Annotated in this window: 106 protein-coding genes and 5 pseudogenes (2 of these 111 cut by a window edge); 61 read left to right on the top strand and 50 right to left on the bottom strand. The window is 73.2% G+C overall.

Annotated features, from left to right (window positions below):
• The 10 genes and pseudogenes from ACZ573_RS15185 to ACZ573_RS15140 form a co-directional block, all read left to right on the top strand.
• A pseudogene (locus ACZ573_RS15185) lies at positions 1–104 on the top strand (TetR/AcrR family transcriptional regulator) (its annotated part extends 31 nt beyond the left edge of the window); the annotation flags it as partial.
• Positions 105–132: 28 nt separating this feature from the next.
• A complete protein-coding gene (locus ACZ573_RS15180) occupies positions 133–261 on the top strand; it encodes a hypothetical protein (protein ID WP_471304125.1) in 129 nt (42 codons plus the stop codon).
• Positions 262–317: 56 nt separating this feature from the next.
• A complete protein-coding gene (locus ACZ573_RS15175; protein WP_471304110.1) occupies positions 318–938 on the top strand; it encodes a DUF6461 domain-containing protein in 621 nt (206 codons plus the stop codon).
• Positions 939–1,079: 141 nt separating this feature from the next.
• On the top strand, positions 1,080–1,322 hold the full coding sequence (locus ACZ573_RS15170) for a helix-turn-helix domain-containing protein (RefSeq protein ID WP_030723034.1): 243 nt from the start codon (positions 1,080–1,082) through the stop codon (positions 1,320–1,322).
• A 160-nt stretch (positions 1,323–1,482) separates the two neighbouring features.
• Positions 1,483–1,923 carry a hypothetical protein gene (locus tag ACZ573_RS15165; protein ID WP_189966848.1) on the top strand — a complete coding sequence of 147 codons (441 nt, stop codon included), beginning with the start codon at positions 1,483–1,485 and terminating at the stop codon, positions 1,921–1,923.
• Positions 1,920–2,717: a transcriptional regulator gene (locus tag ACZ573_RS15160; protein WP_471303767.1), complete on the top strand. Its 798-nt coding sequence runs from the start codon at positions 1,920–1,922 to the stop codon at positions 2,715–2,717. The genes ACZ573_RS15165 and ACZ573_RS15160 overlap by 4 nt, the downstream gene beginning before the upstream one ends.
• Before the next feature lie 71 nt (positions 2,718–2,788).
• A complete protein-coding gene (locus ACZ573_RS15155; protein WP_301373166.1) occupies positions 2,789–3,208 on the top strand; it encodes a roadblock/LC7 domain-containing protein in 420 nt (139 codons plus the stop codon).
• A gap of 124 nt (positions 3,209–3,332) precedes the next feature.
• Complete coding sequence (locus tag ACZ573_RS15150) at positions 3,333–3,707, top strand: hypothetical protein (protein ID WP_471303764.1); 375 nt, start codon at positions 3,333–3,335, stop codon at positions 3,705–3,707.
• A gap of 196 nt (positions 3,708–3,903) precedes the next feature.
• Positions 3,904–7,482 carry a bifunctional glycosyltransferase/CDP-glycerol:glycerophosphate glycerophosphotransferase gene (locus ACZ573_RS15145; RefSeq protein WP_471303762.1) on the top strand — a complete coding sequence of 1,193 codons (3,579 nt, stop codon included), beginning with the start codon at positions 3,904–3,906 and terminating at the stop codon, positions 7,480–7,482.
• A 125-nt stretch (positions 7,483–7,607) separates the two neighbouring features.
• Positions 7,608–8,108, top strand: coding sequence for a VOC family protein (locus ACZ573_RS15140; protein WP_471303760.1), 501 nt, complete (start codon positions 7,608–7,610; stop codon positions 8,106–8,108).
• Between the two features lie 38 nt (positions 8,109–8,146).
• On the opposite strand, the gene ACZ573_RS15135 is transcribed toward ACZ573_RS15140, so the two are convergent.
• A complete protein-coding gene (locus tag ACZ573_RS15135) occupies positions 8,147–8,875 on the bottom strand; it encodes an SIR2 family NAD-dependent protein deacylase (RefSeq protein ID WP_471303757.1) in 729 nt (242 codons plus the stop codon).
• Between the two features lie 152 nt (positions 8,876–9,027).
• On the opposite strand from ACZ573_RS15135, the gene ACZ573_RS15130 reads away from it, so the two are divergent.
• From ACZ573_RS15130 to ACZ573_RS15120, 3 genes are read left to right on the top strand one after another with little or no spacing between them, the layout of a single operon-like run.
• A complete protein-coding gene (locus ACZ573_RS15130) occupies positions 9,028–9,456 on the top strand; it encodes a hypothetical protein (protein WP_471303755.1) in 429 nt (142 codons plus the stop codon).
• A 42-nt stretch (positions 9,457–9,498) separates the two neighbouring features.
• On the top strand, positions 9,499–10,452 hold the full coding sequence (locus tag ACZ573_RS15125; protein ID WP_471303753.1) for an ATP-grasp domain-containing protein: 954 nt from the start codon (positions 9,499–9,501) through the stop codon (positions 10,450–10,452).
• Complete coding sequence (locus ACZ573_RS15120; protein WP_471303749.1) at positions 10,449–11,291, top strand: GNAT family N-acetyltransferase; 843 nt, start codon at positions 10,449–10,451, stop codon at positions 11,289–11,291. Before ACZ573_RS15125 ends, ACZ573_RS15120 begins: the two co-directional genes overlap by 4 nt.
• Before the next feature lie 123 nt (positions 11,292–11,414).
• Here the strand turns inward: ACZ573_RS15120 and ACZ573_RS15115 are convergent, their stop codons facing one another.
• A complete protein-coding gene (locus ACZ573_RS15115; protein WP_471303747.1) occupies positions 11,415–11,858 on the bottom strand; it encodes a subtilase-type protease inhibitor in 444 nt (147 codons plus the stop codon).
• Positions 11,859–12,186: 328 nt separating this feature from the next.
• On the opposite strand from ACZ573_RS15115, the gene ACZ573_RS15110 reads away from it, so the two are divergent.
• Both ACZ573_RS15110 and ACZ573_RS15105 read left to right on the top strand, forming a co-directional pair.
• Positions 12,187–12,924: an ABC transporter ATP-binding protein gene (locus ACZ573_RS15110; RefSeq protein ID WP_471303744.1), complete on the top strand. Its 738-nt coding sequence runs from the start codon at positions 12,187–12,189 to the stop codon at positions 12,922–12,924.
• Positions 12,918–15,380 carry an ABC transporter permease gene (locus tag ACZ573_RS15105; RefSeq protein ID WP_471303742.1) on the top strand — a complete coding sequence of 821 codons (2,463 nt, stop codon included), beginning with the start codon at positions 12,918–12,920 and terminating at the stop codon, positions 15,378–15,380. The genes ACZ573_RS15110 and ACZ573_RS15105 overlap by 7 nt, the downstream gene beginning before the upstream one ends.
• Positions 15,381–15,448: 68 nt before the next feature.
• On the opposite strand, the gene ACZ573_RS15100 is transcribed toward ACZ573_RS15105, so the two are convergent.
• Together ACZ573_RS15100 and ACZ573_RS15095 are read right to left on the bottom strand one after the other, a co-directional pair.
• The gene (locus ACZ573_RS15100) at positions 15,449–15,910 is read right to left on the bottom strand and encodes a Crp/Fnr family transcriptional regulator (protein ID WP_471303740.1); all 462 of its coding nucleotides are present in this window, start codon (positions 15,908–15,910) and stop codon (positions 15,449–15,451) included.
• Positions 15,911–16,052: 142 nt separating this feature from the next.
• Positions 16,053–16,361 carry a hypothetical protein gene (locus ACZ573_RS15095; RefSeq protein ID WP_189742644.1) on the bottom strand — a complete coding sequence of 103 codons (309 nt, stop codon included), beginning with the start codon at positions 16,359–16,361 and terminating at the stop codon, positions 16,053–16,055.
• A gap of 278 nt (positions 16,362–16,639) precedes the next feature.
• Between ACZ573_RS15095 and ACZ573_RS15090 the strand changes: the two genes are divergently transcribed.
• Positions 16,640–18,574, top strand: coding sequence for a glycoside hydrolase family 5 protein (locus tag ACZ573_RS15090; protein WP_471303738.1), 1,935 nt, complete (start codon positions 16,640–16,642; stop codon positions 18,572–18,574).
• Here ACZ573_RS15090 and ACZ573_RS15085 read toward each other — a convergent pair.
• Positions 18,498–20,021, bottom strand: a complete 1,524-nt coding sequence (locus ACZ573_RS15085) for an MFS transporter (protein ID WP_471303736.1) — start codon at positions 20,019–20,021, stop codon at positions 18,498–18,500. The two genes, ACZ573_RS15090 and ACZ573_RS15085, sit on opposite strands and share 77 nt — an antisense overlap.
• Before the next feature lie 77 nt (positions 20,022–20,098).
• On the opposite strand from ACZ573_RS15085, the gene ACZ573_RS15080 reads away from it, so the two are divergent.
• Positions 20,099–20,686 (top strand): helix-turn-helix domain-containing protein, encoded by a 588-nt coding sequence (locus ACZ573_RS15080; RefSeq protein WP_471303733.1) that lies wholly within the window; start codon positions 20,099–20,101, stop codon positions 20,684–20,686.
• A 184-nt stretch (positions 20,687–20,870) separates the two neighbouring features.
• The gene (locus ACZ573_RS15075) at positions 20,871–23,603 is read left to right on the top strand and encodes a DNRLRE domain-containing protein (RefSeq protein ID WP_471303730.1); all 2,733 of its coding nucleotides are present in this window, start codon (positions 20,871–20,873) and stop codon (positions 23,601–23,603) included.
• Positions 23,604–23,669: 66 nt separating this feature from the next.
• On the opposite strand, the gene ACZ573_RS15070 is transcribed toward ACZ573_RS15075, so the two are convergent.
• The 8 genes from ACZ573_RS15070 to ACZ573_RS15035 form a co-directional block, all read right to left on the bottom strand.
• Positions 23,670–26,213, bottom strand: a complete 2,544-nt coding sequence (locus ACZ573_RS15070; RefSeq protein WP_471303728.1) for an acyl-CoA reductase — start codon at positions 26,211–26,213, stop codon at positions 23,670–23,672.
• Positions 26,210–27,358 (bottom strand): LuxE/PaaK family acyltransferase, encoded by a 1,149-nt coding sequence (locus ACZ573_RS15065; protein WP_471304107.1) that lies wholly within the window; start codon positions 27,356–27,358, stop codon positions 26,210–26,212. The genes ACZ573_RS15070 and ACZ573_RS15065 overlap by 4 nt, the downstream gene beginning before the upstream one ends.
• Before the next feature lie 14 nt (positions 27,359–27,372).
• On the bottom strand, positions 27,373–28,518 hold the full coding sequence (locus ACZ573_RS15060) for a GNAT family N-acetyltransferase (protein ID WP_471303726.1): 1,146 nt from the start codon (positions 28,516–28,518) through the stop codon (positions 27,373–27,375).
• Complete coding sequence (locus ACZ573_RS15055; RefSeq protein ID WP_471303724.1) at positions 28,515–29,852, bottom strand: MFS transporter; 1,338 nt, start codon at positions 29,850–29,852, stop codon at positions 28,515–28,517. Before ACZ573_RS15055 ends, ACZ573_RS15060 begins: the two co-directional genes overlap by 4 nt.
• Positions 29,849–31,117, bottom strand: a complete 1,269-nt coding sequence (locus ACZ573_RS15050) for a phenylacetate--CoA ligase family protein (protein WP_471303722.1) — start codon at positions 31,115–31,117, stop codon at positions 29,849–29,851. The genes ACZ573_RS15055 and ACZ573_RS15050 overlap by 4 nt, the downstream gene beginning before the upstream one ends.
• A gap of 254 nt (positions 31,118–31,371) precedes the next feature.
• On the bottom strand, positions 31,372–34,029 hold the full coding sequence (locus tag ACZ573_RS15045) for a DUF7824 domain-containing protein (RefSeq protein WP_471303720.1): 2,658 nt from the start codon (positions 34,027–34,029) through the stop codon (positions 31,372–31,374).
• Positions 34,026–35,441 (bottom strand): SWIM zinc finger family protein, encoded by a 1,416-nt coding sequence (locus ACZ573_RS15040; RefSeq protein WP_471303717.1) that lies wholly within the window; start codon positions 35,439–35,441, stop codon positions 34,026–34,028. Before ACZ573_RS15040 ends, ACZ573_RS15045 begins: the two co-directional genes overlap by 4 nt.
• 71 nt (positions 35,442–35,512) lie before the next feature.
• The gene (locus tag ACZ573_RS15035) at positions 35,513–35,938 is read right to left on the bottom strand and encodes a DUF3224 domain-containing protein (RefSeq protein ID WP_471303716.1); all 426 of its coding nucleotides are present in this window, start codon (positions 35,936–35,938) and stop codon (positions 35,513–35,515) included.
• Positions 35,939–36,039: 101 nt separating this feature from the next.
• On the opposite strand from ACZ573_RS15035, the gene ACZ573_RS15030 reads away from it, so the two are divergent.
• Both ACZ573_RS15030 and ACZ573_RS15025 read left to right on the top strand, forming a co-directional pair.
• Positions 36,040–37,029, top strand: coding sequence for a helix-turn-helix transcriptional regulator (locus ACZ573_RS15030; protein ID WP_471303712.1), 990 nt, complete (start codon positions 36,040–36,042; stop codon positions 37,027–37,029).
• 75 nt (positions 37,030–37,104) lie between these two features.
• On the top strand, positions 37,105–37,230 hold the full coding sequence (locus ACZ573_RS15025) for a GNAT family N-acetyltransferase (protein ID WP_471303711.1): 126 nt from the start codon (positions 37,105–37,107) through the stop codon (positions 37,228–37,230).
• Here ACZ573_RS15025 and ACZ573_RS15020 read toward each other — a convergent pair.
• Complete coding sequence (locus ACZ573_RS15020; protein WP_471303708.1) at positions 37,217–37,690, bottom strand: hypothetical protein; 474 nt, start codon at positions 37,688–37,690, stop codon at positions 37,217–37,219. The two genes, ACZ573_RS15025 and ACZ573_RS15020, sit on opposite strands and share 14 nt — an antisense overlap.
• Before the next feature lie 97 nt (positions 37,691–37,787).
• Between ACZ573_RS15020 and ACZ573_RS15015 the strand changes: the two genes are divergently transcribed.
• Complete coding sequence (locus ACZ573_RS15015; protein WP_471303706.1) at positions 37,788–38,069, top strand: hypothetical protein; 282 nt, start codon at positions 37,788–37,790, stop codon at positions 38,067–38,069.
• A 35-nt stretch (positions 38,070–38,104) separates the two neighbouring features.
• Here ACZ573_RS15015 and ACZ573_RS15010 read toward each other — a convergent pair whose 3' ends face one another.
• Positions 38,105–38,947: a MerR family transcriptional regulator gene (locus tag ACZ573_RS15010; RefSeq protein WP_471304104.1), complete on the bottom strand. Its 843-nt coding sequence runs from the start codon at positions 38,945–38,947 to the stop codon at positions 38,105–38,107.
• A gap of 68 nt (positions 38,948–39,015) precedes the next feature.
• Positions 39,016–39,462, bottom strand: a complete 447-nt coding sequence (locus tag ACZ573_RS15005; protein WP_471303705.1) for a hypothetical protein — start codon at positions 39,460–39,462, stop codon at positions 39,016–39,018.
• An 87-nt stretch (positions 39,463–39,549) separates the two neighbouring features.
• Here ACZ573_RS15005 and ACZ573_RS15000 point away from each other — a divergent pair, with 87 nt between their 5' ends.
• Both ACZ573_RS15000 and ACZ573_RS14995 read left to right on the top strand, forming a co-directional pair.
• Complete coding sequence (locus ACZ573_RS15000) at positions 39,550–40,926, top strand: MFS transporter (protein ID WP_471303703.1); 1,377 nt, start codon at positions 39,550–39,552, stop codon at positions 40,924–40,926.
• A gap of 356 nt (positions 40,927–41,282) precedes the next feature.
• Positions 41,283–42,038, top strand: a complete 756-nt coding sequence (locus ACZ573_RS14995; protein ID WP_471303701.1) for a peptidoglycan-binding domain-containing protein — start codon at positions 41,283–41,285, stop codon at positions 42,036–42,038.
• Positions 42,039–42,061: 23 nt separating this feature from the next.
• Here ACZ573_RS14995 and ACZ573_RS14990 read toward each other — a convergent pair whose 3' ends face one another.
• Positions 42,062–42,805, bottom strand: coding sequence for an SDR family NAD(P)-dependent oxidoreductase (locus ACZ573_RS14990; RefSeq protein ID WP_471303699.1), 744 nt, complete (start codon positions 42,803–42,805; stop codon positions 42,062–42,064).
• Positions 42,806–43,015: 210 nt separating this feature from the next.
• Here ACZ573_RS14990 and ACZ573_RS14985 point away from each other — a divergent pair, with 210 nt between their 5' ends.
• Entirely contained in the window at positions 43,016–44,092 is a 1,077-nt protein-coding gene (locus ACZ573_RS14985; protein ID WP_471303697.1) for an RNA ligase (ATP), read from the top strand.
• A 158-nt stretch (positions 44,093–44,250) separates the two neighbouring features.
• Entirely contained in the window at positions 44,251–45,168 is a 918-nt protein-coding gene (locus tag ACZ573_RS14980; protein WP_471304102.1) for an NADP-dependent oxidoreductase, read from the top strand.
• A 55-nt stretch (positions 45,169–45,223) separates the two neighbouring features.
• On the opposite strand, the gene ACZ573_RS14975 is transcribed toward ACZ573_RS14980, so the two are convergent.
• From ACZ573_RS14975 to ACZ573_RS14955, 5 genes are all read right to left on the bottom strand, one after another.
• Positions 45,224–48,100, bottom strand: a complete 2,877-nt coding sequence (locus tag ACZ573_RS14975) for a poly(A) polymerase (RefSeq protein WP_471303694.1) — start codon at positions 48,098–48,100, stop codon at positions 45,224–45,226.
• Positions 48,101–48,103: 3 nt separating this feature from the next.
• The gene (locus ACZ573_RS14970) at positions 48,104–49,894 is read right to left on the bottom strand and encodes an RNA ligase family protein (RefSeq protein WP_471303692.1); all 1,791 of its coding nucleotides are present in this window, start codon (positions 49,892–49,894) and stop codon (positions 48,104–48,106) included.
• Between the two features lie 161 nt (positions 49,895–50,055).
• Positions 50,056–51,609 carry a hypothetical protein gene (locus ACZ573_RS14965; protein WP_471303691.1) on the bottom strand — a complete coding sequence of 518 codons (1,554 nt, stop codon included), beginning with the start codon at positions 51,607–51,609 and terminating at the stop codon, positions 50,056–50,058.
• A gap of 133 nt (positions 51,610–51,742) precedes the next feature.
• Positions 51,743–52,249, bottom strand: a complete 507-nt coding sequence (locus ACZ573_RS14960) for a hypothetical protein (RefSeq protein ID WP_471303688.1) — start codon at positions 52,247–52,249, stop codon at positions 51,743–51,745.
• A gap of 67 nt (positions 52,250–52,316) precedes the next feature.
• The gene (locus ACZ573_RS14955; RefSeq protein ID WP_471303687.1) at positions 52,317–53,519 is read right to left on the bottom strand and encodes a DUF418 domain-containing protein; all 1,203 of its coding nucleotides are present in this window, start codon (positions 53,517–53,519) and stop codon (positions 52,317–52,319) included.
• A gap of 333 nt (positions 53,520–53,852) precedes the next feature.
• Here ACZ573_RS14955 and ACZ573_RS14950 point away from each other — a divergent pair, with 333 nt between their 5' ends.
• From ACZ573_RS14950 to ACZ573_RS14915, 8 genes are all read left to right on the top strand, one after another.
• Positions 53,853–54,881 carry an NUDIX domain-containing protein gene (locus tag ACZ573_RS14950; protein ID WP_471303685.1) on the top strand — a complete coding sequence of 343 codons (1,029 nt, stop codon included), beginning with the start codon at positions 53,853–53,855 and terminating at the stop codon, positions 54,879–54,881.
• Positions 54,882–54,912: 31 nt separating this feature from the next.
• Complete coding sequence (locus tag ACZ573_RS14945) at positions 54,913–55,521, top strand: hypothetical protein (RefSeq protein WP_471303683.1); 609 nt, start codon at positions 54,913–54,915, stop codon at positions 55,519–55,521.
• A gap of 104 nt (positions 55,522–55,625) precedes the next feature.
• A complete protein-coding gene (locus tag ACZ573_RS14940; protein WP_471303681.1) occupies positions 55,626–56,129 on the top strand; it encodes an SRPBCC family protein in 504 nt (167 codons plus the stop codon).
• 148 nt (positions 56,130–56,277) lie between these two features.
• Positions 56,278–57,012 (top strand): SDR family oxidoreductase, encoded by a 735-nt coding sequence (locus ACZ573_RS14935; RefSeq protein WP_471303677.1) that lies wholly within the window; start codon positions 56,278–56,280, stop codon positions 57,010–57,012.
• 5 nt (positions 57,013–57,017) lie between these two features.
• Positions 57,018–57,665, top strand: a complete 648-nt coding sequence (locus ACZ573_RS14930; RefSeq protein WP_471303675.1) for a GNAT family N-acetyltransferase — start codon at positions 57,018–57,020, stop codon at positions 57,663–57,665.
• Positions 57,666–57,725: 60 nt separating this feature from the next.
• Positions 57,726–58,259: a hypothetical protein gene (locus ACZ573_RS14925; protein WP_471303672.1), complete on the top strand. Its 534-nt coding sequence runs from the start codon at positions 57,726–57,728 to the stop codon at positions 58,257–58,259.
• A 190-nt stretch (positions 58,260–58,449) separates the two neighbouring features.
• The gene (locus tag ACZ573_RS14920; RefSeq protein ID WP_471303670.1) at positions 58,450–59,055 is read left to right on the top strand and encodes a hypothetical protein; all 606 of its coding nucleotides are present in this window, start codon (positions 58,450–58,452) and stop codon (positions 59,053–59,055) included.
• Positions 59,056–59,061: 6 nt separating this feature from the next.
• Entirely contained in the window at positions 59,062–60,003 is a 942-nt protein-coding gene (locus tag ACZ573_RS14915; RefSeq protein WP_471303668.1) for a class I SAM-dependent methyltransferase, read from the top strand.
• A gap of 68 nt (positions 60,004–60,071) precedes the next feature.
• Here ACZ573_RS14915 and ACZ573_RS14910 read toward each other — a convergent pair whose 3' ends face one another.
• Both ACZ573_RS14910 and ACZ573_RS14905 read right to left on the bottom strand, forming a co-directional pair.
• The gene (locus tag ACZ573_RS14910; RefSeq protein WP_471303665.1) at positions 60,072–61,550 is read right to left on the bottom strand and encodes a DEAD/DEAH box helicase; all 1,479 of its coding nucleotides are present in this window, start codon (positions 61,548–61,550) and stop codon (positions 60,072–60,074) included.
• A gap of 72 nt (positions 61,551–61,622) precedes the next feature.
• Positions 61,623–62,117 (bottom strand): MarR family transcriptional regulator, encoded by a 495-nt coding sequence (locus ACZ573_RS14905; RefSeq protein WP_471303664.1) that lies wholly within the window; start codon positions 62,115–62,117, stop codon positions 61,623–61,625.
• 106 nt (positions 62,118–62,223) lie between these two features.
• On the opposite strand from ACZ573_RS14905, the gene ACZ573_RS14900 reads away from it, so the two are divergent.
• Together ACZ573_RS14900 and ACZ573_RS14895 are read left to right on the top strand one after the other, a co-directional pair.
• Complete coding sequence (locus tag ACZ573_RS14900) at positions 62,224–62,592, top strand: HGxxPAAW family protein (RefSeq protein WP_471303661.1); 369 nt, start codon at positions 62,224–62,226, stop codon at positions 62,590–62,592.
• A 217-nt stretch (positions 62,593–62,809) separates the two neighbouring features.
• Positions 62,810–63,016: a cold-shock protein gene (locus tag ACZ573_RS14895; RefSeq protein ID WP_382548829.1), complete on the top strand. Its 207-nt coding sequence runs from the start codon at positions 62,810–62,812 to the stop codon at positions 63,014–63,016.
• 80 nt (positions 63,017–63,096) lie between these two features.
• Here ACZ573_RS14895 and ACZ573_RS14890 read toward each other — a convergent pair whose 3' ends face one another.
• A complete protein-coding gene (locus ACZ573_RS14890) occupies positions 63,097–63,654 on the bottom strand; it encodes a TetR-like C-terminal domain-containing protein (RefSeq protein WP_471304099.1) in 558 nt (185 codons plus the stop codon).
• A 98-nt stretch (positions 63,655–63,752) separates the two neighbouring features.
• A complete protein-coding gene (locus ACZ573_RS14885; protein WP_189742572.1) occupies positions 63,753–64,106 on the bottom strand; it encodes a DUF1304 domain-containing protein in 354 nt (117 codons plus the stop codon).
• 330 nt (positions 64,107–64,436) lie between these two features.
• Between ACZ573_RS14885 and ACZ573_RS14880 the strand changes: the two genes are divergently transcribed.
• On the top strand, positions 64,437–64,598 hold the full coding sequence (locus ACZ573_RS14880; RefSeq protein WP_471303657.1) for a hypothetical protein: 162 nt from the start codon (positions 64,437–64,439) through the stop codon (positions 64,596–64,598).
• Positions 64,599–64,611: 13 nt separating this feature from the next.
• On the opposite strand, the gene ACZ573_RS14875 is transcribed toward ACZ573_RS14880, so the two are convergent.
• Positions 64,612–64,950: a thioredoxin family protein gene (locus tag ACZ573_RS14875; protein ID WP_471303654.1), complete on the bottom strand. Its 339-nt coding sequence runs from the start codon at positions 64,948–64,950 to the stop codon at positions 64,612–64,614.
• 121 nt (positions 64,951–65,071) lie between these two features.
• Between ACZ573_RS14875 and ACZ573_RS14870 the strand changes: the two genes are divergently transcribed.
• Positions 65,072–65,341, top strand: a complete 270-nt coding sequence (locus tag ACZ573_RS14870) for a hypothetical protein (protein ID WP_471303652.1) — start codon at positions 65,072–65,074, stop codon at positions 65,339–65,341.
• 23 nt (positions 65,342–65,364) lie between these two features.
• On the opposite strand, the gene ACZ573_RS14865 is transcribed toward ACZ573_RS14870, so the two are convergent.
• Entirely contained in the window at positions 65,365–65,730 is a 366-nt protein-coding gene (locus tag ACZ573_RS14865; protein ID WP_471303649.1) for a DoxX family protein, read from the bottom strand.
• 203 nt (positions 65,731–65,933) lie between these two features.
• On the opposite strand from ACZ573_RS14865, the gene ACZ573_RS14860 reads away from it, so the two are divergent.
• On the top strand, positions 65,934–66,290 hold the full coding sequence (locus ACZ573_RS14860; RefSeq protein WP_202203036.1) for a YciI family protein: 357 nt from the start codon (positions 65,934–65,936) through the stop codon (positions 66,288–66,290).
• Between the two features lie 68 nt (positions 66,291–66,358).
• Positions 66,359–67,579, top strand: a complete 1,221-nt coding sequence (locus ACZ573_RS14855; protein WP_471304096.1) for an RNA polymerase sigma factor — start codon at positions 66,359–66,361, stop codon at positions 67,577–67,579.
• A 283-nt stretch (positions 67,580–67,862) separates the two neighbouring features.
• Here the strand turns inward: ACZ573_RS14855 and ACZ573_RS14850 are convergent, their stop codons facing one another.
• The 4 genes from ACZ573_RS14850 to ACZ573_RS14835 form a co-directional block, all read right to left on the bottom strand.
• Complete coding sequence (locus ACZ573_RS14850; protein WP_471303647.1) at positions 67,863–69,341, bottom strand: condensation domain-containing protein; 1,479 nt, start codon at positions 69,339–69,341, stop codon at positions 67,863–67,865.
• Positions 69,342–69,449: 108 nt separating this feature from the next.
• Positions 69,450–69,689 carry a hypothetical protein gene (locus ACZ573_RS14845; protein ID WP_471303645.1) on the bottom strand — a complete coding sequence of 80 codons (240 nt, stop codon included), beginning with the start codon at positions 69,687–69,689 and terminating at the stop codon, positions 69,450–69,452.
• Between the two features lie 70 nt (positions 69,690–69,759).
• Positions 69,760–71,103, bottom strand: coding sequence for a hypothetical protein (locus tag ACZ573_RS14840; RefSeq protein WP_471303641.1), 1,344 nt, complete (start codon positions 71,101–71,103; stop codon positions 69,760–69,762).
• Entirely contained in the window at positions 71,100–72,023 is a 924-nt protein-coding gene (locus tag ACZ573_RS14835; RefSeq protein WP_471303639.1) for a LysR family transcriptional regulator, read from the bottom strand. The genes ACZ573_RS14840 and ACZ573_RS14835 overlap by 4 nt, the downstream gene beginning before the upstream one ends.
• Before the next feature lie 71 nt (positions 72,024–72,094).
• On the opposite strand from ACZ573_RS14835, the gene ACZ573_RS14830 reads away from it, so the two are divergent.
• A complete protein-coding gene (locus ACZ573_RS14830; protein ID WP_471303637.1) occupies positions 72,095–73,093 on the top strand; it encodes an NAD-dependent epimerase/dehydratase family protein in 999 nt (332 codons plus the stop codon).
• A gap of 5 nt (positions 73,094–73,098) precedes the next feature.
• Here the strand turns inward: ACZ573_RS14830 and ACZ573_RS14825 are convergent, their stop codons facing one another.
• Complete coding sequence (locus ACZ573_RS14825; RefSeq protein ID WP_471303635.1) at positions 73,099–73,857, bottom strand: GntR family transcriptional regulator; 759 nt, start codon at positions 73,855–73,857, stop codon at positions 73,099–73,101.
• A gap of 242 nt (positions 73,858–74,099) precedes the next feature.
• Between ACZ573_RS14825 and ACZ573_RS14820 the strand changes: the two genes are divergently transcribed.
• From ACZ573_RS14820 to ACZ573_RS14800, 5 genes are read left to right on the top strand one after another with little or no spacing between them, the layout of a single operon-like run.
• Entirely contained in the window at positions 74,100–75,263 is a 1,164-nt protein-coding gene (locus tag ACZ573_RS14820; RefSeq protein WP_471303633.1) for an ABC transporter substrate-binding protein, read from the top strand.
• Positions 75,263–76,153 (top strand): ABC transporter permease, encoded by an 891-nt coding sequence (locus tag ACZ573_RS14815; protein ID WP_471303630.1) that lies wholly within the window; start codon positions 75,263–75,265, stop codon positions 76,151–76,153. Before ACZ573_RS14820 ends, ACZ573_RS14815 begins: the two co-directional genes overlap by 1 nt.
• A complete protein-coding gene (locus tag ACZ573_RS14810) occupies positions 76,141–77,073 on the top strand; it encodes an ABC transporter permease (RefSeq protein WP_471303628.1) in 933 nt (310 codons plus the stop codon). Before ACZ573_RS14815 ends, ACZ573_RS14810 begins: the two co-directional genes overlap by 13 nt.
• A 4-nt stretch (positions 77,074–77,077) precedes the next feature.
• Complete coding sequence (locus ACZ573_RS14805) at positions 77,078–78,187, top strand: ABC transporter ATP-binding protein (RefSeq protein ID WP_471303626.1); 1,110 nt, start codon at positions 77,078–77,080, stop codon at positions 78,185–78,187.
• The gene (locus tag ACZ573_RS14800; protein WP_471303623.1) at positions 78,184–78,843 is read left to right on the top strand and encodes an HAD family hydrolase; all 660 of its coding nucleotides are present in this window, start codon (positions 78,184–78,186) and stop codon (positions 78,841–78,843) included. Before ACZ573_RS14805 ends, ACZ573_RS14800 begins: the two co-directional genes overlap by 4 nt.
• Before the next feature lie 9 nt (positions 78,844–78,852).
• Here ACZ573_RS14800 and ACZ573_RS14795 read toward each other — a convergent pair whose 3' ends face one another.
• Positions 78,853–79,362, bottom strand: a complete 510-nt coding sequence (locus ACZ573_RS14795) for a hypothetical protein (protein WP_471303621.1) — start codon at positions 79,360–79,362, stop codon at positions 78,853–78,855.
• A gap of 86 nt (positions 79,363–79,448) precedes the next feature.
• On the opposite strand from ACZ573_RS14795, the gene ACZ573_RS14790 reads away from it, so the two are divergent.
• The 3 genes from ACZ573_RS14790 to ACZ573_RS14780 all read left to right on the top strand — a co-directional run bounded on the left by ACZ573_RS14790 (position 79,449) and on the right by ACZ573_RS14780 (position 82,844).
• On the top strand, positions 79,449–80,534 hold the full coding sequence (locus ACZ573_RS14790) for a DUF2330 domain-containing protein (RefSeq protein WP_471303618.1): 1,086 nt from the start codon (positions 79,449–79,451) through the stop codon (positions 80,532–80,534).
• Between the two features lie 170 nt (positions 80,535–80,704).
• Positions 80,705–81,292 (top strand): hypothetical protein, encoded by a 588-nt coding sequence (locus ACZ573_RS14785; protein ID WP_471303616.1) that lies wholly within the window; start codon positions 80,705–80,707, stop codon positions 81,290–81,292.
• A gap of 121 nt (positions 81,293–81,413) precedes the next feature.
• Positions 81,414–82,844, top strand: a complete 1,431-nt coding sequence (locus tag ACZ573_RS14780) for an amidase (protein WP_471303614.1) — start codon at positions 81,414–81,416, stop codon at positions 82,842–82,844.
• Between the two features lie 327 nt (positions 82,845–83,171).
• Here the strand turns inward: ACZ573_RS14780 and ACZ573_RS14775 are convergent, their stop codons facing one another.
• Positions 83,172–84,224 (bottom strand): ferritin-like domain-containing protein, encoded by a 1,053-nt coding sequence (locus tag ACZ573_RS14775; protein ID WP_471303611.1) that lies wholly within the window; start codon positions 84,222–84,224, stop codon positions 83,172–83,174.
• Between the two features lie 134 nt (positions 84,225–84,358).
• Here ACZ573_RS14775 and ACZ573_RS14770 point away from each other — a divergent pair.
• Together ACZ573_RS14770 and ACZ573_RS14765 are read left to right on the top strand one after the other, a co-directional pair.
• Positions 84,359–85,257: pseudogene (locus ACZ573_RS14770) on the top strand (transposase); the annotation flags it as partial.
• A gap of 53 nt (positions 85,258–85,310) precedes the next feature.
• Positions 85,311–85,808 carry a hypothetical protein gene (locus ACZ573_RS14765; RefSeq protein WP_471303610.1) on the top strand — a complete coding sequence of 166 codons (498 nt, stop codon included), beginning with the start codon at positions 85,311–85,313 and terminating at the stop codon, positions 85,806–85,808.
• 100 nt (positions 85,809–85,908) lie between these two features.
• On the opposite strand, the gene ACZ573_RS14760 is transcribed toward ACZ573_RS14765, so the two are convergent.
• Both ACZ573_RS14760 and ACZ573_RS14755 read right to left on the bottom strand, forming a co-directional pair.
• Positions 85,909–86,760 carry an alpha/beta fold hydrolase gene (locus ACZ573_RS14760; RefSeq protein ID WP_471303608.1) on the bottom strand — a complete coding sequence of 284 codons (852 nt, stop codon included), beginning with the start codon at positions 86,758–86,760 and terminating at the stop codon, positions 85,909–85,911.
• Positions 86,757–87,269 carry a MarR family winged helix-turn-helix transcriptional regulator gene (locus tag ACZ573_RS14755; protein ID WP_471303605.1) on the bottom strand — a complete coding sequence of 171 codons (513 nt, stop codon included), beginning with the start codon at positions 87,267–87,269 and terminating at the stop codon, positions 86,757–86,759. Before ACZ573_RS14755 ends, ACZ573_RS14760 begins: the two co-directional genes overlap by 4 nt.
• A gap of 269 nt (positions 87,270–87,538) precedes the next feature.
• Between ACZ573_RS14755 and ACZ573_RS14750 the strand changes: the two genes are divergently transcribed.
• Positions 87,539–87,886 (top strand): tyrosinase family protein, encoded by a 348-nt coding sequence (locus ACZ573_RS14750; RefSeq protein WP_471303603.1) that lies wholly within the window; start codon positions 87,539–87,541, stop codon positions 87,884–87,886.
• Between the two features lie 71 nt (positions 87,887–87,957).
• Positions 87,958–88,458, top strand: a complete 501-nt coding sequence (locus ACZ573_RS14745) for a hypothetical protein (RefSeq protein WP_471303601.1) — start codon at positions 87,958–87,960, stop codon at positions 88,456–88,458.
• Between the two features lie 233 nt (positions 88,459–88,691).
• Here the strand turns inward: ACZ573_RS14745 and ACZ573_RS14740 are convergent, their stop codons facing one another.
• Complete coding sequence (locus ACZ573_RS14740) at positions 88,692–89,102, bottom strand: RidA family protein (protein ID WP_471303599.1); 411 nt, start codon at positions 89,100–89,102, stop codon at positions 88,692–88,694.
• Between the two features lie 230 nt (positions 89,103–89,332).
• Between ACZ573_RS14740 and ACZ573_RS14735 the strand changes: the two genes are divergently transcribed.
• Entirely contained in the window at positions 89,333–89,989 is a 657-nt protein-coding gene (locus ACZ573_RS14735) for a hypothetical protein (RefSeq protein WP_471303598.1), read from the top strand.
• 169 nt (positions 89,990–90,158) lie between these two features.
• Here ACZ573_RS14735 and ACZ573_RS14730 read toward each other — a convergent pair whose 3' ends face one another.
• From ACZ573_RS14730 to ACZ573_RS14715, 4 genes and pseudogenes are all read right to left on the bottom strand, one after another.
• Complete coding sequence (locus tag ACZ573_RS14730; RefSeq protein WP_471303595.1) at positions 90,159–90,560, bottom strand: TraR/DksA family transcriptional regulator; 402 nt, start codon at positions 90,558–90,560, stop codon at positions 90,159–90,161.
• Between the two features lie 105 nt (positions 90,561–90,665).
• Positions 90,666–91,055 carry a hypothetical protein gene (locus tag ACZ573_RS14725; protein ID WP_471303591.1) on the bottom strand — a complete coding sequence of 130 codons (390 nt, stop codon included), beginning with the start codon at positions 91,053–91,055 and terminating at the stop codon, positions 90,666–90,668.
• A gap of 343 nt (positions 91,056–91,398) precedes the next feature.
• A pseudogene (locus ACZ573_RS14720) lies at positions 91,399–91,727 on the bottom strand (PRC-barrel domain-containing protein).
• Positions 91,728–91,770: 43 nt separating this feature from the next.
• Positions 91,771–92,046: an isoamylase early set domain-containing protein gene (locus ACZ573_RS14715; protein WP_471303590.1), complete on the bottom strand. Its 276-nt coding sequence runs from the start codon at positions 92,044–92,046 to the stop codon at positions 91,771–91,773.
• A gap of 474 nt (positions 92,047–92,520) precedes the next feature.
• Here ACZ573_RS14715 and ACZ573_RS14710 point away from each other — a divergent pair, with 474 nt between their 5' ends.
• A complete protein-coding gene (locus ACZ573_RS14710) occupies positions 92,521–92,898 on the top strand; it encodes a hypothetical protein (protein WP_471303588.1) in 378 nt (125 codons plus the stop codon).
• Positions 92,899–92,997: 99 nt separating this feature from the next.
• Positions 92,998–95,346 (top strand): protein translocase subunit SecD, encoded by a 2,349-nt coding sequence (gene secD, locus ACZ573_RS14705; protein ID WP_471303586.1) that lies wholly within the window; start codon positions 92,998–93,000, stop codon positions 95,344–95,346.
• A gap of 987 nt (positions 95,347–96,333) precedes the next feature.
• On the opposite strand, the gene ACZ573_RS14700 is transcribed toward secD, so the two are convergent.
• A complete protein-coding gene (locus tag ACZ573_RS14700; protein WP_266941177.1) occupies positions 96,334–96,528 on the bottom strand; it encodes a DUF1918 domain-containing protein in 195 nt (64 codons plus the stop codon).
• Positions 96,529–96,838: 310 nt separating this feature from the next.
• On the opposite strand from ACZ573_RS14700, the gene ACZ573_RS14695 reads away from it, so the two are divergent.
• A complete protein-coding gene (locus ACZ573_RS14695; RefSeq protein WP_471303584.1) occupies positions 96,839–97,042 on the top strand; it encodes a hypothetical protein in 204 nt (67 codons plus the stop codon).
• Between the two features lie 484 nt (positions 97,043–97,526).
• Positions 97,527–97,664: a hypothetical protein gene (locus tag ACZ573_RS14690; RefSeq protein ID WP_471304094.1), complete on the top strand. Its 138-nt coding sequence runs from the start codon at positions 97,527–97,529 to the stop codon at positions 97,662–97,664.
• A gap of 51 nt (positions 97,665–97,715) precedes the next feature.
• Here the strand turns inward: ACZ573_RS14690 and ACZ573_RS14685 are convergent, their stop codons facing one another.
• Together ACZ573_RS14685 and ACZ573_RS14680 are read right to left on the bottom strand one after the other, a co-directional pair.
• Positions 97,716–98,258 (bottom strand): NUDIX hydrolase, encoded by a 543-nt coding sequence (locus tag ACZ573_RS14685; protein ID WP_471304091.1) that lies wholly within the window; start codon positions 98,256–98,258, stop codon positions 97,716–97,718.
• A gap of 51 nt (positions 98,259–98,309) precedes the next feature.
• Positions 98,310–98,424: pseudogene (locus ACZ573_RS14680) on the bottom strand (IS5/IS1182 family transposase); the annotation flags it as partial.
• Positions 98,425–98,995: 571 nt separating this feature from the next.
• Between ACZ573_RS14680 and ACZ573_RS14675 the strand changes: the two are divergent.
• Positions 98,996–100,456, top strand: a complete 1,461-nt coding sequence (locus ACZ573_RS14675) for an MFS transporter (protein WP_471303582.1) — start codon at positions 98,996–98,998, stop codon at positions 100,454–100,456.
• A 319-nt stretch (positions 100,457–100,775) separates the two neighbouring features.
• Here the strand turns inward: ACZ573_RS14675 and ACZ573_RS14670 are convergent.
• From ACZ573_RS14670 to ACZ573_RS14655, 4 genes and pseudogenes are all read right to left on the bottom strand, one after another.
• Positions 100,776–101,518, bottom strand: a pseudogene (locus ACZ573_RS14670) (class I SAM-dependent methyltransferase).
• Between the two features lie 59 nt (positions 101,519–101,577).
• Positions 101,578–103,188 (bottom strand): carboxylesterase/lipase family protein, encoded by a 1,611-nt coding sequence (locus ACZ573_RS14665; protein WP_471303579.1) that lies wholly within the window; start codon positions 103,186–103,188, stop codon positions 101,578–101,580.
• A gap of 131 nt (positions 103,189–103,319) precedes the next feature.
• Positions 103,320–104,225 (bottom strand): 5'/3'-nucleotidase SurE, encoded by a 906-nt coding sequence (surE, locus tag ACZ573_RS14660; RefSeq protein WP_471303577.1) that lies wholly within the window; start codon positions 104,223–104,225, stop codon positions 103,320–103,322.
• Between the two features lie 114 nt (positions 104,226–104,339).
• Positions 104,340–105,593: an MFS transporter gene (locus tag ACZ573_RS14655; RefSeq protein ID WP_471303575.1), complete on the bottom strand. Its 1,254-nt coding sequence runs from the start codon at positions 105,591–105,593 to the stop codon at positions 104,340–104,342.
• Between the two features lie 662 nt (positions 105,594–106,255).
• Here ACZ573_RS14655 and ACZ573_RS14650 point away from each other — a divergent pair.
• The 3 genes from ACZ573_RS14650 (at position 106,256) to ACZ573_RS14640 (ending at position 109,815) form a co-directional block, all read left to right on the top strand.
• Positions 106,256–106,999: a phosphatase PAP2 family protein gene (locus tag ACZ573_RS14650; protein WP_471303573.1), complete on the top strand. Its 744-nt coding sequence runs from the start codon at positions 106,256–106,258 to the stop codon at positions 106,997–106,999.
• 112 nt (positions 107,000–107,111) lie between these two features.
• Positions 107,112–108,704 (top strand): carboxylesterase/lipase family protein, encoded by a 1,593-nt coding sequence (locus ACZ573_RS14645; protein WP_471303571.1) that lies wholly within the window; start codon positions 107,112–107,114, stop codon positions 108,702–108,704.
• 103 nt (positions 108,705–108,807) lie between these two features.
• The gene (locus tag ACZ573_RS14640) at positions 108,808–109,815 is read left to right on the top strand and encodes a LacI family DNA-binding transcriptional regulator (protein WP_471303568.1); all 1,008 of its coding nucleotides are present in this window, start codon (positions 108,808–108,810) and stop codon (positions 109,813–109,815) included.
• 664 nt (positions 109,816–110,479) lie between these two features.
• On the opposite strand, the gene ACZ573_RS14635 is transcribed toward ACZ573_RS14640, so the two are convergent.
• Positions 110,480–110,789: the final stretch of a phosphatase PAP2 family protein gene (locus ACZ573_RS14635; protein ID WP_471303566.1), read on the bottom strand. It continues 452 nt past the right edge of the window; 310 of the gene's 762 nt are visible here — the last part of the coding sequence; its start codon lies off the right edge, out of view; it ends in the stop codon at positions 110,480–110,482.

The following is a 110,789-nucleotide window of genomic DNA, read 5'->3' as shown; positions in this document are numbered from 1 at the left end:
TGCTCGACGCCGCCATCGAAGTCCTGGCACGCGAGGGCTCGCGCGGCCTGACCCTGCGCGCGGTGGACGCCGAGGCGGGCGTGCCCACGGGCCCCGCCCCGAACTCCAGGCGGCCGGCAGGGCGTGGTCCTGATGTACCTGGCGACGCTCGGTCTGATCGTGGACGACCTGACCGCGCCCGCCATGCTGGAGGCGCACCCGGCGCACGGGCTCATTCGGACGATGGTCGAGCGCCTCCTCCCGGAGAAGCCCGCGGACTGACTATCGTGCCGGTGAACAAGCACCGGCGGGGTGGGGACACCGTGGGGAGTGCGGACATGGCGGACATCGCAGAGGACGTGGCGGACGGGATCCGGTGGCTGGCCCACTGGGACCAGTGGTTCGCCGGTCTGACCTTCGCCCGGGGGATAACCCCCGACGAACTCGCCGCGCGGCTCGGCGCGCTCCCGGGCGTGCGCCCCGGGCCGCTGGGCGCGCTCGACGCCTGGAGCATGGTCACCGAGACCGTGGACGGCGACGGCGTGGCCCGGGTCGGCCGGTGGGGCGGCTGGTCCTTCGCCGTCGAGCACGGTCTGCCGGCCGGAGCGGAACGGCTCGCGGAGGTCTCCCGGGGCGGCGTGGAGGCCGTCCACCTCGACCCGCAGCCCGACCACCCGCCCAAGCAGTTCGCGTACGCCCGGGACGGCGAGCTCGTGTGCTGCTTCGGCCTCGGCGAGGAATGCTGGCGCGGCGGCCACCGGCCGGACTTCCTGCTCCCGGAGCTGGTCGCGGCCGGCATCCTCACCCCGGACGGCACGTGCGCCCGCCCGGCCGGTGAAGCGGACGCGGACCGCGACCGCCACACCCTCGCCGTCGTGGAACGCCGCTTCGGGCTCTCCCTGCCGCGCCACCTGATCGCGGACACCCCGCTCCCGGCGTACGTGACCTGCACGCGCTAGTGCTGTGACCGGGCCCGGACCGGGTCCAGGGCCGGGATGCGGTGATCTTATGCTCAGGTTTACGCGCGTCCGCTGGTTTTGCGCCCGGTGAGCCACTTTGATGGGTTTGCCAGGCCTCGTACCGGAGCAGGGGGACTAGTCATGGGCACCGACCACAGTCAGAAGGACAGCACACCCACCCTGATCGGCTCCGTGCAGCGCGCACTGCGCCTCCTGGAAGCGATGTCCGCGGAGGGCGGGGTGACGGCCAAGAGACTCGCCCGGCTCACCGGGATCCCTTTGCCGACCGTCTACCACCTGCTGCGCACCCTCAGCCATGAGGGCTACGTGCAGCGCGAGGGAGGGTCCTTCCGCCTCGCGGACGATCTTCCGCTCGCTTCGTGATCAAATACCGACGCGTTCCGGCCAAGGTCTCGCACCCTTCCTGGCATGTTCCAGCGGAAAATGCCAGAACACCCTTTCGTGCACTGGAACTTGAGTAAGTTCCCTCCTGTCGCGCCGTACGACCGTGCACTCAGCACGTCCGGCCGGGAGGGGAGCCCGCGTGCCCGGGATCGACGAATGCCTGCTCGAAGCCATGGCCCTGCCTGGTGCGCGGGGGGCCGCGCTGGTCGACTGGAGCAGCGGACTGGCCCTCGGCACCGCGGGGGAGTCGCCCGTGGGCGACCACGAGACCACCGCCGCCGAGACCGCCGAACTGGCTCGGGCGGCAGCCGAGTACGAGTCCTTCGCCCCGGCGGAGACCGACCCGGCACACGGTGGCGGAGCCGTTCCCTCCGCCGGTTCGTCCGCCGGCTTACCGGCCGGCCCGCCTGTCGAGGATCTGATCGTCACCACCCGCACTGGATACCACGTACTGCGCTTCGTCGAGACGAGCTTCGACAGCAGCGTATTCCTGCACCTGTGGCTCGACCGCGCCGACGGCAATCTCGCCCTCGCGCGCCACAGGCTCCGTGCCCTGGCGGAGGGGCTGGTACTCAGATGACCACCCCGGCCACCGCCACGGCCGCGAACGCCTTCGCCGCTGTCTCCCCCCTTCTCACCCGACTCGCCGCGGAGCGCGCCACCGGCGCCCTGCTCCGCGACCGCGGCACCCTCTTCCTGGAGGACGGCCGAATAGTCCACGCGGAGAGCCCGGCCACCCCCGGTCTCGACGTACTGCTCACCACCGGCGGCGGCCTCGCCCCCGAACGCTGGCGCGAGGCCGTGGACCGGGCCGGTGCCCGCGGCCAGGTCGCCCGCTTCCTGGTGGACAGCGGCGGGCTCGCCGGCGGAGAGCTGGAGATATGCCACCTCGCCGCCATATTCGACGCCGCCTTCTTCGCACTCTCCCCGGGCAGCGGGCCCTCCCGCTTCCGCCGCGGGGCCACCCACTGGATCGGATCCGTCCGTTCCGTTCCCGCCGCCGCCGTCGAACGGGAAACACGGCGCCGCCGGGACCTGCTCGACGCGGTCTGGCCGTACCCCCTGCTGGACACCTCTCCGGTCGTCCCCCGTGCGGCCGCGCCGGGCCAGACGATCACCTCCCGGCAGCGGGCCCTGCTGCACCAGGCCGACGGCCTGCGCACCCCGGCCGACCTCGCGTGGGTCCTGGGCCGGCCCGCCTTCCACACCCTGCTCGACGTCCGGCGCCTCGCGGCGGCCGGACTGGTCGAGACCCCGCACACCCCGGCCCCGCCACCGGCCGTGGCGCCCCTGCCCGACTGGATGACCGAGGCCCAATCCCCGGACGTGGCGCTGCTCCGCCGGTTACGCGACGCACTGGAGGCAAGTCTGTGAGGCTCCCGCTGCGACCGGCCCTGCGCGCCGACCGCTCCGAGCGAAGGCAGCCCGAAAGGAGAAAGGCCGACATGAGTACGGTGCCCCCCGAGACGGAGGCCGAGATACTCGCCGAGCTCCGCAGGCTGCGGGCCCGGGTACCCCAGCTCACCGGCGCGCTCGCCGCGAGCGCCGACGGTTTCGTGCTGGCCCAGGACAGCGCCGCGGCCGAGGCGGAGTCCGTCGCGGCGCTGACCGCCGCCGCCCTCGGGGTGGCCCAGCGGCTCAGCGACTGCACCGGTCAGGGCGCCTTCCGCGAACTGCTCGTGCGCGGCGAGGACGGATACGTCGCCACCTATGCGGCGGGACTGGCGGCGGTCCTCACCCTGACCGCCGAACCGCGCGTCAACGTCGGACGGCTCCACCTCGAGGCCCGGCGCTCCAGTCTCCGGATAGCAGAACTGATCGACCACACCCTCGGGCGACGCGGTCCCGGAGCCGCGCCCGGGTGATCCGCGTTCCGGCCGGCGGCAGGGCCTGACCCGTCCGGCGCGTGCCGCCACGGCCGCACCCAGCTACAGCCAGTCACATTCCCTCACATCCCAGTCACAGTGAAACGAGAAAGAGGACCCTCTCATGGTCAATGTGGAGACCGCACTCAAGGAAGCCACCACCACGATCGAAGGCGCGATCGGTGCCGCGCTCGTCGACTACGGCAGTGGTATGGCCCTCGGCACGATCGGGGGCGGCAAGGACCTCGACCTCGCGGTCGCGGCGGCGGGCAACACGGACGTGGTGCGCGCCAAGGTCCGCACGATGGAGATGCTCGGCCTCAAGGACGAGATCGAGGACATCCTCATCACCCTCGGCAGCCAGTACCACCTGATCCGGCTGATGAAGGCCCGCGGTTCCACGGGCTTCTTCCTCTACCTGGCGCTCGACAAGGGACGCGCCAACCTCGCGATGGCCCGGCATCAACTGAAGAAGATCGAAGCAGAGCTGGAGGTCTGACCGGCCCTGCCGGGCACGGTCGGGCCGCCTCCCACTGCATCGCCGAAGTGGCGGACGGCTGAATTCTTTTGCCGTCCGCCCTGGCAGTTGGCTTCGTATGCCCCATATGGGTGGAGTTTATGACTCTGTTACAGAGTAGGATGCTGTGAGCAGCTGATCATCGACAAAGCATAAAACGCTGGAGAAACCGCCACCCATGCCGCCGCGCCTGAGTATCGTCGTCCCCGTCTACAACGTAGAGCTCTACCTCGACGAGTGCCTGGAATCCATCGCATCCCAGACCTTCGAAGACTTCGAGGCCATCCTCGTGGACGACGGGTCCACGGACACCAGCGCCGTCATAGCCAAGGCGTTCGCCGCCAAGGACAAGCGTTTCCGCGTCGTGATGCAGGACAACGCGGGCCTCGGTGCGGCCCGGAACGTGGGCGCGCGCCACGCCGACAAGGACAGCGAGTACCTGGCCTTCGTCGACAGTGACGACACGATGCCCGACTACGCCTACCAGCGGCTCATCGACGCGCTGGACGAGACGGGTTCGGACTTCGCGGGCGGCAACGTGAAGCGCTTCCGCTCCGTCGGCATGCAGCAGTCCTGGGGACACCGGGCCGCCTTCGCCCGCACCCAGCTGAAGACCCACATCTCGAAGTTCCCGGCGCTGGTCACCGACCGCACCGCGTGGAACAAGGTCTACCGGCGCAGCTTCTGGGACCGGCACGGCTTCCAGTACCCGGAAGGCATCCTCTACGAGGACGCCCCGGTCAGCATCCCCGCGCACTACTTCGCCTCCAGCGTCGACATCATCAGCGACTGCGTCTACCACTGGCGCGTCCGCGAGACCGGCGAGCGCTCCATCACCCAGCGCTCCACCGACCCGATCTCCCTCATCGACCGGGTGAAGTCCGTACGCCTGGTCCGCGAGTCCCTCAAGGCCAAGCAGGGCGCCAAGTACGCCCGCTACCTGCGCGACTACGACCACAACGTGCTGAGCGAGGAACTCCCGCTCATCTACAAGTACGTCGACGAGGGCGGCCCCGACTTCCGCGCCGCGTTCGTCAAGGAGGTCGGCGGACTCGTCCGCGAGATCGGCACCGGGCCCTGGTCCGACCTGACCGTCGCCGACCGGCTCAAGGCGTACCTCGCCGGCGAAGGCCGCGTCGAGGACTTCATCGCGCTCCAGCACCACCAGCGCGACTACAACTACAGCGTGCCGGTCAAGGGCCTCGCCCGCCCGCAGGCGGACTACCCCTTCCTGCAGGGCCGTCCGCCGGTTCCGGCCAAGATCCTCACCCTCGGCCCGCGCGAGCGCCGCGTCGTCAGCCGCCTGGAGCAGGCGACCTGGGCCGACGGCAAGCTGCTGCTGCGCGGCTACGCCCTCCCCGGCCACCTCGGTGCGGAGAGCCGCCTCGGCTCCCGCAAGATGCTGGTCTTCCGCGAGGGGAACAAGCGCCGCCGCTCCGTCGTCGGCACCCGTACCGTCGCCTCCCCGATGGCCACGGTGAAGGCGCCGCACCTCGCCCTGCGGCACGCCGACTGGGCCGGCTTCACCGCCGTCGTCGACCCCTCGATCTTCCAGTCGGGCGGCAAGTGGAACCAGGGCATATGGACCACGTCCATCGCCGTCACCGGAGCCGGCGGGCTGCACCGCGCCCGCCTGCGGGGCGGCGAGAACGACACCGGCCAGAACCCGCCCGCGCACTGGGTGGCCCCCGATGTCCGGATCGTCCCGGCCGTCTCCGGCGCCCTCACCATCCAGGTGGAGATCGCCCGCGCCCGCGCCCTGGACGTCCACGCCGCAGGTGACGACGCCGTCGAGATCACCGGCGAACTCTCCGCCGAGGCCGTCGGATCCACCGCGCTGAAGGCCGTCCACGTCACCACGGGCACCGTCCTTTCCTTCCCGCTGGAGACCGCGGCGTCCGGCGCCGGCCGGGCCTCGTTCACCGCCCGCGTCCCGCTGGCCGACCTGGCCGCCGTGGCGGACGCCGCGTGCGAGCCCGGCGAGTGGGCCCCCGAGCCCTGGAGCCTGTCCGCCATCGGCCCCGACGGCACCGAGCACCGCATGGTCCACGACGAGCGCGGTGGATTCGACGGCCTCGTCCTGCCCCTGCCCGGTGAGGACGGGGGCCGCTCCCTCTTCGCCAAGCGCGGCAACACCGGACACCTGACGCTCTCCGTGCAGCCTTCCCCGCCGCTGGTCGACGAGGTCACCGCCGAGGACGGCACCCTCACCCTGCGGGGCCGCTTCCTCGCGCCGACCGACGAGCCGTACGAGTTCGTCCTGCACAACGCGCACGGCGCGGAGTTCAGCTACCCCGTCACCCGTGACGGGGACACCTTCGAGGCCGTCTTCCAGCCCGTGCTCCCCGAGGCGTACGCCGGCCGCACCACGCTCCCCGAGGGCCGCTGGTGGCCGACGCTGCGCCCGGCCGCCCAGGGCGGAACCACCGCCGGACTGCTCGGTGTCGACCGCGGCGCCCCCGTACAGATGGGCCCCGGCCTGCTCTTCGCCGGGCCGCACCCGCTCACCGTGCAGGGCCGCCGGATGCGGGTCGAGACCCGCTTCTACGACCGCATGGTGCTGGTCGCCGACCCGCTGATCAGCCCGCACGACCGCTCCAACTACGCGCAGCGCGTCGCCCGCTTCGAGACCTACCCGGCGCAGCGCGCCCTGCCGGTCAAGGACATCGTCGTCTACGACACCTTCCAGGGGCAGGGCGCCGGCGACTCGCCGCGCGCCATCCACGAGGAACTGGTGCGCCGCGGCGAGAAGCTGGAGCACATCTGGCTGGTCCGCGACGGCCGGACCGAGGTCCCGAAGACCGCCCGCGCCGTCCAGTACAACAGCGTGGAGTCGTGGGAGGTGCTGGCCCGCGCCCGCTACTTCGTGACCAACGACAACGTGCCGCAGCGCTTCCAGCGCCGCTCCGGACAGGTCGTCGTACAGACGTGGCACGGCACGCCGATCAAGCAGATCGGTCACGACTTCGTGCACGACTACTACACGAGCCCGGAGATCCTGGAGGGGCTGGCGCACGACAGCGCCCAGTGGACCCTGCTGGCCTCCCCGAGCTCCTACGCCACGCCCCTCCTCAAGCGCGCCCTCGGCTACGACGGCGAGGTCATCGAGGCCGGCAGCCCGCGCACGGACGCGCTGGTGCGGCCCGACGCGCAGCGGATCGCCGAGGTCCGGCGGCGGCTCGGCCTGCCCGAGGGCAAGAAGGTCGTCCTCTACATGCCCACCTGGCGCGAGAACAACGAGGGCTTCTCGGGCGGCTACAAGCTCGATCTGCGCATCGACCTGGACCAGGCCCGCCGCGAGCTGGGCGAGGACCACGTCCTGCTGATCCGTAGCCACCACCACGTGACGGAGCAGGTCCGCGACGGTGTCCGCGACGGGTTCGTCGTCGACGTGTCGCGCTGGCCCGACGCGGCCGACCTGCTGCTGGTCGCCGACGTGCTGATCTCGGACTACTCCTCCGCGATGTTCGACTTCGCGCACACGGACCGGCCGATCCTGCTCTTCACGTACGACCTGGAGCACTACCGCGGTACGCTGCGCGGCTTCAACTTCGACCTGGAGGCGAAGGCGCCGGGACCGCTGCTGGCGGACTCGGCGAGCCTGATCGAGGCCGTGCGCAACGCGGACGCGGTCGGGGCGGAGTACGCCGAGGCGCGGGCGGCGTTCCGCGCCGAGTTCTGCGACCTGGACGGCGGCAACGCCGCCGAGCGCGTCGTCGAGCGCATGCTGGCGATGGGCGCGGCGCCCGCCAAGTAGGCCGAACGGGCGAATTACCGGCTGAACGCGAACCGGCCCCGGACCCACCGATGAATTTCGGGTCCGGGGCCGGTCTGTATGTGAGGGACGGTGTCCACCGTCCACGCACCGGCCCGGAGGCAGAGATGAGCGGCAACGGATTCACCACGTGTCTGTGGTTCGACGGCAACGCGGAAGCGGCCGCCGACTACTACCTGTCCGTCTTCAAGGACGGCAAGCTCGGCCGGATCGGCCGGTACACGGAGGCGGGCCCCGGCCAGGCCGACTCCGTGATGGTCGTGGAGTTCGAGATCAACGGCCAGCAGTTCATCGGGCTCAACGGTGGCCCGCAGTTCCCCTTCACCGAGGCGATCTCCTTCCAGATCCGCTGCGCCGACGAGGCGGAGGCGGACTACTACTGGGACGCGCTGACCGGCGGCGGTGGCGAGGAGGGCGTCTGCGGCTGGGTCAAGGACAGGTTCGGCGTGTCCTGGCAGGTCATCCCGCCGGGCGCCATCGACCTGATCGCCGACCCGGACCCCGGCCGGGCTGCCCGGGCCACCGCCGCCATGATGCGGATGAAGAAGTTGGACGTGGCGGAAATGCGCCGGGCGGCGGACGCGGGTCAGGGCCAGGGCCAGGGCTAGGGCTAGGAGCAGAGCTCGGGCCGGGGCCGGGGCCAGGGCTAGGACGTGGCGAACCTGGCCAGCAGGGCCGGCAGGGCGGTGCCGATCGGTTCCCGGACGATCTCGTCGGCCAGTGGGTCGTACGGGGTCTCCTCCGCGTTCACGATGATCAGCCGGGCCCCGGCCTCCGCGGCCATCCCGGCGAGCGACGCGGCGGGCTGCACCTGGAGGGTCGACCCGACGGCGATGAAGACCTGGCACCCCTTGGCCACGGCCATCGCCTGCCCCAGCACCTCGGGGTCGAGCCGCTGGCCGAACATCACGGTCGCCGACTTGAGGATCCCGCCGCACGCCAGGCAGGCGGGATCCGGCTCCCCGGCAGCCACCCGGGCCAGCGCCTGGTCCATGCCCGACCGGGCGTGGCAGGCCGTGCACACCACCGACCGGGCGCTGCCGTGCAGCTCGAACACCTTGCGGTCGGGCATCCCGGCGAGCTGGTGCAGCCCGTCCACGTTCTGGGTGATCACCCGCACGGGGGTGCCACCGCGCTCCAGCTCCGCCACGGCCAGGTGCGCGGCGTTCGGCCGTGCTCCGAGCGCGCCGATCTCGGCGCGCATCAGCCAGGAGCGGCGCCGGATCTCCGGATCGGCCATGTAGTGCGCGTACGTCACGAGCTTTTCGGCGTCGGGATCCTGCCGCCACAGGCCCTGGGGCCCCCGGTAGTCCGGAATTCCGGAATCGGTGGACATTCCGGCCCCGCTGAACACTGCGACAAGTGGCTTCCCCATGCATCGACCCTACGTACGGGTGAGGGTCGCCCGCGAGCCCATTTCCGCGCACCGGCCGGAGGGTCGTTTCTGCGGTGAATCCCGCCCCCCACTGGAGTGAGATCCGGGCCCCGCCCTCCCGATCCACCGGCTCGGCGGGTACAAGACCGGACATGATGCTCAAGCCGTACCGCCTCGGTGCCCTGCTGCTGACCCTGCTCGCGCTACCGGTCATGCCGTCCGTTCCCGCCCTCGCCGCGCCCGCCGCCCCCGGGGGGAGGGGACACACCGCTGCCCAGATCAGCGACTTCCTCATCAGCTTCTACGGTGACCACGGTCCCTCCGCGCAGGACCGGGAGAACCAGGTCTCGCAGGTCCTCAAAGAGAGACAGCAGGTCAATGAGGAGCTCGACGTCCTGCTCTGCGCCCATGACGAGCCGCAGGACATCAGCATCGGCCCGGTCACCGTCGCGAAGACCGCCTCGGTGGGCTGGGCCACCGTGACCACCCACTGGGCCTCCGGCAGCACCGACACCTTCACCGCGTACGTGCGCCTCGATTCCAACCCCATCCGGCTCGACGACGTGATCTGCGCAGGCTGAAATCCTTACGGTGATCGACGCGGCCGTTCATAGGGTGGGCGCATGGCTACGACAACCGCGACCACCACCACCGTCCTCCACTGCAGCGACCCGTTGAACGAACGCCGGGTCGACGCCCACTTCGCGGCGGAGGCCCGGCAGTTGCGCGCCACCGGGGGCACGGCCCTGCTCATCGACCACGACGCGCTGCTCGCCGGGGACGCCGAGCGGGCCGTCGCACGCGTGCCGGAAGGGGCCGGAGCCGTCTGGTACCGGGGCTGGATGATCCCCGCCGACCGGTACGCCGCACTGGACGCGGCCCTGCGCCGGCGCGGCGCCGAGCTCGTCGTCACCCCGGAGGCGTACCGCCGGGCGCACGAACTCCCCGGCTGGTACGAGACCTTCGCGGGCCTGACCCCGGTCAGCGGCTGGCTGCCCGCGGGGCCGGGGGCGGTCCCGGACCCGGAGGGGCTCGCGGCCCTCGCGGCGGGCCTGCCGCCGGGGGCCGCCGTCGTGAAGGACTACGTGAAGTCCCGCAAACACGAGTGGGACGAGGCCTGCTACGTGCCCGACCTCGCCGACCCCGCCGCGCTGCACCGCCTCGTCGCCCGCTTCGTCCAACTGCAGGGCGAGTTCCTGGCGGGCGGGGTGGTGCTGCGGGCCTTCGAGCACTTCGTCGTGCCGGAGGCGGCGGCCGCGGAGATACGGGTGTGGTGGCGGGACGGGGTGCCCCGGCTGGTCACCGCCCACCCCGACAGCCCGGTCACCGCGATCCCGCGAGCGTCCCTCGAACCGGCCCTCGAACCGGTCCGGGCGGCCGTCGAGGCGCTGGGCTGCCCCTTCGTGACCACCGACCTCGCGCTGCGCGCGGACGGGGTCTGGCGGGTCGTCGAAGTGGGGGACGGTCAGGTCAGCGACCTTCACCGGGAGGCCGATGAGGCCGAGTTCGTCCGTATTCTGACGGCTGATCACGCACCCCTGCGCACACCGGACCCATCTGGTACAACACCGGCATGACGGGATTCGAGATCGTCGGCGCGAGCGCCGCCGACATGAAGCTGATCCGCGACTGGGCCGAGGAGGAGGGCTGGAATCCGGGGGACTCGGACCGGTTCGCCTTCGCGGTCGCCGACCCGGAGGGATTCCTCATCGGGCGGCTGGACGGCGAGCCGGTGGCCTGCATCTCCGCCGTGCGGTACGGCGCGGGCTTCGGCTTCATCGGCTTCTACATCGCCCGGCCGGCCGTCCGCGGACAGGGGTACGGCATCCGGCTGTGGCACGCCGGGATGGAACGGCTCGACGGGCGGCTCGTGGGGCTGGACGGGGTCGTCGACCAGCAGGACAACTACCGCAAATCAGGCTTCCGTCGGGCCTGGAACAACTTCCGCTACGAAGGCACCCCACAGGGGGGCGACGACGGCGCGGTCGAGATCGTGGACGCGGGCACCCTGCCCTTCGGCCGGCTCGCCGCCTACGACCGGCGGTTCTTCCCCGCGCCGCGGGACGCCTTCCTGTCCGCCTGGACCGGGCTGCCCGGCCGCACCGCGCTGGCCGCCGTCCGGGACGGCCGCATCGAGGGCCTCGGCGTGATCCGCCCCTCCAGCGCCGCCCACCGGATCGGCCCGCTCTACGCGGCCACCCCGGCGGTGGCGGCGGCCCTGCTGCGGGGGCTGGCCCGGCACGCCCCCGACGGGCTGGTGTCCGTGGACGTACCGGACGCCAACCCGGCGTCCGGCGCGCTCTTCGAACGCCTCGGCCTCGCCCCGGCCTTCGAGACGGCCCGGATGTACACCGGCCCGGCACCGCACTTCGCCCTGCCGGAGCTCTTCGGGGTGGCCAGTCTCGAACTCGGATGAACATTCAGCCGTGTTGCCGGAGGACCGACAAGATGCCTCCTCGGCATGGGCGGTGGCAACCGCCGGCGAGCCGGGCCGGACGGCGGTCGCACGGCGCCGCCCGGCCCGTCGCTTCACGAGGGGTCAGAAGCCGAACAGCGCGCCGGAGGTGTTCCGCAGGCCGCACGGATTGGCGAACGTGTACGTGTAGCTGAGCCGACGGCCCTGCCACACGCCGACGGCCGCCACCGTCATCGGGTTCCACTCCCGGGTACAGACGGCGTCGGAGGCCGGCGCCGCGAGCGGGTCGAGCTGCGAGCCGTTCGCGCGTAATTCGGCGCACGCCGCGGCCGGCTGCGGGTGCGTCCCGCCGGGCGCCGGCGAGCAGACGAGGGTCACCGCGCGCATGACCGTGCCCGTGTCGGCATCGGGTCCGGCCGTCACGCTGACCACCAGCGCGGACGGCGCGTACAGGCTCTCCGTACCGGTCGGTGCGGCTCCGGCCGTACCCGGCCAGGCCAGCGCGGTGAGCGCGGTGAGCGCCATGGCGGCGGAACCGAGCCCGAGACCCTTTGCGATGGACCGCATTTCGAACACTCCCTTGGGTTGGTGTTTCGGATAGCGGACGCAGTCTTGCCGACCCGGGCCGTGAACGCCCGTTCGGACCCCCATTTTCCGTCACCGATCGTGTACGAATGAATGCAGACCGCAGCCGTGCGCGCGGGCTGACCTGTGGGGAAGCGGGCCGCCGAATCGGCCGAACACCGACCGGGACACCTCCCCGAAACCTGCCGCGCCACGCCTGTGATCTGCCCGGACGGGGTCTGGGCCCCCTCCCGGGGTAGGGCCGGCCCCACCCCGGGGACACAGACTGGGCCCGCTGTGCCGCGCCGCCCCCGACGGTTGGCTGGGGGGCATGGAAAACGACGCGATCCAACTCAAGGACGTCACCCGGGTCTTCGGAGCGGGCGACCGGGCCGTCACCGCCCTCGACCGGGTCTCCCTGGACTTCCCGCGGGGCACCTTCACCGCCGTCATGGGCCCTTCCGGCTCTGGCAAGTCCACCCTGCTGCAGTGCGCGGCAGGACTCGACCGGCCCACCTCCGGCAGCGTGCGGGTGGGCGGCACCGAACTCGGCGGGCTCGGCGAGACCCGGCTGACCCTGCTGCGCCGCGACCGCATCGGCTTCGTCTTCCAGGCCTTCAACCTGCTGCCCGCCCTGACCGCCGAGCAGAACGTCGCCCTGCCCCTGCGGCTGGCCGGCCGCCGCCCGGCCAGGGCCGAGGTCCGTGAGGTCCTGGCCCGGGTGGGCCTCGGCGACCGGGCCCGGCACCGGCCCGCGCAGCTGTCCGGCGGCCAGCAGCAGCGCGTGGCCCTGGCTCGGGCCCTGATCACCCGCCCGGAGGTGCTCTTCGGCGACGAACCCACCGGCGCCCTGGACTCGCAGACCGGCCGCGAGGTGCTCACCCTGCTCCGGGCCATGGTCGACACCGAACGCCAGACCGTCGTCATGGTCACCCACGACCCCGTGGCCGCCTCCTACGCGGACCGCGTGGTCTTCCTCGCCGACGGCCGGCCGAACGGTGAACTCCGGGGCGCGCACGCCCAGGACATCGCCGCCCGCATGACCGCGCTGGAGGGAGCGCCGTGCTGACCATCGCCCTGCGCACCGCGCGCGCCCGCTGGGTCACCTTCGCCGGAAGCTTCGTGGCCCTGGCGCTCGGCGTCGGCCTCATCGCCACCATGGGCCTCGGACTCGCCGCCACGCTCGACGCCCCGCAGCGCCTCCCGGAACGGTTCGCCCAGGCCCCCGTCGTCGTCAAGGGCGACGACGTGTTGCGCGTCCCCGTCCCGGGCGGGGAGCGCACCGGCAGGCTCGCCCACCCCCGTCCCGTCACCCCCGAACTCGCCCGGCGGCTGGCGGCCCTCGGCCCGGCCACCGAGGACCGGTCCTTCCCCGTCCGCGCCGAGGGCGGGCCGAAGCAACTGGTCGGCCACCCCTGGTCGGTCGCCGCCTTCGCCCCGTACACCCTGGACGCGGGCCGTCCCCCGCGCTCCGACGACGAGGTCGTCACCACCGGCTGGGCCCGGCCCGGGGCCCGGATCGGCACCGACCACGGCCCCGTGACCGTGGTCGGCACCGTCGCCGACCGCGGCTTCGAGGACGCCGTCTTCTGGACCGACGCCCGCGCCGCCCGGATCTCGCCCGCCATCGACCACCTCGTCGTCGCCGCCGACCCGACCGCCGTACAGGACGCCGTACGGCCGCTCCCGGGCCAGGACACCGGCGCACGGGTCCTGACCGGCCCGGACCGCCGCCTCGCCGACCCCGACCCCGAGCGGGACGGAGAGGCCCTGCTCGCCGTGAACGCCGCACTCGGCACCGCGGGCGGCGTCACCGGCTTCGTCTCGGTGTTCGTCGTCGCCTCCACCTTCGCCTTCGCCGTCGCCCAGCGCCGCAAGGAGTTCGCCCTGCTGCGCACGGCCGGCGCCACCCCGGGCCAGATCCGCCGCACGGTGGTCGCCGAGGCGCTGCTGCTCGGCGTGGTGGCCTCCGCCGCCGGCTGCCTGCTCGGGGCGTACGGGGCGCCCGTGTTCGTCGCGCACCTGGTGGACGAGGGCCTCGCACCCGGCTGGTTCGCCGTCGGTGACGCCACCTGGCCCTACCACGGGGCCTTCTGGGCCGGTCTGCTCGTCGCCCTCGCTGGAGTCGTCGCCGCGTCCTGGCGGGCGGGCCGGGTCGCCCCCTCCGAGGCGCTGCGCGAAGCCGCCTTCGAGACGCGGACCATGACCCCGGGCCGCTGGATCCTCGGCGCGGGACTGCTGCTGGCGGGCCTCGGCACCCTGGCCCACGCCCTGCTCACCGACCCGTCGGACCTGCTCCACCGCAAGACGTACACCAGCCGCCCCATGCTGTTCATCGTCGCCTTCGCCCTGCTGTCACCGGTGCTGGTGCGGCCGCTGGTCCGGCTGGTCGCCTGGCTCCCCGCCCGGCTGCCGGGCGCCGGCGGGATGCTGATCAGGGAGAACGCGGCGGCCGGCATCCGCCGAACCGCGGCCGTCGCCGCCCCCGTCCTGGTCACCGTGGCCCTCGCCGGATCCCTGCTGGGCACCACCGCCACGCTGAACGAGGCCAAGGCCGCCGAGATCCGGCAGCGGACCATCGCCGATCACGTCGTCACGGCCGGTGCGGGCGGGTTCGATCGGGCCACGGTCGAGCGGATCCGGGCCGTACCCGGAACGGAGATCTCCGCCACCGCGGCGACCGCCGTCCACGTGCTGGAGGAGGGCACGGCGCTCATCCGCTCCGACGCCCGCGCCGCGGATCCCGAGGCCCTGGCCCGGACCGCCCAACTGCCCCTCACGGCCGGATCGGTCACCGACCTCGACGACGACTCGGTCATCGTCACCGCGGAATGGGAGCGGCACACCGCCGGGTCCACCGTCGAGGTGTGGCTCGGTGACGGCACCCGCAAGGTCCTGCGGATCGCGGCCGTGATGAGCGTGGGCACCGGCGGCAACGGGGCCTACGTCACCCCCGCCAACGCCCCCGGCGCGAGGGTGGACCGGATCGACGTACGCCTCGCCCCGGGCGCGGACGGCGCGGCGGTCGGAGCCGCGCTGGCCGAGGCGGCCCGGCAGGCCGGGGGCCGCGTCCTCACGAAGGACCGGTGGCTGGCCGAGAACCGCCCCGGGACCGCACACACCACCCGGACCGGCTTCCTGCTGGTCCTCGGCATCGCCCTGCTCTACACGGGTATCGCGCTCGCCGGCACCCTGGTCATGGCCACCTCCGACCGGGCCCGAGACCTCGCGGTGCTGCGCCTGGCCGGAGCCACCCGGTGGCAGGTCCTGCGGCTGGTGGCGGGGGAGTCCCTGCTGGTGGTCCTCGTCGGCGCGGTCACCGGGACCCTGGTCGCCGCCCTGAACCTGGCCGGGGTCCGGGCGGCGCTCGGCCTCCTGGATGTCAGGAGCGCCCTCGTGATCCCGTGGGGCGCCCTCGGGGCGACGTCCGCGGCCTGCGCGGCCGTGGCGGTGGTCTCCGCGGTCGTCCCGGCCGCGCTGTGCCTGCGGCGCGCGGCGGCCGGGATGGCGGGGGTGCGTGACTGAGGGCTTGGGGGGTGTCTTGCCGGGCGCCGCGAGCCCGCCCCGACCGGCAAGACACCCCCTAGGGTTCCTCAGGAGGTGCTGGTGAGGCGGGGCGCGTACAGCTCCAGCAGGCGGGTGCGGGTCTGCTGGAGGCGCATCGCGAGCACGCGTCCGACCCAGTGCCCGATCGCGGAGCCGAAGGTGGGATCGGCATCCATCAGCATCCGGACGGTCGCGGCGTCGAACTCGTACGCCCGTACCGGCGTCATCGCCTCCGCGCCGAGCTGCCACACGTACGGCGGGAACAGCCAGGACCAGCCCACCAGCTCACCGGGGCCGAGGCTCTCCACGGGCGCGGCCCGGCGGCCGGCGACGGGGATTTCCAGGGTCACGGTGCCGGAACGCACGATCCAGAAGGAATCCGCCCGGGTGCCCTCGTCGAAGATGCGGGCGCCCTCCGGGAAATTGACCTCACGGGCCTGGGACATCAGCCGTCCACGGTGCTCGGTGGACAGGACGGCGGCGATCCGGATGGGGGAAGGTGTGCTCACGACGGCCTCCGATCACGACCCCCCACGACGCTCCTGCTCTCCCAGTGTCGCCGAAGCCCGCCGAATCGCGGCCGGACCGGTCACGGTTTCTTCCGCACCCGGTCCGGGAACGGGTTTCCCGAGCCCTTCCGCGTCCCATGGTTCAGGGCGTGTCCTCGGCATTCGCCTCCAGGCAGGCCAGCTCCATCGCGTCGAGGACGGCCTCGTGGCTGCGCCCGCTCAGCTCGGCGACATTCTCGATCTGGGCCGTCGCCCAGGCCGCCAGCGTCATCACCAGCACCCGGAGCCCGTCGGTGCCGTGCTCGGCCAGGACCGCATCGGCGACGACCATGGCCTCCTCGGGGACCTGCTCGGGTGGTTCGAGGCCCGCCAGACCGCGCAGCAGGGTGAGGGTGCGGCGGGAGATCTCCGGCGTCATTCCCGCCAGCCGCATGTCTTCGTCGTCGTCCATCCGCCCGCCCTCCGGTGCCGTGCCACATCACCTCAGGGCACGGTAGAGGGGCGCGGCCCCGCGCGGGGCCGTTTCGCCAGGGTGACGGTGCGTGACCGGGCGTCGACCGGCCGGATCCGGCGGGCGCGCCGTCCCGGGCGGCCAGAGTCACCCACGTGTCACCCACGGGCCGACCGCGCCGGAAAGCGTCCCGCAAGGACCTTCCCCCGGAAGCGACCCGCCGGTAACCTGCCCGCGGCAGCCGCCCGCCGGGACGGCCGATTTCCGGCAGGAGCGAGATGAAGAGCCTGTTACGCGCGGTCCTGTGCGCCCTCCTGCTGGTGGCCGGCGCCCTGTCGTCGGCACCTTTCGCGCAGCCCGCTCACGCCGCCGCCCCGCCGCCCGCGGCCGCCACGGGCACCGCCGAGGCCTGGACCCCGCCGCTGTCCACCCGCGGCCGGTACATCGTCGACGCGCAGGGCAACCGCTTCCGCCTGCGCTCCGGGAACTGGGACGGAGCCCAGGGATCCTGGAACGGCTCGGGCGACCGCGAGGACCCCGCCACGCACCACAGCGGGCAGAACGCCCACGGCATCCCGATCGGCCTGGACCGGGTACCCCTGCCCACCCTGCTCGCCGACTTCCGGGCCGCGGGGCTCAACAGCATCCGGCTGCCCTTCTCCAACGAGATGCTGCGCGACACCGCCCCCGTCCCGGACTCCGCCGTCGCCGCCAATCCGGCCCTGCGCGGCCGCACTCCCCTCCAGGTCTACGATGCCGTGGTCGCCGCCCTCACCGGCGCCGGGTTCGCCGTCATCCTCAACAACCACACCGTCACCACCCGTTGGTGCTGCGGACTCGACGGCAACGAACGCTGGAACAGCGGCCGCTCCACCGCCCAGTGGGCCGACGACTGGGTCTTCCTCGCCCGCCGCTACCGCGACAACCCGCGGGTGGTCGGCGCCGATCTCTACAACGAGGTCCGCCGCGACGTCTTCGACGACCCCAACTGGGGCCTCGGCGACAACCACGACTGGCACGCGGCCGCCCAGGAGGCCGCCGACCGCATCCTCACCGAAGCCAACCCCCAGCTGCTGATCGTCGTCGAGGGCATCAACTGGTTCGGCCTTCCCGTGGACGGCTTCCCCCACGGCCGCCCCACCCTCACCCCCGTACGCACGCTGTCCCACACCCTGGTCACCTCGAACAAGCTGGTCTACTCCGCCCACTTCTACGGCTACACCGGTCCCCGGCACAGCGGCGCGACCGGCATCGGCGAGACCAGCGACCTCCGCTACCAGGACATGACCGCGGCGGAGCTCGAACGGACCCTCTACGACCAGGCCTTCTTCGTGTCGGCGGAGACCGGCACGCACTTCACCGCCCCCGTGTGGATCAGCGAGTTCGGTATCGGGGCCGACGAGAGCGGCGCCGCCCCGCGCGCCTGGTTCGACCGGCTCACCGGATACCTGACGCGTTCCGACGCCGACTTCGCGTACTGGCCCCTCGTCGGCTGGAGCACCACCGCCCAGGGCACCCCGGGCGGCGACACCTGGGCGCTCCTGCGCTACGACACGGCCGGCCGCCGCTCCGGCGTGCTGGACCCGGGGGACTGGCGCACCGCCCGGTGGTCCCCGCTCACCACCACGCCCGGCCGCACCGGACCGGTCCCCGCCACCCCCGCCTGGTACCAGCTGACCACGGACCACCGCGACCACAACGCCTCGCTGCGCACCCGGGCCGCCGGGGACTGGGACAGCGGGGCCCGCAAGGCCGTCTGCCCCGACGGCGCCGGCCTCACCGGCCTCGCCCACACCGGGGGCCGCGGCCTGCGCACCACCTCCGACCTGCGCGCCCCTACGGGCGGGCACACCGTGGTCCGCGACGAGAGGTACGTCCCGGCAGGCGGCGACTGGGCCACCGGATATACCAAGTTCCAGTGCCCCGCAGGCCAGTTCCTGATCGGGTACAGCCTGCGCGGCGAGCGGGTCTCGGCGGCGCTGTGCGCCCCGGCCCGTACGGCGCTTCCCCCAGGCGGCCGGACCGTGTGGTTCGACCGGGGCGACAACCGCCCGGCGGGCGGCCCCGGCGGCGACTTCGCCTACGGGAACTACAAGGGCCAGTGCCCGCCCACCGAGTACGCGGCGGGCATCGCCTTCACCACCCGCGCCGCCACCCGCCCCTCCCCGGCCGCGCTGCTGTGCCGTCCCCTGCCGGGTCCGGCCGCCGGCTGACCCGGCCCAGCGCGGCGACGGCGGCGAGCGCGACGAGGATCAGGACCGCCGCGACCAGGAAGGTGAACCGCATCCCGGTGGCCACGGCCCCGGCGGGCGCCGAGGCGATGTCGGCCGTCGGCGACGCGTGCGCGAACACGGCGCCCATCAGGGACGCGCCGGTGACGAGGCCGAGATTGCGCGAGAGGCCCAGCATGCCGGAGACGACGCCCCGCCGGTCCGGGCCGGCGTCCGCCATGACGGCGGTGTTGTTGGCCGTCTGGAACACCGCGTAGCCGGCGGTCACGACCGCGAGCGGGACGACGTACCCGAGGACACCGAGCGAAGCCGGAGTGAGGGACAGGGTGACGGCCCCGGCCGTCATCGCCGAGAGCCCGAGCAGGGTCATGCGCTGCGCGCCGAACCGGTCCGCGAGCCGCCCGGCGGGCATCCCGGTCACCGCGGCGACCAGCGGACCGACCGACAGGACGACGCCGACCGGGGCCTCGTCGAGCCCGAGCGTCCGGGAGAGGTAGAACGGCCCGACCACCAGCGTCGCCATCATCACCGTCGACACGAGTGCGCTCGAGGCGAGACCCGCACCGGTCACCGGATCGCGGAAGAGCGCCCGTTGCACCAAGGGGGAGGCCGCCCTCGCCTCGGCGCGCACGAAGAGGGCGGCCCCGCAGGCGGCGGCCAGCAGCAGCGCCGTGTTGAGCGGGCCGAAACGGCCGCCACCGAGGGTCATCGCGAGCGCGTAGGCGGCGAGGGTCAGCGCGAGCAGCAGCGTCCCCAGGTGGTCGAAGCGGGTCCGGTCGGACCCGCTTTCCCGCCTCCCGGCGGGCAGATGGCGGTGGGAGAGCAGGAACGCCGCGATGCCCAGCGGTACGTTGACGAGGAAGAGCGCCCGCCAGCCGAACCCGGCGAGCAGGGCCCCGCCCAGCGAGGGGCCGAGAGCGGTGCCCACCGCGGACATGGTGCCGAGCAGCCCCATGGCGCCGCCCGTCCGCTCCTTCGGGACCGTCTCACCCAAGAACGCCACGGTGAGGGCCGTCATGACGGCGGCTCCCACGCCCTGCGCCGCCCGGGCGCCGACCAGCAGCCAGAGCGTGGGCGCGGCGGCGCACAGCACCGAGGCGGCGGTGAACAAGGAGATTCCCGCGAGGAGCAGCCGCCGGCGGCCGACGAGGTCGCCGAGGCGCCCGACCCCCACGACCAGGGTGGTGACGGCGAGGAGATAGGCGAGGACGATCCACTGGACCTCCTGGAACGAGGCGGAGAACACGTGCGCCAGGGCCGGCAGGCCGACGTGGGCGATGCCGGTGCCGAGCGAGGACAGCAGCACGGCGAGGGAGAGACCGGCGAGCGCCCACCGGACCGCGGGCCGGTGCGCGCCGGCGGCCGCGCCATCGTCGTCGGTGGTGCGGCGCTGTCGGGGGCCGGTCGCGGAATCAGTGTGTGGGCTCATGCCGGGAGGGTGCGGGCGCCGGGCGGCCGGCGGCAAACCTTGTTGCCGTTTCCGGGACGGCCGGGTGCAATGGCCCCATGGACGACAAGCCATCCCCCCACCAGGCGGTCCTCGACGAGGTCGCTCCCCGGCTCAGACGGCTGCGCGCCCGGCGCGGTCTCACCCTGGCCGCGCTCTCCGAGACGACCGGCATCTCGAAGAGCACCCTGTCCCGGCTGGAGTCAGGGCAGCGCCGCCCCAGCCTGGAACTGCTGCTGCCGCTCGCGGCCGCGTACCAGGTGCCCCTGGACGACCTGGTGGGCGCTCCCGAAGTGGGGGACCCCCGGGTGCGGCTGACCCCCCGCACCCTTCCGAACGGCGGCACGGCCGTGCCGCTGACCCGGGGCCCGGGGCCCCTCCAGGCGTACAAGATGCTCATCCCCGACCGGGGCGGCGAGCCGGAGCCGCGGACGCACGAGGGCTACGAGTGGCTGTACGTGCTGGAGGGCAGGCTGCGCCTCGTCCTCGCCGAGCACGACCTGGTCCTCGGCCCCGGCGAGGCGGCCGAGTTCGACACCCGGCTGCCCCACTGGTTCACCAGCGCGGACGGCCGGCCGGTGGAGATCCTCAGCCTCTTCGGGCGGCAGGGCGAGCGCATGCACGTCCGGGCGAAGCCCCGTGGGTGACGGCGGGGCAGGTGTGCCGGACCGGGGCTCTTTCGCATCCGATACGTCAAGTGGGATGAATCGAGCCGCGAATCGCTCTAGGGTGCGCCCGTAGGCACGGCTGTGGACTGCTGTTCGGTGGTTTTCGGCCATGACTCACGCGGCCGCACCTCACGGCCGTACCGCACACCGAACTGGGGGATTCATGCGCAGATCCCGAGGGCCGGCGGCCGCGCTCGCCCTGTCCCTGGCCGGCACCGCCCTGGGGGTGGGCCTCGGCCTCGCCCCGCAGGCGGCGGCGATCACCCCGCCCGTCGCGTTCACCGCCGACCCGCTGGCCACCTGGCAGCCCGACGGCGTCGTCTGGGCCCTCGCCGAGGCGGCCGGACAGGTCTTCGTCGGGGGCACCTTCTCCACCGTGCGCCCGCCTGACGCAGGCTCCGGAAGCGAGCGGCCGGCGGTGAACTTCGTCGCGCTCGACGCGGCGACCGGCGCCCCGACCTCCTGCGAGCTGTCCTTCACCGTCGGCTCGGGCAGCGCCACGGTCCGCGCGCTCGCCCTCTCGCCGGACAAGGCGACCCTGTACGCGGGCGGCTACTTCGGTGCCGTCAACGGCACCCCCGTCTCCAGCCTCGCCGCCGTCGACGTGGCGAGCTGCACCGTGAAACAAGGCTTCCGCCCGGCCTTCGCGGCCACCGTCCGCGCCCTCGCCGTCACCGGCGACACCGTCTACGCGGGCGGCGACTTCCTCAGCGTCGCCGGCCGGCCGCGCGAGCGTTTCGCCGCCGTCGGCGCGGCCGACGGCGCCCTGAAGCCCTTCACCGCCGACGCCGACGAGCCCGGGCGCGCCGTCGAGGTCACCCCGGACGGCAACAACGTGGTCCTCGGCGGCGACTTCTTCACCGTCAACGGTACGAACACCCACGCACTGGCCGTCGTCGACGCGACGAGCGGCGCCCTCACCACGTCGTACGCCGGATTCATCGAGACCAACTCCGTGGTCAAGGACATCGCGACCGACGCCACCGGCTTCTACACCGCCAACGAGGGCACGGGCGGCGGGGTCTTCGACGGCCGCATCGCCCTGAATCTCGGCGACTTCGGCCAGCGCTGGCGCGACACCTGCCTCGGCGCCACCCAGGCCGTGCTGCCCTACCAGAACGTGCTCTACAGCGCCTCGCACGCCCACGACTGCTCCAGCGTCGGCGAGTTCCCCGACGGCCAGCGCCACCACCTGCTCGCCCAGCCCACCAGCGGCACCGGCAAGCTCGGCTGGGCCCCCGACACCAACGACGGCATCGGCGAGGGCATCGGGCCGCGCGTGATGACGGTCGGCTCCAAGGGCGGTGTCCAGTACCTGTGGGTCGGCGGGGAGTTCACCACCGTCAACGGCGCGGCACAGCAGAGCCTGACGCGCTTCGCCTCCACCGGGGACACCGGCGCACCCACCGTGCCCGTGGCGAGCGCGGTCAGCTTCAGGCCCGGTGAGGTCCAGGTGCGCTGGCGCACCAGCCTCGACCTCGACGACAGCGCGCTGACCTACCGGATCTACCGCAACGGCGCGGCCACGCCCATTGCCACGGTCACCGCCGACTCGCTGTTCTTCAAGCGGCCGCAGGCCTCCTGGACCGACACCACCGCGGCCGCGGGCCAGTCGTACACCTACCGGGTGACGGCCTCCGACGCGGCCGGCAACACCAGCGCCCTGTCCGCGACGGCGAGCGTGACCGTCCCGACCACGGTGGAGGGCTACCCGAACCAGGTCCGCACCGACGGCGCCCAGCAGTACTGGCGCTACGACGAATCGGCCCTGCCCTTCGCCGCGGACTCCTCGGCCGGCGGCAACCGGAGCGGCACGCACCTGAACGCCCCCGCCCTGCGGCAGACGCCCGGCGCGGTGTCCGGCGCGAGCACGGCGATCGGCTTCAACGGCACGGACACCCAGGTGTACGGGGACATGCGGCAGACCGTGGGCAGCACCTACACCATCGAGACCTGGTTCAGGACGGACACCACCAGGGGTGGCAAGCTCGTCGGCTTCGGGAACAACCAGACCCGCGGCAGCAGTCAGTACGACAAGCACATCTACATGACCAACAACGGCCGGCTCGTCTACGGCGTCTACAACGGAGCCACCCGCACCATCACCACCACGGGCTCCTACAACGACAACCAGTGGCACCACGTCGTCGCCACCCAGGGTCCCGGCGGGATGACCCTCTACGTGGACGGTGCCCAGAAGGGCACCCTCGCCGTCACCACCCACGAGAACTTCTCGGGCTACTGGCACGCCGGCGGCGACAGCCTCGGCGGCTGGCCCGACCGTCCGACGAGCGAGTACTGGGCGGGCCGGCTCGACGAGACCGCCGTCTACCCCACGGTGCTCAGCGCCGCGCAGGTGCAGAACCACCACGCCCTCGCCACCGCCCCGGCCGACTCGGTGGTCCAGGTGAGCGCCGCCGAGGACACCTACGCCAACGCGGGGGCACCCGCCACCAACTACGGCACCTCGGGATCGCTCGCGGTCCGCGGCACCTCCTTCTACGCGAGCTACCTGCGCTTCGACCTGCCCGCCGCCCCCGCCGGCACGGTGCTGAAGTCCGCCGCACTCAGCGTGAAGACGAGCACGCAGAGCGGCGCCGGCACCACCGACACCGTCTCGGTGCTCCCGGTCACCGGCTCGTGGAGCGAGGGCGGAACCACGTACAACAACCGCCCCGCGCTCGGTGGTCCGGCGCTCGGCACCTTCGCCGGGATCCCGGACGGTTCGGCGGTACACACCACCGGGCTGACCACCGCGAGCCTCGCGGCGGCGCTCGGCGGCAGCTACGGCCTGGGGCTCACGAGCACCGGTACGGACGCCCTGTGGATGTGGTCCTCCGAGGCACAGGCGAACGAAGGGACGCCGCAGCTGACGCTCACCTTCGGCGCCCCGTGACCTGACCGCCCGACGGACAAGGGGGCGCGGGACAGCCTGACCGGCCGTCCCGCGCCCCCTCTCGTCTCAGCCGCGCGCGTCCACCACGGCGAGGAGCTTGCCGCTCGTCGGACTGCGGTCCAGCGACGCGCCGTCCACCGCCTCGACCACCAGCTCCAGCAGTCGCTCCGCCACCGCCGAGCGCAGCTCCGGGTAGCCGGCCAGGAAGACCTCCCGCAGCCGCTCCGGATCCGTCGCCGCGGCCCGCTCCACCCGTACGGTCATCCGCTCGCGCGCGTCGGCGGAGTCGAGCCGGATCTGCACCTCACCCCGGTGCCCGCCCTGTTCCTCGGCCAGATCCAGGAAGCGGCGGTGGTTCAGGAAGTACGTCGCCACCCGCATCACGTCGCCCGTGCGCCCGCGCAGCTCGAAGCGCGGCGCGTGCCGTCCGCACGGGCAGCGGCCCGGGACCTCCCGGCCCAGGTCGCCTATCACGTACCGGCCCAGGTGCTGGCCGCGCCGGGCGTGCGTGGTGAAGACCAGCCGGCCCGTCTCGCCCGGGACCACCGGGCGGTCCCCGTCCAGATCCAGGATCTCCATCGTGTGGAGATCGGCGTGCAGGTGGTGGACCCCGCCGGAGCTCTCGGTGCACTGGAAGCCCAGCGGGCCGAGGTCGGTGCTGCCGTAGGTGATCGAGCGGACGGCCTCGATGCCGAAGGTGTCCTTCAGGGTGCGCTGCTGCTCCTCGGTGAAGTGCTCGCCGCCGTAGAACACCTTGCGCAGGCCTCCGTACGCGCGCAGCGCGTCCCGCTCCGCGTGCAGCAGCTGCCACAGGTAGGAGGGCATGCCGAAGAGGGTGTCGGCTCCGTGGTCGATCAGCGCTTGCGCCGTGGCCCGGTGGTCGGGGCCCGCCGACAGCGGCAACTGCACGCCGCCGAGCCGCTCCAGCACGGAGAAGAAGCTGATGAAGCTGCCGTACATGGCGCCGCAGTAGAACAGGTTGGCGGTCCGGTCCGAGGCCGGGTCGTAGCCGGCGGCCAGCAGGCCGCGGGCGGCGGCGTGCATCTGCGTGTCGTAGTCGTCGTAGCTGAAGACCGACAGCGCCGGTGCGCCGGTACTGCCGCCGCTGCGGAAGTACAGCTCGGCATCGGCCCGCGCCAGCCGGCGGGCCGGCTCCTGCACGTCCTCCTTGCCCAGCAGCGGTCCCGCGGGAAGCGGCAGCACGACGGGCCGGACCAGGTCGTCCAGGCAGGCGGTGGTGGCGAAGGCGGCCGGATCGGCCTGGACCGCGACGCGGCGGCTGTAGCGCTGCAGGGCGTAGACCCCGTCGTGCGGCTCACCCGCGTAGCTCTCGAGCATGGCGCCGACCGGCGTGACACGGGTGACGCCCGCGGCCAGGGCGGTGCGGGAGAGCTCGGCGATGTCCGCCCGGCTGCCCGCGAGGCCCGCCGTCTGCAGATAGCGGCGCATCGGCCGCAGGGTGGTGATCAGCCGCTTGCGGGGCAGCGGCTTGACCCACACGCTGCGGTGCAGCGGCGAGGCGGTCAGCGGCGACCGGGTGTCGGCCATGACCCGCCACGAGCCGTCGGGAGCGGCGAACACCCGGGTCAGGCCCAGGTGCTCCTCCAGCCGGGCCATCAGCTCGGTGGTGGTCAGCTCGGCCGCCTCCGCCGGGTCCGGCTCGCCCGCCGCAGCGCCCGCAGCGCCCGCAGCGCCCGCACCGCCCGCCGCGGCCGACGGCCGGGCGGCGAGGACCGCGGCGAACCGCTCGGCGAAACCGAAGACCTCCTCCTCGTCCTCGGTGTCGAGGTACACCACCTGCGGGCTGGAGCACGCTTCCTGCTCGTGCAGGCAGACGTCGTCCGCCAGGGCGTCGAGCGTGCGGGCGTCCGACCAGGCGTCCGCCGTCAGGTACGCGAAGGAGATCCGGTGCCCCCACTCCACCAGCCGGCAGCCGGCCGGCACATGGGCCGCCACCCCTTCGACGGCCGCTTCCCCGCCCCATACGGCGACGGCGTCCGCGGGCGCGCACATCAGGCGCAGCCACTCCTGCCGGGAGGAGGGGAAACGCAGGACGACGATCCGCGCGGCCAGTGCGCCGCTGGGGTCCAGGGCCGCGAGCTCCGCCATCAGCTGCTGGGTCAGGAGGGTGTCGTCGCTGCTGGTCTTGAGCACGTTGACGTTGCCGGCCAGCAGTCCCTCGACGATGCTCAGCGGCGCCACCGTCGCGGCGTTGCCCGGCGCGATGTGGGCGACCAGGCCGACGGGCGCCCATGCCTCGTAGACCGTCTCGCGCGGATCCGCCCGGTTCAGCCGGCCGGGAGTCGCGCTGCCGAGCTCCCGGCGCAGCTTGCGGGTCAGCTCCCGCCGGCCGAGAAGGACGCCCAGCTCGGCAAGGACCGCCGGGTCCTCACCCTCGGGCAGGTGGGCGGCGAGCCGGGCCCGTACGGGATGACCGGGGTCGCACAGCGCGCTCGCGAGGGCGTCGCACGCGGCCAGGACGGTCTCGGTCTCCAGGCCCTCCGAAAGCGCGGCCTCGACGGCGGCCGGCAGTCCGGCGAGCCGGCGGCCGGCCTCCTCGTCGCCGATGAACTCGCCCTGCCAGTAGTGGTGGTGCACGCTCACGGTCACGCCATTCCCTTCATCAGTTCCGCTGCGGCCACCGCGCAGCTGCGGTTGCGGCTCACCCCGGCACGGCCGTGGACGGTGAACCAGGGGGTCTCCAGCTCGCACCCGCACGCGCTGCCGGGCTGGAGGGAGGCGAGGTCGCCCATGACCACGCTCTGCGCCGGCACCGAGGTGATGTACGGCGACACGAGGTGCAGGTAGCCCCGCTCCCCGTAGGGCAGCGGTTCGAGTGTGCGGGTGGAGCGGATCGTCACCCGCGACCAGACGGGGGCGTGCAGCCGGTGGTGGTCGCACTCGATGTACGGGATGCAGTGCTCGACCGACCCGAAGGTGTCCCGGATCCGCTCACCCGGAATGCCGAGCTGCTCGGTGACGCGGGAGTACAGCTCCTCCTTGCCGATGCGCCGGTCGGCGTGCCCCTTCCAGCCGCCGCCGAGGACGACGAGGGAGCCCTCGGGAAGGCGCAGCGGGGGCAGTCCCATGGCCCGCATCCGCTCCAGGGTGAAGAAGAGGAAGGCCGGGAAGCCGAGGATGCGGACCGGGGCGTCCTCCCGCTCGAAGCGGCGCAGTGCGGCGATGCAGCCGAAGGGGTCGAACTCGTGCTCGCCGCCGGTGTTGCGCAGCGCGTACGCGACGCTGCGCGCGGGGGCGAAGTCGCACAGGTAGTTGTCGGTGAAGGCGGTCCCCAGGTTCAGCGAGGGGGCCGGCTCGTAGCTGTAGAGGAGGTAGTTCACCTCCTGGCCGGGGGTGATCCAGCCGTTGCGCTCGAAGATCCGGGCGACCATGCGCTGGGCGGAGCGGATGGTCCACCGGTCGAAGAACATCTGCGACTTCTGGCCGGTGGTACCGGAGGAGGTCAGGTGCAGCTCGACGTCCTCGCGGGGGACGGAGAGCACCTCGTGCCGCTTGAAGAAGTTCGCGTGGACGAGCGGCGTCCGGTACGGCTCGGCCGGGGGAGTGGCCTCGTACAGGGAGCGGAAGAACGCCGAGCGCTCGGTGTGCCAGGCGTTGGTCTCCGCCATGGCCGCGGCGAACAGTTCGTCCTCGGCGGGTCCGAAGGCGTACGGGTCGGTCAGGTCGCACAGCTCCTGTACGTGCGGCAGCAGGGCCGGGTCGGGTACGGAGACCGGCGCGAGATGGGGGTTCATGGGGTCCATGGGGCTCATGAGGCAACCTCGGATGATGTGGGCAGGTGTGTCGACGCCCAGGCCGACACGTAGCAGTCCAGGTACGGCTGGAGGGGCGGTTCGACGGCGACGCCGCGGAAGTCGATGCGTTCGCCGGAACGGGACAGGACGGCGTAGTCGTGGAAGCCGTCGCCGTCCGCGCGCATGGCCGGGTAGAGGGCCCCGGCGACGAACCCCTGGGCGAGGAAGGCGGAGAGGGCCTCGTGGTGCGCGAGCGGCACCAGGGCCTCGACGTAACCGGCGCCCGCGCGGGCCAGGGCCCGGGTGACGGGTTCGAGGTGGGCCGCCGCGGCCGCCGGGTCGGGATGGGCCGTCAGCAGGGAGCCGTAACCGCCGGCGCGGTTGAGGTAGGCGTAGACCTCGAACCGGCCGTCCTCGGGGGTGAGCAGCACGTTCGGGGTGTGCAGCGGGTAGAACCAGCCCTCGGCGCCCGGGAACCGCTCGCGGAAGCGGCGGCGTACGAACGCCGGTGCCTCGATCACTTCCAGCCGCTCGGCGGCCGCGTGCGGCGCGGGCGCGGGGGGCGGGCCGGCGGCCGCCCTGACCCCGGGGTAGCCGATGCCGAGGGCGGCCTCGGCCGTGCGCAGCAACGGCAGCAGCGGGGCCGGTACTTCGGTGACGGGGATCCGGCGGTCGAGCACTCCGGCGGCGTGACGCGCGTAGAGTGCGAGGCTTTCGCGGCTGCTGAGATCCACCGCGTTGGGCAGGATGCCCAGAGGGCGGAAGCCGTTGCGCAGGACGACGCGCTGGGGACCGGCGCTGACGGTGCGTACGGTCGCGTACACCGAGTCCAGGCGGCCGGTGTCCAGCATCCCGGCGCACAGGGCCTCGGTGAGGGCGGCGGCCAGGCCCGCCGAGCGGTGCTCGGGGTGCACGGCGATGCCCTCCAGGCGGCCGGTGCGGCTGCCCGCCTCGCCGTGGATGGCGGCGGACGCGGTCAGGGCCCCGGTGTCGGCGCAGCGGGTGACGAGCCACAGGGAGTGCGGGTCCGCGATGAGCCGGGCCATCTCGGCCGGGTCGGTGCCGAGGGCCACGGGGTAGTGCGGACCGTAGACGGCGTAGTAGAGCTGGCGCAGTTCGGCGATGTCCGCGCGGACGGCCGGGGTGATCACGGGGCTCATCGCTCGCCTCCGGCCGGTGCGGGCTCCGCCACGGCAGGGTCGGGCGTACGGGACCCGAGCAGGGCCAGGGCGCAGGCCGCCGGGAGCAGACCGATGCCTTGTACGAGGCACAGGGTCTGCGGGGAGAGGAAGTCACCGGCGGAGCCGAACACCAGGGAAGCCACCGGCAGGGAGGCACCCAGGACGGCCTGCATCACGGCGAAGAAGCCGGGCTTGTCCGCCGTCGGCACCATCCGCTGGAACAGGGCGACGAAGCGCACGCTCACGGCCCCGGCGCACCAGCCGGCCACGGCCAGGCAGCCCGCGACGACCGGACGCTGCGCGAACAGTCCGGGCAGCGCCAGGGCGAGGGCCATCAGGCCCAGGCACCAGGCGCCGGCGACCGTGGGCCGTCCCGGCACACGGGTGCCGGTGAAGGCGCCGACGAGCGCGCCGGTGCCCAGGGAGGCCTCCAGCAGGGCCACGGTGCCGCCCCCGCCGAAGAGGACCGAGCGGGTGTAGAGCGGGATGACGACGAACACGGCGGCGGTGAACAGGTTCGCCGCGGTGAAGCAGATCAGGATCCGCCGTACGGAGGGCAGTCCGGCCAGGATGCGGCGGAGCGGGCGCCGCCCGGGCGGGGCCGCCGCGTCGTCCGCGTCGTCCGCGGCGACGGTACGGAACCGGGCGCTCGCGACGAGCACGGCGGCACCCAGGTAGGCGGCCGCGCAGCCGGCGGCCAGCCCGGACACGCCCGCCCGGTCGACGGTCAGGGCGCCGAGCAGTGCCCCGGCGAGACCGGCCAGGGACTGGGTGGACAGCTCGAAGCCGGTGGCCGTCTCGATGTCGGCGTCGTCGACGAGCTCGGGGACCGAAGTGGTCAGACAGGGATCGAAGAACGCCTGGCAGGTGGCCAGGGCGAGACCGGCCGCGTACACGGCGGTGAGCGGCAGGCCGCCGCCGTACGCCCACAGCGCGAGGGCGGCCGAGGCGGCCCCGGCCACGGCGGCGGCGGTCCGCAGCACCGAGCGGTGCGCGCAGCGGGCGACGGCCCCGGCCACGACGGGCGCCAGCGCCACGGCGGGCAGCATGCACACCGCCATGAACAGCCCCGAGGCCAGCCCCCGGGCCTCGGGCACGGCGTAGGCGACGATCCACCAGGACACGCCGACCTGGAACATGCGCACGGCGGCCTGGGTGAGGACCTGCCCGAGCCATACTGCGGCGAAGGCACGGTTGCGCAGGATCAGCGGAGCGCGCCGGCGGCCGGCCCCGGTCCGCGGCTGCGCCTGCGTATCCGTATCCGTCTCCGTCTCCGTCATGTCGGCCGTGTCGGCCATGGGTGCGGCGGTCATGCGGTCGGCCTCTCGTCGAGGACGCGGACGAGCTTGCCCGAGCGCGGATTGACGGCGAGGTCGCGGTGGCGTGCCCACTCCACGGTCAGCGGGTGCACGAACCCGGCACGGACACTGTCCGGATACAGCGGCCGTACGGTCTCCAGCTCCGTGACGACGGCCTCGGCCAGCGCCTCGCGGCTGCCGGCGTCGTCACCCGGGGCCGTCGCCAGCCGCAGGACGAGCCCGTCGCGGCCGTCCCAGCGGCGGACGACGAGCTGCATGCCGACCACACGGCCCTCGGTGTCCGCCGCCGCCACGGCGTCCTGGGCGTCCTGGGTGTAGAGGGAGACGGGTCCCACGCGCACGCCCTCCTCGGCGCGCCCGAGGATCCTGAAGTGGCCGGGACCGGTGCCGGTCCATTCGGCCCGGTCGCCGGCGGGGTAGCGGATGATCGGCATCAGACGGCGGAAGAGGCTGGTGACGACGACCCGGCCGGGTCGCCCCGGTTCGGTGATGGGCTCACCGGTGGAGTCGTCGAGGATCTCGACGACCGCGTACGGGGTGAAGGCGCGGTGCACCCGGGCGTCGGGGCCGGGCACCGGGCGGCCGAGCAGGCCTGCGTCGACGCTGGCGTATCCGACGGAACGGACCTCGGCGCCGGGGAACACGGCGGCCAGCAGCCGCCGTTGGTCGTCGAAGAGGGCCTCTCCGCCGAAGAGGAGCAACTCCACCGAATCGAGCGGGACACCGCAGGAGACGACCTGCTCGGCGAGCCGGCACAGGGTGGTGGTCGTGCCGGTCAGTACCTGTGCGGCGAGATCGCGCAGCGTCGGGATCGTCGATTCCAGCGGTGCGCCGCCCCCAATGGGCAGGCGGACGTTGTCCACGGGAGCGTGGGCGAGCGAGTCGAGGACGAAGAGGAAACTGGCGTACAGCTCCCCGGCGTAGAAGAGGTCGGCGACGCGGTGCCCCGGGCGCAGACCGGTGTCCACGAGCCCCTGGCCGAAGGCGGTGACGAACGTGCGCCACTCGTCGCGGGTGTAGACGGAGAACTTGGGGGACCCGGTGGTGCCGCCGGTCTTGTAGACCGTGGCCTCGCTGAGCGGGCCGGTCAGGACGCGGTTGTCGTGCAGGGCGTTGGCCGCCCAGAACTCCTCCTGGTCGACCACCGGCACGTCGGTGAGGCTGTCGACGTGCGGTGGCAGGGACGCGTAGAGGTCCCGGTAGTAGGGCGAGTTGTCGCGGGCGAAACGTATGAGGTCCGAGAGCTGCTGGGCGGACATGAGCCTTTGCCTGGATGACGGGAACGGAATCGGGAACGGGAATGACGGCGGGGCGCGGCGAGAGACGGAGCTCGCCTGCGGAGTCGGGCCGGTGTGAACGGGGGACCCCCCGGCGCCCCCGTCTCCCTCTGACGCACGCCGAAAGCTGACGTGCGGTCATGATGATGAAACATCAGTCCCGTCATCACCAAATTGGCCGCATATTTACGGACAGTGAGACAAAGTTCAACAATTTTTCCGCTACGGCACTTCGTTCAGTTGCCCGTGGCGAGAGCCCCCTCGTTGCGGCGGAGGGCGTCACGCAGCCGGGATGCCTGGGTGACCAGGCGCGAGGTGCCGCCCCGGGCCGCGACGGCGGCGAGCCCGGCCGGTTCGGGCGCCACCGCCCCGCACCGTTCCACGCATTCGGCGGCCGTCGACAGGAGGTCGCCGGCGCCACGGGGATCGGCCGTCCCCGTGAGCAGCCCGGGCAGTACGGACGCCAGCACGGCCCAGGTCGTCGCGTACGCGCCCGTCGCGGCGAGGGTGCGCACCGAGTCGGCGAGCCGGCTGGGCTTGACCGTGCCCAGAGCGATCAGCTCGGCCAGGTCGCGGCCCAGGCGTACGGCGTCCAGCTCACCCTGGGCGGCGAGGGTCAGGAGCGCGTCCACGGCCCTCAGCCGGTCCTCGGGGTGCCGGGAGCCGAGCCCGGTGGCGACCGCCAGGTGCAGGGCCGGGCCGGCCGGTCCGCCGGCCGCGGCCAGCAGGGGCAGCGCGGCGGCAGTCTCGCGCGCTTCGTGGGCGGCGCCGGCCGTGACGACCGGGAGACACCAGGCGGCCAGGGCCTCCCGGTCCTCGGGCAGGACCGCGATCAGCGACGCGTCGTCGCGACCGTCCCAGCAGCGGTCGGTCGCCGTGCGGGCCTTCGCCAGCTCGTGGAACCGCTGCGGGAACTCGCGCACCACGGTCGTCCGCTGCGCCGTGTCCACCACGAGGCGCGCGGGCGTCTCACCGCCCCACCGGTGCTGCACCGCCGGTGCGGTACGGCGGGTGACGGCCACGGGTCGTCCGGCATCGCCGAGCCAGGCGGCCAGCCGGTCGCCGGCGGGCGTGCCGAGGGCGGCGGCCTCGGGGACGGCGGAGGCATCGCGGCGGACCCGCAGCAAGGCCTGGGCGAGGTCCGCGGGAGCGGGCTCCTCACCGAGACGGTCGTACTCGGCCAGGCGGGCGACCAGCACGCGCGGGTCCAGCGAGCCCGTCTCCACGGAGGGCGTGGCGAGGAGGAAGGGCAGCGGCCGGGACGCCATGCGCCGCGCGGCCTCGGCCACGCGCGCATGGGTGACGGCGCCGATCGCGGGGTGGTGACAGTCGCTGCGCCAGGACACGAGAGCCGGCTGCGGTGTGCCCGTCGGCGGCGCGTCCAGGACGCAGGCGGCCACGCGCTCCAGGCCGGGCAGCTCGTGCGTGTAGGAGCGGGACTGCTCGGGGTCGAGCCACCAGCGGTCCGCCAGTGCGGGGCGCAGGGCCTCGGCGAGGGCCGCACGGTCCCGGTACGCGTGCCGTACCAGCCCGTCCAGGGCGCGCTCGAACTCCTCGACGGTGGCGGTGCGCGCGTTGATGACCGCCGCGACGAGTTCCACGGTCTCGGCGGCCGTCTCCGGCGCGGGGGCGAGCGGGGCCGGGACGGGGAGCGGCGGCAGGGTCTCCCGGTAGGGGCCGGATTCCGCGGCGGGAGCGGCGGCCGCTCCGAGGAGCTCCACCGCCCGGGCCCGGTGGACCGGACTCAACAGGTGTGCCCGCTCGGCGAGTTCGGCGCGCAGTCCGGGATCGTCGGTGAGGTGGGCGGCGACCAGCTTCAGCGCCCGCTCCTGGATGTCGGTGTCCGCGTGCCCGAAGGCCTCGGCGACCTCTGGCAGCAGCTCGGGGGCGGCGGCCGGGTCGCGGGTGAGCTCCTTGCCGATCAGTACGAGTTGCGAACGGACCAGCTTCTTCTCGGGACGGAAGAGGACGGCGGCCGACATCTCGGCGAGCCGGCGGGGGGTCAGGTGACCCGCCGCGGCGACCCGGGCGAGGGCCTGCTGGGCGTTCCCGGCGACGGCTGAAGGGGCGTCGGCGGCCAGCGCGATCCAGTCGGCGGCCCGCTCCCGCTCCTCCTCGGCGGTCGGACGCAGGGCTTCCAGGATCTCCTGGTACGGCTTCAGCTGGGCGGGCTTGCCACCGCGCAGCAACCGAGCGGTGCACCCGTCCAGCAGGACGGTTCGGTCCAGGCGACCCTCGTCGGCCAGGGCGGCCAGCGCGGTCGGCCAGCCGCGGGGGTCGTCCGACTCCCAGCGCCAGGTGAAGGCACGGACCGGTTCGGCGGTCTCGAAGAGCCGCGGGGCGAGGGCGGTGAGATGGGGGTCGCGGCGCAGGGCGGTCACGAGAGGGGAGCGGGACGCTCCCATGGCCGCCGCCCAGCCTTCGACGCAGCCGTCGGTCGTGGGCATAGGGCAGCCGGCGAGCCGGACGAGTTCGCTGATCAGCGGGTAGTCCTGTTCGGCGGTGGCGGACCGGGCCGCCAGCCGGTGGGCGAGGTCGCCGAGCCACTTCGGATCCCGGCCGGACAGTACGTCGAGCAGCGCGGCGGTGGGCGGCTGCGGCCTCCAGCGGCGCAGATCGGCGGCGCCGATCCAGGCGGCCGCGGCCGCCGCCCCGGTCGTGCAGCCGGCTCCGGCGACCACCAGGGCCGGGTTCGTCCGGTTGCGGTCCTCCCAGCGCTCCCACCGGGAGGAACGCAGTTCGCGGCGCAGTTCCTTCAGTCCGGTGAGCAGCGCCCGGCGCTGTGCGGGCTCCAGCGGCTTGAGCAGACCAGGCAGCTCGGCGGTGCGGCCCGCCCGTACGGCTGCGAGGACGTCCTCGGTGATGTTCTCGGTGGCGTTCTCGACGGGGTTCATCGTGCGGCTCCGGAAGGGATGGAGGAGAGGGAAGAGGCGGCGGTGGAGGAGGCGGCCCGCAGGGCCATCCGGGTGGCCAGCGCGTGCTTGCAGGGGCCGCGGCGGCCCCGGTGGTCGGCCCACCACTGGCAGGTGCAGCTGAGCGCGCCGCCGGACTCGCGCACCTGGTAGCGGCGTTCACCGGAGGCCACCAGGGCGGTACCGGGCCGGTCCAGGGTGACCGCACCGGCCGCCAGCAGGGCGCGGGCGGCGACCAGCCGCGGGTTGTGCCGCTCGACGCGGCCGGCGTCGTAGGGGAGTTCGCGGTGGAAGTAGGCGGCTTCGGCGATGTCGTAGCCGACCCGGCCGGCCGTACCGAGGCGGGTCAGGGCCGCCCGTACGCGGTCCACCGGAAGCCTCGACTGCTCCGCCAGATCGGCCGGATCGATGCGCGGCTCCCAGGCGAGGAGCACGGAGATCAGCTCGGCGTCCCCGGCCGCCTCGTCGGTGGCCAGGGCCTCCAGGACGCCGCCCTCGCCGGAGAACCCGCGGGAGGCCTCCGGGGAGAGGGTGAGCGTGAGCCGCATCCCGGGCAGGGTGACTTCCCAGGCGGAGGCGGTGGGTTGCGCCCCGGCCGGCGCGGGACCGTACACGCGCAGGCCCGTGGCGTGCCGCAGCACCCGCTGGAGGGCGGCGAGTCGCTCGGGGCCGGGCAGGCAGACCGCGCCGGGCACCGGCCGGGTGGTGGGGCGCAGCGTGCGTCCGGCGGGCACCACCCACAGGGCGCCGCTCGCGGCGCCGCCGCCGACCGCGGTACGGGGCAGGGAGCGCAGGAAGCGTGCCGCCTCGGCAGCGGTCAGTTCGGCCCGCAGGTCGAAGCCGGTGGTGACGTGCTGGGACTCGGCGAAACCGCGCAGCCAGCGCTCCGGCAGCGGAACCTTCTTCTCCACCACCGGGCCGCCGAGCGTCGTCACCGCCATCTCGTCGGGGCCGACCCGCAGGTGCAGCGGGTCGTCCCCGCTCAGCCGGGACAACGCCTCGCGCAGCGGGTTGTTGACGTCGACGTTGGTGGTGCCGTGTCCGGTGTCGGCGCCGCGCAGGCCGTCCGGCAGCACGTCGAGCCGGGCGTACACCCCGCAGCACCCCGAGAAGGACTCGAAGCGCAGCCGGTCGCCGTTGCCCGTGACGACCGGGTCGAGCGAGGCGCGCAGGGTGCGCCGGTAGTAGCGCGCCGCAGCCACGTCCGCGACGGCGAGCAGGGCCCGCGCGGCCGCCTGAGGGGCACTCAGGAACCCGGCGAAGAACTGGGGATGGGCGTCGGCCCCGGCCGGGGTCAGACCACCCGCCGTCTCCAGGTCGAGGGCCTGACCCGCCCCGGAGGCGGTCAGCGAGGAGGGGCGTGCGTAGGCGAAGGTATGTGCGGTCCGCGTCATGTCCGAGACGCTAGAGGGACCCACTGACAACGCCGGCGCCACCGGCCGGGGGACCGGCGGCGCCCGGTCCCTCAGCGGGACGCGCTCTCCCCCAAGTCGTAGGTGAACGTGTACGCGACGGAGGTGTCCCCGTGGTGGTAGGTGAAGCCTCCGGAGCCCGTCAGCCCCGCGAGGTCCCCGGTGCCGGAGCCGGGGACCACCTCGAACCGGCAGACCGTGCCGCCGGCGTCGAAGCTGCCGCGCTCCTCCAGTACGAAACTGCCCTTGCGGCCGTCGAGGCTGCCGGAGACCAACTCCATCCCGCTGTAGGAGCCGAGGTTCTCCCCGGTGTAGGCGATGGTGTAGTCGCAGGCGGTCCCGGCAGCCGTGATCCCACCGGTGAAGGCGTTGTTGACATGGGCGTGGGCGAGCCGCGGGACGGCGTCCGCGGCGCCCACGGGGCTCTCCTCCCAGTTGGCGAAGGTGAAGCGGCCACCGGTTTCTACGGGCGTGGGCATGACGGTCCTCTCGGCCTGCCGGACGGTCTCTCCGCCCGGCGTGCCCCCAGGCTGGCAGCCGTACCTGACACCTTCTGTCAGGTACGGGGGACAATGACGCCATGCGTGCCGACCGGCTTCTCTCCCTGCTCCTGCTGCTGCAGAACCGCGGCCGGATGACCGCCCCCGCCCTCGCGGCCGAGCTGGAGGTGTCGGTGCGCACGATCCACCGCGACATCGACGCCCTCGGCGCCTCGGGCGTCCCCGTTCTCGCCGACCGCGGCCCCGCCGGCGGCTACCGGCTGGCCGACGGCTACCGCACACGCCTCACCGGCCTCACCGACGCCCAGGCCGGCTCCCTCTTCCTGGCCGGCGCCCCGGGACCCGCGCAGGAGCTCGGCCTCGGCGCCGATCTGGCCGCCGCCCAGCTCAAACTCCAGGCGGCGCTGCCGGCCGCACTCGCCGTACGGGCCCGCCGGATCCAGGACCGCTTCCACCTCGACGCGCCCGCCTGGTTCCGGGAGGCCGACCCCGTCCCGCACCTCGCACAGATCGCCCAGGCCGTCTGGGACCAGCACGTGCTGCGCACCCACTACCGCCGCTGGCGCGGCGAGGTGCGGCGCGAGCTGCATCCGCTCGGCCTGGTCCTCAAGAGCGGCATCTGGTATCTCGTCGCGCATGCAGCCGATGCAGCCGATACCGACGGAGCCGACGCGGCCGTGCGGACCTACCGGGTCTCCCGGTTCCTGACCGTGGACACCGCGGCGGAGCGCTTCGAACGGCCCGCCGGATTCCGACTCGCCCCGTACTGGCAGGAGTCCACCAGCCGCCTGGACTCCGTACTCCACCAGCAGACCGCCGACGTACGGCTGTCCCCGCGCGGACAGCGGCTGCTGCCCATGCAGTTCGGGGCGGCGGGCACCAGGGCGCTCGCCGATGCCGGTCCGGCCGACGCGGACGGCTGGGTCCGGCTGCGCATCGCCGTCGAGTCCCAGGCCGTCGCCGTCGGCGACCTGCTGCGCCTGGGCACGGAGGCCGAGGTGCTCGGCCCGCCCGAACTGCGCCGCGCCCTCGCCGAGACGGTGACCGCGCTGGCCGGACGCTACGCCTGACGCGGGACCGGGCCCGCCCGGGCGCTGACCGAACTGATCCGCCTGGAGGACACCCGCCCCCTGCACGCCGGCGCGGTGGCCGACAACGCCGGCTCGATCCGGGTGCTGGAGAAGTGCGGGTTCACCGTCACCGGCCGCGCCCGCGACTTCGCCGAGGCCCGCGGCCACGAGGTGGACGTCGTCCTGCTCACCCTCGGCTGAGCGGGCGCCCGCCCGGGGGCTCCACCTCCAGGAAGCGGCGCCGGCGAGGTCCCCGGTACAGCAGACACACCCAGCCCAGCCGTTCCAGCACGGCCGCGCAGGCCGTCAGCCGCTCCTGCTCCTCACCGGCCGCGCCGCCACCCGCCGGGCCCAGCCAGGTCACCTCCGCCCGCCCGGGCTCCGCTCCGGGCGCCACGCGGTAGCCCGTCCGCGTACGCCGCCCCCGCGCGTCCAGCGCCGACGGCACGATCCCCGCCGCCTCCAGTGCGAGAGCCACCGCACGCGGCAGCTGACGCACCTCCCACGGCGCGGGAACCGCCGCGCCCGCCGGGCCGTTCACCAGACGGCGGATCTGCAGCAGCCCCTCGTACGCGGTGCGCAGCTCCGCCTGACGCCCGCCGGGGTCGGCCGCCGGGCCGTCGCCGGTCGCGGGCTCGAAGCCCTGCCCGGGTACCGCCATCACCCACCACCCGTCCCGCCCGTCTGAGTACCTCACACCCAACGGCCTGAGTATCCACCCCGATTCCCCGGCGGCCCGCCGCTGGTCGAATGGGGACATGACTTCAGACGCCCCGAGCGGCCGGGCCGCCCGCCCGCGCATGCAGCACGTGACCACCGCCGGCTCGGCCCTGGCCGTGGCCCTGGTCCCGCTCGTGGTCGGCGTCCTGTTCGCCAAGGCGATGGCCACCGACCCGATGACCCCGGTCAACGCCCTGATCGCGGGCGGCGGCCAGCGGGCCGCGCTGCCCCGGGGCGAGTGGAAGCGGCGCGGCCACACCACCGTGCGCCGGCTGCGCACGGTCCGGCGGTGCGCCCGCGCCTGCGGACGCCGCCCCTGAAGGAGCCAAGGCCCCCCAGGGGCGTGGCGGGGGTGTCAGGACGTGGCGGCCAGGGGCTCCTGGAGTTCGGTGACCCACTGGTCCGGGTCCTCCGGGCAGGCCAGGGTCAGCTCGCGCGCGTACCCGGCCGAGCGGTGCCCGTGCGCGTCGATCCACCGCGCCAGGGCCTGCGCCGTCGGCAGCACGCCGTCCATCGAGCCGCGGTGCACCACGGTCGCCGCCCGCTCCACCGCCGGCAGCGTGACGATCCTTACCTCACCCCCGAGGTCCTCGGCGCGGACCGAGGCCGCCACCGGCAGTCCGGCGTGGACGAGGACCGCCGGCGCGGAGCCCGTGCCGGGCGCGTCCTCGTAGTAGGCGGTACCGGGGCCGGCCGGGACGATGCCGGCCTCCTCGATCCGGCGGCACAGCTCCTCGTAGAGCGGCCCGATGACCGGGCCGATGTCCTGCGGTTCGTAACTCCCGGCCGTGCCGGTCAGCTCGGCGAGCCGGACGGGCGGAAGGCTCTTCACGACGATGTCGTCGGCAGGCATGGTTCCCTCGTTCTCGATGGTCCGGAGCCTCGCCTCGACCTGGACCAGCCGGGCCGCCGCGGCGGCCATGGCCGTCTCCAGCTCGGCCTGGCGCAGTCGCAGCATGCCGCGCAGCTCCTCCGGGCCCACCCGCTCGCCGAGGATCGTCCCCACCTGGTCGAGGGAGAAGCCGAGTTCCTTGAGCGCGATGATCCGGTTGAGGCGGGCGAGCTGCCCGGCCTCGTAGAAGCGGTAGCCGGTGAAGGGGTCGACACGTGCCGGGCGCAGCAGTCCGAGGGCGTCGTAGTGACGCAGCATGCGGACCGACACCCGCCCGTGCTTGGCGAAGTCTCCGATGGTGAACATGACGCTCTCCACTACAAGGTCTGACACAGGGGGAGGGTCAAGCGTCGCACCGGGGAGGGACGCGCCGGTCAGCGGCCGTACTGCCGCAGACACAGGTCGACGACGGACGGCGGTACCGCGCCCTCCGCGGCCGCGCACAGCTGGTCCAGGCGGGGCGGCGGGGCCGGCCGCCGCCGTGGATGGGCCGTCGCCGGTCCGGGCACCCGCTTGCGCCGGGGCGACGGCGCCGCCTGCGCGGCCCGCCCGCGCGAGGGCTGCGGCTCCGGGGCCGCCTTCGGGGCCGGCCTCGGAGCCGCGTCCGCGTCCGGATCGCGGGCAGCGTCCGGAGCGGGCGCGCCGGCCTCGGGCAGGGCACCCAGGGGCAGCGCCAGGGGCGTCGGGATCTCGGGCGCCTCGGCCGGCGGTACGGATCCCCGCACGGGAGCCGGAGCCTGATCCCGCGGCCCGACGGAGACACAGCCCGTGCTGGCGAGGAGCACGACGAGGGAGAGGGGCACGGCCCGGCGTAACTGCATCCGACCACCTTGCCGTACGGCCGGGCCGGCCGGGTTCTCCTCTCACGCGTGCGGGTGACACCGGCCCGGCGGGAATGGCCGGGGCGTGTGGGAAATTGGAACGGCAGTACGGGTGAAGGGGGAGGCGCGACCCCCGGTTCCCCGTGCCGTCGTCTCCTGCCCGCCGATCGTCCGTACGGAGTACCGATCCATGACCTCAGCTGCCGCGCCCGGCAACGATCCCGCGCCGCCCCCCCCGCATCCGGCCCGCTCCGGGGGCCCGAGTCCATAGCCGTACCGGGAGCCGGTCCCGTACCGGGGAGCGGTGCCGCGCCGTGGAAGGGCTGGGCGGCCGTCTGCGCCGTCTCCCTCGGCATCTTCTGCCTGATCACCTCCGAGCTGCTGCCCGTCGGGCTGCTCACCCCCGTCGGGGCCGCCCTCGGCGTGTCCGACGGGACCGCAGGCCTGATGGTCACCGCGCCCGGGCTCGTCGCCGGATTCTGCGCGCCCCTGGTCACCGTCGGCGCCAGCCGGCTCGACCGGCGGCTCGTGCTGTGCGTGCTCATCGCCCTGATGGTCGCCGCCAACCTCACCGCCGCCCTCGCCCCGAACTTCGCCGTCGTACTGGCGGCCCGCCTGCTCGTCGGCGTCAGCGTCGGCGGATTCTGGGCCATCGCCGGCGGACTCGCCGTACGTCTCGTCCCCGAGCGCCAGGTCGGCCGGGCCACCGCGCTCGTCTTCGGCGGTGTCCCCACCGCCTCCGTGCTCGGCGTCCCCGCCGGCACCCTGCTCGGTGAACTCGGCGGCTGGCGCACCGCCTTCGCGGCGGTCGGCGCCCTCGGCCTCGTCACGCTGACCGCCCTGCTCGTGCTGCTGCCCCCGCTGCCCGCGACCCGGCACATCACCTTTCCCGAACTCCCCGCCGTGCTCCGGGAGAACCGCGCCGTGCGGGCCGGGGTCATCGTCACCTTCCTCGTGGTGACAGGGCAGTTCGCCGCCTACACGTTCGTACGGCCGATCCTGCGCGAGGTTTCCGGCGTCGACGCCGCTTACATCAGCACCCTGCTGCTCGGCTACGGCGTCGCCGGCGTCGCCGGGAACTTCCTGGCCGGGGCTCGTGACCCGTACCGGACCCTGCTCGTGGTCAGCTCCTCCCTCACCGCCATCCTCGCGCTGATCGCGGTCCTGCCGGGACCGGCCGTCGGCACCGCGCTGCTGCTGGCCTGGGGACTCGCGTACGGAGGGGTCTCGGTGAGCGTGCAGGGCTGGATGATCAAGGCGGCCCCGGAAGCGCCCGAGTCCGCCTCCTCGCTGATGGTGGCCATGTTCAACTTCGCCATAGCGGCGGGCGCCCTCTGCGGCGGTCTCGCGGTCGACGGCATCTCCGTACCCGCCGCGCCGCTCGGCGGGGCCGCCCTGATGCTCGCGGCAGCCGCCACGGTGTGGGTCACGGCGATCCGCCGCACCTCCCGCACCCTGGGCTGACGGCGGGGCGCGGCGGGAGCGGCCCTGCCCGACAGATCGGATGGACGGGGGCGGATCGGACACCCGGCTTGACCTCGCCCCCGCCGGAGGGCAAGAGTGCGCCGATCAAGAATCACAGCTTGAGCCGCACTTCGGAGACACGCCAGATGCCCATATCCGTTCGCCCGTCGATCGACCCGGCCGAAACCGGCGGCTCTCCGGCGCGCCACGCTCACCGTGCACCCGGCGCACTCGGCGCTCCCGCTGCCGCCGGCGCGGCCCCGGCTCCCGCCGCCCGGCGGCACGGAGCCTGACGGACCGGGTGGGGGCCGGCACCGCACCGCCGCGCCGGCCCCCGTCCCCGCCGGGAGACCACCATGCGCCAGGACCCTGATGAGAGCGGGACCGTCCCCGACGACCACCTGCTCGTACGCCCCTACGTCGCCCCCTCGGGCCCACCGCCCCGGTCGACCGCGCCCGCCTGGCCGCAGACCGGCCCCCTCGCCTTTCCCGGCCCGGCGCACGTCCAGGAACCCGGCGCTCCCGCCGCCGTTCCCGCTCCGGTCTCCGCTCCCGTCCCGGCCGCCGGCCGCGCCGTCCACGCTCACCGCAGCCGGCTTCCGTTCGCCGTCCTGACCCTGCTGGCGCTCGCCGCGGTGGGCGCCCTGGTGCTCCTGCTGGGCGGCCCCGACCCGCAGCCGTCCCGGGCCGGGGCGCCCGCCGAGCTGTCCGTACCGATGCTCCCGGGGCGCAGCCCGGGCTCCGTCGCCGAGACCAACACCCCCGGGCCGACCCCGTCCGTACCGCCCCCCTCCGCCTCTGCCTCCGCCTCGCCCTCTCCCTCCCGGGAGCCGGGCGCGTCCGCGAGCCAGGGCCCGAAACCGCCGTCCTCGCCCAGCGCTTCGCTCCCGACCCCGCCGAGCTCGTCCCGGACGCTGCGGATGGGCGACAGCGGCCCCGAGGTGCGCGCCCTGCAGGAGCTGCTCCGCGGGCAGGGCTTCACCTACGTCTCCGTCACCGGGGTCTACGACAACCAGACCAAGCGCGGCGTCGGCCAGCTGCAGCGCGACCGCTCCCTCAAGGGCGACCCGCCGGGCGTCTACGGCCCGGCCACCCAGGCGGCGATGGGCTGACCGCTGGCCGCGGACCGCGCGGATCAGCGGCCGCCGGAGACCCGCAGCACGGTGCCCGTCGTGTACGAGGCGTCCGTGGAGAGCAGCCAGGCGATCGCCCCGGCGATCTCGTCGGGCCGGCCGGGCCGGCCGAGCGGGATCCCGGCCGCGGCCTTCGCCGGACGGTCGGGATCGCCCATCGCCGCGTGCATGTCGGTCTCGATGATGCCCGGCGCCACGGCGTTGACCCGGATCCCGTCCGGGCCGAGCTCCTTGGCGAGCCCCACGGTGAGCGCGTCGACGGCCGCCTTGGTCGCCGCGTAGTGCACGTACTCCCCGGGGCTGCCAAGGGTGGCGGCGGTGGAGGAGACGTTCACGATCGCCCCGCCGTCGGCCTCCGTCATGTCCCGGGCGGCCCGGCGGCAGCACAGCAGGTACCCGAGGAGGTTCACCTCCACGACCCGCCGCAGGTCCTCGGTGCGGGCATCGGTGAGCCGGCCCAGCGGGCCGGTCACCCCGGCGTTGTTCACCAGCCCCGTCACCCTGCCGAGTTCGGCGCCGGCGATGTCGAAGAGCCGCTCGACGGCGCACTCTTCGGAGATGTCACCGCGCACGGTCACACAGCGGGCCCCGGCGGCCCGTACCCGCTCGGCCACGGCCTCGGCGGCCGCCGCGTCGCGGGTGTAACCGAGCGCCAGATCATGCCCGTCGGCGGCCAGCCGCAGACAGGTCGCCGCACCGATGCCCCTGCTGCCACCCGTGACGACGGTGACCGGACGAGCTGACATGGGAGCCTCCTGTGGGACATGGAACGCGGAACCTGGAACACAGAACGGGGCAGGGAAGGGCTCCGGGGCGCCCGGGGCGGGACGGAGCGGGCAGGCTAACACCGTGATATTCGCTGGACCAGCGGAAATGGCCGGAAGCAGAGTGTTCGTCACCGACGCGCCGCACCACCGGGCGTCGTCCGTGTCCCTGACCACTGTTGGAGCCGTCCCATGTCGACCCTGCGCGTCACCGCCGAAGAACTGACCGTCCACGAGCATCCGAACGCCGATGCGCTGGAACTGGCCCAGGTGGGCCTCTACCGCGCCGTGATCGCCAAGGGCGCGTACCGCACGGGCGAGTTCGCGGTCTACATCCCCGAACAGGCCGTGCTGCCGGCGGATCTGATCGAGGAGCTCGGCCTCACCGGGCGGCTCGCCGGCGGCTCCGCCGACCGGGTCAAGGCGGTCCGGCTCCGCGGTGAACTCTCGCAAGGGCTGGTGTGCAGGCCGCGCGCGCTCGCCGACGTGGACCTGGCCCGGGCGGCCGAGGAGGGGACGGACTTCGCCGAGCTGCTCGGCATCACCAAATGGGCCCCGCCCATACCCACGACCATGAGCGGTGACGTCGAAGCCGCCGCCGACCTGATGCCGTGGGTCGACATCGAGAACCTCCAGCGCTACCCGCACATCTTCGAGCCCGGCGAGCCGGTCGTCCTGACCGAGAAACTGCACGGCACCGCCTGCCTGTTCACGTACGTGGTCGCGGGCGAGCGGTCCTTCGTCTCCTCCAAGGGATTCGGCTCGAAAGGGCTGGCGCTCAAGGAGGACGAGCGCAACCTCTACTGGCGGGCCGTGCACGGGCACGGCGTGGCGGCCGTCGCGGCGGCCCTGGCCGACCGCCTCGGCGCGACCCGGGTCGGGATCTTCGGCGAGGTGTACGGGAAGGGCGTCCAGGACCTCTCGTACGGGACCGACGTACGCACCGCCGACACGCCGCCCGGATACGCCGTCTTCGACGTCTCCGCCGAGATCGACGGACAGACGCGCTGGCTGGACCCGGCCGCCGTATTGACGGTCGGTGAGCTTCCGCTGGTACCGCGGCTGTACGAGGGTCCGTACGACCTCGAGAAGGTGCTGGAGCTGGCGAGCGGCCGCGAGACCGTCTCCGGGAAGGCCGCGCACCTGCGCGAGGGCGTCGTCATCCGGCCGTCGGCGGAACGGTACAGCCCGGTCGTCGGCGGCCGCGCCATCGCCAAGGCGGTCAGCCCGGCGTACCTGACCCGCAAGGGCGGCACCGAGTACGAGTGAGCCCCCCCCCGCGCGCCCTGCCGGCCGCGCCGCGCCGCGCCCGCCCCGCTTCGTGGGGCGGGCGCTTCGTGCATGGTGGGATGGTCCGGGGGCGGGTTCCACCAGCACACGGAGAGGTCGGGTACATGTCCCAGTCGGGCGGCAGCAGCCAGGTGACCATGCAGGCGATGGCGTACGAGGCGTACGGCGGGACGGAGGTGCTCTCCGAGACCCGGCTGCCGATGCCCAAGGTCGGACCGGGTGAGGTCCTCGTCAGGGTCAAGTGCGCCGCCGTGAACCCCGTCGACTGGAAGATCATGGCGGGCGGGCTGGACCCCCTGATGGACGTCGTCTTCCCGGTGGTCCCCGGCTGGGACGTCTCCGGCACCGTCGAGCGGGTCGGCATCGACACCCCCGAATACGCCGAGGGCGACGAGGTCATCGCGTACGCCCGCAAGGACTACGTGCACGGCGGGACCTTCGCCGAGTTCGTCACCGTGCCCGTACGCGCCCTCGCGCACAAGCCCGCCTCGCTCGACTGGGCCGAGGCCGCCGGACTCCCGCTCGCCGGGCTCACCGCCTACCAGCTCCTCACCCGCCTCGGCACCGGCAAGGACGACACCGTCCTCATCCACGGCGCGGCGGGCGGGGTCGGCTCCTTCGGCGTGCAGATCGCCCGCACACTGGGCGCCCGGGTCATCGGCACCGCCTCCCCGCGCAACCACGGCCGGGTACGCGAACTCGGCGCCGAACCCGTCGAGTACGGGGACGGACTCGCCGCGCGGGTACGGGCCCTCGTACCCGACGGACCCACGGTCGTCGCGGACTTCGTCGGCGGCGTCGGCGCCGTCACCCGGGAGGTGCTCCACGACGACGGCCGGCACGCCTCCATCGCCGACCCCAGTGTGCTCGGGGCGGGCGGCGAGTGGATGTGGGTCCGCCCGGTCGGCAGCGATCTGGCCGAACTGGGCCGGCTCGCCGACAGCGGAAAGCTGAAGGTGCCGGTAGCCAGGACCTTCCCGCTGGGCGAGCTGGCGGCCGCCTTCGAGCTGAGCCAGGGCGGGCACACGGCAGGAAAGATCATCATCGAGATCTGACCCCCGTGGCGCACGCCGCCCGACACCTCACCCTTCACCCCTCTCCGCTCACTCCTCACACCAGGTCCGGCACCTCGCCGCCGGCCGCCCAGGAGACCTCGACCCCCGGCAGGCCCGTCCGCCAGGGGCCGGCCAGGGCGGCCAGGCGCGCAGCGTCCGGGGGAGCGGCACCGAGGCCGATCGCGTAGCGGGCCAGGGCCGGGCCCGACGCGAAGGGGCGGGGCCAGGCGTGCGCGTCCGTGACACCGGCCTCCTCCAGCGCGCCGAGCAGGGCCCGCAGCCGCCCCCGCACCCGGCCCAGGGTCTCCTCGAACTCCCCCTCGGAGGCGGCCGTTACGGTCACCACCGCCCAGGCGGCGTGCCGACGGTGCAGCGGCGGCGGCCCCGGGGCCCACCCGAGGTCCGCGGGGCCGGACTCCAGCAGCTCCCAGGCCGCGTACAACTCCTGGACCAGCAGGTCGCGCAGGCCCGGCCCGACCTGGGCCGTGCAACTGCGCACCGGTTCCGAGGGGGTGAGGACCGTGACCGCAGCCGGCCCCTCCTCCGCCCCGTCCGGGCCCGCCGCCGACAGCGCGACGGGCACACGCCAGTCCCAGGCGGCCCACCTGCCGAAGAACTCGCGCAGCAGGGCATCGGGCGCCAGCGCCCCTGCCTCCTCCACCGTGCGCGCCGCGAGAACCGACCAGGCCAGCCCGGGCAGCCCGCCGAACGGCGCCGAGTCCAGCCCCCGGGCCCGGGCCCACGCCTTCACCTGCCGCGCCAGTCCGGCGAAAGCGGCATGCCGCTCCGCCCCCACCCGTTCCCGTACGGCGTCGGCGTCGCTGACCGCGCTCAGCGCGAGCGCGGCCGCCTCGCCCAGCTCCGCCCGCCGTGCCACCGCGTACGCCGGATCCAGTGCGCCGGTGGCCACCGTGACCAGATCCACCGACAGCCCGCCGACGCGGAAGCGCAGCCCCGGCACCCGAGCCCCGGTCACCTCGCGCAGCCGCCCCGCCTCGGGCAGCGCCGCCGCCACCCGGTCCCGTACGAGAGCCACATCGGCCGCACCCGGCAGCACAGCCACCAGGTCCAGGTCCGACCCCGGAAGCGCACAGCCCATGCGGCGCGACCCGGCCAGATGCACCTGCGCGTCGCCGAGGGCGGCCCGGACGCGCGCGGTGACCGACTCGGCGTCCTCCTCCCGGGTCGCTGGCCCGGTCCGGTCCGCCCTTTCTGCCTCCGGCTCCGTCGACGGCTCCCAGCGGACCTCGCCCGTCCCCAGCGTCACCGTCGCCCGGACCCGCATCGGTCCGTCCCCGCGCCGCGAGAGCACGGCCAGTTCCCCGACCCGCGCGGCCAGCGGGCCGCCGAGCCGCGCCGCGAAGGACGCGACCGCGCGCTGCGGGTCCTGGCTGCGCCCCAGCGTCAGATGCGGCGTGTAGCCGTGGTGGTCACCCGTACGCCCCCGGCAGCCCGGGAACCGCTCCGCCAGCGCGCGCCGGAGCTCCTGCCACGGCGCCTCTCCGGCCGCCGCCGGGTCCAGCCAGACGGTGGCGTCCTCACGGTGCCCGAAGCTGTGCACACCCTCCAGCCGGACGGCGAACGGCCCCGTCGCGGCGGCCACCTCGGCCAGGAGCGGCACCGCCTCGGCGAAGGAGGACTCCGGCACGAAGCCGAAGAGCAGGTTCACGTGCGCGGGCCAGCGCCCGGCCTGCGGGTCGAGCTCGCGGCGCAGCTCCCGTACCACCTCCGGCAGGGGCGGCGCAAGCCATGCCACCGCCGTCCGCGCCGTCGCCGGTACGCCGAGGCGTGCGGGCGCGCCGCCCCGTTCCCCGAACTCCACCGTCGCCTCCACACCGAAGTGGTCGGAGATGAACAGCCCCTCCGGGGCCGGTGAGTCGCCGCGCAGCGCGGCCCGGGCCACCCGCGCCGTCGTGGACCGCAGCAGGATCCGGTCCAGCCGGGCCGACCGGCCCGACAGGGAGCCCACCGCGGCCAGCGGGTTGGCCACCGGGTCGAAGGTCGGTGTGTCGTCCGCCGCCCCGTGCACGTCGCTCCAGGCGTCCCGCATGCCGAGCGCGGCCGCGGGACCTTCGACGCCGTGGCGGCCGTCGTTGAAGTCGCCCAGCAGTGCCACCCCGGCCTCGATGCCGCCCAGTCCCTCGGCGAGCCGGGTCAGTTCGGCGACCCGCCGGACGGCGCCGTTCTCGGTGTGGTCGCTGGTCAGGTGGGTGTTCGCGACGACCAGGGGGCCGGCCGCGGTGTCCACCGTGACGGCGGTGACCGCCTTGTGCGGGCGGAGCAGGTGCATCCCCGCCTCGCGCACCGGAAGCCGGCTGAGCACCAGCAGCCCGCACTCGGCGACGTCCCGGCCGCCCGGATCCGTACCGAGGGTGTACGAGTCCCGCACCCACGGCGCCGCCAGCAGCATGCCGAGCAGCTCGGGCTCGACCTCCTGCAGCGCGATGACATCGGCGTCGGCGGCCGCGAGATCGGCGAGCAGCAGCGGCCTGCGCCGGGCGGTGGAGATGCGCGGGGCGTCGTACCGGTCCCAGAGCGTGTTCCAGGTCAGCAGCCGCACCGAGGGCAGGGCGGCGGCCGTCCCGCCACCGGGCACCGGCTCGGCGGGCCGCCAGGCGCCGCCGCCCGCCGGGTCCCACGCGTGCGGGGTCCGGGCGGTGAAGAACGGGGCCCGCAGCAGCCGCGGATCGCGGACCCGGCCCGCCTGGGTGACATCGATGCGGTCCACGCCCGTGGCGCGGTCCCACACCAGCTCACCGTCGGCCTCGACGAACAGCACCCGGTGCCAGGGGATGTCGCCGCCGGGCACGAAGGAGGGCAGCGGGACCCGCTTCGGTGCGGCCCCGCGCTGGAGCAGTCCGATCACGAACCGCGCCGGATCGAACCGGGAGTCCCAGCGGACCTGGTGGTAGAGCTCCTCGCTGGTACGCATCAGTTACTGTCCCCGTCCCGGTCCGTGTGCCTGTCCCCGTCGGCCGTCCGCGGGTCCGGCCGTGAGGCCGCCCGCCGTGTCCTCGACGACCCCGGCCGCACCGACGTACCACGTCCGGTGCGCCTGGCCGGCGTACGGCGGGCTGAACCGGCGCACCTGCGAGGTGAGCACCTGCGGCGGCACCGGATGCGGGCGCACACCGTTGCGCCGTACCAGCTCCGCCTCCTCCACCAGCACCACGGCGTGGGTGACCAGCGCGTCGCGGCGCCGTGCGACCGAGCCCGCCAGGCCGCGCTGCTGGTCGGTGAGCGAGGTGGCGTCCCACACCACCGTCCCGCCGCGGGCCAGGGCTGCGTCCAGCCGGTCCAGGCCCTCGCTCAAGACCTCGGCGTTGGCCCCCTGGTCCGCACGGGAACCCCTGGCCGTGCGCAGATCGTCAAGACTGATGTACGCGTCCACACCGGGCAGTTCGCGGCCGAAGGTGCTCTTCCCGCTGCCCGAGGGCCCGCACAGCTGCACCAGCCGGGGAAACGTTCCCTCATGCCACTGCCACGTCGCCGCCACGGCTTCCTCCACCGCGGAACCCGAGATCCTGCCCTGCGCGAACGCCTGCCGGGCCTGTGCCCAGCAGCGGTCCGCGGCCTCCGAGCCCAGCCCGGCGAGCGCCTCGCCCAGCCCGGCCCGCAGCGCCTCCAGCGGATCCTGGCCGAGCAGCCCGGCCTCCTCGGCGCACAGCGCGGACCACTCCGCGCACTCCCGCGCCGCCGGCCCGTCCGCCAGCGCCCCGGCGAGTGCGTGCAGCACGCCGAGATCGGCCGCCGCGGCCATCCGGACCAGGCCGGCCCGCCGGTCCTCGTCCGGGAACGGCCGCTGCAGGTACGGGTACAGCCCCACCAGGTCGGCGACCCGCCGCGCGAGCCCCATCCCGCCAGGGCCCGCCGCGATCCGCGCCGCGATCCGGGCCCGCGGCTCGCGGCGGAGCACGGCAGCCAGGACACCGGCCAGCCGGTCCTCACCGGTCCGCCCCGCCCCGTCGACCCGCGCCGCGACCTCGGCGACCTGGTCCGCGTCGGCGGCTGCGGTGGTGCCGGTGGCGTCGGTCCCGCTCATCCCGAGGGCGGCGGACAGCCCGGGCACATCCGCCTCGGCCCCCGAGCGCACCGCCCACAACGGGGCCGCCGGTCCGAGCCCGTTCGGCACGACCTGCGCGAACATCCAGTGCGTACTCGTCTGTACATGGCCGCCCCGCACCCACTTGGCCACGCACCGGCCGAAGTCCTCGCGTGCGAAACCGGCCGCGGTCCGTACGACGTACCCTTCCTGGCGCGCCGTGTCGAGCTTCAGCTTGCGCAGCGCGCGCTCGTCGAAAACGCCCCGCCACAGCACGCGCGGGGTAGGCACGCCCAGGCCACGCAGGAACCGTACGGTCCGGTCCCAGTCCAGGCAGTGCTCCCCGTCCCACACCGAGAACCCGTAGAACCAGCTGTCCAGGTCCTCGTACGGGATCGAATGCCGGGCGTAGAGGTTCTCCCCGCACACCCGCCACCCGGCCGGGATCCCTGGGCCGATGCGGCCCTGGAGGCCCTTGACCCACGCCCGCGAGGGATGGTGCGCCGAGTCGAGCGAGCGCGCGTGCAGGCCGTCCGCGTACAGGGTGGTGTTCTCCCCGTCGAGCTTCTCCGTGACCACGACCTCGCGCCCGGCCAACCCCGCCAGTCCGACGGCCCGGACATCGTCCGCCGCCGCCCCGGGGGACCAGGGGAGGTGCGGCGTACGGGGATAGTGGATGCGCATGATCCGCTCCTGCTCGACATCGGGTGCCCCGTCACTGTAGGTAACCCGACCGGAGGCATCCACCCGATAACTCCTTCCGTACGCCTTCCGCCTGGGGGAGGGCGGTACGGGGCCCGGTCGGGCCCGGTCGGATGGACCGGTCCCCGGGGGCCGCGCGGCCGTCAGCCCGAGACCCGCACCGTCGCGGGCACCGGCACCGGCACCGGCACCGGCACCGCGGCGGCCAGTTGGCCCGCCGCCGCGAAGTGCAGCCGCTCCAGCCGGGCCGCGTACGGCCAGCCGGCCGCCCGGTAGAAGCACAGGTCGCTCGGGATCGGCACGGCCCGCAGGTCGGCGGCGTGCGTCCCGTCCGGCAGCTCGGTGGCCGCCGCGAGCAGCGGGTCCGCGGAACCGGCCCACTCGCCGACCGGGGCGGGCCGCGGCCACGGCTCCCCGGTGTTGGGGAACAGCCACCGGGTGTCCCGGGCCATCCGCGCGGCGAAGTCGGGGCCCGCCGCGGCCCGCCTGGCCAGCCGGGCGAGGGTCAGCAGCAGGTCCGGAAGGGATTCGGCGACCAGGGCCAGCTCCGGGTACTCCCGCAGGCTCTCGCCGTCGCCGGGCACGGACACGACGTACCCCCACCGGCCGGTCGCCGCGTCGATACGGACCTGCGCGAGGGCGTGCCGGCGCCCGTGGCCGATCCGGGCGAGCGGCCAGTACGAACCGTCGCCGCCCAGCATGCGGTGCAGTTCGGGGTCCACCGCGTGCTCGGGCGCCCCGGGCAGCAGCCGCAGCGCCGGAAGCCCCGCGATCGCCACCCCGCCGATCTCCCGGAGCACGGTCCGGACCTCCTCGGGGACCGGGACCGCCCAGCCGTCCATGACGGAGTCGGCGCAGCCCGCGTCGAGCACGACGAAGCCGGGGCAGCCGTCGGCCAGTTCCCGCAGCTCGGCCACGGCACGCCGGGCGGCATCGGCCGGTACGCGGTGGCGGCGCACGGCCCGGCCGAGGAAGTCCCCGCTGACCACGCTGCGCAGCAGGAGGGCCCGGCCCTCACCGACGATCTGGAACTGGACCTCGCTGCTTCCGGTGTCGGCCGTGTTGTGGAAGGTGGAGAAGTACGGTTCCCAGTCCACGGCGCACGGATAGCCCGGCAGGCGGTGCAGGTCGACGAGATCGGTGAGCGGGTCACCGCGTCCGACGAGCGCGGCGAGCTCGCGGTCGAGCCCCTCGCCCCCCTCACCCCCATCTCCCGCGTCTCCCTCGGCGAGTTCGACGGTGGAGGTGGCCGGTACGGAGAACTTGCCCCTCGGCCGGTCCATCACCCCGTCTGCGAACCGTTCGGCGAACCCGGCGAGCCAGGCGGTGAAGTCCGGTGCCTCGACGGTGACATCGGGGTCGGACCCCCACGGGTTGACGGCCACGACGGGCCCCCAGCCGGCGGCCCCGACCCCCACGATCAGCGAGCCCTCGCCGAAGTCCGTCTCACCCAGGGTCCAGCAGCCGTCCGCGAACACCTCACGGCCGCGCGGCCCGAAGCGGTACTCGTGGTCCTCGGTCTCCAGGCCGCCGATCTCCCGCAGCACGCCCCGCACCTCCTCGGGCACCGCCACGGCCCAGCCGTCCAACTCCGCGTCCGTGAACCCCTCGAACAGCTCCAGCTCGTCCGGCCGCTCCCGCGCCAGCTCCTTCAGCGCCCGTACGGCATCCACCGCCGACGGCCCCGCGTCGTACATGCTCTTGGCTCCCCGTGTCGTCCGTTCCGCAGCTCCGAGGGTATCTCCGCGGCCCGCCCGGACATGACCCGAGCTCGGAGAACGAGGACCGTGCGGACGGCCGGCCCGGATGCCCCCGGGGCGCTCGCCGCTTTCACTGGCAGAGGGCGACGATGGACGGGTGCACGGTGCCCTTGGCCGCCTCGCACAGGGAGGCCATGTCGTACGAATCCTGCGGCGCCGGCCGGGGCTCGGCCGCCGCCGGCGGCCGCTTGCGGGGCTTCGCCGGGGCCGCGGGCTTCGCCCGCTCGGCGGGCCGCCGGGGGCGCGGGGGCTTCGCGTCGGCCCGGCGCGGGCGACGCGGCCGCTCGGCGGCGGCCGGTACCGGTGCCGGCGCCGGCCCGGCCTCCGGGACCGTGTGCGGAGCGTGCGGGGCGGCCGGGGCGTGCGGGGCGGCCGGGGCGTGCGGGGCGGGTTCGGGCGAGGTCGGGAGCGGGCTCAACGGCAGCGCGAGGGGCGTCGGTTGCCGGTCCTGCGTACGGGCCGCAGCGCCGGGTGCCTGACGCGGGGCGTCCGGCGGTGCCGCGGGATGCACCGTCACGCACCCGGTGGCCGTCACGAGCGCGGCGAGGGTCATGGGCAGGGCGAGGCGCAGCTGCATCCGCCCAGCCTGCCGTACCGGCGCCGCGCCGGCCGAACCCGTCACACGGACGGGTGACGGTGCGCGCTCAGGCCCGGCCGTGCCCCCGTGCGGCCAGCCGGAGCAGGTGTTCCACCGGGCCCCGGCGCAGCGGGCTCTCGGCCCAGATCCGCTGCCAGGCCCAGGTCAGGACCAGGGCCGTGCCGCTGAAGGCCAGCCAGGCGGACCAGGACGCGGCGCCGTGCGCCGGACCGGCCAGCACCAGCGCGTGGACGACGTACGCGCTCAGCGCCATCGCCCCGAGCAGCGTGAGCGGCCGAAGCAGCCGCACGCCCACCCCGTGCCGCGCGGCGAGCGCGCACAGGCCGATGAGGGCGCAGCCCACGCCCGCGTTGCCCAGGGTCTCCAGCGGGGTCTGGCTGTAGGGATCGGCCACCAGCAGCCAGTCCCAGGAGGTGCTGGGCACGGCTCCGTACTGACCCCGCAGCACCTCCCGGACGGGATCGGCGGCGGCCAGGGCCTCCGGATGGTGCACGGCGATCGCCTCCAGCAACCGCTGCCGGGCGCCGAACACATGGCTCGCGAGCCACGCGGAGCCGTATCCGCCGAAGGCGGCCACCGTGCCCCCCACCGCCATCCGCCTGGCCACCGGCCGCTCCCGCACGTCGCATAGCCGGGCGAGTGCCATCCCGGCCAGCACGTACGGGAAGTAGGTGGCCAGCGGATACGCCCCGGTGAGCAGCAGCTCCAGCAGCATCGCGCCCAGCCCGGACCAACTGGCCAGATCGGCGGCCTCGGGGACCAGCCCGCGCCCGGACGCCTCGTACCCGAACACCGGGCCCAGCACGAACGACAGCAGCGGGCCCGCCACCACCGAGACGCCCGCCCCGGCGGTGAGCACCGGGGTGGACAGCCGCGCGAAGGGCTCGGCAGCCAGGAAGTACACGGCGAAGAAGGCCAGGATGACCAGGATCCCGGGCCAGAGCGAGGCCAGCCACACGCCGAGTACGGCCAGCAGCGCGCAGCGGATCAGCAGGGGTCGCCAGCGGTGCGCCCAGCCCTGCGGGCGCTGCGCCGGGTCCAGCCCGCGCTGGGCGAGGACCAGGGAGAAACCGGCGAGCAGGGTGAAGAGGGCCGGGGCGCGCCCGTCGGCCGCGACGAGGAGGTAACCGGCGCCCTCCGGCTCGGGGCTCGGCCCCACGTGCACGGCGAACATGCCGAGGACGGCCAGTCCGCGTACGGCGTCGACCCCCGCCAGCCGGCCGCCGGACCCTCCGGCGATTCCCGTCACGGTCCACCTCCTGCCGGGTTCCGCCGGGGTGCCGGTGCCCGAGGGGGAGGCGCGTCGCATGTGTGGGTCTCTCCTGGGGCCGGGCGGTCCGGTCGGTCCGTGCGGTCGGGGCGTGGAGTTTGGTCGGACCGGCGGCTTTCACGCCGCCAGTCCGCATCCGGAACGTACCAGGGAGTACATAACCAAGTAATAAGGAGGTATAGGGGTGGCAAAGACGCGGGGGTGTCGACGCGGGGCCGGCGGGTCGCCGGGGGGCGGCCGGATCGCCGTAACCCGGGAGCCGCGACCGCTGTTGCACAGGCCGGCAGGTCCACCCACGGTGAACGGAGTCCGATGCCGCAGCTGACCGACCAGAGCGCGACCGGCGAACACGAGCGCGAGCGGACGGGGACCTGGATGACCCCGGCGGAGTACGGGGCCTCGCGGGCCGCCGTCTGGACCGCGGCCGTCGTCCTCGTCACCGACACCCGCGGCCGGATCCTCGTCCAGAGCGTCGACTACCGAGCCGACCGGCTGCTCCCCGGCGGGGCCGTGGACGCCGGCGAGGCACCGTCCGCGGCGGCCGCCCGCGAGCTGCGCGAGGAGCTCGGCGTCGACGGCCGCTACCCGCGCGGGCTCGCCGTGGACTGGATCCCGGCCGACACCCCCGGCTTCCCGCCCGAGATGCGCTTCCCCGGCGAGATCCTGCACGTCTACGACGGCGGCACCTGGAGCCCCGACCGGATCGAGTCCGTCCGCCTCCCCGCCCAGGAGATCACCGGCATCCACTTCGCCGAACCGGCCGACCTGCCCGCCCTGATGGACCCCGGCGACGCCCGCCGCGCACTGTCCGCCCTGCGCGCCCGCGTCAACGGCTCCGGTACCGCCCTGCTGGAGGACGGCCGCCCCACCGCACCGACCGCCCTCGACCGGCTCGGGGTCCTGCGCACCCGGCGGATCCCGCAGCACGGTGCCTGGCACCCGGGCCCGGTCCCGGAGCAGCTGCCCGTACGGGACCTGTCGGCCTGGCTGTTCGCCCCCGACGGCCGGGTCCTGCTGCTGATCTCCCGGGCCACCGGCGCCGCCCACCTCCCGCCCCCGGCGGCCGCAGCCACCGAGGACGCCGTCCCGCTCGGCTACCGGCACGGCGAGCAGGGCGCCCACGCCCGCATCACGGCCCGCCTCACCGGCCTCCCCCCGGGCGCGGACCCGGAGTACGCCCACCTGCTGGCCACGCCCGAACAGGTCCGCGAACTGAGCGACTGGGGGCGGGCCGGCGACGACGAACTCGCGGCGGTCCGCGCCGCCCGCATCCGTCTCGGCCTCCCCGTCCCCGCCCGCACCCCACCCACGGAACTCCCCGGGGAGGCCGCGCTCCGCTGACCTGTCGGTGGCGTCTCCTACCGTCGACGGCATGGGATTCACCAGCGCCTGGTCCATCAGCTGCCACGAGGACTCCGTGATCGCGGACCTCGCACCGCGGACGGCGGCGGCCTTGGAGGCCGACCGCACCTGCCCGCGGGCCCGCCGCCGCTGGGCGGCCTGGCAGCGTGCCCCGCTCCCCGACCACCGCACCTGGTGGACCGGCACCCCGGCCGAGGACGAGGCGATCCGCTCCTTCCAGGACCTGACGCGCCCCGGCCGCCACGTCGACGACCTGTGCGCGTTCGCGTTCGTGGACGACATCTGGGAGCGGCAGCCGGACCAGGAGCTGATGTTCGTGTCGGTGCAGCGCAAGGCGTACCCGGTCAGCGCGCTGTTCCACGCCATCGGCCCCGGGCGGGCGGCCCTGCTCCCCGGCTGGTGCGGGAACTTCGTGCTGAGCGCCGCCGAGGTGCGCAGGGCGCTGCCCGCGGTGGAGCGGGCGCTCGGATTGACTCCCGGGGAGCGGGAGCGGGTGCAGCGGCAGATCTGGCTGGACACCGAGCTCCGCGAGAGCGTCCTGGACGGCCCGCTGCGTGCCTGGCGGGCCGCGGCGCGGGGCGGCCTCGGGCTGTGCGGGCTCGCCTTCCATGTGGAGTGACCGCGGCCCGGGGCGGCGGGGGCCGGAGTACGGCTCCGCCCCGCGGCCACCGCCATGATCGGGAAATCCGGCGTCCTCGGTCCTCGGTCCCGCAGCATGGGGCCATGAGCGACAGCGCGATCACCTACACCCTGTACATCCAGGCCGACCCCGCCAGGGTCTGGCAGGCCCTCACCGAGCCCGCCTTCACCCGCCGGTACTGGGGCCTGAGCTTCGAGACCGACTGGGCGGTGGGCTCGCCGATGGACTGGGTCGAGCGCGGGGCCCGTACCAGTGACCCCGAACAGGTGGTCCTCGGCTGCGTCCCCGACCGCCTGCTCTCCTACACCTGGCACACCTTCACCCCGCAGTGGGCGGCCTCGGTCGGGATCGGCGAGGAACTGCGGGCCGAACTGGCGAAGGAGCGCCGTACGAAGGTGACGTACGAGATCGAGCCCGTCGGCGACACCCTCGCCCGGCTGACCATCCTGCACGAGGACTTCGAACCCGGCGGAACGCTGATCGGCATGTGCGCACGGGCCTGGCCGATGCTCGCGTCCAGCCTCAAGACCCTGCTGGAGACCGGGGCCCCGCTGCCGGAGGCGGACCAGGAGGCGGGCGACGTCTGAGGCGTCGCGCGGAGAGCCGGTACGCGTCCGTGTCCGCGCCCCCGGCCGCCCCGAACGGCCCGGCTCTCCGCCGTTCCCCCGGCCCGACCGGCCTGCCCCGCACCGCACCTGAGATCATGTGTACAGACCACGAATCAGGAGCGCAGACATGCCACTGGAGCACCACCGCGTCGTCGTCACCGCCGCCGGACGCGACTTCGGGCGCACCCTCGCCCTCCGTTTCGCGAGCAGGGGCGCCGAGGTCCACCTCTCCGCCCGCACCCTCGAAGCCGCCGAGCGCGTCCGCGAGGAGATCCGCGCCCAGGGCCACGACGCGGACCGTGTCCACGCCTACGCCTGCGACCTCACCGATCCCGCGTCCGTAGGGGAGTTCGCCGCCGCGGTCGCGGCCCGCTCCGACCACATAGACGTGCTCGTCAACAACGGCGCCCGCTACCAGCACGGCACGGACCTGCTGTCCGCCTCCGACGAGGACGTGACCGACACCCTCGCCTCCGGCGCCACCGGCACCGTCCTGGCCACCAAGGCCTTCCTCCCGCTGCTCCTGAAGTCGGCCGAGCCCGACATCGTCACCATGGTCTCCAGCTGCGGGGAGACCGGCCACCACCGGTCCGACGCCCACGCGGCCTTCTACGCCGCCAAGAGCGCCCAGGCCGGTTTCACCGAGATCCTCTCCCGCAGGCTGCGCGACCAGGGCGTCCGCGTCATCTCCCTCTACCCGCCCGACTTCGACAACCACGACCCGCTGTCGGAGTCCTGGGAGGGCGCGCCGCGCACGGCGAAGGACCCGCTCACCTCGCAGTCGCTGGTGGACTGCATCTTCTTCGCGATCGGCCAGCCCCGCGACTGTTTCATCAAGTCCTTCCACTTCGAGCAGGTCTGACGGTCATGGGACGGACACTGACGGAGATCCTGGACGCGGCGGCCGAGGGACGGTTCCCGCCACCTGACGGCCGCACGACCGTGGTCCCGCAGGAACACCGGCGTGACGCGGGCGTCATCGCCTTCACCGCGCACTCCGTGGTGTTCACCGATGAGGACCCGGACTGGGTCCACACCACCCTCGCCGCACTCGACTGCGACGCGCTGGCCGCGACCATGAACCCCCGGTTCCTGGCCGCCCTGCTCGACCGCACGGGACGCGGCACCGACACGATCGACCTGCTCACCGTCGCCGGCCCACTGCCCGGCGCACCGGCACTGGAGCTCGTGGAGAGGACCGACCCCGACCACCCCCGCGTCCGCAGGGCCCTGCGCCGCCGTGACGAGGTACGGGTCTGGTCGGCGGCCGGGGGAGTCCTCGTCCTCGGCCGCGGCGTCGCGGGCCGCTGGGAGGCGGCGGTCGAGGTCGACGAGGACGTGCGCCACCGCGGACTGGGCCGGGAACTGGCCCGCGCCGCCCGCCACCTCGTCCCCGACGGGCAGCCGGTCTGGTCCCAGCAGGCCACCGGCAACGCGCGCAGCATCCGGGCCTTCCAGGCCGCGGGCTACCGACCGGTCGGTGCAGAGGCCCTGATGCTGGCCCCGCACCGCTGAACAGGCCCTGACGGCACCCTGACCACCGGCCGCTCGGGGAGGTCGTGTGGAATGGGTGCCATGGCGAGAGGAAACGAGCAGCAGCGACCCGCCAGCGGTATACCGGCGCGGGACCCGGTGAACGGCCCCGACGCCGACGAGCCCCCCGAGCACTGGCGCTACGCCCGCCACCTGGAGTCCCTGGCGGCGGCGCCGGGGCCGGGCGCGGAGAGCGAGGCGGAGGTCGTGGCCGAGGTGCTGCGCGATCCCGACCGGGTGATGGCCGAGAGCGCGGTGGTCACCCACCTCGACCGGCGGGCCGTACAGCTGCTCGCCGACGAGGAGTTCCCCGCCTGGGCCGGGGCCATGGCCGCCGCCCTCGCCGGCCGCCCCTTCCCCGAGCGCCGGCTGCGGGAGTGGAGCCTGCTCAAGGCCGTCACCCGCGGCGAGCCCTGGTCCGCCGAGGAGCTCACCGCCGCCTCCGACTGGTGCCAGCGCACCGCCGCCCGCCTGCTCACCTCGTACGAGGCCCTGACCCTGCTGGCCACCGACGCCCGCACTCGCCGCGTCCGCAACGCGGCCGCCGACCGCCTGCGCCGCGGCACCGCGGTCTGAACCGTCGGCGGAGCACTGCCGCTTCCTCCGCCTGTCCGTGACCCGTGCCCGGACACGGCCCGGTTCCCTGCAGCCTTCGGGCTGGTCGAGGAACCGGTCCGACCCGGCCGCCGTGCGCATCGGGGCCGACCCGAGCGGGGTGCCGGAAACTACGTGTCCGCCCCGGCGTTCGCGGACGTAGCCCTGGGGCGTGCTCCAACTCGGCCTCGCCGTATCCGCGTTCACCGTGGCCGTGGCTGTGGCCGTCGCCGTGTACGGGGCGGCGCTCGGGTTCGCCGAGGCCGCGGGCCGGGCGGTCCGCGCGCGCACGGCGTGCGAGGACCCGCCGGGGGACCGGGTCCGTGCGGAGTGTCATCCGGCTCTCGCCGCGCTGGACGAGCGGCAGCGACGGCACATCCGCCGGAGCGCAGACGACGACTGCCGGTGGCGCGGCGTCGTCGACGCGTACCACTATCGGGCCGCCGACGATGAAGGCGACGACGGCGACGAGGGCCAGCCCGACGGGAAGCCCCTCGGGTGGCCGGCCCGGCCCGCCGATGCGCGCCAACCGGCCGAACTTCGCCGGATGTTCGAGCAGGAGGACCACGAAGGCCCGAGCGCCGGCGCCACCGCCGCGATCGAGCGGCCGCGCGACCGGACCGGGGCCCGAACGCACCCCACGGGTACGCCGCACAGGAAGGACAGGAATCACAGGCCGATCCCGCTCACCACTCGTCACAAGCCCATTCAGGGCTTAGGGTGCCGTTACCCGGCCGGGTATCAGCGTGAAGACCGATGCCACTTCGCTGGAGGATGACTCTCCGTGTCGCACGTTTCACAAGCTTCCGTCACGACCCCTGACGGTGAGCAGGCCCCGCTCGTCCCCACCACGTACGACGAGGTCAAAGGCTGGTTCTCGGCGTACGACCAGGTGCTCTTCGACTGGTTCCTGACGCGTCAGAACAGTGCCGAGGGGCAGCCGGGCGACCTGCTGGAGCTCGGCGCCTTCATGGGGAAGAGCGCGATCTTTCTCGGCCGGTACCTCAGGCCCGGTGAGGAATTCACCGTCTGCGACCTCTTCGACTCGCCCGCGACGGACGACTTCAACAGCGCCGAGAACCGCGAGTCCTACCCCACGCTCACGCGGCGCGGCTTCGAGACGAACTACCTGGCCTTCCACGAGGCGCTGCCGACGCTGATCCAGGCCCCCACCTCGGTCGTCGCCGACGAGGTCAAGCCGGCGAGCTGCCGATTCGTGCACATCGACGCTTCGCACCTCTACGAGCACGTCGCCACGGACATCGCGTCCTCGCGTCTCGTCGCCACCCCGGATGCCGTGGTGGCCTTCGACGACTACCGATCCGAGCACACCCCCGGTGTCGCGGCCGCCGTCTGGACCGCGGTGGGCACGGGAGAACTGCATCCCATATGCATCTCGCCCTCGAAGCTCTACGCGACCTGGGGCGACCCGGAGCCTCACCAGACGGCGCTGCTCGCGTGGCTGGAGGAGCGCACCGACCTCTGGCACGGCGTGGAGATGATCGACGGCCGCCCCCTGGTGCGCATCGCGGACCAGGGCGTGGTCGCGCCCGCGTCCCCGCAGCTGCTGCACCCCGCGCCGCAGCCGGAACCGGCGCCGGCGCCGGTACCCGCTCCCGCCGCCGCGCGCAGGCCCGGCGCCCGCTGGCGCAAGCTGGCCAAGGACCTGCTGCCCCCCGTGGTCACCCGCGCGATCGTGGCCCGGAACCGCCGCCGCAGGGGCTGACGGCGCAGTGACACCGCACCCCCCGTACCGGATCCGGTACGGGGGGTGCGGTGTGCGGCGTACGCGTGTCAGACGCCCCGGCGCACCCGGGCCGCCCGGCGGGCCTCGGCCTGCTGACGGGCTTCGATCGTCTTGCGGGACTCCTTGCCCCGGCCCGGGCGGGTACCCATGCCGCGGAAGGCCAGGTCCGAGCCCGAGGGCTTGCCCTTGGCGTCGGTGGGCGCGGAGCCCGCCAGCGGGACCCCGGAGGGGGCCTTGGCGCCGGTGATGCGGGTCAGGGCCGCCTCCCCGGAGCGCACCTGCGTGATCGTCGGCCGGATCCGGGCGTCGGAGAGCAGGCGGACCATGTCCCGGCGCTGGTTCGGGGTGACGAGGGTGACGACGCGGCCGGACTCGCCGGCCCGCGCGGTGCGGCCACCGCGGTGCAGGTAGTCCTTGTGGTCGGCGGGCGGGTCCACGTTGACCACGAGGTCGAGGTCGTCGATGTGGATGCCGCGCGCGGCGACGTTCGTCGCGACCAGGACGGTGACGGCCCCGCTCTTGAACTGGGCCAGGGTCCGGGTGCGCTGCGGCTGCGACTTGCCGCTGTGCAGGCCCTCCGCCCGCACGCCCATGGCCCGCAGGTGCTTCACGAACTGGTCGACCCCGTGCTTGGTGTCGAGGAACATCAGCACCCGGTTGTCCCGGGCCGCGATCTCGGTCGCCGCCGAGACCTTGTCGGCCGCGTGGATGTGCAGCACGTGGTGGTCCATCGTGGACACCGCGCCCGCCTGCGGGTCGACGGAGTGCGAGACCGGGTCCTTCAGGTACTTCCGGACCAGCTGGTCGACATTGCGGTCCAGGGTCGCCGAGAACAGCATCCGCTGTCCCGCGTGGTGCACCTGGTCCAGGATCTCGGTGACCTGCGGCATGAAGCCCATGTCGCACATCTGGTCGGCCTCGTCGAGCACGGTGATCTTCACGCGCTCCAGGTGTACGTCCCGCCGTCCCACCAGGTCGCTGAGCCGCCCGGGGGTGGCCACCACGACCTCGGCGCCGGTGCGCAGGGAGCTCACCTGGCGGCCGATGGACAGCCCGCCGACCACAGTGGCCATGCGCAGCTTCAGGGCCGCGGCGTACGGCTCCAGGGCCTCGGTCACCTGCTGCGCCAGCTCACGCGTCGGTACGAGGACCAGCGCCAGCGGGCGCTTCGGGTCCGCCGTCTGCCCCGCCGTACGGGCCAGCAGGGCCAGGCCGAAGGCGAGGGTCTTGCCCGAGCCGGTCCGGCCGCGGCCGAGGACGTCCCGGCCGGCCAGCGCGTTCGGGAGGGTCGCGGCCTGGATCGGGAACGGCTCCGTCACGGCCAGCGAGGCCATGGTCTCCACCAGCTCAAGGGGCAGGTCGAGCTCGGCGAAGGACGCCACCGGCGCCAGCGCCGGCTCCTTCGGCGCGTGCATCGTGAACTCACCCTGCGGGCCGAGGGTCCGGGGGGCCTTGGCGGGGGTCCGGGCACCGGCCTTGGCACCGCCCTTCACACCGAAGCGCCCATGAGCTGACGGGTTCCTCATGCAGGACCTTTCGAAACAGAGAGAAGGAGGGGGAAGAAGTAGATGGTCAACCGCCCATGGTACCAGCGGGGGCTAAGCCCCCTCGGCGGTCAGTTCCCCGGACCGTACCTGGGCGCAGTGCGCACGGATCTCGACCGCCGCGCGGCCGAACCAGTCGGCGATCACGGCGATCTCGTCGGGGGTGTAGTCGGCGAAGAGGGCGGCCAGCCGGTCGTACATCGGCTGGTACACGGCGACGACCCGCGCGGCGGCCGTGGGGTCGGCCACCACCCGGACCCGGCGCCGGTCGGCCGGGTCGGGGACGCGCCGCGCGTATCCGGCGCGTTCGAGGCGGTTGAGCACCCCGGTGACGGCTCCGGTGGTGAGGTCCAGGAGTGCGGCGAGGTCACCGGCGGCGAGCGGGGCGTCCCCGGCGCCCAGGATGTGGCCCAGGCAGGTCAGATCGGTGACGTTGAGCCCGAGCAGCTGCGCCACCTCCTGCTGGCCGACGATGCCCAGGGCGACGTACTGGTCCATGCGCGCAATCGCCTCGCCGGCCGTGGCCGGGGGGCGGGTCTTGCCCTGCACCCAAATACTCCTTAGGATCTAAGTTACTTAGTGAGTGAGATGCTTACCTCGCGAAATAAGCTTCCCGCTTCCGAGCGTACTGCCGTCGGTCCGACCAGGGAGAACCATGAGCGCGCACGGCCACGTAGACCTCGGCCACACGGTGGCCGGCTGGACCGGAACCACCCTGGCCCTGCTGGGCTTCGCGGGCGCGGGCGGTGCCGTGTGCGCGGCCTGGATCCCCGGGATCTGGCTCGGCCTCGGCGTCGTCGCCGTGGCGGGGATCGTCACCTGGCTGCTGCACCTCGCCGGGTGGGGCAAGCCGAGCGGACCCCGGCCGGAGGCCGACTGGGACTGGCGAACCCGGGACACCCGCGCCCACGCGGGGCATGCCGACTGTCTCGGCTGCCGCGTCGGCGGGCCGCGGCGAGCCCTCGCCGCCGCCCCCCGGACCCGATCCGCCGCATCGCTGCCCGCTGCGGACAGCGGCGCGTGAACGGCGCCCGGGTCCGGCCGCGGCGGCCCGGTCCGAGCACCTCTCGAAAGGCTTCGGACGGGGCCGCTCCCTCTTTTCAACGACAAGGCGGCCGGAAGTTCGAATGTGTGCCGTGCCCCGGTTGGCCGCGTCCAGCGTGTGCTCCGGTGGACCGTTGGGCAGGATCGAGACGGCCGCGTGTGCGGCCCGCAGTGGAACGTTGTGAAGGATCAGCCAGATGGCAACAGGCATCGTGAAGTGGTTCAACTCGGAGAAGGGCTTCGGCTTCATCCAGCAGGACGACGGCGGCCCCGACGTGTTCGTGCACTTCTCCGCGATCGAGACCACCGGGTTCAAGTCGCTGGAGGAGAACGCGCCCGTCGAGTACTCCGTCTCCCAGGGCCCCAAGGGTCCGCAGGCTGAGAAGGTGGTTCCCCTCAGGTAGTCCACTTCACGGGCCGGGCCCGTGACGCGAAGCCCCGCCGGTGCGCCCGGCGGGGCTTCATGCGTTTCCGGGCGGCCCCGCTACCGGGACCGGTCCGCCTTCGGTCCGCCGTCCGGCCCGATCGCCCGGTGGAGGGCCAGGAGCAGCCGCCACAGGTGGTCCGCCAGCGCCTCCGGATCCGCCCGGATGTCTTCGTGCAGCCAGTCCGCGAGGACGCCGGTGAACGCGGCCGCGACCGCCGACGCGACCAGCTCGGGGTGCGGGGCGCCCACCGCCGCCCGCTCCGCCCGGGCCCGGGCGCGCAGCTCCCGGTGCAGACGCCTCCCGAGCGGGCCGCCGCCGCCCGGCAGGAGCAGGGTCCGGTAGAGCGGCGCCCGGTCGGCCGCATCCGCCAGGAAGGCGGCCAGCGCGGCGGGCGGCCGGGCCGGGGGGATCGGCGACGGGCCGGTCTGCCAGGCGTGCAGGGCGTCGACCGCCGCGTGCACCACGTCCGCGCACGCGTCCACGGCGAGCGCGGTGAGGTCCTCGTAGTGCAGGTAGAAGGTGGCGCGGCCGACGCCGGCCCGGCGGACCACCGCCGAGACGCTGACCTCGGCGAGCGGCCGGTCGGCGCACTCGGCCAGCAGGCTTTCGCGCAGCCGCCCCTTCGTCCGGGCCGTCCGCGGGTCCTCCGTCCGCGGGTCCTCCGTGCCGGGGTCGTCCGTACGAGGGCCGCCCGTGCGCGGGTCCTCGGGGCTCACGCGGCCAGCAGCGCCGCGCCGAGGGCGAGGGCGCCGGGCAGGGCCTGGGCCACGAGGATCCGGCGGTTGGCGGTCGCGGCCCCGTAGATCCCGGCGACGATCACGCAGACGAGGAAGAAGATCTGGGTGGCGAGCGAGTCGATCACGAGCGACCAGACCAGCCCGGCGGCGAGGAAGCCGTTGTAGAGCCCCTGGTTGGCGGCGAGCGGCGCGGTGAGACGGGCGGTGTCCGCGTCGAAGCCGGACAGCGCGCGGCCCGGTGGCCGCTGCCACAGGAACATCTCCAGGACCATGAAGTACACGTGCAGCGCGGCCACGAGGCCGATCAGGATCGATGCGACCGTGTGCATGGCCGCCTCCACTTCTCAGGGTCGACGTACGGGCGGTGGTGCGGGCCGGCATACCGGCGGGAGTTCCTGGACAACTGTACAGGAAGTCCGCTGTGGGACCGGACCCCGCGGCTACGCCGGCGCCGACGACCGAGCAGGCACCGGGGCCCGAACCCGCCGGACTCCTCTACGAGGACTTCGGCACCGGGCGGCACCGTAAGAGCCCCCCGTCCGGCACGCACTCGGCGGTGTCCCGGACGGGACGGCCGGCGCCGATCCGTACGCCGTGGTCCTCGCCGGGTACGAGGGCGACCGGGCAACAGGTTCGACGTCAACTCCGGCTTCTCGGGGATGGAGAAGCCCGCCGCCGGCAACTGGTCCCGGCTCGCGGAACTGGTGCGCGCGGCCGGCCCGGACACGGACGCGCCGGGGCGGCGCGCCCTCTTCGACGAGCTCGCCGGCCTGGTGGACGGCTCCCTCGCCCTGGAACGCCGGGCCGTCGCCCTGCTCTGAACCTCCGGAACCCTCAGAGGTGGGCGACCAGGAACGCCCGGAACTCCTCGCGCGTCATCGGCCCCGCCTGGCTCGCGACCGCCTCGCCGTCTTTGATGAGCACGGCGGTCGGCGCGCCCGTCACCCCGTAACGCCTGGTCGGTCCGGGGCAGCGGGTCATGTCGGTGCGGACGGCGGTGAACCGCGTCCCGTACTCCTCGGTCAGCTCCCCGACGACGGCGTCCATCGCGCGGCACGCCTCGACGGCCTTGGGCCAGGTGCCGCAGAAGTAAGCGAGAACGGGCCCGGTCGTCATCGAGAGGATGAAGTCGAACTCCTGGTCCTCCAGCGGCTGGTGCACCCGACGTGCCATGCGTGTCGCTCCTCGTTCGTACGCCTCCCCGGATCGGGAGGGCGGCCCCCATCATCGCCGCCGCACCGGCCCGCGGCCGCCGCCGGGCCCGTTGTCAGTGGTGGCTGTGAAGCTGGGCGGTATGGACGACAGGATGCTTCGGCGCCGGGTCTACGGCGCCGACCACGAGGACCCCGACCCCGGACCGCGACCCGGACACACCTACGGCGAGCTGGTCGGCGGGCCGCTCGACGGGCTCCTCCTGGACGTCACCGGCTGGAGCGCGCACCAGCTCGCCGAGGAGGCCAGGCTCCCCACGGAGATAGGGCGCTACGGAGCGGGCGGCCGCGCCCACTACCGCCGCCGCGCGGGGGACCCGGGCCACTGGGACTGGACGGGAGACAGCCGCTGACGGCAGGGTCCGTCCCGGTGGCCTCAGGCGTTCCGGCTCACCTTGCGGGCCCAGAGCACCAGCGGCACCTGCAGGGGCAGCCGGCCCAGCGTCGCGGCCCGGACGGCGGGGGAGGCGCGGCGCGCGTCGGCGGCCATCTTCACGTTGGCCGGGAAGACGCCGACGAAGAACGCCGCCGTGGCCAGCGCGGCCACCCGGCGGGTGCGCGGGTGGGCGACCCCGGCGGCGAGGGCGAGTTCGGCCACTCCGCTTCCGTACGTCCAGGCGCGCGGGCTGCCCGGCAGCGAACGGGGGATGGTCGCGTCGAACTTCCCGGGCACGGCCGCGTGGGCGACCGCCATCGTGGCCAGGAGGCCGGCCAGCAGGTGGGGGGAGGAGACGCGTGCCATCGGGGGATCCTCTCGAAGGTGTGTCCGGACCCGCGATCCTACTGGCGAGTAGCCGGATGTGGGGCGCCCGGATGGGGGGCCGCGGTGGCCGCCCCGGGAAAAACTTCGAAGAATTTCCCGGGGGCTGTCGATCCGGGCGTCTCCCGTTCGACGCAGGGGTGAGAGGCGGGGAGAGCCCCCGCCCACCTGACCGAGGAGTCACCATGCCGCGCTTCCTGACGATGATCCGCATCGACGAGCAGGACCTGCCCAGCGACGAGTTCCCGCCCGAGTTCGAGCAGCGCATGGGCGCGCTGCTGGAGGAGATCACCAAGGCCGGGGTCATGCTCGACACCGCCGGGCTGCTCCCCACCTCCGAAGGGACCCGCCTCAGCTGGTCCGGCGGGAAGATCAGCTACACCGACGGCCCCTTCACCGAGACCAAGGAGGTCGTCGGCGGCTACTCCCTCACCCAGTGCAAGGACAAGGCCGAGGCCATCGAGTGGACCCGGCGGTTCCTCGAGATCCACCCGGTGGAGTGGAAGGTGAGCGCCGAGGTCCGGGAGATCCAGGAGATGTGATCCCGGCTCGCCCGCGCCGGGTTTGCCCTGCCCCGTCACGGCTGCTCTGATGGGTGGCCGTGACGGCAGTGAGTGCGCCCCAGGCGGTCGAAGCGGTGTTCCGGATCGAGTCCGCGCGGATCATCGCCTGTGTCGCCCGCGTCGTGCGGGACGTCGGCATCGCCGAGGAGATCGCCCAGGACGCCCTCGTCGCGGCGCTGGAGCAGTGGCCGCGGACGGGGGTCCCGGACCGTCCCGGAGCCTGGCTCATGACCACCGCCAAGCACCGTGCGATCGACCTCGTCCGCCGCAAGGAGACGTACGCGCGCAAGCTCGCGGAGGTCGGCCGGACCCTGGAGGACGTGCCGCCGCCCGCCGAGCCGGCCGACCCGGAGGACATCGACGACGACCTGCTGCGCCTGATCTTCACCTCCTGCCACCCGGTCCTCGCCACCGAGGCCCGGATCGCGCTCACCCTGCGCCTGATGGGAGGGCTGACCACCCAGGAGATCGCCCGCGCGTTCCTCACCTCCGAGGCCACCGTCGCCCAGCGCATCGTCCGGGCGAAGCGGGCCCTGGCCAAGGCGGGGGTGCCCTTCGAGGTCCCGTACGGCGCCGACCGCGAGGCGCGGCTCTCCTCGGTCCTGGAGGTCATCTACCTCGTCTTCAACGAGGGGTACGCGGCCACCGCCGGCGGCGACCTGGTCCGCCCCGCCCTGTGCGAGGACGCCCTGCGCCTGGCCCGCGTACTGGCCGCCCTGATGCCCGAGGAACCCGAGGCGCACGGCCTGGCCGCGCTGCTGGAGTTCCAGGCCTCCCGGATCGCCACCCGCACCGGCCCCGACGGGGAACCGGTGCTGCTCGCCGACCAGAACCGGTCCCGGTGGAACCGCATGCTCATCCACCGCGGCGCCCGGGCGCTGGGCCGGGCGGGCAACGGCCCGTACTCCGTCCAGGCCGCGATCGCCGGCTGCCACGCGGCGGCGGTCCGCTACGAGGACACCGACTGGCCGAGGATCGCCGCGCTGTACGGGCGGCTCGTCCAGCTGATCCCGTCCCCGGTGGTCGAGCTCAACCGGGCGGTGGCCGTCTCGATGGCCGAGGGGCCGGAGGCGGCCCTGCCGCTGGTCGACGCCCTGGCCCGGGAACCGGCCCTGCGCGCCTACCACTTGCTGCCGAGCGTACGGGGGGACCTGCTGGAGCGGCTGGGCCGGACCGAGGAGGCCCGCGCGGAGTTCGAGCGGGCGGCCTCCCTCACGCGCAACGCACAGGAACGCACCCTGCTGCTGGGCCGCGCGGCCCGCCTCTGACCCCGTACGTGACCATCACCCTGGTCGCCGCGTCCGTGGAGGCGGGCATCGTCCTGGAGCACCCCGGCGGTCTCGCCCCGACCGTGGACGGCCCGCTCGCCCACGCCGACATGCTGCTGCACGGGCTCGGCCGCCCGGCTTCTGACGGCGGCCCGCCTCGCCGGCGCCGGGTACGCGATCCTGCGCGCCGGGGTCCTGCCGCGCCGGACCGGGTACGCGGCCCACGCCGTCGCCGCGGTCAACCTCGCCTTCGTCCCCCTCGCTGTTCTCCCCGGGTCGCGGCTCAGCCGCGGCGGGCGAACGCGGCCACGTCCAGCGGGGTCCGCACGGGCCGCCGCGGCGCGGTCAGCGCGATGGGCCAGCGGAATCCGCCGGACCGGGCGATCTCCTGGACGGTCAGGCGCAGCGCCTCCTGGAAGTCGCCCATGGTCCGGCGGGCCGCCGGGGTGTCGACGTAGAGGGAGTTCATGTGCAGCCCCTCCGCGTCCCGCTGGAACCATGAACAGGCCCCGTTGGCGCGCGCCGACCACACATGGGTGGTGGGCCGCCACTCGGCGTGGCGTTCGGCCCCGGGGCACTTGCGCATGTCGATGTACGAGAAGAAGTTCACCGGGTACGGCCAGGAGCGGGCGGCGAACTCCTCGGGCGCCAGCAACTCCCACGCCCGTACGAACGGTACGTCGAGATGGCTCATCATCTCGCCGAAGCCGGCCCGGACGGAGGCCATGACCTGGGCGAAGTCCCGGCCGGGCGAGGCGTCGAACTCGATGGGGAGGGTGTTGACGAACCAGCCCACCGAATGCGCCCAGGTTTCCCGGCCGCGCTCACTGACCGGCATCAGGCCGCGGTAGACGCCCGGGCCGCCCGCCTCGCGCAGACAGACCGCGACCGAGGCGAGCACCCCCATGAACGGCTTGCCGTCGGCCACCAGGCACGTCTTCTCGAACACCTCGGCCTCGGCGGCGTCCAGGAGGGTGGAGGCCTCGTTGACGATCGGGTACATCCGGCCCGGCTCGACACCGAGGTCGAGGGGAAAGCGGGGGAAGAACTCGCCGGCCTGCCCCATGAACGCCTTCCAGTAGTCCAGGCGTTCGTCGCGGGCGTCGATGGACAGATAGCGGCGGCGCTGCTCCTCGGCGAAGTCGAGGTAGCTGGGGGCGGGCGGCAGTTCGACGCGCGCGCCGCGGCGCAGGGCCTCGTACCCGGTCGACACCTCGCGGGCCACGATCGGCATCGACATGCCGTCGCAGACGATGTGGTCGAAGGCGAGGTAGACCGTCGCGGAGTCCTCGCGCTCCACCGCACCCATGATGAACAGCGGCCAGGAGAGGGTGTCGATGCTCCGCTTGAACCTCTCGACGAGGAAGTCGCGCAGCAGGTCGGAGGTCTCGAAGGCGCCCACCTGCCGGGGCTCGAGGGACAGTCCGGCAGGGTCGAACGGCTCACAGGCCACCTCGCCCGCCAGCCGGCGGAACGCACACCGCAGGACCTCGTGCCGCTGCACGAAGGAGAGCAGGGACTGCGCCAGCACCTGCTCGTCCAGCGGCCCGGTCACTTCGAACGTCACCGCGACCCAGGACGCGACCGGGTCGTCGGCGGCCCTGCTCTCCTCGGCGACGGTGAAGTGCTTGTCCTGGTTGAAGGACGCCTTCCGGCCCACCGGGTCACCCGAGTCGGCGGCCTCCGCCGCCGTGGACCTGAGCCGCCACTCGACCACCCGGCCGGGTGCCATGTGGTGCATCTCCAGAGGAAACTGCCGCATTCCGTCATCCCTTCGCCCCCGAGTCAACCCCCAGGCCCTAACGACCCCCGGCCCGGGGAAGTGACGAATTCACTCGGGACGGGCCGGGGGCGGGGCGTCAGCGGGAGTTCACAGGGAGTTCAGGCGCACGGCCGTGCCGTGACCGCGGCGTCGGAGAGGGTCCGGCCGTCGAACTCCTTCGAGGACCTGTCCGGACCATTCGGTGTGCAGGGCCGACGCGATCGTCATCCGGGCCGCCGACCGGGCCGGGACCAGCGCGCCGAGGACGGCGATCGCGACCCCCGCCAGCAGCAGGCCGAAGGCGACGACGGTGACGGTGCCGGCGTTCCGGCCGTCCAGCACCGACACGCGCAGGCCGGGGTCGACCGCCTCGGCCGCCGCCGCGTACGCCCCTACGTCGGCCCCGGCCGGCGGCCCGTCAGGGCATCAGTTCCAGCATCACGGCGCGCGGCAGCGAGGGGTTTCCCGCCGCCTCCTCCGCCACCCGGCGGTCCTCGTCGGCGAGCAGCCCGGTGATGGCCTCGGGCGGCAGCGCCGGGTGGGCGGCGGCCAGCGGCCGGGACGTACGGTCCGCCAGGCAGGCGAGCAAGGCCGGGCCGGTCGCGTGGGGGTGCTTGGCGACCTCCTTGAGCACCCTGCGCACCCCCGGCCGATGCCGCGTCAGGTGCTCCAGCAGGGAACCGGACGTGTCCGGGTTGGCGGCCACCGCGGCGAGGACCTGCACCCCGTGCCGCGCGACCATGGAGCGCAGCAGCTCCTCGGACAGGCCCGGGTGCGGTGCGACGGCCCTGGCCACGGCCGCAGCCGGATCGACCGCCAGCGCGTCGCGCAGATGCGGGGACAGGTCACGCCGCTGCGCCACGAGCATCCGTACGGCCGCGTGGCGGGACCCGGCCAGCCCGGTGAGTTCGGCGGGCGTGGCGGCGGCGATCCGCGGCAGCGGGTTCCAGGCCGCCCGGTCGCCCACCACCAGGTCGGTCAGCAGCTCGAGCGGCACGTGCGGATGCTCCGCGACGGCGCGCCGTACCTGGATCTCGGGATCGGCGGCCAGGACGCGGATCAGCTCCTGGCCGATCCCGGGGTTGCGCGCGTACGTGGCCCGGATCCCGGGATGCGGGTCGTCGGCGAGCCGGGCGTAGAGCGTCTGCGGCAGGTCGGCGCGCTCGGAGAGCTCCCATTTCAGGGCGAGTTCGGGGTCCTCGGCCAGGGCGAGCACGGCTTCGAGCGGCGTGGACGGGTTGGCCGATACCGCGAGGCGGACCTGGGGATCCGGGTGGAGGGCGAGGCGGGCGGTCGCGGGTGAGTCCGTCCAGAGGGCCACCTCCTTGACGACCTCCACATCCGGGTCGGCGGCGAGCAGGTCCACCACGTCGGGCGGCAGGCCGGGGCAGGAGGCCAGCTTCCAGCGGATCTCGGAGTCCGGGTGCGCGGCGAGGAGGCGGGGCCACTCGGGGTGCCCGCGGCCCTCGTCGATCAGGGCGACAGCCGCGTACGGCCAGGACACGGGATCCACGTCGGCGGCGGTGAGCGTCCCGCGGTAGGCGAGGGACACGGCGATGCCCTCCTCGTACGCGGCGAGCGCCCGCACCTGGTCACGGCGCAGATCGGTGCGGCCGGCCAGATCGCGGAGCAGTTCGTCGGCGTAGTCCCGCTCGGGCTCGGGCTCGGTCCCCGCTTCCTTCAGAGCGAGCGTCAGCAGCCGGTCGACGAGCTCGGGCGGCAGCGCCGGATTGGCGGCCAGTCCGCACAGGAGGTGGTTCAAGGGCGCTCCCCGGTCGGTGTGCGGGTCGAGGCGGCGGCAGCGGTCAGGGCGGCGGCCAGCGCCTGGGTATGGGGGTGCGGGCGTCGCCGCCGGGGGAGGACCAGCCCGATGTGCCGGGCGGGACGCGGGGGTTCGACGAGGACCGCGGTCGACTCCCCTGTGGTGGTGAGCGAGACCTGCGGGACCAGGGAGACGCCGACCCCGGCCGCGACCAGGGTCTGCGCGAAGAAGTAGTCGGTGGTGGAGGCCGCCACCCTGAGGTCGAAGCCGGCGAGCTCCGCGTACCGGCGCAGGAAGGCCTCCGTCCTGAGGCAGCCCAGCACCCAGCGGTCGGCGCCCAGTTCGGCCAGGCCCACCGAGGGACGGTCCGCGAGGCGGTGGCCGGGCGGCAGCACCAGCCACAGCGGATCCTCCATCAGCGGAACCCAGTCGAGCCCCGGGCGCTCACCCGGACGTACGGGCGGCGGTCCGTCGAAGTGGTAGGCCAGCGCGAGATCGGCCGCGCCGGCGCGCACCATCGCCGCCGCGCCCTCCGGTTCGCTCTCCAGCACCGTCAGCTCCACCTCCGGATGGGCGTCCACGAACCGGGGCAGCGCCGCGGGCAGCAGGTGTCGGCCCCCGCTGGTGAAGGTGGCGACGGTGAGGCGCGGCCGCTCCGCCGTGAGCCGGTCGATCGCGTGGCGGACCTGGTCCAGCTCGGCGGAGATCGACTCGGCGGCCTCCACCAGAAGCCGGCCGGGCTCGGTGAGGGTGACCCCGCGCGTGCTGCGCACCGCCACCGGGTGGCCGACCGCGCGCTCCAGCGCAGCGATGTGCTGCGAGACGGCCGACGGGGTCAACAGCAGGGCACCGGCGGCCCGGTTGAAGCTGCCGTGCTCGGCCACCGCCCGAAGGACGCGCAGCCGCTGCACATCGATCATCAGTTTTCCTTACGACGTGTTCAGCAGCTGGTCGGTACCGCTGGGGACGATACAGCGGCACAGTCGGACGCATGAAGCGCATTCTTGTCATAGGCGGCAGCCGGTACTTCGGAAAGGCCCTGGTCACCCGGGCGCGCGAGGCGGGAGACGAGGTGACCGTGCTCAACCGGGGCTCCGGCGCACCACCTCGCGGCGTGGAGCGCCTGGTCGCCGACCGCGACGACGAGGAAGCACTGCGGGTGGCACTGGGCTCGCGCGACTTCGACGTGGTCGTGGACCAGGTCTGCTACACGCCGCTCCAGGCCGCCGTCGCCCGGCGGGTGTTCGCCGGGCGGACGGGGCGCTACGTCATGACCTCGACGATGGAGGTCTACGACCCGGCCACGCTCCCCGCCGGTCCCGCTGCCGCCCCCGCCTCCGCACCCGGCCCTGCCTCCGTCCCCGTCCCCGCCCCTGCCTCCGTCCCCGCCCCCGCCCCTGCCTCGGTCCCCGTCACCGAGGCTTCGCTCGACCCCGCGCGGCTGCCGCTCGCGGGGGCGGCGGGCCGCGCGCCCGGGCCCTGGCCCGCGTACGCCTATGCCGAGGGGAAGCGGCAGGCCGAGGCCGTCTTCCTGCGGGACCCGGCCTTCCCGTACGTCAGCGTGCGCGCCGCGCACGTCCTCGGCGGCGGCCCGGCGGAGTTCACCGGGCGGCTCGCGCATTACGTCGGGCGGATCGGCGCCGGAACCCCCGTCGACGTCCACAGAACCCCGTACACCACCTCGTTCATCCATCACCACGAGATGGCCGAATTCCTGCACTGGACGGCGGAGCAGACCTTCACGGGGCCCGTCAACGCGGCCTCGCACGGCGCGCCGGACGTGATCGCGCTCTGCGAGGCGGTCGCGGAGCGGGTCGGGCGACGGCCTCGGTACCGGGTGGTCGGGGCGGGCGCCGCCGCTTCACCCTTCTCCTTCGACCGCGCCTACGCCATGGACAACGGCCGGGCCTCGGCCCTGGGCTTCCGCTTCGGCCACGTCGCCGACTGGCTGCCCGGGGCGATCGCCGAGACCCCGCGCGCCGTCGGCTGACGCGGTCACTGGTCTCCGACGCGCCGCTCCAAGGGAGTTGCTACCGAAGAGTTGTTCACGCTGAAGGTCACGCTGCCGGCCCGGTAGCGGTCGTCGGACCACTCGATCGGGCGGCCGGTGGCCGTAGCGGAGACGTGCCGCTGGCGCAGCAGCGGGCTGCCGCGCCGGATCTCCAGCAGCCGGGCGTCCTCGCTGCCGGCCGGAAGCGCGTCGATGAGGTGCTCGCCGTAGTGGGCGGTGACCCCCGAACCCTCGGCCAGGCTGTCCATGACGGAGCGGCAGTCCACCGGCAGTGCCTCCACGGCCGCCGCGACCCAGTCGGCGTAGGCGGTCCGCTCCACCATGGTGGGCTCCCCGTCGAGCAGCCGCAGCCGCAGTACGGCCAGGATCTCCGTACCGGGGGCCAGTGCGAGCCGGTCCGACTCCTCGGCCGTGGCGGGCCTGCGGGTGCGCGCCAGGAAGCGGCTGGCGGCCCGGTGCCCGAGCCCCTCGGCCCACTGGGCGAAGCTGTTCAGTTCGCCGAAGCTGTGCCGGCGCTCCCGGCGCAGGACGATGCGCCGCGCGCCCTGGCGGGAGCCGATCAGCCCCTCCGCGGCGAGGGTGGCCACTGCCTGGCGGACCGTCCCGCGCGATGCGGACCAGCGCCCCGCCAGGTCGCTCTCCGAGGGCAGGTGCGCCCCCACCGGGAGCGCGCCCGAGAGGATCTCCCGCCGCAGTGCCTCGGCGATCTCCAGGTACCTGGCCGTTCCCGCGCTCGTACTCATGCCCTTCGCCCCCTGATCGCCGTGTGCCGGCGGTGCCGGCGGTGCCGTGCCGCAATCGCTGTGCACCGGTCTCCCATGATCATTGCAACAGGTTCTGTCACGGCTTCTTCCGGTCATTCTTCTCTCTTCTTCGAGCCGTGCTCCCGGAGACAGGCGCCGTTCACCGTCCGTACAGCGGGCCCGGGCGAACTGGAGCCAACTTGTTCAGACAAGTGAACCCACCTTCGTCTCCGGGAGAGACCGTGCTCAGTTCCTCCGCCCGTCGCGGTGCGGCCGTTCTGCTCAGCGCCGCCGTACTCACCACGCTCAGCGCGTGTGGCGCCGCCCCCGACCAGAAGTCCGGCGGCGCCGACGGCGCCAAGAACGGCGTGCAGCCGGGCGCCGCGACCTCGGTCGCCGACTTCGGCTCCTTGGAGGCCCTCGCCGCCGCCGCGCAGAAGGAGGGCGAGCTCAACGTGATCGCGCTGCCGCCGGACTGGGCGAACTACGGCGAGATCATCAAGGCCTTCGAGGCCAAGTACAAGATCAAGGTGAACAGCGAGAACCCGGACGCCTCCAGCTCCGACGAGATCGCCGCCGTCAAGTCCCGCAAGGGCCAGAAGCGCGCCCCCGACGTCCTGGACCTCGGGATCGCCTTCGCCCGCAGCGGCGCGGCCGAGAACCTCTTCGCCCCGTACAAGGTCACCGCCTGGGACAAGATCCCCGCCGCCCAGAAGGACGCGGACGGCCGCTGGACCAACGACTACGGCGGCTACGTCTCCATCGGCTGCGACGCCGCCCGCATCCCCACCTGCCCGCAGACCTTCGCCGATCTCCTCAAGCCCGAGTACAAGGGCAAGGTCGCCCTCAACGGCAACCCCACCAAGTCCGGCTCGGCCTTCGGCGGCGTCTACGCGGCCGCCCTCGCCAACAAGGGCTCCTTCGCCGACATCCAGCCCGGCATCGACTTCTTCGGGCAGCTGAAGAAGAGCGGGAACTTCATCCCGGTCGAGTCCACCCCGGCCACCGTCGAGAAGGGCGAGACGCCCATCTCCATCGACTGGGACTACCTGAACGCCGGCTACGCCGACCAGTTCAAGGGCAAGGGCGTCGACTGGAAGGTCGCCGTCCCCACCGACGGCGTCTACGCCCAGTACTACTCGCAGGCCATCAACAAGGAGGCCCCGAACCCGGCGGCCGCCCGCCTGTGGCTGGAGTTCCTGTACAGCGCCGAGGGCCAGAACCTCTGGCTGGGTGGATACGCCCGCCCGGTCCTGCTGCCCGGCATGACCCAGGACGGCACCGCCGACAAGGCCGCCGTCGCCAAGCTCCCGCAGGTCCAGGGCACCCCGGCCTTCCCCGCCTCCGAGGAGCTCGACAAGGCCAAGGCCGCCCTCGCCGAGAAGTGGGACAAGGCCCTCTCCTGATGTCCTCCACCACCGACCCCCGCGCCGCCGGCGGCACCCGCCGCCGGCGGCGCGGCCCGCGCACCTGGCTCGCGACCCTCCCGCTGCTCACCTTCACCGGGCTCTGCTTCGGCATCCCGCTCGGCGCCATGGCCTACGGAGCGGTCACCCGCACCGACCCGGCGAGCGGCGCCACCCAGGTGACCGGCGAGCACCTCGCGCGCTCCCTCCAGGGCCCCTACCTCGGCTCCCTCATCGGCAGCGTCCAGCTCTCCGCCCTCACCGCACTCGTCGGCGGCGTCCTGGGCGTCGTGATCGCCCAGGCCGTGGTCACCTCCCGCTCCGCGGGCCTGCGCAGCGCCGCGCTGACCGCCTCCGGGGTGCTCGCCAACTTCGGCGGCGTACCCCTCGCGTTCGCCTTCATCGCCACCGTCGGGATCTCCGGCGTCGTCACCCAGCTCGCCGACCTCACCGAGCTCGGCTGGAACCTGTACTCCTTCACCGGCCTCACGGTGGTCTACCTGTACTTCCTGATCCCGCTGATGGTGCTGGTGATCGCCCCGGCGCTGGACGGACTGCGCCCGCAATGGCGCGAAGCCGCCCAGAGCAGCGGGGCCACCGGATGGCAGTTCTGGCGCCATGTCGGCCTGCCCGTGCTCGCCCCCTCCCTGCTCGGCGGGTTCGTGCTGCTCTTCGGGACCGCCTTCGCCGCCCACGCCACGGCCGCGGCCCTCGTCGGCGGCTCCGTCCCCCTGGTCACGCTCAAGATCGCGGACGCGCTGTCCGGGAACGTGCTCACCGGCCAGGAGAACGTGGCGCTCGCCCTCGGCCTCGACATGATCCTGATCGCCGGCCTGGTCATGGCGGTCTACCTGCCCCTCCAGCGACGGAGCGCCCGATGGCTGCGATGACCCCGACCACCCGGTACCCCGACAGCGCCCGGGACACGCGAGAACCGGAGGCCGGAGCCCCGGCACGGACCCCGGCCCGCCGGCCCCGCCCCAGGATCTGGCGCGGAGCCGTCCTCGCCCTCGCCGGCGCCTACTTCCTCGTCCCGCTCGTCGCCTCGTTCGTCTTCACCGTGCACGTGCCCGGCCAGGGCATCACCTTCGAGGCGTACACCGAGCTGCTCTCCGCCGACGGCTTCACCGAGAGCCTGCTGCTCTCCCTCGGCCTCGCCGCCGCGACCATCGCCCTGTCGCTGCTGCTCGCCGTACCCGCGCTGGTGGCCGTACGCATCGGCTCCCCGCGGCTGCGCCCGGTCGTCGAGGTCATGTGCATGCTGCCGCTGGTGGTGCCGCCGATCGCGCTCGTCACCGGAATCACCACCGTGCTGCGCTGGGGACCGGAACACCTGTCACGGACCCCGCTCTACCAGACCTTCATCGCCGTCCAGAACGAGAAGTTCCCCGTCGTCCTGGTCCTCGCCTACACGGTCCTGGCGCTCCCCTTCGTCTACCGCTCGCTCGACGCGGGCCTGCGCGCCGTCGACGTACCGACCCTGGTCGAGGCGGCCCGCAGCTGCGGCGCGAGCTGGCCGTACGTCGTCCTGCGCGTGCTGCTGCCGAACCTGCGGGCCTCGCTCGCCGGCGCCGCCTTCCTCACCCTGGCCCTGGTGCTCGGCGAGTTCACCATCGCCTCCCTCCTCGGGTTCCAGCCCTTCGCCGTGTGGATCGTCTCGATCTCCGGAGCGCAGGCCCGGATGTCGGTGGCCGTCTCCATCCTCAGCCTCCTGATCACCTGGCTGCTGCTGATCGCACTCTCCCGCGCCGGGACCACCCCCTCCACGGCCGCGGCCGCACCCGCCACCACCTCCCGCAAGGAGTCCTGAGCCCATGTTTACGACGCCCACCACCCTTCCCGCGGCCAGGAAGCCGGCGGATCCCGACCGGCCCGCGGGCGCGCGCGTCGAATTCCGCGGCCTGCGCAGGGCGTTCGGGTCCACCGTCGCCCTCGACGGGCTCGACCTCACCGTCGAACCCGGTGAACTCCTCGCCCTGCTCGGCCCGTCCGGCTGCGGCAAGACCACCGCCCTGCGCGTCGTCGCCGGTTTCGAACAGCCCGACTCCGGCGAGGTCCTCGTCGACGGACAGGACATCACCCGCGTCCCGGCCAACCGCCGCGACGCCGGCATGGTCTTCCAGTCCTACAGCCTCTTCCCGAACCTGAGCGCCCGCGACAACGTGGCCTTCGGCCTGCGCGTACGCAAGGCCGGAGCGGCCGAGCGCCGCGAACGAGCCGCCGAACTCCTCGACCTGGTCGGCCTGCCCGACCACGGCGACCGCTACCCGCACCAGATGTCCGGCGGCCAGCAGCAGCGCGTCGCCCTCGCCCGCGCCCTCGCCCTGCGCCCGCGCGTACTCCTGCTCGACGAGCCGCTCTCCGCACTCGACGCCAAGGTACGGGCGAACCTGCGCGAGGAGATCCGGCGCCTGCAGCTCTCCCTCGGCATCACCACCGTCTTCGTCACCCACGACCAGGAGGAAGCCCTGTCGATGGCCGACCGGGTCGCCGTCCTGAACGCCGGGAAGCTGGAGCAGTGCGCCGCCCCGGCCGAGCTGTACGACCGCCCGGCCACCCCCTTCGTCGCCGAGTTCGTCGGCACCATGAACCGGCTGCCGGGCCGGCTCACCGACGCCGGCCTGGTGGAAGTGGAAGTGGCGGGAGCCCGCCTGCCCGTCGACGGCCCGGCGCCCACGACGCCGGACGTGCAGGTCCTCGTACGCCCCGAGAACGTGACCGTCACCGCCGACGCCGAGGGCACCGCCACCGTGGTCTCCGCCTCCTTCTTCGGCTCCGTGACCCGGCTCCACCTGGAACTGCGGGGCGGGGTGAGCGTCAAAGCCGACCTGCCCTCGCGGGACGCCGGAGCCCTGGTGCCGGGAGCGCGCGCCGCCGTGGGACTGGCCGAGCGGCCCGTGCTCGTCGTGGCCGGGTCCGCGTGAGCGCCCTCGCCGCGGTCCTGTTCGACATGGACGGCACCCTCGTCGACACCGAGGTGCTGTGGTGGCGCACCACCGAGGAGATAGCGGGCGGCCTCGGCCACCGGCTCACCGGCGCGGACGCGCCGGAAGTCGTCGGCCGCGCGGTGGAGGACACCGCCGCTCACCTCGTACGGGTCTCGGGAGGGGGAGACCCGTCCGAGGTGGCGGCGGCGCTCACCGAGAGCTTCTTCCGCGGGGTGGAGGCCGGGGCGCCGATGCGGCCCGGCGCCCAGCGGCTGCTGACCGCCCTGGAGGCGGAGGGCGTGCCCTTCGCCCTGGTCAGCGCATCACCGCGGGTCGTCGTCGACGCGGTGGTCGGGGGCTCCCTGGCCCATGTCCCCTTCGCCTTCACCCTCTCCGCCGACGACACCGCCCGCACGAAGCCGCACCCGGACCCCTACCGGGAGGCCGCCGGGCGCCTGGGCCTCGCACCGCGGGCCTGCGTCGCGGTGGAGGACTCGCCGGACGGCGCCGCCTCCGCGGAGGCCGCCGGCTGCGCGGTGCTGGTGGTCCCGTCCCTGCTGGCGGTTCCGGCGTCACCGCCGCGGACCTTCGCCGAGTCCCTGGAGGACGTCACCGTGGCCGGGCTGCGGCGCTGCCTGACGGCGGCCGGCTGACACCCGCACTCAGGCCGGCAGGCCGAGGATGTCCAGGATGCCCTCCGCGTAGGCGGCCGTCCCCGAGCCCGGGTCGGCGGCGATCTCACGGCGGAAGCCGTCCACACCCGTACGGATGAAGGCGGCGCACTGCCCGTGCAGTCCGGCCTCGTGGGTGCCGCCGTCGTCCACCGTGCACAGCAGGGCGAGCAGGGTCCACAGCAGGGCCTCGCGGGTCGCCCGCCGGGGCGGGTGCGCGGCCCACACGGCCATCAGCACACCGCACACCGCCGGGGCGGGCGGCTTCAGGTGCTCCGCGAAGAAGACATGCCCCTCCAGCGCGTGGAACGCGGAGGGATGCCCCTCGGCGGCATCCCGCACCGCGTCCACCAGATGGCCCGCCGAGCGGCCGCAGCCGCAGTCGATGGACTCCCAGTCGTGCCGCACGATCTCCGCCACCACGGCATCCGGAACCAGCGGGCTGCGCAGCGCCGCGGACCGGCGCAGCAGAGCCTGCTGCCGCTTCTCGCTCCCCGTCATGGGGCACAGTATGAGGCCAGGTCGCAGCGGTCGGCGAGGGGGGTCGGAACCGGATCTGCGGGGCCTTCGTCACAGACCCCGTGAGGATGAAACGAAGAATTGTGGCACTGCTGTTCGCCCTGCTCGCGACCCAGCTGGGCGCACTGGTCAACCCCGCCTACGCGTGCGGGTGCGGGGCCATGATTCCCGACGGACAGTCGCGGATCGGCGTCGACCGGGAGACCTCCGTCGTGCGCTTCGACGGCCGCACGGAGCAGATCGTCATGCGGTTCACCGTCGGCGGGGACGCCCACCGGGCCGCCTGGATCATGCCGGTACCGAGCCGGGCCACGGTCGAGCTCGGCGACGGCGGGATGTTCGACGAACTGGGCCGGCTCACCCGGCCCGAGCACAAGACCCGCGGCTACTTCTGGCCGCGCGACCGCGACTGGCCCTTCTCGACGGGCATGCGCGACAGCGCCGGAGCCCCCGCGCCCGGCGCCGCCGCGCCACCGGTCGGTGTCGTCGGCCGCGAGCAGCTCGGTGACTTCGACGTGGCACGGCTCACCGCCACCGACCCGGACGCCCTGAAGAACTGGCTGGAGAGCAACGGCTTCAAGCTCCCCGACCGCCTCGCCACCGAGGTCAAGCCGTACGTGGACCAGCACTGGGAGTACGTGGCGGTACGGCTCGCCCCGCGCGCGGGGGACAAGCCGCTGCGCGGCGACCTGGACCCGCTGAGGATCCGCTTCGACAGCGACCGGCTGGTCTACCCGATGCGGCTCTCCCGCATGGCGAAGACACCGCAGTCGCTCGGCCTGTACGTCCTCGCCGACCACCGCATGGAGCCCGCCTCCCCGATCGGCGGCTCCGCACCCGAGGTGACCTTCGCGGGGACCATCCACCCCGGGACCGGCCCGCTCGCCGAACTGGCGGGCGCCGAGCCGGTCTTCCTCACCGCCATCGACCAGCGGTTCCCCGTGCCGAGCCGCATCGACGCCGACCACGAACTGCGCGCCATCGCCAAGGACACCCCCTACCGCAGGGCGATCTACCACGACGAACTGCTCACGGTGGGCGGCGTCCCGCTCTGGCTCCTGACGCTGGCGGCCGTCGTGGCGGCACTGACCGCCTCGTCCGTCGCGGTGCTCCGCATCCGCGGCCGCCGCCCGGACCCGGCCGCGGCGTCCTGACCGACCCCGGACGACGTCACCCCCGGACTCCGGCGTGACCGGTCCGGTCCGGTCCGGTCCGGTCCGGCCCGGACCGGACCGGTCGTGTCGGACGGATGCGGCGGGTACTCACGCCGGCCTGAGTACCCGCCCCGATATGCCGCGCGACCCGTCCCCCTACGCTTCGGACCATGCCTTCGGTACGGTCCTTCTCCCCGGCAGCGCCGCCGCGCCCGCCCCGCCACCCGCGTTCTCGTCCTGTCCTCGCGGCGCTGGCGCTCGGGGGTGTCATGTGCTGCCTCCTCACCGGCTGGGGTGCGTACCGCCTGTGGAACGGCGCACCGTACCCCGAGGTCGATCCCCATGTCGTTGCCACACGGCTCGGCGCGGAGGCCGAGCGCGTCGAGAACGATCTGGCCCTGCCCGTCGGGCCCCGCTCGCTGCCCGACCGGATGGAGACGGGCGCCTGTTACTACCGGGGACTGCGTTCCCTCGCCCACATCGACGAGAGCCGCCCGGACGTCCGGACCTTCAGCCTCGAACAGGAGACGACCGGCATCCCGGAGGACACCGCCCGGACCGCACAGGAGCGCCTCCGCTCCCGGCTGTCGCAACAGGGCTGGAAGCTCATCAGCCAGAACCTCTCCACCACGGGCTTCCGGTTCGAGAACCGGGACACCGGCGACCAGGTCCATGTGGACTGGTACAAGCACACCGGGACGCTCGCTTTCCGTGTCTACGCGCCCTGCGGGAAGATCCCCGACGGCTACCCCCTGTAGGTGCGCCGCCCGGCACGCCCGATCCGTCTGTTCGCCGACGCCACCCGTGCCGGGGTTGACGCGCGAGCGCCGGGACACCAACCTTGCCCCGGAGTTACCGAGAAGTAAGGGGAAAAGGGTGATGTCCGTGGCAGAAGACGGCGTACGACGGCACGAACAGGACCGGGACGACACGGAGTTGATGTTCCAGGGGGTCGCACGCCAGGCCGAGCTGGTGCGCACCGGCAAGACCACCTCACGCGCCCTCGTCGAGGCCGCGCTGCGCCGCATAGCCCGCACCGATGCCGTCCTCGGAGCCTTCCGGGTCGTCCTCGCCGAGCAGGCCCTCGCCGAGGCCGATGCCCGTGACGCGACGGAGCCGGCCGGTCCGCTCCACGGCGTGCCCATCGCCGTCAAGGACGAACTGGACGTCGCGGGTCAGGTCACCACCTTCGGCGGCTCCGCCAACCGGACCCCCGTCACCGCCGATTCCGAAGCGGTACGCCGCCTGCGCGCCGCCGGAGCCGTCGTCATCGGCAAGACGACGATGCCCGAGTTCGGCCAGTGGCCCTTCACCGAATCCGCCGCCCACGGTCACACCCGCAACCCCTGGGACACCACCCGCACCCCCGGCGGCTCCAGCGGCGGCAGCGCCGCCGCCGTCGCGGCCGGATCGGTCGGGGCCGCCCTCGGCGGCGACGGCGGCGGATCCATCCGCATCCCGGCCGCCTGCTGCGGCCTGTTCGGCCTCAAACCCCAGCGCGGCCGTGTCTCCACCGCCCCCAACCCGCACCTCTGGTACGCCCTCGGCACCGTCGGGCCGCTCACCCGCAGCGTGGGCGATGCCGCGCTGCTCTACGACGTGCTCGCCGGCACCACCCCCACCGACCGCTGGAGCGCCCGCCCCGCGACCACCAGCTGGGTACAGGCCCTGGAGATCCCGCCCGGCCGGCTACGCGTCGGCTATTCGGTCAAGCCGGCCGTGCCGGGGGTGCGCCCGCATCCCGAACACGTCAGGGCCGTCCTGGAGTCCGTACGGGCCCTGAGCGAACTGGGCCACGACGTACGGGAGGTCGACCCCCGCTACCCCGACGCGACGGCCCCGTTCGCCGCACAGTTCTGCGGTGGGGTGCGGGCGGAGGCCGACGCCGTCGAGCGTCCCGACCTGCTGGAACGGCGCACCCGGCAGACCCTCGCGCTCGCCCGGCTGGTCCCCGAGTCCGCCGTGGAGCGCGGGATCCGGGCGGGGGAGCGGCTGGCGGAGCGCGCCGACCGCATGTTCACCACCATGGACCTGCTGCTGACCCCGGTCGTCGCCGAGCGCGCGCGCCCGGTGGGCGCGCTGGACGGTGCCGGGCTGCTGACGGCGCTGGCGCGCTCGCGCCCGATGGTCGCCTACACCGCGCTGTGGAACGTCACGGGACACCCGGCCGCCTCCGTCCCGGCGGGCCTCGGCGAGGACGGACTGCCGCTCGCCGTGCAACTGGTGGGCCGCCGGGACGACGAGGTCACCCTCCTGCGGGTCGCGGCGCAACTGGAGGAGGTCCGGCCGTGGGCGCAGCGACGTCCGTAGGTCCTGTCGTCAAAGTGGCGTCGGTAAGGCCCGCGGCGTCCGGTGCCGTGCATCGCAAGGCGGAGGGGCGCCCGTGTACTGGACGTACTCGGGCGCTCCGACAACGCAGCGAGGTGCGGTGCCGGGCGTCGCGGGCCCGACGGGACTTTGACGACAGGGCCTAGGGGGCGCCTTGCCGATCATGCCGGGCTCGCGGGGTCCGGCACCGCACCTCGTCCGCCTTGCGATGCTTTCCCTCGCCCCTGGCGGGCCTGGGGAGGCAGTTTCGGACCCGTGAGGTGGGGGCTGTCGGAGCGGGTCCGGTCACTGCCGGCAGGCTGCAGGCTCTCACTCCTCGACGTACAGGAACTCCGGCCCGTAGGTCTTCCCGCTGCCGTCGGGCAGCTCCAGCTGTACGAGCTTCCGCGCCTCGGTGCGCATCCCTCCCATGTGGCCGATCGCCGGGAACAGCATGTCCGAGTCACCCGTCAGCCAGGCTGCCTGCAGCGCCCGCAGCATTTCGCTGAAATGTGTGTTGAACGCTGTGAGCACCTGCTGAACCTCGGGCGTGGGCGCGTTCAGCCCACCGTTGGCCCAACCGCCCTCGGGCACCCGCCCCATGGGGAAGGCCGGGGGCAGCTGGACATCGTCGCCCTTGAAGTCCCAGACGGGCGGATTCTCCGACACCTTGATCAGCTTCTTGCCGCGGAACATCTCCCGGAACACATAGAAGTGCGCCAGCTCGCCGGGCTTGCCGGGGAAGGGGTTCTCGGGTGAGGCGGAGGTGCCCTCGCCCTGCTCCTTGATGATCTCGATCGCGGCTCGCACCTTCTCGATGCTGTCGAGCGGAACGATCTTGTTGCCCTGGCCGTGGCTCTCGAGGGAGAAGTCGATCTGCCGGTCGCCGCTGATCAGGTGCTGGTGTGTCTCGAAGGCCTCTTCGATCTCGGTGTAGAAGGCCCCGATGGTGGCGAAGGCTCCGAGCTGGGCGACCGGGTGGTCCGGGCGCTCGATCTCGGAGAACATCTCGACCGAGTCCTTGGTCAGCCCCTCCAGGAAGACGATGAGTTCAGGCCGCACGCCCCCCGGCAGCGCGCGCTCGTACTTCGGCACCACCTTGGGATCGGCGAGGACCGGAGTCCCTCCGATGGTGGTGAGCATGTTGCACACCAGTCCCATATGGGTCATCTCATCGAAGATGATCTCCCGGATGTTCTTGGCGACCGCCGTATTCGATTCCTTGATCGACCACAGGGCGCTCGCGTACGGACCGATGGTCGCGATCTCCACCATGATCGCCTGCTGAAGGGAGTTCTTCAGCCATTCCGCATCGCGGTCCGCCGGGAGAACACCCAGCAGCTCGACGATGGCGTTGCTCTCGTACTCCAGGACCTGGGTCATGCCACACCTGCCTCATTTGCATACAGACAGGATGAAACGCTATCCGTCCGGCAGGCCGGGCGGGCGACGTGCGCGCGAGCCCCGGGACGGTTCACCCGATCGGGGCCGGCCGCCTCGAAATCCGCGACACGAACACCGACGCGCCGATGCACCGGCCGCTACCCGCCGACACCGATCTGGCCCAAGCGGTCGCCGTCCTGGCCCGCGCACAGCAGGACGCGGTCTGGAACCGGCAGCAGGTCGCCAATCAGCTACGGTCCTTGCTCAGGGAATTCCCGTCGATGATCGAGGCGTTCAGGGACAAGCCGGGAACCCTGACCCGGCCCGATGCCCGCCGCATCCTGGCCGCCGCGCCCACACCTGCGCTGGCTGCGAAGCTGCAGATGCGGAAGCTGACCGCAATGCTCCGGCGAGCCGGTCGCCGCCGGGGCATCGAAGGAGACGCCGAACGGATCCAGCAACTCTTCCGCGAGGAGGCCCCGCGGCAGCTGCCTCTCGTCGAGGAGGCCATGGGCAAGCAGGCACGGGCCCTGCTGCTGCAGCTGGACGCGGCCTGCGAGGCGGTCGATGACCTGGCCCGTGCCGCCGAGGAGGCCTTTCGGTCACACCCGGACGCGGCGATCATGCTGAGCTTCCCCGGCATCGGTCCCCAGGCCGGTGCCCGCATCCTGGGCGAGATCGGCGACGACAGGAGCCGGTTCGCCACGGCAGGGGTCTGAAGGCTCACGCCGGCTCGGCCCCGATCACGAGGGCCTCCGGCAAACGCCGCTACGTCGGACGCCGGTTCGTCAAGAACAACCGGCTCAACCACGTCGGCCACCTGTGGGCCTTCGCCTCCCTCAGCGGTTCAAGCGGCGCGGACTCCCACTACAGGCGCCGCCGGGCAGGAGGGGACTGGCACATGCAGGGCCCGCGGCACCTGTTCAACCGGATGCTCGGCCAGCTCCACCACTGTCTCCTGGCACGCGTCCCATTCGATGAAGCAATCGCCTTCCCCTCAGAGCCCCAGGCAGCAGCGACAGCTACGGCGTGAAGTAGAACGGCCCTGCCTCTCCGCTCCCGCCCGAGGGGCGGCAGGATGTGCGGATGGCGAAGAGCGAGATAGAACTGCTGGCCCTCCTGCGAGAACTTGACGACCCAGAGAGGCTGGAACGACCGATGAACTACGACCGCGCCGCGACCGGCCTCAAGTTCGGCGGCCTGGTGAGCCGGCTCGAAGCGGACTTCGGTGCCTCGTGCGAGTCCGAGCGGGACACCCAGGACTCCAGCGAGTACGGGCGCGTCCACATTCCTGCGGACGCGACGGTCTGCGGGACGCGGATCGTGGTCTGCGTGAGCAAGTTCGGCTCCCTCGCCGAAGTCTGCGCCGACAATCCGGGGGCCTTCCTCGGCACGGACGAGGCCCACGAGGAGGGGGCGCTGGACCTCGGCGACCTCGCCACCGTGGAGCGGGCGCTGGCCGACCTCGACTACGTGAGTGTCCCCGAGGAGCTGCTGGAGAGCGACTACGACGGCCCCAGCAGGCTGGAGCACTTCTCGGCGCAGCCCAGCTGGTGGACACGGTTCTTCGGCACGGTCTGGTGATCCACCCGCCATACGGCCCTGAGCCGACCACTGCGCGCCGGCTGGGGCCCAGGTGTCGGCGTACCCCCGAATGTGCTCACGCCAGTACAGGTGAAGGTGCTCAGTTGAGGTCAGTCGTGGACACGAGGAAGGATTTGACCGCGAGGTTGAAGAGTGCCGTGTTCTCGAGGTTGACCATATGGGCTGCCGAGGCGAACCGTTGGTGCCTGGCATCGGGAACGGTTTGGGCGATGGCCTGAGCGTTTGACGAGATGTCACTGCTGTCGAGTTCTCCGTCGAGAACCAGGGTGGGCACGCCGATGGAGGCCAGCCGGTCCGCTGCACCGATTTCTCTCGGTATCCCCGCCCCGAGCCCGCGGGCGTGCCGCACGACGTTGGCGGACGCCGACCCATGCATCCGCTCGCGCAGCGTGCGGCTGACCTGGGACGGTTCACGGTACGGCCCGTCCACCCACATCCGGAGAAAGTGCTCCACGAACCGCTGCGCTCCGCCGTCCGGGTCGCCCATCGCGGCCATCTGCTGTGCGGTGTGGTGCGCGACGTAGGGGTCGGTGAAAGGCCGGCCGCTCACCCCGGGCGAGGCAAGGACCAGGGCCGACACAGACTCCGGATGAGCTATCGCCGTGTCGACGGCGGTCCGCGCCCCGAGGGAAAGCCCTACGAGCGTGGCGCACGGGACATCGAGGTGGGTGAGCAGAGAGTGTAGATCGTCATGGTTGGCGTAGTCCCCGGCCACGGTGGAGGAACGCCCGTGGCCGCGGGCGTCGTAGCGGATGACGCGGTACCCCAGGCTCGCGAGCCACGAGAACTGCTCGTTCCACATATTCAGGTCGAGCATGCCGCCGTGGAGCAGTACGACGGGGGGTCCTTCGCCGGCCGACTCGCAAAAGAGCTCGCCCGCCTCGACGGGTACGGCGGTGGCTGTGACCGCGTGTGTCCGCGCATGCGTCATCGTGGGTCGTCTCCTCGATCCGTGGGGTGCGGCGGGGCATCCTGTGCAAGGTCCTTGAACTCCTCGCCGAGGCGACGGAGCACGTGCAGAGCCGTCGTGACGTCACCGGCGGTCAGATCGGACAGCCGGCGCCGCAGTTCGGTTTCCTCGGATTCCTGGATGCCCCTGATGATGGCTTCCCCTTTCGGGGTGAGCCGGATCAGGCGCGAGCGCCGGTGCTCCGGGTTGGTGGCGCTCTCAGCCAGCCCCAGAGCTGTCGCATCGTTCACCAGACGCTGGACCGGCTGCCGGTCCAGGCCCAGCAGGCGGGCCAGTTGAGGAACCGTTCGAGGGCCGCCCCTGCACAGTTCGTCCATCACCGCATGCTGACCAGCTGTCATCCCCGTGTGCATCAGCTCCCGCTCCACGGCACGCACGACCGTGCGGTGCAGCGGCCACAGGCTGCGGATCACTTCGTACAGCAGAGGCCCCAACGGGGGCTCATCCCTCGTACGCTCATCGACACTCATGATGTCATCATGACATCTTCTGTGTCTATGTGGCCATAGGTTCAGAGCAGCAGAGCCTGAGCACGTTCACTCGTACGCGACTGGGCAGATCGAGTCGTACGCCGACACCCAGGGGCGAACCCGCGGCAAGCTCCGAAGGGGACGGCCTACCCCCACGACTTGACGGCTTAGCTGCATGAGGTGTCTTCACGCGGACACGCCACAACTGTGACGCGCACCACAGCGCTCCTGCTGATACGTATGGGGAGAGCCGAACCGAAGGTGGAGCGATGGTCAGAAGCCGACGGGACATCAACTCCCTGAGCCCGAGCGAGCTGAGCGACTACATCCATGCGATCGACATCCTGCGCGCACGCTCGACCGCCGATCCGGACGACGTGAGCGGGTACGACTTCCAGGCTGCGCTCCACAACGACGGGTCCGTCGGCCCGTGCGAACACGGCAGCGACCTGTTCCTGCCGTGGCACCGGGCTCACCTGCACTACTTCGAGAAGCTGCTGCAGGCGGCGAACCCGCCGAGAACCGCGAACGTCACCGTGCCGTACTGGGACTGGATCCACCCACAGGCGACGGGCAAGTTCCCGGCCGCGTTCTCGCAGCCCGGCCTCGCAGGGTGAGCCACAGCAACCGCCCGAGCTGATCGGGGAGATCACACTCAACAGCGTCCTGATGGAGGTGTACGGCTAGCATGCGCACTCCCGTGTTCGAGCTCCACATCCGGCCGATGTTCCGCGCCACCGACAAGGCCCACATGGGCTTCGCATTCGATCTGTGGGACTACGACGACGTCGTGGCGAATGCCGACGACATCCTGGCGCGGCTGCAGAGCGACATGCCGCCCACAGCGACCGGCGGCCCATGGCCGGAGGAGTGGATCACGCTCTTCCAGCGCTGGAAGGACGGCGCCCGCAAGCGTCTGGACCTCGGCACGGCCGCCTTCGCCCTCCAGCAGGGCACCACGAAGACCACCATCACCGCGACCGGTACCTTTCCGGCTGCCGGCGTCGTGGGCTGGCTGCAGCTGGAGAGCGAGACGGCCACCTCCAAGACCTACGTCCTGCACTTCGAAGCCCCGGACTCCCCCGCAGGCGGCACGCCCCAGGCCTTCACCCTGAAGGAGAGCTACCCTTCCGCCGACACCCGGTCCGTCTTCGTCCATGACAGCGTCGGCACCCAGCAGCTTCACTGAGAGCGTCCGGCGTCGGCACCGAGACGCCCGGCTCCCGCACCAACTACGCCACCGGGCTCAACAGTCACAACCACGCCAGCTAGGTGCGGAAGATTGGGCAGCGACCTGTACCTCCGCGGCCAGAAGGTCAGCACGACGTGGAACTACACGGTAGCGGGGTGCCCGGTGTCTGTTCGGGGTGCCGGGCGGTCGTCCGGGTCCGGGCCGGTGGAGATTCGGTACGCCGTTCGAAGTCAGTCAGGCAGCGCCACGGTGAGATCCACCTCGACGAGCTGTCCGGGAAAGCCCAGCTGGGCAACGCCCAAGAGGGTGCTGGCGGTGGTGAACGCCGGCCCCAGGGCAGACTCGGTGAGCCGACGCCATGCGGCTCCGAGCCTGTCCCTCTCGTCGCTCCGCACGTAGATCACTGACCGCACCACGTGTTGCGGCTGGGCACTCGAGGCGGCCAGGGCCGTGAGCGCGTTCGCGACCACCTGGTCGACCTGCGTCTCGAGGGAACCGGCACCGACGAGGTCACCGTTCCGATCAAGCGGGCACTGTCCCGCCAGGTAGGCCGTACGCCCTGCCTCTACCACCGTGATGTGGTGGTAGCCGGGCGTCTCATGCAGCTGCTCGGGGTTGATGCGGGTGATCCTCTCAGTCATGTCCGCGAGTCTGCCTGGCGTGGTGCCGGCACGCACCGCAATTTCCCCAACGGCAAGCACTCCGCAGCAACCTGAGGTCGAAGACCAAGCTGAGAGGCGGCGCTTGTACTCTCCGTGACGATCTGACCGTTCGCCGCCACCGAACGAGGCCGAGAGATCGCGATTCTGGTCCTCTTCCTGGTCCCCCCGCCAGCCGGTTGAATGAACGCACATCGAGCATCGGGGGCGCCATGATGGCGGAAGAGTTCGGGTATCAGATGTCGCCGCGACCGGCATCCGTGATGACTCCGACCGTGGGGGCGGTGGTGAGCGCGGAGCTGGAGAAGGCGAAAAGCGAAAAGTCCGAGATACCTCTTGGGCTCACGGGAACAGCCCTGGCGGTAGCCGTCTTCTTCAATCCCCTCTGGTACCAGGACGACCCCTCACTGATCGCAGCCCTCCTCCCCTTAGCCATCGCCATCCTTGGGTCGATCTGGTCAGTACATGACGACGCCAAGATCAAGGGAAACGTGCAGGCCATGGAACGCAAGGCGGCTGTGGCGCTCGCGAGTCCCTGGCAGGTGTGGCCCTGCCGCTTGGAAGAACTCCCTGGGGGGAAGGGCAAGGGAGTGATGCTGCTCGGCCCGGATGCGACGGTCGCGTGCACATTCAGTTCCCCGGTACCGGAGAGCGTATGGGTCGGTACGCCGGACGGTCGCGGAGTGTTCTGGTTCGCGGGCGACTTGCGGTTCGGAGGGCTGATGTCCGTCCCGGGTGGAAGTCCCCTCTGGTGGGCTCACCCCATACCGACGCCACAGACACTCGCACCCACCGGCCGCAGACAGGAAGCGCTCGAGGAAGCCGTCATCCACCAAGCCGTCGGCTTTGTTTTCGAGGAGTGGCTGTAGGAGTTGAGGAGGTCCACGTAGGTGCCGGCCTTGGGGAACAAGTTCGCCGTTGGGGTCCTCGTCGAGCACGGGGGCGGGGCGAAGGCGTACAGCTCGTCCAGTCCCGGATGCAGGACAGGCCGGGGCGCGGCACGGAAGGCGGCAGGGTGCGGGAGGTGGACGGGCCGTGTCAAACGGCGTGCGGCGGCCGGCGCGGATCGGCGGCGCAGCGGACACAGGTGGTCGCGGCCGGACGGATCTTCAGGCGTTCGGGCGGGATCGTCCCGCCGCAGCCTTCGCACTGTCCGTACAGTCCCTGTTCGAGCCGTTCCAGTGCCCGGTCCAGTTCTTCCAGGTGTTCGCGCGTCTGCGCCATCAGAGTGGCCACGTGGGCTCGTTCGAAGGCGGTGCTGCCTCCCTCGGGGTCGTGCTCGTCGTCGACCGCGACGAGGGCGTTCGCCGCGACGATCCCCTCGAAGTCGCGGCTCAGCGCGGCTGCCCGCGCGAGGGTGTCGGCGCGATCGGCAGCGAGGCGTGCGCGGGCGGTCGCGAAGGCGGACCGGTCTTGCTCGTCACGTCCTGCCTGGGTCATGTTCGGGACAGCGCCTTCACCAAGTCGTCACGGGTCATGTTCGAGCGGCTGGGGACGGGTTCAAGGTCGAAGTCGGCCAACGCCGGATCGGTGTGGCCGAGCGCCTCAGCACGGCTCGAAGCTCGGCTGGACGGGGCCGGTCTCTCCGGCGGCAACCAATTCCTCCAAGTCTTCCGGCTCCAGGAACTCCAGGGCTTCCGGTTCTATGCCGTGGTAGCGGTCGACATCAAGCAGCCGCAGCACGAACGCAAGGGTGAAGCCTGAGAACGGGCCATCGAAGGTCTCACAACCCTCTTCGTGGGCCATCGTGACGATCTTCCATCGGTCGGGATCCGGGTCGCAGGGCAGGAAGAAGTGCTCGTCGCCGCTGTAGTCGTATCCCCACGAGATCAGCCCACCGGGCTCAGGGTGGAAGGGGTAAGGGATGTGCTCGGAGTCGCCGCGGCCGAGGGCCCTGTCTCGGCGCTCGGCGAAGACTCCGTGGGTCTTGCGCATGCGCTCCAGCAGCGGGCTTGTGCCACGGGGGTGGAAGACGACGAGCTCGCCGGAGATGACCCCGGTGCCGTAGGCGTTGAGAAACGCCTTGAAGTCACCGGGCAGAGCAGCCCCTACGTGTTGCTCGGCCTCGGTCCAGTCATCCGGGTTGGACCGCCGGTGGGCCCGCTCGGCCAGCAGGGCCCGCTGATCTTCCCCCCTCCTGCGGACCGCAGGACAGCGCTCGGCGTGTGCGGGCTGGCCGGCTCTGCTGCCGGAGGAAGTTCGGCCCGACGATCGCGGGGCCCTGTGCCGGGCTGCGGCTCCCTTGCGTGGTGGGGAGCCGCAGCCCGGCGGGCTGGACTCAGCCGCGGTCGCGGCCGTCGTACTGGCCGAGCTGATCACGGTAGGCGGCATCGCCGCGGTGCTTGTCCTTGTCGTACTCGGGGGAGTCCTTGATCTGGTCCTTGGTGAGGTTGACGTTGATCGTCTTCTCCTCGATGTCGACGCGGACGACGGTGCCGGCCGGGATGAGGACGTCCTTGCCGAAGATCCACGGGCCGGTGTCGACGACGATGTAGGAGGCGCCGACCTTGCCGGTACTCCCGTCGCTGCTTCGACCTTGAAGCCGACCGGGCTGGTGCCGGGCGTGTAGTGCGACGCGGGGTCGTAGCTCCACATGTCGTCAGCCACAGGAATTCTCCTTCTGGGCCAGAGTCCGTGGTCGTGCGGAGGGTCAGGTGTACAGGAGGCAGTTACGGCCGTCGTGGCCGTCCGCCCCTTCCTCATCGAGCCAGTGGCCGCCGTCGGCGAGGTAGCGGAATCCGTGGTGCTGGTCCACCGGGAAGGTGACCGTGACCGCGCGGCTTCCGTCGGGACGCTCGATCATGGGATGGGCGCCGGGCCGCCAGTCGTTGAAGTCACCGACCACGCTGACCTCACCGGCCGGATGGCCGGCGGGCAACACGAACGTGACCTCGGTCCGCTTCTTGCTCCGAGTGCGCTCCAACATGGACGGTCAGCTCCTCACAGACGGGGGGATGGCTTCGCCATACTGCCCGCTGCGCCGGCCTGGGTAGCGGGGCACTACGCCACCCGGTACAGCTGTCCCCCGCTCGGCCGCACGTTCCGGCGGCTCGGCAGATCCGAGGTCAGCGCGCGTGGAGGCAGAACGCTGCGGAGGTCATGCCCCTGAGGAGCCGCTCGGCGACGTTGGTCGGTCACGAAGACCGGAGGGAGCGCGGAGTGCGGCAGGAGAGGGAGCCGGAGGACTTGATCGAGGTCTGGACGCTGTTCGGAGCCGGACCAGGAGCGGCTTCGGAGCAAGTCGGGGGCGGCGACCGGCCGGGTTTCGCGCTGTTGCTGAAGTTCTTCGGCTTCCGAAGAACTGCCGAGGAACACGGAACGGACCGGGGCGCCCCATACGTTGAGCAGGGCGGGGCCACGCCGTGCGCACCCGACGAGCACCGAAGGGATGGGGGGACGCGTGCCGCAACAGAGCCGCTCCGCGCGCCTGGCCGCGTCCGCGCTGACCCTCGTCGTCACCGTCCTCGCGCTGTTCGTCCCGGTGGCCGGGGCACAGGGCATGCCCATGCCCGCCGACAGGCCGCTCGCCCACCCCACCGTGGCGGGGCACACCGGACAAGGGGCAGGACCGGACGACGTCCCGGCGCGGCATGTCGCGGTCACGCACCGACCTGACGCCCACATCCCGGGCCCGCAGCCTGCGGGCCCCGCGCGTACGGCCGTCGACACGGCCCCGCGCCGCGCCCTGGGCGGGCCCGACACGGGCCCCGCCACCCCACTCGCGCCGCCGCGCAGGCCGGCCGAGTCCGCCGCCCCGCGCGGCCCGCCCCCCCGATGAGCACGCAGACCGTCATCGACGCCTGACCCTTCTGACCCGGCGCACACCGCGCGGGGCCGGTCACGCGTCCCTCCGTCCTGCCCTCATCGTGGAGTACGCATGTCTCGAGCACCCTTGTCCCGCCCACCCTTGTGGAGGGCGATCATCGCGCTGGCAGCCGTCGCGCTGTCCCTCTACATCGCCCTCACCCAATCCGCCCGCCTCGGCCTCGATCTGCGCGGCGGCACCCAGATCGTCCTGGAGACCCGGGACTCACCCACCGTCAAGGCCGACGCCGCATCCACCGACCGCGCTCTGGAGGTCCTCAGGCAGCGCGTCGACGCCCTCGGCGTCTCCGAACCCGGCATCGCCCGGTCCGGCGAGAAACGGATCATCGTCGAACTGCCCGGAGTGCAGGACCCACGCAAGGCCGCCGAGGTCATCGGCCGCACCGCACAGCTCACGGTCCACCCGGTGACGGGGGCGACGGCCGACAAGGGCTCCGCGAAGCCCGAGGCGGACGGATCGCGCACCCTGCCCGACCCGGACCAGCCGGGCAACCACCTGAAGCTGGGCCCCACCGCCCTCACCGGCGAGGGGGTCGAGGACGCCGAGGCAGTCCTGGACCAGCAGTCGCTCAGCGGCTGGATGGTCTCCCTCGACTTCCGCAAGGGCGCGGGCGACACCTGGGCGAAGATCACCTCGGACGCGGCCTGCGCGCCTCAGGGCGCTCCGGAACGCCGCGTCGTCATCACCCTCGACAACAAGATCATCTCGGCGCCGGGCGTCACCGCGGACGTGGTGTGCGGGACCGGTATCACCGGCGGCTCCACGCAGATCAGCGGCGGCTTCGGCCGGGCCGAGGCGCGTGAGCTGGCGGCGCTCGTGAAGGGCGGCGCGCTGCCGGTGCCCCTGGACGTCGTGGAGCAGCGCACGGTCGGCCCGACGCTCGGCGCCGACGCAATCGAGGCGAGCACCAAGGCCGCGCTCATCGGCATCGCCCTGACCGCACTGTTCATCACCGTCGTCTACCGGCTCCTTGGCGCGCTCGCCGCCTTGGCCCTCGCGCTGTACGGCCTCATCTCGTACGCCGCTCTGGTGGCGCTCGGCGCGACGCTCACGCTGCCGGGGCTCGCCGGGTTCGTCCTGGCGATCGGCATGGCGGTGGACGCGAACGTCCTGGTCTTCGAACGGGCCAGGGAGGAGTACCTGGGCGTCCGTTCCCAGGACTTGGCGAAGCCGGTGAAGACCGGCTTCGCGAAGGCGTGGAGCGCGGTGATCGACTCGAACGTGACGACGCTGCTCGCCGCGGGATTGCTGTTCTTCTTCGCCACGGGCCCGGTCAAGGGCTTCGGGGTCACCCTGTGCATCGGCGTCCTGGCATCGATGCTCACGGCGCTCGTGATCACCCGCGCGCTCGCGGACTTCGCCGTCGCCCGCAGCTTCGTACGCAAGCGCCCCGGTCTGACGGGCATCGCCTCGACGGGCCGGGTCCGCACATGGCTGTCCCGCCGCAACCCGAACCTGGTCCGCCACCGTCGCCGCTGGCTCGGCGCGAGCGCACTCCTGGTGGCGGTGGCCGTCGCAGGAATCCTCATCCGCGGCCTGGACTTCGGCGTGGAGTTCACGGGCGGCCGCCTCGTCGAGTACAGCACCAGCAGGTCCGTCGACGCGGACACGGCCCGGAACGCCGTGTCCGACGCGGGGTTCCCGCGCGCGGTGGTGCAGGAGTCCGGCGACGGCGACATCACCGTACGCACGGAGAAGCTCACCGACGACGAACAGCAGCGCGTCAAGGCGGCCTTGGAGGAGCCCGGTGGAACCGTCACGGTGGAGCGTGACGAACAGATCGGCCCGAGCCTCGGCAGCGAACTGCGCCACAAGGCGCTCCTGGCCCTGGGCATCGCCGTGGCCGCCCAGCTGATCTACCTCAGCGTGCGGTTCCGCTGGACCCTGGCGGCAGCGGCAGTCTCTGCGATGGTCCACGACGTCCTCCTCGTGGTGGGCCTGTTCGCCTGGCTGGGCAGGCCGGTGGACAGCGTCTTCCTGGCGGCGCTGCTCACGGTGATCGGCTACTCCGTGAACGACACGGTGGTCGTCTTCGACCGCGTCCGCGAAGCGCGCCGCCGAGACCCCCGAGGCGACCTGGAGAATACGGCCAACCACGCGGTGGTCCAGACACTCCCGCGCACGGTGAACACGGGAATGGGAGCCCTGTTCATCCTGACCGCACTGGCGGTACTGGGCGGCGACTCGCTGGCGGACTTCTCCGTGGCGCTGATCGCGGGCGTCCTGCTCGGCATCGCCTCGACCATCTTCACCGCGGTCCCGATCGCGATCGCCCTGGAACACCGCAACCCGACACCCCCACCGGCACGGGACCGTCGCGCTGCGAAGGAAGTCTCTGACGGACACAGCCCGTTGGAGGCGCGGAGGAAGAAGGAGAGCGGGACGGGGGCGGTCGTCTGAGCCCACGAGGACGGTCCTGAGGCCGAGGGCAGCCTCCATCACACGCCGACCGGGCCTCCATGGAGCTCCGACAACCGCGGCCACGCTCCGTGGAGGCCCGGTCGGCACGATGCCCGGGGAAGCGGCACCAGGGCCACCGGCCCGCTCATCACCTTGCGCGCCGGGAGCCGCGAGGACGTCCACGTCCGCTGCGACGCCTTCGAGGACGCGCTGTTCGAGTACTTCTACCACTCCCGCCGAGTGCGAGGTCGCGCTGCGCCAAGCCCACCTCAAGCTCGCCCGCCGTTGCACGGGTCCGGCGAGGTGAGCGTGGTGACCTCGCGTCAGCCACTCGCGCAGGACTGGCCGCGCCGGCACCTGTCGAACTGGGGTGGCGAGGTCCGTCAGTAGCGGCCGGGAACTCGTCTTCGACTTCATCGCCGTCTGGCTCGGTCTGAACGGCGCCCGCGGCGAGGTCGTCGGCCGAGCGCTGACCCGACGACGTGGGCGCCGAGGCTGCGACGGGGGGCGTGCGCGTCGAGGACCTTCTCCCAGCAATGGGCGTTCGGCCCGTAGCGCCCGGGGAACACGCGGGCCAGCCACCAGGCCGCCGCCCGCAGGTCCGGCCGCAGGCTGGCGTGTTCCGCGACGTCCAGGCCGGTGGCGGGATCGTTGTACGAGCGCCCTGCGACACCGAGCGGAGTCGCTACTCACCGGTCCGATCCTCCCCAAGAGCCAACTGACGCACCGCTCCGGCTTGCGGCCCTCCGCCTCGGGACCGCCGGTACTCGCTGGCGGGCGGGGCCGCAGCGTCGACTCCGCGTAGAGACCGGGCGGTCGCCCTGCTTGCGGCGGGAACCTGCAAGCCTGCGCCGCGCGTGCCCAAAACGTCACGGAGGAGCCCAGTGACGCGGGGAGAGAGGAGATAGAGCGCGCGGGTTATCCGGCAAGACTGTCCAGGAGACTGGCGCGGCGGGGAGCCAGGGGTTCAGGCCCCTGTGCGTCGGCTCAGGCGTCTTCCGTCAGGTGACGGACGACAGTGTCAGGACCAGGCGACATGAGCGTTTCGTGCCCGTCCTCGAACCGCACCCTGTAGGGCGGCGTTCCGTCCGGGCCCAGCACCTCAACCACCTCTGCGGATCGGTCATGCTGACCGACCGTGCGGCCGTGAACCAAAAGGCGGTCGCCCACACTTGCTCGCATATCGGCTGACTCCTCTCTGGGCGGGACAGGGAAGCCCAGGGCCTCCTTCGGCCGCTGAGCAGCGTTGCATACCCAACCCAATCAGATAGCGACCGGAGTATCACTGTCCGCCACGCACCGCGGATCGCCGTCTGGACCTGTGCCACCGAAAGTCAGCCCCGGCGGCGGGTGAGCGGGATGAGCACCGTCAGTGGCCACCCGAGCCACGCCCCGGCACCAGCCACGCCTCCCGTTTGAAAGCGGGCACGGTCCGGCGGTCGCCAGCGGTGGTCAGGCGCCCGGCGGGGCCGGCGTTGGGGACCAGCGGGACGTGAGACCACCGTTCCGCTTCCCCGAGGACCTGATCACGCTCCAAAGGGCGTGGCAACAGACGTACGCCGAGCTCGCACAGGCCGGGGCCGGTACGACCGTGCTGCGGCGCCGGCTGATCGCCCTCTCCGGAACCCTGTGCACCCACCCCTGCTGGGCGGCCCCCACCGCCTGGCGGGCCAGCAGCGTCGAGCTGCTTCGGTAGGCGCCTGCTGGTCGAACGGGTCGCCTCTGGCCGTCCGGTCGCCCATGTCGCGGCCGAGATGGGCATATCGCTCGCACGCATCGTACTTGCCCGTCACGACGAGGAGATGGCGAGCTTGCCCTGCGCCGGGCCCTCACACTCGTCTGCGGTCGCCCCTTCGCCGCGATCGACCCCCCCACCGCTGCGCCTGGGCCGAGCCGGCCGTCCAGTAGGCGGTCTCCACCATCGAAGGCGTCGCCTGCGGGTTGTCCACCCGCCGCCGGGAGGCCGCCGACTTCGCCGGCGCGCACTGGGCCGCACACCAGGGGCTCCTCGCCGCCGAGGAGAACGGACCCCTCCACCGCCAGGTCTTCCTCGCCCAACCGCGCCGCCGGAGACGTGGACGCCCTCCGGGAAGCCGCCGCGCGGCTGGCCCGGATCAATGGGCTGGAGGAAGACCCCGACGAAGTAGAGACCCGGAGACGCCGCCGCCCGATACGGCCACCTGCACGTCCCCTCGGGGTGCACCGTCGACGGCCTGCGACTGGACGCCTGGCTCTACCGCCGGCGCCGCGCCTGGTGCAACGGGCAACTCACCCCCCCCGCAGCAGACCGCACCGACCGTACCCGGCGTCACCGTTGACAGCGCCCAACCACGGGGCTCGGGGGCGAACATGACCATCGGGGAGCGCGATCACACCCAGGTGTACGTCTCGTCGGTGACGGCGTCCAGAGCGGCGTCGGTGACGGTCGCGCGCGGGTGAGCCAGATCGGCCAGGGCGGGCCCGATGGGCGGGAAGATCGGCAGTTCGGCGGTCCGGCGGTAGTCGATCCACTCGATGACGCCGACTTCGTGGCTGCCGTCGGGGAGTTCGTCGTGTTCCTGCTCGGCGAGGGTCGCGCGGACCTCGGGGGTGATGTGGAGACGGTAGATCAGGTGGAGCTTGCGTGGCGGTGGGGTAGGGCCCGGGCGGGAGACGCGCTGGTCGACGACCCACAGCAGGTCACCGCCGTCGGCCTGGTCGATGTCCAGGTCGAGTTCTTCCCTGAGTTCCCGGCGCAGGGCGGCGGTGAAGTCTTCGCCGTCTTCGACGTTGCCGCCGGGCGGGGTGTAGTGGGTGGAGTCGGTGCGGTCACGGCGGACCAGGGCGACATCGTTGCCGCAGAACACCAGGGCCCCCGCGCGGACCTTGATGCGTGAGAACGGGGTCGCAGGCTTGGCGGAAAGGCTTGTCATGACGGCCATTATCACGGTGTGGCGCCGGTGCCCGGGCGGCGGGAGCTGAGCAGCCAGGAGACGTTCCCACGTCCCCCTCCCCCCGGCCCGACCCAAGACGGTGCCGTTCGTAGACGGTCTTCCACGGCCCGAACCGTTCGGGCAGGTCACGCAACTGCACGCCGGTGCGGGCGGCTTCGATGGCGTGGCGCTCGGCCCAGCGATTCCAGACTACCCAGTCGGTCAAGGCGTGCGGACCGGCGCCGAAGCATACGGCGCGAATCCCAGTGCCTTGGGGTGAAACAGGAGGAGGCAGAGGAAGACGCCCGCCTGGCAGCCACTGCGACCCACGCCGACATCGCTTGCCCGCCGCAACTATGGGCGGTTCCCGCAGTCTTGTCGGAAGATCACAAGTTCCGCGACGGCCGGTCGGCTCCGGGCTACGCTCCCCGCTCCGGGTTCCGCGGCACCTGCGCCATACGCGCAACCACGCTGAACGCCCGGGCCTGTCATGAGATCACCGTCTGCCTGCGGTTGCTCCCAGCACAAACCAACCACCACGTCCCAGACCCCGCACAGATCGGCCGGCATGTGGAGGAAGCCGTCGCGGTCCTGCCCCCGTATCCCCCCGCATACCGGCCGTTCGCCCCGTGGCCGTGGCCGCAGGACCTTCGGCCACCACCGCGTCCACACAACAACCCTAGCCCCTGGCCCTGCCCCCGCCTCCCGCACTTCCTCTGATGGAAAGCCCTGCCGTGTTGACCCTGGCCGAACACCCGACCACCGCCCCGCCACTCGCCACATACGGCGCTGTACTGGGCAGCCGACACGTTGTCCGCCTGCTCGGCGGCACTCTGATCGGGCGCCTGCCCAACTCCATGGTTCCGGTGGGGCTCGTCCTGTGGATCACCGGCGGCGGGGGGTCGCTGGCCTTCGCCGGAATGCTTGCCGCCCTCTACGGACTGGCGTCCGGGCTGTCCCAGCCGGTCAAAGGCAGGCTGATGGACCGCTACGGTCAAACCCGTGTGTCGACACCGGCGGTGCTGCTCAACGCCGGCTGCCTGGCAGCGCTCCCCTTGATCCGGGCGGGCGGGCATCCCGCGGCGGTGACCGCGGTGGTCGGGCTCGCGGGTCTGGTCACACCTCCGCTGGAGGCAGGGCTTCGGGCGCTTTGGCCGACAGTCCTGCCTGACTTCGGGCGGCGCCGAGTCGTCCAAGCCCTCGACACCGGCTCGCAAGGACTCCTTTACATCGCCGGCCCCCTGCTCGCCTCGTGGCTGGCAACCACGCACGGGCCCGACACCGCCTTGGCCGCGACCGCCGCCCTCGGGCTGGTGGGCACGACGGTCGTCCTGACCGCCGCACCGTCGCAGACCTGGCGTCCTGCCGCCGGGGTGACGGGAAGAGGACGGCTGATGAGCGCCGGCCTGGTCCTGCTGCTCACCGCACTGGCGGGAACGGGGTTCGCGTTCGGAGCGATGAACGTGTGGGCCGCAGGCATGGCCGGCACCCATGGGCAGGCGATGCTCTGCGGACTGCTGCCTGCCGTTTTCTCCAGCGGCAGCTTCCTGGGCAGCCTGATCTACGCCCGCCGGGCGTGGCCGGGCACGACCAAATCCCAGCTCATCACCACCAGCGCCCTGTTCCTCCTCGGCTGGGCGCCCCTGCTGGCCCAGCCCGATCCCCGCACAGCCTTCGCCCTCGCGGCAATCCCGGGGCTGTTCTTCACCTTGATCATCACCAACGGCTTCCACACCGTGGACGCTCTCGCCTCCGCCTCGCGCACCACCGAGGCGTACTCCTGGCTGATCCTGTCGGTCGGCACCGGGCAGGCGGCCGGAACCGCGCTCGCCGCAACCCTCGCCACCCACCCCGACGTTCTCGCCGCGCTCCCCACCGGCGGCGCCGCCACCGCGCTGACCATCCTCATCCTCGCCCGCGGCAAGCTCGGCCCAGGCCGCCGCCTCGGCCGCCACCGGCGTCCCCGGCAACAAGGACATCCTCGCCGAACGCCGCCACTGACTCGATGGCGAGCCGCGGGCACGCGCTCACTGCTCCTGGCGTCGACCGGTTGTGACAGGGCGCTGCGCGCCCTGGCTGGTCACGCTCGGGGGAATCGGCGTCGCCGCAGGCGAGCGCCGCTTGACCACCCGGCCGCCCGGTTACGGTACCGAGCAAATAGAGGGCTCCGGGGAGCGTGTTCGCTGTGCCTGACCTGATCGTTCCCCGCCCCCGGCCCCTCGGAGCCTCCGGCGGCCCACACCTGGCCCACTGGCCCCAGATGGCACGGTGCATGGGGCAGGTACGTTGCACCCATGGCCGACTTCTTGATCGAAATCACGACCGTGATCAATACAGGCCAAGAACGCCAGCGAGTTGCCTTCAGAGCCCCCAGCCGCCCTCGATCTTTGTCGAGATGAACCTACGGGTCATCAGTCTTCAGGGACAACGGTCAGCTTCGACAAGATCGGGCAGGAACCCCTTCAAGAACAAGCTGAGTCCCGAGGCCGCCTTGCCACGAGCCCTGCCGGACGCGCCTCAGGGCTGCGACCCGGCGGGGCGGCGGAGCAGGGCCGTCCAGAGGAAGGGCTCGCCGAACAGCGGGGACCCGGCGGGCTCGTCCCGCATCCGGCGCAGCTCGACCTCGGTCAGGTCGCCGAAGATCGCCCGCAGGGACTCCGGGGTGTAGGCGAGTCCACCCTGGAGGCCCGCCTCACGGTAGAACTCCTCGTCGGGGAGCTCGGATCCCATCGCGCCGGCCGCGAAGCAGGTGAGCGCGAGCTGGCCGCCGGGCGCGAGGGACCGTTCGAGGAGGGCGAGGTAGCTGACGCGGCGGTGGGGCGGCAGGTGGTGGAAGCAGCCCGAGTCGTAGATCAGGTCGTACGGGCCGCTCAGCGTGGTCGCGGCGAGGTCGAAGGCGTTCCCGCGGTGGAACCTGACCGCGACCCCCGCCTCGCGGGCCGCTCCTCGCCCCAGGCGATGGCCGCCGGCGACAGATCGACGGCATCCACCTCGAAGCCCCGGGCGGCGAGGTACAGCGCATTGCGGCCCGGACCGCAGCCCAGGTCGAGGGCGCGGCCCGGGGCGATCAGGCCCCGGTCGAGGTACGCGACCAGGTTCTCGTCCGGCTTCGGCACGAAGAACGGGACCGGCTTGGAGCGGTCCGCGTAGAAACCGTCCCACCAGGACGCCCCGTCGGCCGTCCACCGGTCGGCCTCCGGTGCGAAAAGGCCGTCCAGCAGCTTCAGTACGTCCTCGACCGTGCGTATGTTCCGGTCCATCCGGCCCCCTCTCCCAGTGATCCAATTCTACTTCCCGACCGGCCGGCCGGGGCGGGGCGTCAGAGCCGCTGGGGAGGCTGCGTCCGCCAGAACGCGCACCTGTGGTCCGCCTCGAACGACGTGGTCGTCCGCGTCGCCGCCGGGTCCAGGGTGAGCACCGTCGCGGCTCCGGCACCGGTCGGCGGCCACGGGGTCTGGCCCGCCACCACAGGGGCGCCGAAACGGGCGAACGCCGCCCAGTAGCGCTTCATCCGGTTCCCGAGCGCGACCTGCACCGGCGTCAGCGGGCGCTCGCCCATCGTGAAGTCGTGCAGATAGGCCAGCTCCGCACTGTGCGCGTTCGACTCGTCCAGGCCCGGCACCTGCGCGCCCGCCAGCGTCGGCGACCGCGGGTCGTCGAACTCGTAGACGTACGTCGGCACCTGCGCCGCGAACAGCTGCGCCGTCCACGCGGTGTGGCACGCGAACGTCGAGTCCGTCATGACCGCCGACAGCGCCAGATACGGCGAGCCGTACTTCGACACCGGATAGCGCGCGAGCACCTCGGGCCCGGCCGCCCCGTGACCGGCCAGGATCTGCGCCGTGTACTGCTCGGCGGTCAGGTACGGCTGCGTCAGGGCCACGAAGAAGCGGGCCTCGGAACGGGTGCTCCCGATCAGCACCGGCACCTTGTTCCACGCACCGCTCCCGATGGCCTGCGCGGGAGCGACCGGCAGCAGCCCGTCACCAGCGGCCGGACCGCGCGTGGGCAGCGTACCGGCCGCCTCGACCAGCGCCGCCCCGGAGGCGGCGCGCAGGCACGCGGCCACCTCGGCGGAAGCGGTGCAGCCCGCCCGCGCCGCGAAGGACCGCGCCTGTTGCTCGGCCTCCGCGAGCTCCGGCGTACCCAGCAGCGTGCACGGACCGCTCTGCAGCACGGCCCGGTGGAACAGGCCGGCGGCCGGCGGGGCAGCCAGCAGCGCGCAGACGGAACCGCTGCCCGCCGACTGCCCCGAGATCGTGACGCTGCCCGGATTCCCGCCGAACGCGCCGATGTTCTCCCGGGTCCAGCGCAGCGCCGCGAGCTGGTCCATCAGCCCGAAGGACCCGGAGCGCAGGGCGCCTTGGCGGCCGAGCTCGGGCAGCGCGAGATAGCCGAGCTGCCCCAGCCGGTAGTTGATGCTGACCACCACGCTCTGCGTGAGGTCGGCCATGGTCCGCCCGCCGAACTGGGTGCCCGTTCCCTGGCTGTACGCACCCCCGTGCATCCAGACGATCACCGGAAGCCGGGCTCCGGCGCGGGCCGTCCGGGGCCGGTACACGTCCAGGTACAGGCAGTCCTCGCTGACGTCCGCCGGATCGCTCAGGCCGAAGGGCGAGAACTGCAGGCACGCGGGGGACTGCCGGGTGGCCTCCCGTACCCCGTGCCACCGGGGCGCGGGCGCGGGGGCCCGTAGCCGCGCGTCCCCGACCGGGGGAGCGGCGTAGGGGACGCCGAGGAACTCCTGCGCGCCGTCGCGGGACTGGCCGCGCAGGGCGCCCTGCGCGACCGTGACCACCGGGTGCGGTGATCCGCCGGACGGCGGCGCCGCCGTCGCCGCCGGTGGTGCGGAGACGAGCAGTGCCACCAGGGCGAGTGCGGTACCGAGCAGGGACCTTGCCGAGGGCATCCGTTTCCCGAGCCTCTTCATCCGTCCTCCTGGAGTGTCGCCGGTGCGTGCCGATGTCGTGCCGGGGTGGATCCGGTGTCGTGCCGGGGGTGGATCCGGCTCTGTCCGGCCGGGGCGGAGCTGGTTGCGGGCTCCGCCCCGGCCGGGATGCGTCAGGGGCGGAGCCCGGCGATCAGTGCGGAGGCCACGGCCTGGTCGGCCGGCCCGGTGTTCCAGTTGGCGTTCATCGGGCTGACGGCGATCCGGCCGGCGGTCACGGCCTCGACGTCACCGCCCTTGGCGGCGGGCCGCAGGTCGACCTTGACGGTCACCTTCCACGTGCCGTCGCCCGCGTCGGTGAAGTCCGGTTCGAGCAGGGTCTGCGGATCCTGCAAGGTCGAGGACACGCCCGCGGCCGTTCCCTTGCCGTCCGCGCCGACCACCGGGTGGTTGACGTTCAGGCCGACGCCCTGGGGCAGCAGCGGCCCGGACCGGGACCGCGTCCGCAGCCGGTCGATCAGCTTGACCGCGAAGTCGAGCGTCGGATCCATGGCGTTGACGGTGGTGACCGGGTCGGGCGCGGTGACGCCCCCGGTGCTCAGCGCGATGGACGGTATCCCGTGCTCCAGCCCGGCGACGGCGCCGCCGACCGTACCGGAGTGGGTGGCGAGACCGGCCACGTTGGGGCCGAAGTTGGTGCCCGAGACGACCAGGTCGGGGGCGTCCCCGGCGAAGACCTCGGACAGCCCGAAGGAGACGGAGTCGCCCGGGCTGCCGTCGACGGCCCAGACCTTCGGCTCGGGGTGCTTCACCGTGATCGCCGGGGCGTTCGACCCCTTCGTGCCGGCACCGCTCTGGTTGGTGAGCGGGGCGACGATCGTGACGTCGTGCCCGGCGGCGGTCAGCCGCTCGAAGGCCTTGCGGATGCCAGGGGCGTTGTAGCCGTCGTCATTGGTGAGCAGGATCCGCAACGGGCCGGCGGGCGCGGTCTGCGGCGCGGCGACGGCCGGGGCCCTACCGGCCAGGGCCGGCGTGCACAGCAGCAGCGCGGCCAGCGGCAGAACTCGCTTGCGTCTCACAGGTTGCTCCTTGGGAGGGAGGGAGTCGAGGGTGAGCAGGGGTGGGGACCGGCGGGCGCACGACCCTCGGCGTGCGCCCGCCGGAGCTGCGGACGGGCGGGCTCCGAGGAGGGGTCAGCGCACGCTGCGGATCGGGAGGATGGCGAGCGCGCCGACCAGCGAGAGGGCCCCGCCGGCGAGGAAGAGCGGGGTGTAGCCGCCGAGGCCGGTGACGACGGCCGAGGCGACGAACGGGGCGATGATCTGCGGCCCGGCGTTCGCGATGTTCAGGACGCCCATGTCGCGGGCGGCGTCCTCGGCCCGCGGCAGGACCAGGGTGACGAGCGCGGTGTCGACGGCCATGAAGCAGCCGAAGGCGAGCCCGTTGAGCGCGCTGAAGACGAGCATGCCGGTCCAGGTCGGGCTGATCACGGGGACCACCATGACGAGCCCGGCGAGGGCCGCCGACACTCCGACGAACACCTTGCGGCGGTTCCAGCGGTCCGACAGCAGACCGCCCACCACGGTGGAGACGGCCATCGCGACCATCGACACCGGGGTGAGGACGGCCATCGCGGCGGGCGGGGTCAGTCCCTCGGGCAGCGAGATGTGGTCGCCGAGGATGTACAGCTGGTAGCCGACGACGGAGAAGTAGCCGAGGACCATCAGGGCCCGGCCGATGAAGGCCCACCGGAAGTCGTGGTTGGCCAGGGCCGAGAGGAAGGCGGCCAGTTGGGCGCCTTTGGGCCTGGCGGGAGCTTCGGCGGCGGGCTCGGTGCGCGGGACGTCCCGGCAGAAGACGCTGAGCAGCAGGGCGGACCCGGCGACGACGGCGCCGAGGACCAGGTAGCCGGTGCGCAGCTGGTCCGCGGTCTGGGAGGCGATGAGCACGCCGGCCGTACCGCCGATGGGCAGGCCGAGCCCGACCAGCGCGGACGCGGTGCCCCGGCGGGCCGCGGGGATCCGGTCGGGCACGATCGCGGTGACCGCCGCCTGGAAGACGTTCATCGTCGCCTGGATCAGGCACCAGCCGATGCCGACGAGCAGCGCCGTGGTCGCGCCGCCGAGAAGGGCGAGGAGGACGAGCGAGGCCAGACCCCCGCCCACGATCCAGGGGTTGCGGCGCCCGCTGCGGTCGGAGAGGGCGCCGGCGATGGGGTTGAAGGCGGTGGCGAAGACCGCGCTGACGCCACCGATCAGGCCGAGTACGGCGACCTTGTCGTCGGGGGCGATCGCGGCGACCTGGGTGGGCAGCAGGACGGAGCCGACGCCCATGTAGAGCGCCATCATCGCCGAGTTGGCGACCAGCAGGAGGGGCAGGAGACCTCGCCGGGGGGCGGGCTCCCCGGTCGGAGGTACGGACGGTTCGACGACTTCGGGCGTGGCCATGACGACTCCTCGGGGGACGGAGCGGGGAGGTGGCGTGCGAGGGAGAGAGGCGCGGCCCATGAACGGGCGCGGGACGGCGTCGCCGTCGGACGTGCGGTGGCGGACGTCGTTCGTAACATGATCTTGTTACACGTGTCACCAGGTGCGGTGGACACTGTGTAGCACCCATTTCCGGGCTCCGCCAGGCCTCACGGCGCGTCGTTGTGCAGATCGTGACCGTCGGGGGAGTCCGGCGCGACATCACGTGTAACCATCCGGTCGCGGCCATCGGACGCGGCGGATGTGTCGAGAAACCCTCTTGCTCTTGTGGCGGTCGTGACGCATCGGCAATACTCCGTGCCGCACCGCGACGATCCTGTCGCCGGCGGGCTCCCCACCGCCCCGGCGTCGCCGGGTGCCGTGCGCCCGCCGCGCGTTCCCCTGGCTGCGGCCGCACCCCGATGCCGTGTCCCGATGCCGTACCCCGAAGACGTTTCCCGAAGGCGTCCCCCGCGATGACGTCCCCCGCCATGACGTCCTCCGCGGTTTCGTCCTCCGCGGTGACGTCCTCCCGATGGCGTCCCCCGAGGGCGTTCCCCGGCGCCCTCCCTTGCGTTCCACCGTCCCGTGCCTGCTCTCCGCGTGCCCCCACCGCTTGGGGAGACGACCGTGAAAGGCCCGCCATGTTCCCTTCTCCCTCCTTCGTGCCGCCGTCCCGGCCGCCCCTGCCGGTCCGCCCGCCCCGGCACCACCTTCCGGCGGCCCCGCCGCGTCATGCGCTCGGCCTCGGGATCGCCCTCCTGGTCCTCGTGCTGCTGGCCGGGCTGCTGCTCCGGCTGGACCGGCGGCCCTTCTTCCAGGGGCTCGACGACCGGTGGGCGGCCTCGGTGAACGACTCCGCCGCCGCGGGATCCCCTGGCGATGACGGCATCGGCGGCTTCATCACCGTGCTCGACCGGCTCGGTGGCCCGCTCGGCATGGTCCTGCCGCTGCTGGTGATCGGCTGCCTCTGCGTCTACGGACGCTGGCGCTCGGGGCTGTTCGTCTTCACGGTCACCGTCGTCGCCAACCTCGTCGTGCTCCTGCCGCTCAAGCAGCTGGCCGACCGGCCGCGTCCGCCGCACCCGCTGGTGCTGGTCAACGACGGCTCGTACCCCTCCGGGCAGGTGTTCGGCGCGGTGACGCTGGTGGTCGCCGTTGCGGTGGTGGTGTTCCCGCCGCGCGCGCGACGCTGGTGGTGGGCGTTCGGAGCCTCGTACGTCCTCGCCATGATGGGCAGCCGGACCTGGCTCCACGCCCAGTGGCTCAGCGACACCGTCGCCGGCGCCCTCGTCGGCGTCGGCGCCTGCCTCGTCCTGTGGCGGGCCTTCGCTCCGCTGCTGGAGGCGGAGTCGGAGCGGATGGCCTCGAACAGCCTGTGGCAGTAAGGCGTCACTCGGGAGCTCGGATTATTGAGCAGCGTTGACGTTCGACAAATTCACGCCATATTCTCGACCGGCGGCGTGCATCCCGCGCGCGGCAGCGAGGAAGGAACGGCTCATGCCTCACCCCCCAGGCCAGGACCCGACGGTGGTGGACCTGCCCGCAGGCCGCCTGCGCGGCGCGATCGAGGGCGGGCTCACGGTCTTCCGGGCCGTGCCCTACGCCGCCCCGCCGGTCGGTGACCTGCGCTGGAGGCCCGCGCGGCCGCACGCCGGCTGGAGCGGGACGCGGGACGCCACGGCCGACGGCCCGAGCGCGCCGCAGATGTACATGGAGGGCGGTGACCCGGTGCTCGGCGGGCACGGGTCACCCCCCTTCGACGAGGACTGCCTGACCCTGAACCTCTGGACGCCCGCCGTCGACGACGCCCGGCGCCCGGTCCTGGTCTGGATCCACGGTGGCGGCTTCGTGTCCGGCTCCGGATCGCTGCCCGGCTACTCGGGCGAGACCTTCGCGCGCGACGGCGACCTCGTCGTCGTGAGCATCAACTACCGCATCGGGCCCCTCGGTTACCTCTACCCCGGCGACGGGGAAGGCGCTGAGGCGGGCGAGGGCGGCGAGGGCGGCGAGGGCGGCGAGGGCGATGCGGCCGCGGAGGGCGGCAACTTCTGGCTCACCGACCAGCTCGCCGCCCTGCGGTGGGTGCAGGAGAACGTCGCCTCCTTCGGCGGCGATCCGGACTGCATCACGGTCGCCGGGCAGTCCGGGGGTGCGGTGTCCACCGCCGCCCTCGCCGGCCACCCGCGGACCGCGGGCCTGATCCGGCGGGTGATCCTGCAGAGCCCGCCCTTCGGCCTGGACCTCCCCGGCCCGGCGGCGTACCTGGAGCGCACCGCCGCCTACCTGGAGCTGGCCGGGGCCAAGGACCTGCCGGAGCTGCGTACGCTGCCCTGGCCCGAGCTGATCGGAGCGGGCGCCGGGCTGTTCGCGCAGACCACGCGGTGGGGGTACTGGCCGACGCCCTTCCTGCCCGTGATCGACGGAGTGACCCTCTGCGACCACCCCGCCGAGGCCCTGCTGAGCGGGGCCGCAGCCGATGTCGACGTCATGATCGGCTGGACGCGGGAGGAGGCCAACTTCGGCTTCGCCCTCGACGAGGGGTACGCCGCCGCCACCCGGGAGCAGGTGACCGACCGGATCGCGGAGACCTTCGGGAGCGAAGCCGCGGAGGGCGTGTACGCGGCGTACGAGCGGGCCCGGCCCGGAGCCCGCCCCGCCGACGTCCTGATGGACCTCATCACGGACGAGCTCTTCCGGGTGCCGGCGGTGCGGCTGGCCGAGGCGCGCGGCGAGACGGGCAGTCCCGTATGGGCCTACCAGTTCGACCTGCCCACCCCGGCGTACGAGGGCCGGCTCGGCGCCGCGCACTGCCTCGAACTCCCCTTCGTCTTCGACAACTTCGACCAGTGGTCGCACGCTCCCTTCCTGGCAGGCCTCGCCCCCGCCGTCCGTGACGGCCTCGCGTACGCCATGCACCGGGCCTGGATCGCCTTCGTCCGCACCGGCGACCCCAACCACCCCGACCTGCCGCAGTGGCGGCCGTACGACACGCGCACCCGCACCACGATGCGCTTCGACTCCGTCGTGACCGCCCTCGACGACCTCGCGGGAGCCTCCAGGCTCCTGCACACCCCCGCCCCCTTGATTTGACTCGTGTAACCTGAGAAGGAAGGAGTCATCCGAGCAGAGCCGGTGCGTGCACCGGGGCCCGATCGGATGCCCGGCCCGAACAGAAGGAGCGTCGAGGGACGTCATGACCAGAGACACACACGTCCCCGCATCGATCACCAGCGCCGACGTGGCCCGCCTCGCCGGGGTGTCGCGTGCCACGGTCTCCTTCGTCCTGAACGACACCCAGGGCCACCGGGTGAGCGCCGGCACCCGTGCCCGGGTGCTCGACGCGGCCAAGCAGCTCGGCTACGTACCGCACGCGGCCGCCCGGTCCCTGCGCGCCGGCCGCAGTAACCTCGTCCTGATGCCCTCGTCCATCTCCGCGATCGGCCGCCTCGTCAGCGACTGGGTCGACGATCTGCACAGCGAGCTCGACCGCTTCGGATACACGGCCGTGCTGCACGCGGGCCGCTTCGCCGACCCCCTCGACGCCGCCCGGGCCTGGGCCGAACTGCGCCCCGCGGCCGTCGTCGCCCTGGACGGCGACCGTTTCACCGCCCAGGCGGCCGACGTACTCGTCCGCGCGGGGGTGCGCGGCCTGCTGGCCTTCGCCTCCCACCCCGTCGAGGGGGTGCACACCATCGACTTCGACCACACCCGGATCGGGGTCACCGCGGCCGAGCACCTCATCGCGCGCGGCCGGACGCGGATCGGCGTGGTCATGCCCCAGGAACGCGGCCTCGGCACCCTCGCCGAGCCCCGCCTCGCGGGCGCCGAGTCGGTGGCGGCCCGGCACATGGCCACCGTCACCCCGCTGGAACTGTCCTACACCCGGGAGTCCGCGAGCGCGCTCGCCCGGCGCTGGCGGAGCCTCGACCTGGACGCCGCCTTCACCTACAACGACGAGTACGCCGCCCTGCTGCTGCACGCCCTGCAGGCCGAGGGCATCACCGTGCCCGACGAGGTCGCCCTGGTCGGCTGCGACGACCTCGTCCTCTCCACGCTCTTGCAGCCCGCGCTCACCACGGTCCGGCTGGACATGCCGTCGGCCGTGCAGATCGCGGAGGCGGTGCACGAGCTGATCGAGACCGGCACGGCGGCACCGGTGCCGGCCGTGCGGCCGGTCCTGGTCCACCGCCACACGTCCTGACCTCCTGACCGCCTGGTCTGCCGGCCCCCGTCAGTCCTCGACTGCCTGGCAGAGGGCGGTCCAGAAGTCGTGGAGGAGCTTCGCCGAATCCGAGGCGGACATTCCGAACTGGCGAGCAGGACTCCGGTGAACCCATGGACCGGGTCGGCGCAGGCGGTGGTGCCGGTACCGCCGTCCCGGGGTCCCAGGACGCCGCGTCCGCGCCCCGCGGGCGGACCGGGCGCCGGCCGTCGCCCGGCTGAACGCACGCCGCGAGACAAGCTGCGCGCAGCCCGCATCGACATCCCGTATCAGTGACGGTCGCGGGGTCGCCCCCGTTGCCAGCTCGCTGCTCCCAGGCGCGCCGCTCGTTCCACATCTCCGACTCGTCCCGGATCATCTCGCCCAGGTCCGCCCGGGACGTCAGGTAGGGGTGCCAGTGGAGCTGGACGGGGGCGTAGGCGTCGATGATCGACTTGTAGTCCGCGGGGAGCTCTCGTCCGATCTCCTCCTCCGGACGAGCCAGGCGTCAGGATCGCCGGGCCGGTCCCGGGCCCGGTATGGCCGTCACAGCATCGGCCATGCCTCCTCCGCGCCCCCGGCCGGGGCCCCTGGCCACGGGGGCCGAAGCCGGCCCGGGCCCGTACGCGGTCCGGCCGGCGCGCATGCCGGACGGCCCGCTCGCTCAGGCGGTACCCGCGCCCGCGGCCGCCCCCCGGCGGTCGTGGGCGCGGGCACGTTCCCGGGCGAGCGCCGGACCGAACACCCACCACGCCAGCAGTCCCACCCCCGCGCCCGCGGCGGCCCCGGCCACCGTGTCGCTCAGCCAGTGCGCGTGCAGCCAGGTACGGCTCCACATCATGGCCAGCGTGAAGACCGCGCCCCCGGTCCACCACGCCCGCCGACGGGCAGCCGGGACCAGCAGGGCCCCGAGGACGACGACCAGGAGCGCCGCCGTGGCCGCGTGGCCGGACGGGAAGGAACCGTGATCGACA

The sequence above is a fragment of the Streptomyces sp. NPDC040545 genome (assembly GCF_055595065.1).
The sequence above is the reverse complement of the archived record's forward strand: the minus strand, read 5'-3'. Positions and strand labels throughout refer to the sequence as shown.

Bases quoted from the DNA above. Each gene is read 5' to 3' on its own strand.
- ACZ573_RS15090 (WP_471303738.1), top strand. From the start codon at position 16,640: ATGAAGAGCCTGTTACGCGCGGTCCTGTGCGCCCTCCTGCTGGTGGCC.
- ACZ573_RS14830 (WP_471303637.1), top strand. From the start codon at position 72,095: ATGAAGCGCATTCTTGTCATAGGCGGCAGCCGGTACTTCGGAAAGGCC.
- ACZ573_RS14950 (WP_471303685.1), top strand. From the start codon at position 53,853: ATGCCGCAGCTGACCGACCAGAGCGCGACCGGCGAACACGAGCGCGAG.
- ACZ573_RS14895 (WP_382548829.1), top strand. From the start codon at position 62,810: ATGGCAACAGGCATCGTGAAGTGGTTCAACTCGGAGAAGGGCTTCGGC.
- ACZ573_RS14900 (WP_471303661.1), top strand. From the start codon at position 62,224: ATGAGCGCGCACGGCCACGTAGACCTCGGCCACACGGTGGCCGGCTGG.
- ACZ573_RS14785 (WP_471303616.1), top strand. From the start codon at position 80,705: ATGCCTTCGGTACGGTCCTTCTCCCCGGCAGCGCCGCCGCGCCCGCCC.
- ACZ573_RS15150 (WP_471303764.1), top strand. From the start codon at position 3,333: ATGGTCAATGTGGAGACCGCACTCAAGGAAGCCACCACCACGATCGAA.
- ACZ573_RS14655 (WP_471303575.1), bottom strand. From the start codon at position 105,593: ATGGCCACGCCCGAAGTCGTCGAACCGTCCGTACCTCCGACCGGGGAG.
- ACZ573_RS15040 (WP_471303717.1), bottom strand. From the start codon at position 35,441: ATGACGCGGACCGCACATACCTTCGCCTACGCACGCCCCTCCTCGCTG.
- ACZ573_RS14930 (WP_471303675.1), top strand. From the start codon at position 57,018: ATGGGACGGACACTGACGGAGATCCTGGACGCGGCGGCCGAGGGACGG.
- ACZ573_RS14650 (WP_471303573.1), top strand. From the start codon at position 106,256: ATGTTCCCTTCTCCCTCCTTCGTGCCGCCGTCCCGGCCGCCCCTGCCG.
- ACZ573_RS14700 (WP_266941177.1), bottom strand. From the start codon at position 96,528: ATGCGAGCAAGTGTGGGCGACCGCCTTTTGGTTCACGGCCGCACGGTC.
- ACZ573_RS14880 (WP_471303657.1), top strand. From the start codon at position 64,437: ATGGAGAAGCCCGCCGCCGGCAACTGGTCCCGGCTCGCGGAACTGGTG.
- ACZ573_RS14750 (WP_471303603.1), top strand. From the start codon at position 87,539: ATGGTCAGAAGCCGACGGGACATCAACTCCCTGAGCCCGAGCGAGCTG.
- ACZ573_RS15085 (WP_471303736.1), bottom strand. From the start codon at position 20,021: ATGAGCCCACACACTGATTCCGCGACCGGCCCCCGACAGCGCCGCACC.
- ACZ573_RS15145 (WP_471303762.1), top strand. From the start codon at position 3,904: ATGCCGCCGCGCCTGAGTATCGTCGTCCCCGTCTACAACGTAGAGCTC.
- ACZ573_RS15175 (WP_471304110.1), top strand. From the start codon at position 318: ATGGCGGACATCGCAGAGGACGTGGCGGACGGGATCCGGTGGCTGGCC.
- ACZ573_RS14945 (WP_471303683.1), top strand. From the start codon at position 54,913: ATGGGATTCACCAGCGCCTGGTCCATCAGCTGCCACGAGGACTCCGTG.
- ACZ573_RS14835 (WP_471303639.1), bottom strand. From the start codon at position 72,023: ATGATCGATGTGCAGCGGCTGCGCGTCCTTCGGGCGGTGGCCGAGCAC.
- ACZ573_RS15065 (WP_471304107.1), bottom strand. From the start codon at position 27,358: ATGAACCCCCATCTCGCGCCGGTCTCCGTACCCGACCCGGCCCTGCTG.
- ACZ573_RS15115 (WP_471303747.1), bottom strand. From the start codon at position 11,858: ATGCGGTCCATCGCAAAGGGTCTCGGGCTCGGTTCCGCCGCCATGGCG.
- ACZ573_RS14775 (WP_471303611.1), bottom strand. From the start codon at position 84,224: ATGACCCAGGTCCTGGAGTACGAGAGCAACGCCATCGTCGAGCTGCTG.
- ACZ573_RS14940 (WP_471303681.1), top strand. From the start codon at position 55,626: ATGAGCGACAGCGCGATCACCTACACCCTGTACATCCAGGCCGACCCC.
- ACZ573_RS14760 (WP_471303608.1), bottom strand. From the start codon at position 86,760: ATGACGCATGCGCGGACACACGCGGTCACAGCCACCGCCGTACCCGTC.
- ACZ573_RS15020 (WP_471303708.1), bottom strand. From the start codon at position 37,690: ATGGCGGTACCCGGGCAGGGCTTCGAGCCCGCGACCGGCGACGGCCCG.
- ACZ573_RS15140 (WP_471303760.1), top strand. From the start codon at position 7,608: ATGAGCGGCAACGGATTCACCACGTGTCTGTGGTTCGACGGCAACGCG.
- ACZ573_RS15050 (WP_471303722.1), bottom strand. From the start codon at position 31,117: ATGTCCGCCCAGCAGCTCTCGGACCTCATACGTTTCGCCCGCGACAAC.
- secD (WP_471303586.1), top strand. From the start codon at position 92,998: ATGTCTCGAGCACCCTTGTCCCGCCCACCCTTGTGGAGGGCGATCATC.
- ACZ573_RS14885 (WP_189742572.1), bottom strand. From the start codon at position 64,106: ATGCACACGGTCGCATCGATCCTGATCGGCCTCGTGGCCGCGCTGCAC.
- ACZ573_RS14825 (WP_471303635.1), bottom strand. From the start codon at position 73,857: ATGAGTACGAGCGCGGGAACGGCCAGGTACCTGGAGATCGCCGAGGCA.
- ACZ573_RS15160 (WP_471303767.1), top strand. From the start codon at position 1,920: ATGACCACCCCGGCCACCGCCACGGCCGCGAACGCCTTCGCCGCTGTC.
- ACZ573_RS15170 (WP_030723034.1), top strand. From the start codon at position 1,080: ATGGGCACCGACCACAGTCAGAAGGACAGCACACCCACCCTGATCGGC.
- ACZ573_RS15045 (WP_471303720.1), bottom strand. From the start codon at position 34,029: ATGAACCCCGTCGAGAACGCCACCGAGAACATCACCGAGGACGTCCTC.
- ACZ573_RS14765 (WP_471303610.1), top strand. From the start codon at position 85,311: ATGGCGAAGAGCGAGATAGAACTGCTGGCCCTCCTGCGAGAACTTGAC.
- ACZ573_RS15030 (WP_471303712.1), top strand. From the start codon at position 36,040: ATGCGTGCCGACCGGCTTCTCTCCCTGCTCCTGCTGCTGCAGAACCGC.
- ACZ573_RS15155 (WP_301373166.1), top strand. From the start codon at position 2,789: ATGAGTACGGTGCCCCCCGAGACGGAGGCCGAGATACTCGCCGAGCTC.
- ACZ573_RS14935 (WP_471303677.1), top strand. From the start codon at position 56,278: ATGCCACTGGAGCACCACCGCGTCGTCGTCACCGCCGCCGGACGCGAC.
- ACZ573_RS14925 (WP_471303672.1), top strand. From the start codon at position 57,726: ATGGCGAGAGGAAACGAGCAGCAGCGACCCGCCAGCGGTATACCGGCG.
- ACZ573_RS14815 (WP_471303630.1), top strand. From the start codon at position 75,263: ATGTCCTCCACCACCGACCCCCGCGCCGCCGGCGGCACCCGCCGCCGG.
- ACZ573_RS14965 (WP_471303691.1), bottom strand. From the start codon at position 51,609: ATGTACGACGCGGGGCCGTCGGCGGTGGATGCCGTACGGGCGCTGAAG.
- ACZ573_RS14960 (WP_471303688.1), bottom strand. From the start codon at position 52,249: ATGCAGCTGCGCCTCGCCCTGCCCATGACCCTCGCCGCGCTCGTGACG.
- ACZ573_RS15035 (WP_471303716.1), bottom strand. From the start codon at position 35,938: ATGCCCACGCCCGTAGAAACCGGTGGCCGCTTCACCTTCGCCAACTGG.
- ACZ573_RS14715 (WP_471303590.1), bottom strand. From the start codon at position 92,046: ATGTTGGAGCGCACTCGGAGCAAGAAGCGGACCGAGGTCACGTTCGTG.
- ACZ573_RS14970 (WP_471303692.1), bottom strand. From the start codon at position 49,894: ATGCGCATCCACTATCCCCGTACGCCGCACCTCCCCTGGTCCCCCGGG.
- ACZ573_RS14730 (WP_471303595.1), bottom strand. From the start codon at position 90,560: ATGACCCAGGCAGGACGTGACGAGCAAGACCGGTCCGCCTTCGCGACC.
- ACZ573_RS14685 (WP_471304091.1), bottom strand. From the start codon at position 98,258: ATGACAAGCCTTTCCGCCAAGCCTGCGACCCCGTTCTCACGCATCAAG.
- ACZ573_RS14780 (WP_471303614.1), top strand. From the start codon at position 81,414: ATGTCCGTGGCAGAAGACGGCGTACGACGGCACGAACAGGACCGGGAC.
- ACZ573_RS14805 (WP_471303626.1), top strand. From the start codon at position 77,078: ATGTTTACGACGCCCACCACCCTTCCCGCGGCCAGGAAGCCGGCGGAT.
- ACZ573_RS15055 (WP_471303724.1), bottom strand. From the start codon at position 29,852: ATGACCGCCGCACCCATGGCCGACACGGCCGACATGACGGAGACGGAG.
- ACZ573_RS14910 (WP_471303665.1), bottom strand. From the start codon at position 61,550: ATGAGGAACCCGTCAGCTCATGGGCGCTTCGGTGTGAAGGGCGGTGCC.
- ACZ573_RS14735 (WP_471303598.1), top strand. From the start codon at position 89,333: ATGATGGCGGAAGAGTTCGGGTATCAGATGTCGCCGCGACCGGCATCC.
- ACZ573_RS14740 (WP_471303599.1), bottom strand. From the start codon at position 89,102: ATGACTGAGAGGATCACCCGCATCAACCCCGAGCAGCTGCATGAGACG.
- ACZ573_RS15080 (WP_471303733.1), top strand. From the start codon at position 20,099: ATGGACGACAAGCCATCCCCCCACCAGGCGGTCCTCGACGAGGTCGCT.
- ACZ573_RS14665 (WP_471303579.1), bottom strand. From the start codon at position 103,188: ATGAAGAGGCTCGGGAAACGGATGCCCTCGGCAAGGTCCCTGCTCGGT.
- ACZ573_RS15015 (WP_471303706.1), top strand. From the start codon at position 37,788: ATGACTTCAGACGCCCCGAGCGGCCGGGCCGCCCGCCCGCGCATGCAG.
- ACZ573_RS15010 (WP_471304104.1), bottom strand. From the start codon at position 38,947: ATGTTCACCATCGGAGACTTCGCCAAGCACGGGCGGGTGTCGGTCCGC.
- ACZ573_RS14995 (WP_471303701.1), top strand. From the start codon at position 41,283: ATGCGCCAGGACCCTGATGAGAGCGGGACCGTCCCCGACGACCACCTG.
- ACZ573_RS15075 (WP_471303730.1), top strand. From the start codon at position 20,871: ATGCGCAGATCCCGAGGGCCGGCGGCCGCGCTCGCCCTGTCCCTGGCC.
- ACZ573_RS15180 (WP_471304125.1), top strand. From the start codon at position 133: ATGTACCTGGCGACGCTCGGTCTGATCGTGGACGACCTGACCGCGCCC.
- ACZ573_RS15110 (WP_471303744.1), top strand. From the start codon at position 12,187: ATGGAAAACGACGCGATCCAACTCAAGGACGTCACCCGGGTCTTCGGA.
- ACZ573_RS15130 (WP_471303755.1), top strand. From the start codon at position 9,028: ATGATGCTCAAGCCGTACCGCCTCGGTGCCCTGCTGCTGACCCTGCTC.
- ACZ573_RS14640 (WP_471303568.1), top strand. From the start codon at position 108,808: ATGACCAGAGACACACACGTCCCCGCATCGATCACCAGCGCCGACGTG.
- ACZ573_RS14865 (WP_471303649.1), bottom strand. From the start codon at position 65,730: ATGGCACGCGTCTCCTCCCCCCACCTGCTGGCCGGCCTCCTGGCCACG.
- ACZ573_RS14870 (WP_471303652.1), top strand. From the start codon at position 65,072: ATGGACGACAGGATGCTTCGGCGCCGGGTCTACGGCGCCGACCACGAG.
- ACZ573_RS15135 (WP_471303757.1), bottom strand. From the start codon at position 8,875: ATGGGGAAGCCACTTGTCGCAGTGTTCAGCGGGGCCGGAATGTCCACC.
- ACZ573_RS15125 (WP_471303753.1), top strand. From the start codon at position 9,499: ATGGCTACGACAACCGCGACCACCACCACCGTCCTCCACTGCAGCGAC.
- ACZ573_RS14850 (WP_471303647.1), bottom strand. From the start codon at position 69,341: ATGCGGCAGTTTCCTCTGGAGATGCACCACATGGCACCCGGCCGGGTG.
- ACZ573_RS14795 (WP_471303621.1), bottom strand. From the start codon at position 79,362: ATGACGGGGAGCGAGAAGCGGCAGCAGGCTCTGCTGCGCCGGTCCGCG.
- ACZ573_RS15060 (WP_471303726.1), bottom strand. From the start codon at position 28,518: ATGAGCCCCGTGATCACCCCGGCCGTCCGCGCGGACATCGCCGAACTG.
- ACZ573_RS14790 (WP_471303618.1), top strand. From the start codon at position 79,449: ATGAAACGAAGAATTGTGGCACTGCTGTTCGCCCTGCTCGCGACCCAG.
- ACZ573_RS14810 (WP_471303628.1), top strand. From the start codon at position 76,141: ATGGCTGCGATGACCCCGACCACCCGGTACCCCGACAGCGCCCGGGAC.
- ACZ573_RS15095 (WP_189742644.1), bottom strand. From the start codon at position 16,361: ATGGACGACGACGAAGACATGCGGCTGGCGGGAATGACGCCGGAGATC.
- ACZ573_RS14725 (WP_471303591.1), bottom strand. From the start codon at position 91,055: ATGCGCAAGACCCACGGAGTCTTCGCCGAGCGCCGAGACAGGGCCCTC.
- ACZ573_RS15005 (WP_471303705.1), bottom strand. From the start codon at position 39,462: ATGCAGTTACGCCGGGCCGTGCCCCTCTCCCTCGTCGTGCTCCTCGCC.
- ACZ573_RS14980 (WP_471304102.1), top strand. From the start codon at position 44,251: ATGCAGGCGATGGCGTACGAGGCGTACGGCGGGACGGAGGTGCTCTCC.
- ACZ573_RS15120 (WP_471303749.1), top strand. From the start codon at position 10,449: ATGACGGGATTCGAGATCGTCGGCGCGAGCGCCGCCGACATGAAGCTG.
- ACZ573_RS14990 (WP_471303699.1), bottom strand. From the start codon at position 42,805: ATGTCAGCTCGTCCGGTCACCGTCGTCACGGGTGGCAGCAGGGGCATC.
- ACZ573_RS14645 (WP_471303571.1), top strand. From the start codon at position 107,112: ATGCCTCACCCCCCAGGCCAGGACCCGACGGTGGTGGACCTGCCCGCA.
- ACZ573_RS14860 (WP_202203036.1), top strand. From the start codon at position 65,934: ATGCCGCGCTTCCTGACGATGATCCGCATCGACGAGCAGGACCTGCCC.
- ACZ573_RS14745 (WP_471303601.1), top strand. From the start codon at position 87,958: ATGCGCACTCCCGTGTTCGAGCTCCACATCCGGCCGATGTTCCGCGCC.
- ACZ573_RS14985 (WP_471303697.1), top strand. From the start codon at position 43,016: ATGTCGACCCTGCGCGTCACCGCCGAAGAACTGACCGTCCACGAGCAT.
- ACZ573_RS14875 (WP_471303654.1), bottom strand. From the start codon at position 64,950: ATGGCACGTCGGGTGCACCAGCCGCTGGAGGACCAGGAGTTCGACTTC.
- ACZ573_RS14755 (WP_471303605.1), bottom strand. From the start codon at position 87,269: ATGAGTGTCGATGAGCGTACGAGGGATGAGCCCCCGTTGGGGCCTCTG.
- ACZ573_RS14975 (WP_471303694.1), bottom strand. From the start codon at position 48,100: ATGCGTACCAGCGAGGAGCTCTACCACCAGGTCCGCTGGGACTCCCGG.